Origin of the sequence: Streptomyces acidicola, from assembly GCF_009377235.1 — a bacterium.
GTDB classification, from domain to species: Bacteria; Actinomycetota; Actinomycetes; order Streptomycetales; family Streptomycetaceae; genus Streptomyces; species Streptomyces acidicola.
Genome location: NZ_VMNX01000010.1, coordinates 1 through 82,469, shown reverse-complemented (window position 1 = coordinate 82,469; position 82,469 = coordinate 1). Strand labels below are relative to the sequence as shown.

Below are 82,469 nucleotides of genomic sequence, written 5' to 3'. Positions count from 1 at the left end.
GGTGTGGTCAGGGGGCGGCTTCGATGGTGATGCGGTCGGCCCCGGACAGTTGGTCGGCGGCGGCGTCGATGTGGCCGAGGACCAGCAGGTCCGAGGAGGCGGAGGGGCCGTCCTTGTAGAAGACGGCGAGGTTGCCCCACGGGGCGTAGTAGGTGAGGTCCCCGGTCTTGGGGGCTTCCGGTTCGGGGGCGTTCTCGGTGGTCAGCTTCCGCGGCGGGTCGGCGATCCGCTCGGTTCCGTGGAAGTCCTCCAGGTCCAGGGTGAGCGGGAGCAGGGAGGCGAGGTCATGGGCGGCGGGGCTGTCGTTCAGGGTGCCCGCGATGGGCTGCCCGTCGAGGGTGACGCGGATGTCCATCGGGGTGCTCCTGTCTGAGCCGGAGGGACTGGCCGACGCCGAGGTCTGCGGCTGCTCCGACGCCGACGCCGAGGAGGTGGCGGATGCGGACAAGGGGGCCTGCTCGGGCGAGTCCTCGGAGCATGCGGTCACGGCCAGCAGCAGCGCGCTGACGATGGCGGCGGCGGTCAGGGCGTGGCGAGGGGGGAAGGTCACGGGGTGCCGTCCTGCGGGTCAGTCGGGCATGGGCTCGGCGTAGTGCCTGAAGCCGTCGCAGTCGGTGTGCAGGGTGTACAGGCGCGCGGCCAGCGCCTCGGGGCTGAAGTGCTCGGCGTCGGGGCGGATCGCACCGGGGACGATCAGCTGCGTGGCGTGGATGTTCTCCGGGGCGAGGGCCTTGTGCAGCATCGCCGCGTAGGCGCTCTCACCGGCGAACGCCATCGAGGTGCCGGCCCGGTCCGGGTGCGGGCGCACCGCGCAGCCGCCGTTGACGAACAGCAGCGTGCCCCAGCCGAGCGCGCGCAGCCAGGCAGTACCGCGTTCACGCAGGTGAGAGGGCCCTTCACGGAGACGGCCAGCGGGGCATCCAGGTCGGCGGCGACCTTTTTGCCGAAGCGGCGGGCGATGGCCAGGCCCAGACCGGGGCCTGCGCCGACCAGTGCGAACGTGGTCATGGTGAGTCCTTGACGAAGAGAGGTGCCGAAACCGACCTGTGCGTGACCGGGCCCGCGGGTGGGGCGGGGTCAGGGCGTGAGGAGAGTCTTGATGGCGCGGCGCTCGTCCATCGCCTTGTAGCCCTCGGCGACCTGGTCCAGCGGAAGGGTGAGGTCGAAGACCTTGCCCGGGTCGATGGCGCCGGTCAGGACACGGTCGATCAAGTCGGTCAGGTAGCGGCGGACGGGTGCGGGACCGCCGCGCAGGCCGACGTGCGAGAAGAACAGCTCCTGCCCGTCGACCGCGACCTCGTGCGGAACGCCGACAAAGCCGACGTTGCCGCCCGGTCGAGCCGAGTGGAGTGCCTGCTGCATCGCCTGCGCCGTGCCGACGCACTCCAGCACGCTGTCGGCGCCGATCCCTCCGGTCAGCTCCTTGATCCGAGCCACGCCCTCCTCACCGCGCTCGGTGACGATGTCGGTGGCGCCGAACTCGACTGCGAGCTTCTGCCTCGGCTCGTGCCGGGACATGGCAATGATCCGCTCCGCGCCCATCTCCTTCGCGGCGATCACCGCGCACAGGCCGACTGCGCCGTCCCCGACGACCACCGCGGTGGAGCCGGGCTTGACCTCGGCGGCGTCGGCGGCCCACCAGCCGGTGCCCATCACGTCCGATACGGCCAGCAAGCCGGGCCAGAACTCCTCGCCGGGTACGCCGGCGGTGGCGACCAGGGTGCCCTGCGCGTTCGGGATACGCACGTAGTCGGCCTGGCAGGTGCTCATGAACTCGCGGTTCAGACAACTCGACTGGAAGCCGTTCCGGCAATTCGCACAGATGTTGTCCGAGGTCGCGAACGAGCCGACGACGAACTGGCCCGGCTTCACCGAAGTGACCTCGGATCCGACCTCCTCCACGAAGCCGACGTACTCGTGGCCCATCGGATGCGCTGCGTCGGTCGGCTCCAGCCCGCGATAGGGCCACAGGTCCGAGCCGCACACGCAGGTCACGGCCGTGCGGATGATCGCGTCGGTCGGCTTGAGGATCTTCGGGTCGTCCAGGGTCTCGAAGCGGATGTCGCCGGGGGCATGGATTACTGCGCCGCGCATGAGGGATTCCTTCGCGTGCTGTGGCGCCAGCAGCGTGTGCTGGCGACCACCGGGTAAAGGGTGCGGACCCGGAGCGCAGGCGGCGGACCACCCGAGCCGGGTGCGGGCCCCTCCCTCACCGGCGTCGGCCGGAAGGAGAAGCACCACGACCCCCAGGTAACCCCCCGTTCGCGCGGGCATCGAGTCACTGACAAGGGGTGTACTGGCAGTACATCCCTCTGGCCGTCGGCGGGACGTACCGTCGAGGTGTGGACAACCGTGAAGAGGTCCGCGAGTTCCTCACCTCGCGGCGCGCAAAGATCACCCCAGAGCAGGCCGGACTGCCGTCCGGATCCCGGCGCCGCGTGCCGGGCCTGCGCCGCAGCGAGGTCGCGGCCCTGGCCGACATGAGCGTCGAGTACTACTCCAAACTCGAACGCGGCACCCTCGCGGGCGTCTCCCCGGCCGTCCTCGAGGCCCTCGCCCGCGCCCTCCAACTCGACGACGCCGAACGCGCCCACCTACTGCATCTGGCCCAGGCCGCCGACGGCTCCGACGCCCTCACCCGCCCCCGCCGTCGACGTACCAGGGACCAGTGGAAGCCGCACCGCAGCCTTCAGTGGACCCTGGACGCCATCACCGCCGGGCCCGCGTTCGTCCGCAACGGCCGCATGGACATCCTCGCCGCGAACCAGCTGTTCCGAGCCTTCTACACCGACGCCTACGCCACACCCGGTAACCAGATGAACCTGGCCCGCTTCAACTTCCTCGACCCCGCCTCCCGCCGCTTCTACCCGGACTGGGACTCCTTCGCCGACGTCGCCGTCGCCATCTTGCGCACCGAAGCCGGCCGCAATCCCCACGACAAGGATCTGCAAGACCTCGTCGGCGAGCTGTCCACCCGCAGCGACGAGTTCCGCACCCGCTGGGGCGCCCACAACGTCCGCCACCACGGCACCGGCACCAAACGCTTCCACCACCACGCCGTGGGCGGCCTCACCCTCGCCTTCGAGGGCTTGGAGATGGCCGCCGAACCCGGCCTCACCCTCACCATCTACACTGCCGAACCCGGCTCACCCTCCGAAGAGGGCCTGCGCCTCCTCGCCTCCTGGGCCGCCACTCAAGACGTCGATGCCACGGAACCCTCCACACTGAGCTGACCACCGCTGACGGAGCCAAGCCGAACGTGGTGCAGACGGTGCGTGAGGACCACTTCCCAGACCAAGGCCAAGCAGCAGCAGACGAAGAAGTAGCCCCGAGGCCAGCTGGCCGGTGGAATCTAATCTCTGCTGCCTGGGGCCTGGCGGTCCAGGAACTCAATCAGCCGTGTTTCCGAACGTGCAAGCCTCTCCCGTTGTTCGCGGGGAAGCGAAGCGAGGGCGTCGACCAGGACCCGTTTTCGCGGGACGTGCACCATGTTGCCGCAGTAGATCCGGCAACTGGAGCACCAGGCGAGTCCGATGCACCGCTCGAACATGGAGGACTCGGGCTGATGAAACCGGTACTGGTACGAGCGGACGGGCGTTCCGCAGGCGGCACAGATCCGGCGGTCCCCGTCGGAGACCGTTTCCCAGGTCCCGACCTTGCGCCAGTGCTGTCGCCAGGCCGCTGCTCTTCAAGTCGTCATGCCCAACATTCTCTCCCACAGCGAGTCGCCCGGCCCAGCCATCCCGGCGAAGCGGGCTACCGACGGAATTCCTTGACCTGCGAAAACGCGGCTCGCGTTGAGCGCAGTTCCCGCGCTGAAGTGTGACGGTTCCCGTCAGACCTTCCCCGTATGCTCCACAGTGCGGTGCCCGAGCTGCTGGCTGAACGTCTCGCAGAAGCTGGCGGAGAGCGGCGGCCAGTCCCAGAAGTCGAAGGCGAGGGCGCCCACCGCGAAATTGGACTCCCACTGCCACTCGGTGACCGGCACCGAGGCACCGCAGGCGGAGCAGGGGGAACTCCCCTCACCCGTTTCCTTCCAGGTGGCGATGCCGTCCTCGAACGGCTGCCAGACCTCCTCGTCCGCCTCGAACTCCTCGGGATAGTTGATGATCACGATCTTGGTTTCGCACCGCGGGCAGACGGCGTACTCCGCTTCGTCCGCTCCCTGACCACCGACGTGGTAGTCGCGCCCGACGATGACGGCCACCGGGCCCGGCAGCCAGGCGGGATCCGATGAGTCGGCAACGGCCCGCGCCCAGTTGGGACCAGGCACATGGCCCTCATCCACGGTCAGGCTGTACACCCCGTCGTTGGACAGCTCACGCGTGATCAGGCCCTCGGTGACCATCCAGTCGACCATTCGCTCCGCGAGCGGCCCGGCCTCCTCGCCGGTCACCTCGACGTCGACGATCCGCTCAAAGAAGTCACCCGTCGTCTCCACCTCCTACCGATCGGTTTCGGACACTGTGCCACCACCCTCCGACACCGGCCCCCGCATCGGTGCTGAGTGAATCAGGGGAGGGAAGTGCTCGCACAGGCCCTGACCCCGCGACCGGCATTCCATTACCTCGCGAGCCGCATTTCTTCGGTAGCCCGAAGCTGGGGCCGGAGCAAGACCGGGCCAATTCAGGGCTCTGGTCCCACTTGTGTGGTGCAGTCACACCCGGTGACGACTGAGATTGAGTCAAGGGTCTGGCAGGGGCTGGTTGATACCGTTTCTGGTCTTGGGCACCCTGGCCCAGAGCTTGGGCCACGGTGTTACAGAGCAATCAGACCGGCTGTAGTCTCCTTGAAGCCGCAGGCGTCGAAATAGAACGAACGCAGGTCCTCCTCGAAGTCGACGTGGAGCCATTCGCACTTCGCGGTACGGGCTTCGTGGGCCGCGGCTGCGACCAGCGCGGCGCCAACACCTCGCGCCCGGCGATGCTGTGCGACCACCGTGTCCAGGATGAAGGCGTGAACTCCACCGTCCCAGACAACGTTGACAAAGCCGATCAGAGAGCCGTCCTCCCATGCGCAGACCCAGCCGAGACTGTGGTGCTCAAGCCGTTCCCGCCAGTCAGTCTGAGCGACCGGGTGACCGAAGCCGTCAGCGTGTAGCGCGTTGAGGGCGGCGTTGTCGAAGTCGCCTCGCCACTCGTACTTGATCGTCACTTCTCGATCGTAATGTCCGTGCCAAGTCCAGCGATTGGATTATGCAGCGATGAGGACTCGCTTGCGGAGGAATTCGAATCCAGCGCGGCCGAACATCTGACGTTTGAGCATCTTGATCCTGTTGACGTGGCCCTCAACGACGCCGGAGTTCCACGGGTGTGAGAGGCCGGCGACAACGGCGGGCCTCGCCTACGGCATCGTGCAGACCGGGGTCGGTGGCAGCCGTCGGGTTCGGGTGGCAGTCGACGATGATGGCGGACGGTTCGTATGTGACGGCGATCATGATCCCCGCAGTCTTGATGATGGGCGGCTCACTTGGTCTCGCCGGTCATGTCGACGATCGCGGCGGCCCGTACGGCGGGCGGCACTTCACTGGAGGCGCTGACGGCGGGGTACGCGCTGGTGTTCCGCACGGGCGGAACCGTACTCGTCGTGGCGGCGGTTGCTGATGCTGCCGTGGCTGCCGTGCAGAGTCTCCGCGGACTGACACCCGGCGGAGACCGGGGCGGAGGAAAGTTCATCGGCGGGGCAACGCGATCCGGTCCCCATGGACTGTATGAGGCATCAAGGAGGTGCCCATGGGGGATCGGAAGCAGGCTCGGGACGCGGAGTTCCAGAGCTTCTTCATCGGCCGCTGGCCGCGGCTGCTGCGTACGGCCTTTCTCCTCACCGGGGAGCAGCACGCCGCGGAGGACCTGGTGCAGACGACATTCGAGCAGGTCTACGTGGCCTGGCGCAGGGTCGCGTCGGCCAAGGATCCGGACACATACGTACGGCGCGTGATGATCAACGCACACGCGCGCAGACATCGCCGCCGCCTCAAGGAGTTCCTGGCACCGAGGAGCGACTCGCCCCTGGTGCCCGAACAGCCGGACGGCGGCGACCGGATGGCCCAGGCCGACGACCGGGGAGCGCTGCTCACCGCATTGTCCCAACTGCCCCGGCGCCAGCGAGAGGCGGTGGTCCTGCGGTACTGGGAGGACCTGAGCGAGACACAGACGGCGGATGCGATGGGGTGCTCGGTGGGAGCGGTGAAGAGCAACGCGGCGAAGGGGATCGCGAAGCTCCGGGCCCTGCCGGGCCTGGCTGAGACGGTGACGCAGGGAGGGTGGAAGTGATGAGCTCGGACCAGGACCACGGGACGGCGGACCACGGGATGATGCACGGCGACGCGGAGTCCCGGCACATCGGTCTGCTGCTGGCGGACGCGACGGACGCGGTCCGGATTGGCATGGCCCCCTACCAGGCGGTCGTTCGGGGTGGCAGGCGCCGGAGGACACGCCGCTGTGCGGTCGCGGCCGTCGCGGCGGTGGTGATCGCGGGGTCGGCGGGCACGCTCGCGTTGACCGGGGCGACGGGCGGCGACGGGGGCCAGGTGTCGTCGGCGGCGACGCGGCCGCACACGGCGCAGGAGCGGCATGTGTACGCGCCGCAGCAGACCACGGTGGGGTCGGGACGTGACGGCGGCAAGGACTGGGAGGTGACTGTCGATGTCTGGGCGGCGCCATGGGACGAGGCGGAGGCTGCCAGGCAGTACGACGCGATGAGGCGCACTTACCCGGTCAGGGACCAGGGCGGGCTGCTGCTCGGGGGAGATCCGTCGATGTCGATCGGCAGGGGCCGCTTCTACGTGCGCGTGACCGTGGGCGACGAGAGTTCGATGGGCAGCCTGGGAATGTTCACCGAGGGCGAGGAGCGTCTCTCGGGCAAGAGCATCGAGGTCTCCACAAGTTCGCTGGATGGGCTCGGACCCGGCTCGACCGATGGGAAGCTGAGCGGGACGCTCGAGACCGGCTCGACCGATTCGAAGGAGAGGCGGTCCGGCGAGACCTCCGCCGAGATTGTGATCGGCACTGTCGCCCCGACCGCCCAGCAGGTCCGTATCACCTGGTCCGACGGGACGACCACCGACGTCGACCGCGACACCGAGGGCCTGGACACTCCCCGCATACTCGACGCCCAGGGCTGCCCGGACAGCTGGTTCGTGGTGTCGGTGCCCCGAGGTGTGTCCTACGAGTCGGCGAAGGTGTCGAAGTGAGGCCCGTGCGGCCGGAGTAGGTGCAGGCGTACGGGGTGGCAGGGCGCACGCGGGGGTGGGCGCCCTGCCGCACTTCACAAGTGCACTCGGCTCGGCTTACGGGGGCGCCGGACTGCTGGCGATTGACTGCGTACAAGCGTGTTGTGGCACATGCGAGTGAGGCTGGCGTCGGCGCGGCGGCCCTCATCGGCACGGCTGCCCCCTACGGAGGGGCTGAGCTCCGTGTGACGGATGGTTCCCGGCCCTTGTTCCAGGCCGGACCGGGTCACGAGCGGTGATGGCGGTATACGGCCGACTCGCTCGTCCGGTGGGCGACCCGAGCCCGCCGTAGGCCGAAGGTTGGTGACCGCTCGGTTCCCGTTACATGCGTACGGCGATCCCGGACAAAAGCGCCTCCGTGGTGGCACTCGATTCCTCACACTCGCGGTTCTCGTCGATGCCCAGCCAGGTGGCTGACATCGTCACGAAGCTGGGTTGATGCTCAAAGGGAGCTCGAATGAGATCGCGGCTGCGCGGCGGTCGTCCGGCCCCGACCGCCCGAGCCGACCGCTGGGGTCATGAGCACGAATGTCCGGCTCACGGCCATTCGGTAGCGGTCGGCCCCCCCCCGCGGTGGGCGACGAGAGGCGGCCGGCCCTGCTGTGGTGACCCGCCATTCCGCGGCCCGCGGCGTGCGGATGGCTGAGCACACGGGTCGGCGGGACGCTCTCACCCCAGCCGGAACGGCGGTCAGCCCTTCGCTGCCAGTTCGATCACCTCGGCGGCGAAGGCGATGGCTCCGTCGACGCTGTGGACGGCGTACATCGAGTCGATCATGAAGTGGTCGATCCCGGTGCGCTCATGGACCGCCTTGAGAGCATCCGCGACCTGCTGTGAGGGGGTGCCCGGGTCGATGTTGACCCGCAGGACCGCGTCGATCGCGGACGGATCCCGGTCGGCCTCCCGGGCCAACCGGTCGATGATCGCCCGCTGGGCCACCAGGCCGTCGATGTCCAGGTAGCTCGGCACCACGCTCAACGGCAGCCAACCGTCCCCGCGTTCGGCCACCCGCCGCAGCGCCCGCTCGGACAGTGCGCCCAGGTAGAACGGTGGGCGTGGGCGCCGTGCCGGCTTGAGCGGAGAGTGGTGCAGAGGCACCGAAATCAACTCACCCTGGTATGCGGCCGGGTCGGTGGTCCAGATAGCTTCCAGAGCGTCGAGCAGTTCGTTCATCCTGGCTCCACGGCGAGTGAAGTCCCCGCCTGCGGCCTCGTACTCCTCGGGCGACCAGCCGATGCCGAACCCGGGCAGCAGACGACCACCGCTTATCAGGTCGATGCTGGTCAGCGACCTGGCCAGCTGGACCGGCGGATACAAGGGGGCAATGAGTACGTGGGCCCCAAGGAGAACGCGCTCGGTGGCACTTGCGGCGATGCCCAGGAGTACGAACGGGTCGGCGGCCGGGTTCAGTTCGGCCGGGATGGTGTTGCCCTGCCCGCCGTAACCGACCTTTGGGTTGACAGCGGCGAGGTTACGGTCGCCAACCCACAGACTGGCGGCCCCCGCATTCTCGACCTCCCGGGCGAACTCGGCGGTCCGGGCTATGCCCAAGGCCTGCTGGTGGAACTGCGGGAGCGCGAAACCGATCTTCATGGCTATTCCTTCACAAGTGGGGGGTCGAGTTCGCCGTAGCACGGATGTGCGCCATTATCGCGAACGCCTTGTCACCGTCCGGCCGTTGGTGGCCCGCTGGCCAATGCCGGCCGGGACTTTCCCCGCTCGTGCGCGGAGCGTCGATCCGGGCACCGCGCCGTGATCACGGGCAGCGGACGATGCCCGCACCCGCGGGGGTGGTCCCAACGACTTCGTCGTCCGGCAGATCGCCCGTGAGGTGGGCCGCCAGTTGCGCAAGGGCACCGACGCCGAACGCCTTCACCACCGGTTCACCGCCCGGTTCGCCAAGGTGATGATCGCGGAGATCCGCGATCCGGGCTGGTGGCTGCGGGGTGTGGCGATACCGCGCTGGGGCTGCGGCTTCCACGACTGCGAGGCCGGTGTTCTGTGGTCGACCGGCCGGGATTGCGGAGTGTGTGCCGAGGTCGTCCAGGACAAGGCCGCCGCGGGGCAGCATGCCCGGCGTATCGAGCAGGGCCTGTGCCCTCAGCACGACACCCGCCCCGGCTCAGCCGGACGCTGCGCCGACTGCTTGCTGGACGATCCGATCCGCAACCCGGCCCCGGTCCTGGCGCAGCGCCAGTCGGAAGGCCTGCCGCGCGGCTCCTGCGGTGACTGCGGCGCCCGGATCGTCATCGTCGGAGCCGTGCCGCGCAGCCGCCACGTGCCGACCTTGCGATTCATGTGTGCCTCCCGGTCTGGGTCTGGAGGGCCGCGGCGATGGGGGCGTCCAGATGCCGCTGCGGGGTGCGGGTGCGGAAGTCCGAGGACATGGAGGTGTAGAGCGAGGTGGTGCCGGCATGCTCGTGGCCGACCTGCTCCTGGATTATCTTGAGTTCGCTGCTCGGCAGGCTGCTGACCTGTGTGTTTGCGTCGCGGTGGTTGTCCGTGACGTAGCGGGTGAGGTCACTGGGGGATCCGTTCAGCACGGGCCGATCGTTGTCGACATGGGATTGCCCATGCCTGCTGTCCCAGCACCGGTCCGAGCGCTCCACCGAGCACGGAGTCACGTGCACTGTTCGGGGCATACCGATGACCCGTTCTGCCTCACCTCTCCCTGCTCGTGCGTTGAGGCAAAACCAGAAAGGGGCCGTGGGCTGGTCGGGCGGTGTTGTCCGGGCGCAGGTCACTCGCGCCGGCCGGCGCGGTCGGCGATGAGGCGGGCATCGAAGCCGTCGAGGAGGGAGTGAAGGCCGAACGCGAAGGTGTTGTCGGGCGCTGCGGCGTACTCCGTGGCGGCTGTGGTGCCGAGGCGTTCGCGCAGGCGGGGGAATTGCATGGCGGTCTCGGTGGAGTGTGTCATGGTGTCGGCCATCAGTTGCTCGGCATCTGCGCCGTTCTTGCTCAGCCGGCGGTTGAGCGAGACCTGCGCGGCAGGGCCGAGCGCGCTGCCGAGCACGAAGGTGAACACGGCGGCGGCCGCCCGGTCCGCCTCGGCGGCGGCGAAGCCCGCCTTTTCATAGATGCCGAGGCTGAGGTCGTTGTGCCGGGCCTGGCCGGGTCCGTGCAGGAGGTGGCTGCCGAATGCCTGGACGAGCCACGGGTGCCGGGTGAGCATCGCGTGCATGCCGGAGGCATGAGCGGTGGCGGCCGCGCGCCAGTCGGTGGCGTCGAGATCAGGCAGCTCGACCTCGGACCAGATCGCGTCACTGGCGAGTCGGACCAGGTCGTCCTTGGTCTTGATGTGCCAGTAAACGGCCGTGGCGGCCGAGCCGAGCCGTTTCGCCAGGCTCCGCATATTGAGGCCGTCCAATCCCTCGTCGTCGAGCAGCTCGATGGCCGCACGGACGATCCGGTCTGCGGTCAGGGTGTCTCGCGGCATAGCCGCCACACTACTTGAACTTAGTTCACGCCAATCCTTGCACTAAGTTCGAGTGGCCTCCTACGCTCTGTCTCGTACTTAGTTCAAGTGCCCGAAGGGGGAGCCATGTCACAGGAGAAGCTGTCGGAGTTCGTCAAGGTGCAGGCCACGGAGCTCGGCGTTCCTGGTGTCGCCGTCGGGGTGCTCCTGGACGGACAGGAGATCTACGCCTCGCACGGCGTGACAAGCCTCAGCAACCCGCTGCCGGTCGATGAGAAGACGCTGTTCCCTCTGGCGTCGGTATCCAAGACCTTCACGGCGACCGCGCTGATGCGCCTGGTCGCCGAGGGGAAGGTGGACCTGGACGCGCCGGTGCGGCGCTACGTGCCCGAGCTGAAGCTCGCTGACGAGCAGGCCGCGGCGCAGATCACCGTCCTGAACCTGCTCAACCACACCGCGGGCCTGGACTGGAACCTGATCGACGACGGCGAGGGCGATCGCTCCCTGGCCGAGCTCGTGGCGAAGCTGCCCGGGCTGCCGCTGATCGCACCGCCCGGGGCCCGCGCCTCGTACAGCCAGGCCGGTTACAACCTGGTCGGGCGGATCATCGAGAAGGTCACAGGCCTGCCCTTCGAGCAGGCCATGGCCTCGCTCGTCCTTAAGCCGGTGGGCCTTGCGGACACCGTGTACGGCCTGGCGGAGGTGATGGTCCGCAAGTTCGCGGTGGGCTACAACCGCGGAGACGACGGCGAACTGCGCCCCGCCCGGCCCTGGGCAGCGTTCAAGGAGGGTGCGCGCGGTGACAACCCTGGCGGCGGCCTCGCCTCCTCGGTGAGCGATCTGCTGCGCTGGGCACGGTTCCAACTCGGCGACGGCGAGGGCGTGTTGCCCGCCGCGGAGCTGCACCGTATGCGGGAGCAGACGGTCGGGCTGCGCGCCAGCACGCTCGGCGACGGCTTTGGCATTTGCTGGTTCCTGCACGACCTGGACGGCCTGCACGGGATCGGCCACGGCGGCTCGGGCAACGGCCAGTTCGCCGAGCTGCTCATCGTGCCCGAGCGCAACTTCGCGGTGGTATCGCTGGCCAACGTCGGCCCGGACGGCTACCCCTTCAACCAGTCCGTCGTGCGGTGGGCGCTCGAGCACTACCTCGGCGTCGTCGAGAAGACGGCGGAGCCGGTCCCGTACGACGAGGGACAGGCCCAACAGGTCGTCGGCCGCTACGAAATCGACGCCATGAACCTCGACATCGCCACCGACGGCACCCGGCTCACCCTCGCGGTCGGCATCAAGCCGGAGATCCGCGAGGCATCGCACGAGGAAATGCCCCCGGACTACCCGGCCGCGGACATCGGCTTTCTTCCCGGCGACGGCGACGAGTACATCGTCACGGAAGGCGGCCTCAAGGGGCAGCGCGGCTACTTCTCCCGCGACGTCAACGGCGCGGTCACAGGCGTCGACCTCGCCGGCCGGCTCTTCAACCGGGTCGCCGAAACATCCTGATCCAACGTCGGCAGGGGCGGTCTCAAGCGGCCGCCGCTGCCGGCACCCCGAACCGACGACAGCTGGCTCACGGACACGACCTGGTCGATGCTCAGTCGCCAGCGCACGAATCGTTTGGCCGGCTCGCGTAGCCACGGCTGGAGGAGTTGGTAGGCGGCGCGGAGAAGAGCCAGATCTTGCTGACGGTCGGGAAGCAGGCGATGGCGTGCCTGAGTCGCTTGAGTGGGACCTCGACGGCGACCGCGACGGTCGCCAGGTGCAGCCCGGACGGCGAACCGGGCATAGCAGCGCAAGTGCGGCGCGGGCTTCGGGTCGTGAAGGCGGCCCGGGGCCAGGCGTCCGCGCGCTCTGCCGCCGGTTATCCGCCGTCCATGATCCGGATGATGGTCTTGCCACGGGCGTGGCGGCCGGGGGCGAACGCGGCGGGTGCCTCGGCCAGCGCCCTGACCTCGCCGACGATCGGCTTGAGCCGTCCGTCCCTGAGCCGCTGGACCAGGTCCGCGAGCCGGGCACGGTCGGGCTCGACGACGAAGAAGACGGCCCGGCCGTCCCGCGGACGGACCTCGGGCGGCGAGGCGATGGTGACCAGCGTGCCCCCGGCCCGCACCAGCGGGGCCGAGCGCTCCTGGACCTCGCCGCCGATCACGTCGAGGACCAGATCGACCTGCCCGACGCCCTCCAGCCGATCGGCCTGCAGATCCACGAAGGCATCCACCCCCAGCCCGACAGCGGTGTCCCGGTCGCCGGCCCGGCCCGTGCCGATCACCCGCGCCCCCGCCTCACGCGCGAGCTGCACCGCGATCGACCCCACACCGCCCGCGACCCCGTGGACCAGGACGGTCTGCCCCGCGGCAAGCCGGCCGTGGTCGAACAGGGCCTGCCAGGCGGTCAGCCCCGAGATCGGCAGTGCGGCGGCCGCCGTGTGGTCGACGTCCGCCGGAAGCGGAGCCAGATTGCGAGCCTCCACCGCGGTGTACTCGGCCAGCGAGCCGTCCCGGGTCCAGTCGGCCAGCCCGAACACCCGCTGGCCCACCGAGAGACCGGTGGTGCCGTACCCGAGTTCGGCAACGACGCCCGACAGCTCGTGTCCAGGCACGCTCGGCGTCCGGTCGCGCCCGGCGCGATCTGTCCACGTTCCCGGCCAGGCGAGTTCCCCCGGGGTGAACCCAGCGGCATGCACGCGCACGATGACGTCGTTCTCGGCGAGGTGGGGGTAGGGCACCTCCGTCAGCGACATTCCCTCGACACCGGCGGCGCGGTCTCCGAACGGCGACGGCCTGCATGCCAGGTCCTCTCTCCAGTGGTGATTCAGGCTTCGCCCCCTTCGAGCGATCGGAAACAGGCTGCCACGAACTCTCGCAGCCCGCCTGCTGTCGCTTCTGACGGACTGCTGTCTGTGACGCCCAATCAGGCCACATGTGGCGCTGGACGTCACGACTGCCCGAGCTGTTACGCGCCCGTCGGCAGTGCCTGCCGCACCCGGGGCGTCCTGCAGCGCTCAGAGGAGGCGTAGCAAGCACGATCTATGTCGGCGCCGATCCACGCTTCCGTTGATCCCCGAGGCGGCCCTCCTCCGCGCCGGTCAAGATCACGGCATTCGCTCAGTAGTCCCACCTGCCCAGAAGGTGCGCCTTGCACAGCGCAGGGACGGGGAGCCACCATGAGAACCATGGAAACTAAATCAGTTTCTCAAGTTTCCGACCGTGGCGAGCAGCGCGCTGACGTGATATTGGAGGCGGCCGGCCGACTGTTCCTCGCCCCGGGTTCCGGGCGGGTCAGCATGGACGATCTCGCCTGTGAGCTCCGGTGAGCAAGAAGACGCTCTACCGTCACTTCCCGGACAAGCGCAGCCTGCTGGCCGCGGTGCTGGATCGGCAGTTCGCGGCGGTAGACCGCACGCTGGTGGCAGCGGCCGAGGGCGCGGAAGAGCAGCCCTTCGATGTGCGGGTACAGCGCTTCCTGATCGCGGCAGGCAGCGAGCTGGGACGCATCGGCGCAGCTCAGCTCGCGACGGGGCGGGGTGATGCGATGCTGCGCCAGTACGTGGAGCAGCGTGCGGATGCGCTGGTCTACCGGAGGCTTGACGAGCTGTTCCGGGACGGGCACCGGCAGGGACTGCTGTCGGCACCGCCCGAGCTGCTGAGTGAGATCACCCGCTGCGCGCTGGAGCGGTTGCTCAACTCGCAGTTGCCGCACGAACTCGACTGGACCGCGGCCGATCTGCTGCGGGCGACCGTCGACACCGTGCTCCACGGGGCGATCCGCTCAGCAGACCCCGGCACCGACGGCGAAGGACTCCGGGCGCTCATTCCGACGGCTCGCGACGATGAACAGGAGGTGGGCCCATGACCGGGGCAACCCGCAGAGTGGCATTGGTGACAGGGGCCAGCAGCGGAATCGGCGCGGCCACCGCACGCCTTCTGGCCGCGCGAGGGATGCGCGTGGTGGTCAACTACCTCCGCAACATCAAGGCCGCCGAGGAGGTCGTGGCCGACATCGAGGCGGCAGGCGGCCAGGCCATGGCCGTGCAGGCCGATGTGCGCGAGCCGGCGGCGATCGAGAGCATGGTCGAGCAGGTCCAGGCGGCGTGGGGCGGCATCGACGTCATTGTGCACAACGCGCTGATCCCGTATGCGGTCAAGTCGTTCCAGGACATGACGTGGGAGGAGCTGGGCGGCAAGATCGACGCCGAGATGCTTGCGGCGTTCGCGGTCACCAAGGCCGTCCTGCCCGCCATGCGCGAACAGGGCTGGGGACGCATCATCTACATCAGCACCGGCCTCAGCCGTCGGCCCCGCCAGGGCATGATCGCACTGGGCGCGGCCAAGGCCGCCCTGGAGCAGTTCGCCCGCTACCTCGCCCAGGAACTGGGCCCGCAGGGCATCACGGTCAACATCGTCGCAGCCGGCCCGGTGGAGGACACACGCATGGGGTACGCGCTCGACGAGAAGATCAAGCAGCGGCAGGTGGCCCTCACCCCCATGGGCCGCCTGGCACGCCCGGCCGACGTCGCCCAAGCGGTCGCCTTCTACGCCGGCGAGGACAACGTCTTCATGACCGGCACCACGGCCGCGGTCAACGGCGGAATGTCGATGGACTGACAGCCCGACCGATATCCGCCGCACCGTCACCTCAGCACCATACGCCGCGCCGTCCCGCGCCCGCGCCCGCGCGGGACGGCGCGGCGATGACACGATCAAGGAAGAGCTTCATGTACACGATCGATCTCGCCTATGTCGGGCGGGGCGTGCACGAGGAACTGGCCGCCTACATCGCCGACCAGCAGGACTTCTACGCCGACGAGGGCGTCCACGTCGCACTGCGCGACGGCTCATCCTGGGACATTGAACGCCTGCGCCGCTGCGCCACCATCGGTCTCGGCAGGGCACTGCTGTCCCGGCTGACCGACGGCACCCCGTGGGTCGCACTCAATGTCAACACTCACCACCCGCTGTTCTGGTTCCTCGCCCGCCCCGGCCTGACATTCCTGACCGACCTGGCCGGCCAACGGCTCGCGGTCCACGCCCCCCACACCCCACCCGGGTGCTTCGCCCGGATCGTGCTGCGCAAGGCCGGCCTCGACCCCGACCGCGACGTCGACACCGTCGTCCGCTCGCCCGGCGACTACGGCATGGACCTGCGCCGACTGCGCGAGGGCAAGATCGACGCCGCCTACGTCGGCAGCACCATGGCGCCCGAGGCGGTCGCCGCCGAGCACGGCTGGCAGGTGCCGGCCTGGGTCGGCGACCACTTCCAGATCCCCACCGTGGGTGTGGCCGTCGACCCCACCTATATCGACCCGGACGACCCAGCGGTCCAGGCCGTCGTGCGAGCCCACCGGCGCGCCCTGCAGGTGATCCACGACGACCCCGATACCACCGTGCGGCACATGCGGACGTTCCTCGGCGGACAGACCGAGGACGAAGTCCGAGCCCACTACGAGACGTTCATCGCACCGTACTTCACCACCGACGGCCAAGCCGACCTCACCGTCGGCGACAGCGCGATCACCGCGGTCGCCGCCGAACTCGGCGTCCCCGCCACCGTCACCGCAGCCAAGTTCTATCGCACCGAAATCACCACACCCTAGAAACCCGGCGACGCCGGCGCTGCCAAAGCACGGGCAGTACCTCAAGACCACCCACGCAGAGACTCCCGCGGCCGCTTTTGGCCAGAAGCTGGAGGCGGCCGCGCGCCCCCGAGCCGACACTCAGGCCGCGCCACACCCACAAGACAAACACACCCCCCGCGGACGCCTTCGCTGTCCCGGCCCGGCCCGTCGAACAGTTTCCTTCGGGGTCCGTGCAGGCGGCGGTGCAACTGCGGGACCGGCTGGAGACGCTCACCGCGAACTCGCCTAAGAGGGCGTTTGATCTAGGTGGATTGCCCCGTATCTCCTAGTAAGTTCCTCGCCAGGTAGGGGTGGTCTCGTCCGTTATGCGCTTGGTGAGGTTATCGATCGAGGCGATGTGGATCATGGCTCGGAGCTGGCGGTGAGGGCTTCGTAGTCGCGGGCGAGGCGGCGGTGCATCATGATCCAGCCGATACTCCGCTCTACCACCCAGCGCCTTTTCACGACATGGAAGCCGCGCTTCTCAGGGTTACGGTTGACGACCTCGACGTCGATTTTCGCGATGGTCGGGTACGTTTCTTTCGCTTGGTCGAGGAGGCGTATCCCCATGGCGTTCTCGGAGAGGCCGGCACCGGCGACGGTCACGGCGAGGATGAGTCCGATCGTGTCGGTCAGGATGCCCCGTTTCCGGCCGACGATCTTTTTCGCGGCATCGGTCCCCTGGCTGGCCAGGGGCACGTTGGTGGAGGTCTTGACGCTCTGGGTGTCGATGACGCAGGCGGTCGGCTCGGGCTTGCGGCCTTCCTTCACGCGGGCGAGCGCGGTGAGGTCGTAGTTGAGCTGGGCAAAGATTCCCTCATCGCGCCACGCGGAGTAGTAGAAGTAGACGGTGCCATGGCCGGGGAAGTCGTGCGGGAGGTATTTCCAGGGGATTCCGGTGCGGTTGAGGTAGAGGATTGCGTTGAACACGTCACGTAAGTCGACTTGGGCCGGCTTTCCGTTGGTCGGCGTTCGAGCCGGGCGTTCCGCCAAGCCGTCAACGTCGGCTCGATCAAGGCCCATCGGGCGTCGGACAGGTCACTGGGATACGGCTTGCGCTCACTCACGGCTCAGCGTGATCACGACCGAGGCGGAAGGCTCTGACTCCGCAGAAGAGCGGGAGGTTCTGCCACGTCTCTACGTCAGATGGGTTTCCGGGCACAGAGGCGGATGAGACGGGCACCCCGGCTCGCGTCCATTCCTGGGATATTTGGCATCTGCAAGGCGAACTATGCCAAAGTGGGGCGCTCATGTAAGCCGCATAACAGCATTGACCTGTATAAACGCCCTCTTATGGCCCGTAACGCGGGATCAGTCCTCGTCGTCCTCCTCATCGTGTCGGCCGTTCGCGTTCTCCTCACCGCCGACCGGGAGTGCGGTCGGAGCTGAGGGCGTGACTGGGGGGCCGCTCGGCTGCGAGGACGGAAGCGGGCTCGTGGTCTGCGGCGGGTCCGTCGACGGCGCCTCCGCCGAGCTGCGTTGGGGAGAGAACAAGGCCATGCCGACAAGCAGTGCCACGACGAAGACGAACGCTGCTGCTGCGGCTTTCGCTGCTTGGGGCCGGTGTGCGACAAACGCGCGTACTCCCGGCCACCGTCGGCGCCGCGTCCGGCGCGCTGGAGCGGTTCCGCCGAGTCGGGACGGGAAGGCATACGTGGTCGCGGTGCCTTCTGCCGTGGCCTCTGCCTCCGGCCAGGGGCGTGTCATGGGTGCGGGTACAGAGGGTGCTGGAAGGGGCTCGGGGCGTCCCAACCAGGCGCCTGTGGCGAACCACTCGGCTGCCTGGCGTGCTGTCGGGCGGTCCTCGGGCCGCTTGGAGAGGAGGCTGAGTAGGTAGTTTTCGAAGGCGGGTGGCAGAACGACGCCGAGTTCCCGTGGCGGCGCGGGGGCTGTGTCGAGGTGCTGGTGGAGAATGGCGATGGCGGTGTCGGCGTGGAACGGTGGTCGCCCGGTGAGGAGTTGGTAGAGGACGCAGCCGAGCGCGTAGATGTCGGCGGCCGGGCCGGCGGGCTTACCCAGAGCGCGCTCGGGGGAGAGGTACAAGCTGGTGCCGACGATTTGTCCGGTCGCGGTGAGCGCGGCGCCCGGGTCGTTCACGAACCGGGCGATGCCGAAGTCGCCGATCTTCAGGGCTCCGCCTGCGTCGAGGAGCAGATTGCCGGGTTTGATGTCCCGGTGCACGATGCCCTGTTCGTGCGCGGCGGCGAGCCCGGCGGCGGCCTGGGCGGCGATGCGGGCCACCTCCACGGCCGGCAGCTTCCCGGCGGCGGTGAACACGCGGGCGAGACTGTCGCCCTCGACCAGCTCCATCACCAGGAACAGCCGGCCCTCGTGTTCGCCGAAGTCGAGGACGCCGACCACGTGGGGGTGGCTGAGTAGCCCCGCGGTCTGGGCCTCCAGCCGGAAGCGAGAGGCGGCGGTGGGGTCGGAGTCCTGGGCGAGGAGAAGCTTGACGGCCACCGGTCTGCCGAGCATCTCGTCGTACGCCCGCCAGACCTCTCCCATCGCGCCCCGCCCGATGACGTCGTGCAGCCGATACCGGCCCGCTGTCAGCACCTGCTGCTTCATCCTCACGTCCGAGACGACTCGATTGCTGTCGGCCATGTCCCCGCGAGGACGGGTGACTTGGAGGTGCCGCAGCGGTCTCAGCCTACTGGAATGATCGCCGACGGTTCGCCGCGAACACCGACCAGCGGCCGGCTGACCCGCGAGGCTCTCGTGGCGCGGGCCCGCGCTCAAGGTGCGCTGCGCGACGGGGTCACCGAGACCGACGTCGCGCCGATCGCCGCGATGATCGACGCCGTCATGGCCCTGCCAGGCGAACGCCCCTCTGATCTGTGGCGACGCCATCTGGCGATCATTCTCGACGGGCTCCGCGCCCAACCGCGCCAGACACCGTTGCCCAGTCCAGGCAGCGTCGGCTGACTTCGGCGTTCATGAGATCGCTGACAGAACCTTGGAAGCGACCGGTGTTGCTCCTCGCCTCACTTGATCCAGTTCTCAACGGCTGGGGAGGAGCGGCGGGTGTGACGCCGGCGACAAGTCGGCGTCGCCAGGCCGATCGGGTACGGCCTGTGCTTCCGGCCCTGCTCAAGGCTGTACGAGGCTCATCCGGGAAGCCTTACGCCTCGTCCGCGGGAATGGCCGGCCGTGTCGCGTAGCGGATGCGCATCGCGTCGCTGGCTGCGGGGCCTGCGGTGAAGACGTAGGTGGCGCTGTCGTCGAGTCGGCGGCCGGTCTTGGCATCGACGACGGGCTCGACTTCCTTGCCGCTGTGCGCGTCGACGAGGATCATGCTGCGCTCCGTCGGCGTGAGGCGGGAGTTGCCCCACGCGGCCAAGGTGACGATCACCGGGTGCAGGGAGCGCCCGAGTTCGGTGAACATGTACTCGTGCCGGACGGGGCTGGTCTGGTAGGGCCGGCGCTCCAGCAGCCCGTCCACGACCAGGCTCTTCAGCCGGGTGGTGAGCATGCTGGAGGAGATGCCCAGGCTCTCCTGGAACTGGTCGAAGCGGGTGTAGCCGTCGAAGGCGTCGTGGAGGATCAGCAGCGTCCACACCGCCGATAAACGCCCAGGTGGCCTAGAATGCGGCCGGCGAGACCCCGACCGCCGGGCAGGTAGCACTACAGGCGCGCCTCAGAGCACCTGACCATGCCACGCAGGTTGCACCCCCGGCGCAGCGCAAGAGGCCGGCCGAGCGGCCGGAAGCGTGGTCGCCGCCGCGATCGCCTACGTCATCAGTGCGGCAAGATAAGGCACGACCGACCCTCTTCGTCGCCTCCACAAGGCCGAGCCGGTGAAAATTTGCCGCCACCTCACACGGGTTCGCCGGAGCAAGTGCGCTTTTCCAAACGACTCGTTGGAGGCGATCACGCTGTTCTTCGCCTGCCTCCGTGCGCGGCGAAGGCCCCTCGCTGGACCGGCAGCAGTCCGGGCGGGGCCTTCGCGTTGATTCGGTGAACCCCTTCGTCGGGCACGGAGGCTGCGATGATCCCGAGTGGATCAACGACGAACTCGGGTACATGGAACTGGGCTGGCACGGCGCCGAGTTGCTGTTCCAGGTACTGGCCGAGGGCGGCGGGCGATGGTCTTGTTCAGCTGTTTTTCGCCGACTTCGGTGCTGGTGGCGCCGTGCGGCAGGGCGAGCATACCGAGCAGGGCCTCGTGCGGGTGGGCTTCGTCGCTGGTGGTCCAGCCAGGCCTGTGCCTTTTTCCGACGCCGGCGGCGCCAGGGCCGGACGGCGGAGTTCCACGACCGGCCGCGCGGAAGGGTCCGGATGCGCGAGGGCCGCTCACCCGGGCAGACCGCTGGGATCATCGGCTCCCAGTCGGTGCGGGCCGCGGCTACGGTGTCGGCCGCCTCGCGCGGCTATGACGGCGGGGAGGAGATGCCGGGCCGCAAGCGGCACGTGATCACGGACTCTCTCGGCCCGCCCCGGTAAAGACACCCTTCAGGGCCACCACGAGTCACCCTCGCCGCGAGGCACTGGTGAACGCGGCGATCAGAGCTACCGCGTCGTCGGTCGTCACCGCCTCCGCGATGGTGTCGGCCTCGTTCTCCGAGCTCTCCTCGCGGGACACCTCCCAGGCAGATCCGATCAGCCTCTTGGCCCCGGCCAGGGCGTAGCTCGGGGCCCGCGCCAGATGTGCGGCGAGCGCGGAGCCGCGTTCCCAGTGCTCTCCGTCATCGGTCACCTCGGCCACCAGGCCCCACTGCGATGCCTCGTCGGACGACAGCACCCGTCCCGTCAGAGCGAGGTCGAGTGCGCGCTGCTGTCCCACCGCGCGCGGGAGCAGGTACGACACGCCGCAGTCGGGCGTCAGACCCACTCCGGCGTAGGCCCAGAGGAACTGGGTGGAGCGAGCGGCTACCACGATGTCGGAACTGAGTACGAGGCCCAGTCCGGCACCGGCGACCGACCCATGCACGGCGCTGATCACCGGTTTGGGAAGCGCCGACAGGTCCCGCAACGCCCGGTCGAGTTCGGTCGCCAGTGCATGAACGTATGTTGCCGGGTCGTCCGCCTCCGCCATGGAATTGAGGTCCCCGCCCGAGCAGAACCGTTTGCCCTCACCGGATATCAGGACGGCGCGGATCTCGTCGGACGCGGCCCTGCGCACGGCTCCGGCGAACTCCATGGCGGTGGTGAAGTCGATCGCGTTCGAGACCGACGGACGAGCCAAAGTGATACGGGCGACCGCGCCGTCCTGCTCGTACCGGACCGCTTCGTATGTCACGGGTCCCCTTTCGTGGCCCCGAAATGGGGCTCCTGGCTGCAGGGCCGTGCATGACCGTTGCCCCTGTCGAACGTATGACCTGGCGGGTGGTGTCACCGGGCTGGAGGGCACCGGCTGACCGCTGTTGAGAGGCCTGCCCGCCACCGGGACCGCCTGCCACCGGGACCGCCTGCCACGGCGACCGGGTGCCTTGGCGGCTCGCGCGGCACTGGCTCACCGGGTAACCTCTCCCGGCCCTGTGCCGGGTGATGCCGCGGGTACGCCGAGGTGCTCGGGCGCGGCGGCGGCGATGTCGAGGGTTTCCAGCACGGCTCTTCTGCCCACTCCCAGCCGAAGGGCGTTCGTCAGGTGCAGGCGAACCCCGGGCAGGTAGCGGTGGGTCGGGGTCGCGTCTGCGGCCAGGGATATGAGTTCCTTGACCCGGCCGCGGACGTGCCCGGTCCGCCAGGGCACCGCGCAGTAGGCGAAGAACGCCTCGTACGCCTCGGGGGACATGCGCAGCAGGGCGTCCAGGTAGCCGGGGACCTCACGTTCGAAGTCGTCCCAGTACGGATCATCGCCCCGCAGACGCGCGCGCAGGGCCGCGCGGTGCTCGTCGAGCGGTCCGTCCAGGGCAGCCGCGCCCGGCTCTGTGCCTCGCGCCCGCAGCACCGCCGCCACCCGGCGGGAGCCCTCCATCAGTGAGTGCACCCCGAGTCCGGAGACCACCACGACGGTTTCGTGGATCTGTGCGGGAGTGGCGCCCGCGTCGAGCGCGTGCCGGGTGTACTCCTCGATGCCGTCCGGGTCGAGCGTCGACACCGCCGCGCGCACGGCCAGCCCGATGAGCGCCGCGTCGCACGGGCCGAGTCCGTCGCCGTGGGGTACGCCGTCGGGTACGCCGTCCAGGACGTCGAGCACCTCGCGGCGCACCGCGTCGACCGTGATACGGGAACGCGTTGTGCTCGCGGTCATGTCCGCCGGGCCGTTGTTCACGGGTGTGTCAGCTCCGATTCCGTCTCGTTGAGCATGCGGCGCAGAGCCCGCTTGTCGATCTTCGTGGTGGACATCGGCCAGCCGCCGGGTTCGATGAAGCGGACAGCGCGTGGAATCTTGAAACGGGCGATACGGCCCCGGCAGAACTCCATCAGTTCCTCCGGGGTGACCGTGTACCCGTCGCGGACCTCGACGAAGGCCACCGGCACTTCGTCGAGCCGGGGATCGGGGGCGCCGACCACTTCGACGCACCGCACCGCCGGGTGCCGGGCGAGGAAGGACTCGATTTCGAGGGCGGCGACGTTCTCGCCGCCGACTTTCAGCATGTCCTTGAGCCGGCCGTGGAATGCCACCTGGCCCTGGGGAGTCCAGCTGTAGAGGTCGCCGGTGTGCAGCCAGCGGCCTTCGTCGAAGGCGGCCGCAGTCGCCTCCGGATCGTGGTAATACCCGTCGGTGACGCAGAAGCCACGGACCAGTAGCTCGCCGATCACGCCGACTTCGGCGCCCTCTCCGGTCTCCAGGTCGATAATGCGGATCTCCATTCCGGAGTAGGGTCTGCCCTGTGCCGTGGCGCGCGTTTCGATCGAGTCGGTCCGGTCGCTGAGCGCATAGATGCCGGCCGTCTCGGTCATGCCGCACGCCGCGATGAGTTCGGCCTCGGGCAGGGCGGACTGCACGCGTTCCAGAAGGACGCTGGGGCCGATCAGGAACATCGATCGCAATGCCCGGAGCTCCGTCGGGTCGAATGCGGGATGGTCGAGCAGCGGCTGAATGATTGCCGGAAACCAGGGAAAGGCGACGGTGGCGCCCTCGCGAACCAGCAGATCCCGGGCCCTGCCGGGTTCGTAGTGGACATCGGTGAGAAATGTCCCGCCGTCGCCGATCGACCCGAGGAAAGGCGACAGGGCGGCGATATGGAAAAGCGGTCCGGCGGCCCAGGTGACATCGTGGTCACCGGTGCCGAGCCGGAAACGGGCCCGTTCCACCGGGCCGCGGGTCATGGCCTCGTGGGACAGCAGACAGCCCTTGGGGTTCGCGGTCGTGCCGGATGTGTAGAGAAGCGCCGCGATATCGCGGACGCGGACGCGGCGCCGCAGTTCGAGAATCCTTCGCGGATCGACGTCCGCGGCGAGTCGGTCGAACGCGGCGCGGTCGAGGAATCCAGCCCGGTCCGCACCGCAGAGCAGCACCGCCGCGCGCAGCCCGCGAGCCTCGGGCAGGCTCAGCCGGGTCGGGACCTTCGCGGTGGCCAGTGACGGCAGGGCTTCCTTGAGTACCGCCGCGAAGTCGACGTACTGGTCGGCGCCGGCGGTGGTCAGCACTGCGACGAGATCGCTGTTGTCGATGATGTAAGCGAGTTCGGTGGCCTTGTGGCGGGCGTTGAGCGGAACGACCACCCCACCGATCAGCGAGATGGCGAACAGCCCTTCGGCGAACTCGACGCCATTCGACGCGAGTAGCCCCACATGCTGTCCGGGGCGGATACCGAGCGCGACCAGTCCTCGTGCGGTCCGCTCGGCACGCTCGTACAACTCGGCGTAGGTGTACCGCACACCGGGAAGCACCAGCGCGTCGCGCCCGGGGTGCCGATGGGCAGCCCTCACCAGAAGGTCGCCGACGCACAACACCTCGGTCCACCGAACATTCTCCGTCATGCCGATCTCCGCCCGTCGATGTCGCCCAAACTCTGCCTTATGCTCGGGCTGTTCTGATTCATTCCGCCCGGACCCCCGATGAACGCACTCCTGGCGGTGGTAGGCTCCGCGTTATGAGTCCGCCCGCCAAACGCACCCCGAAAACGTCGCACAGCGGTCTGAGTAAGCGTCGGCAGAGCGCTCAAGTAGAAGGCGGCGCCGCATACTTGGCGAAACGTGGAGAATTGCTGCAAATCGCCGGTGACGTGTTCAAGGAAAAAGGTTACGAGGCTGCGACGCTCAGTGACATCGCCGCCCGTTTCGGCACCGACCGTGCGGCCATCTACTACTACTTCTCAGGCAAGGAAGAGCTGTTCCAGGAGGTCTTCCAGGCCACCGCGAAAAAGGTGCTGGACGAGAATCTTGCCGAGGCCGTCCGGATCGCGGACATGGATATGGATGCCCATCGGAAGCTGCGCCTCCTCATCGAGTTGCAGATTACTTCGTATGTGGCGAACTACCCCTATGTGTATGTCTACATCCAGGAAGACATGGGGAAGGTTGCATTCCAGTCGACGCCGTGGGCACGTGAAATGGCGCGGAAGACCCGCCGATTTGAATCGATTGTCACGGACATCATCACCTCGGGGGTGCGGGAGGGGACTTTCCGGGAGGACCTGGCCGTGCCCTTGGTGGTGAAAGCACTCTTCGGAATGGTGAACTGGACCCACCGCTGGTTCAAGCCGGGCGACCGGAAATATACGCTGGAGCAGACCGTCGAGACCTTCTCGGCCGTCTTCTTCGACGGTCTGCGGCGCGGCGAGCCGTGACCTTCCGGCCGGCTACCGGGGGAGATCGGCCGACACCGGCTTCTGCCCCGGCCAGCGGGAACGCAGTTCGGCGGTGAGCGACGTGGCGACGTCCTCCCACGGCCCGACATGGAGGACGGCCAGCTCGCGGCGCTTGATCTGCCACCCCGCGTCCGCACGCACATAGTCGTCCAGGTAGCGCACCGCGCCGTAGACCGTGGTCCCGCCGCGTGCCAGCTCCAGGTGGGCGCCGACGACACCGTCCGCGTGGTCGTCGTCGTGGAAGGTGAGGAGCGTGAAGTTCTGGGTGTGGACCGTGACCCCCATGGTGGCCCGGTCCTCCTTGATGAAGCGCACGATCGACTCGCGGTCCGAGCCGCCCGAGAAACCGCCGCCCATGAGGAATTCGGCATCCGGCGCGAACGTCGATCCGAGGGTCTCCAGGTCGTTGTCGTCGGCCGCGAGGAAGTAGCGGATCACCAGGTCCTCGATGGCGGCACGGTCCTCCAGCCTGCGGATGCGGGAATCCAGATCACTCATCTCCACACCTTTCCGTGAGCGGTTCCATGACGGTCAGCGGCCCTGCCACCGGGGAGCGCGCCGCTCGGCGAAGGCGGCACGGCCTTCCAGGCGGTCCTTGGTGGAGGCGTAGGCCTCGATGGGTTCGTAGCGGGTCGCCAGGGCGACTTCCAGCGGCCAGCCCACCCGGGAGAGGACCGCTTCCTTCGCTGCCTGCACTGCCAGCGGCGAGGCGGCCGTGATCTTCTGGGCCCAGCGATCGGCGGCTTCCGCGAGGTCCGGGTAGCCGACGACCTCGTTGACCAGACCGTAGCGTTCGGCCGCCGCGGCCGGGATGCGCTCGCCGGTGAGGATCATGGCCAGGGCGATGTGGTGGGGAAGCTGGCGGATGGCCCGGTGCATGATGCCGGCTTCGCCGATGATGCCTACCTTGGTCTCCGGCATGCCGAACTGGGCCGTGTCGGCCGCGACGATGACGTCCGCGCACATGGCCAGTTCGAACCCACCGCCGATGACGTAGCCCTGCACGGCCGCGACCAGCGGCTTGCGCAGCGTCAGCAGCGGACCGCCGACGCCGGTGAGGCCCCCGCCGAGGGCCATGCGCCGGCTCGGGCCCTCGGCGGCCCCGCTGACGTCCCCGCCGGCGCAGAACGCCTTCTCGCCGGTGGCGGACAGGACCGCGACCCAGATGTCAGGATCGTTGTTGATCTCCGTCCAGGCGTCCAACAGCGCGTCGTCCATCTGCGGGGTGATCGCGTTGAGCGCCTTGGGACGGTCCAGGACCACCCGCGCGACATGGCCGTCCTTCACGAACTCGACTCCGGAACTCACGGTGCGTCCTTTCCGATGGGTTCGGGTGTGGCCTGGGGGTCGCGCCGGAAGGAGGCGATGGCCTCCTTGAGTCCGACCTCGCCGATCCAGGCGCGCATCTGGGCCACCGACGGGGACAGGTGCAGCAGGGCGTCCATCTCGGGGACGCCGGCCGCGGCGGTGCGTACGCCCATGGCCTCCATGGCCCGGTTGACCGAGAGCTTCTTGACGCGCAGCACGTCCGAGGGGATGCGCGCGATACGGGCGGCCATCGTCTCCACGGTCGGGATCAACTCCTCCTCGGGCACCGAGTGGTTGGCCCATCCCCAGGTGACCGCCGTCTTTCCGTCGATCGTGTTGCCGGGGACGAAGGCAAGTTCCTTGGCGCGTTTGGGGCCGACGAGCGGTGCCCACAGCGGGGCGATGTAGCCGCCGCCCAGCGGGAGCGCGGGCTCGCCGATGCTGGCGTCGTCGGTGACGACGGTGATGTCGGTGAACACGCACAGCTGGCTCGCGCCGGCCAGGCAGTAGCCGTGCACCGCGGCGATCACCGGCTTCGGGTGGTCCCAGATCGCCAGGTAGCGGTTGACGTTGTGCGCCAGCCGTTCGCGGTCGGCGACCGGGTCCGGCGCGGCCACGGTCCTGCCGACCTGCTCGATGTCGTATCCGGAGCAGAACCCCCTGCCCGCGCCGCGGATGGCTAGGACCGGGCCACCGGTGCGGGCCAGTCTGTCCAGGGCGTCGGAGAACTCGTCCAGCATCTCGTTCGACAGAGCGTTGGCCTTCTCGGGCCGGTCGAGAATGATCCAGCTCACCGGGCCGCGGTGCTCCACCCGGATGTTGCGGTAGCCCGGCACACCGCCCGCACCGCCCGCGCCGCCCGCGCCGCCCGCGCCGCCCGCGCCGCCCGCGCCGCCCGCGCCGCCCGCGCCGCCCGCGCCGCCCGCGCCGTCCTCGCCGCCCGCGCCGGACGCGGGAGGCCCCGTGCCGCCCGGCTCCGACGAGGCCGTCACGAGACCGCCCGGCCGATCGGGATCTGCTTCTTTACGTGGAAGTCCACCACGCCGGACGCCCGCAGCTCGCGCCTGGCGAAGCGCCAGCCCTTCTCCGTACGGACCAACTCGTCGTGGTACTGGCCGAAGAAGTGCCCGTCCGGGCGGTCCCTGGTGTACCTGTGCCAGGCGTGGAGCACCGACCGCACGGTCGCGGTGGTCCGGTCCGGGCCGAAGTCGACCACGATGTTCGACACATGGTGGCTGGTCGCGGCGAAGAAGCTGCCGATCCCGCCCAGGGTTTCGCGGTACGCAGCACGCCCCTCGGCACCGAAGCCCGGTCCGTAGGAGACGTAGCAGTCCTCGGTGAACAGGCCCGCGATCTCGTCCGGATGGTTCATGTCGAGGTGGTAGGCGTAGTCGAACAGCAGCCGGTGGATCTTCTCCGTCTCCACCAGATCGGCCAGCGCGGCCGTCGCCTCGTCCTGTTGCGTCATCTGCGTCATCCTCCAGATCGCCCGGTTGCTCTCGCACGGGCGGGTCGGGTCGGAGTGTCGGAGTGAGGGAGTTGTGAGGGAGGACCAGGAGCCGCCTGACGGGTCCCGGCTCGTCCTCGGTCACTCTGCCGCCGCCTTGCCGGAACGGCGTGCCGTGGATGCTATCTACGTCCATGTAAACGGTCAACGCTTTCGGCGCACTGCTGGAGAAGCCTGTGAGCTGCGGTAGAGCAACTTCAAGATCAATTTACGATAGTGTTGACGGTTTACGTTGGTGTAGATAGCTTGGCGATACCGCACACAGTCGGCGTTGCCTGAAGCCACCGACTCCTTCACTCGAATCCCGCGGAACGCCAGGAACCCTCCACGTGGGCCGGCGGGTGGCGAAGGGCCTGCGGAGTACCCACCTCACAGAAGAGGGGCACAGGGTGGATCTGGAACCCAACACCGGAAACTCGGAGCTGCTGAAGCGCGCTTACGGGTGCTTCCCCAGCGGTGTCACGGCCATCTGCGCGATGGAGGGTGACAAGCCGGTCGGTATCGCGGCGAGTTCGTTCACCTCGGTCTCCCTGGAGCCCAGCCTGGCGGCGGTGTGCGTGCAGAACACCTCGACCACCTGGCCGCGACTGCGCGGACTGCGCCGACTCGGCGTCAGCATGCTCGCCCAGGACCAGAACGAGACCTGCCGCACCCTCGCCCAGAAGACCGGGGACCGGTTCGCGCGGGTCGAGTGGAGCAGCAACACCGACGGTGCGGTGTTCGTCCACGGCGCGGTGGCCTGGTTCGACTGCACCGTCCACCAGGAGTTTCCGGCCGGGGACCACGCGATCGTCCTGCTGGCCATCCACGCCCTGCGCGCCGAGCCCGAGCGTGCGCCGCTGGTCTTCCACGGCAGCCGCTTCCGGCAGCTCGTCGCCGTGTGAGCCCGGGTGGATGCCATCGCCCGCCACGAGAGACACAAGGAGACGGACCGGTGAAATTCCACCTCATGCAGACCGGCGTGATCGGTCGGCGCCACGAACTCGAGCAGGGCATGGCGGGGCAGCGCCCTGACCTGTACCAGCGGTACCTCGAAGAGGTGAAGGGCTATGTCCGGCTCGCCGACGAACTGGGCTACGCCAGCTACTGCTCGCCCGAGCATCACCTGCAGATCGAAGGCTTCGAGATCACCAACCACCCTGGTATGTGGGGGCTCTTCGTCGGGTCGCACGCCAAGCGCATGAGTGCCGGGATCCTGGGATACGTCCTGCCCACGCACAACCCGGTCCGGGTGGCCGAGGAGATCGCGACGCTCGACCACATCCTCCAGGGGCGGCTCATCGTCGGCTTCACCCGCGGCTACCACGCGCGCTGGGTGGACTCCTACGCCGCGATCCGCGGCATCGGCGCGACCAACGTCCAGCACGCCAAGGCCCGCGACGATCAGGATGCCACCAACCGGGAGATCTTCGAGGAGTCCGTCCAGGTACTGAAGAAGGCGTGGGAGAACGAACTCTTCAGCCACAAGGGCAAGTACTGGCAGTTCCCCCCGGAGGGCGGCTCGGCCGGCCACCCCGGGTACAAGGAATTCGGCAGAGGCATGGACGAGAACGGCATCGTCCAGGAAATCGGAATCGCCCCGCGCCCCTTCCAGAACCCGCACCCAAAGGTCTACGGTGCCTTCGCCTACAGCATGCGAACCGTTGACATGTGGGCCCGCGAGGGCGGAAAGCAAGTTGTTTTCGCCACAGATCTCGACTTCTGCGAGGCGCTGTGGAAGCGTTATTCCGAGACGGCGAAGAAGGCCGGGCGCGACGTGCCCCGCGAGGAAATCGGGGCCTGGGGCGGCTTTCTCATCCTGACCGATGACAAGGAGCAGGCCGCCCAACTGGAGGCCGAGCACCGGTGGTTCTGGGACAAGTGGTTCATCCCCCACGGTCAGCAGTTCCCCAATGTGCTCATCGGCACCGCGGATGACATCTCCCGGCAGATCGAGCAGGCCCACGACCGCCTGGGATTCAACGAGTGCTTCCTCATGTTCGGCCAGGGACACCTGGAACCGGGCCGCAACAACGACGAACTGATCCGGTTCGCCGAGGAAGTCGCCCCTCGATTCTCGAGCAAGGACAGTGAGGGAACGCTGGTCTAGCGGAAAGAGCGTCCGCCATGATCGGAAACCAGACTCTTCCGCGTGCAGGACAACTGTGGTCAAGCGCAGAACCATGCCTTGGACGAGGCCGGGTTCGCGGGTTCAAAGGAGAGCAGCAGACCATGAAGAGCGGCATCTTCAACGTTCCGTATATGCGCCCCGAGCGCACGCCCCGCGAGGTATTCGACTACTCGGTTCTCATGGCCCGGGAGGCCGACCAAGCCGGCTTCACCGACTTCATGATAGGTGAGCACGCCACTCAGGGCTGGGAGAGCGTGCCGAACCCGGAAATCGTCATCGGCGCCTGTGCCCGGGAGACCGAACGGATTCGCTTTGCCCCGATGGCGCATCTCCTGGGGCTGCACCAGCCCGGCTCCCTGGCCATCCAGGTCGGCTGGCTCTCACGGGTCCTGAAGGGCCGTTACTTCCTCGGGATAGGTCCCGGAGCCTATCCGCGCGACGCCATCATCCGGGGACAGGCGGCCGACCTGTCCGAGGCCCGTCCCCGCCGGGACGAGGCGTTGGAGATCATGCGCAAGGTCTGGAAGCGCGAGCCGTTCCACTATGAGGGCCGGTTCTTCACCGGCGGCTTCCCCGAGGAGGAGCCCTCGGCCGAGGACGGCCACCAGGAGCACGTCATGCCGGACTTCTCCCCGTGGGGCGGACCGGAGGCCCTGGAGATCGCGGTGACGGCGCTGTCGTACAACTCGTCGTCGATGCGCTATGCCGGGGAGAACGGCTTCTCGCCCATCTCGTTCTTCGGCGGCGTCGACGTGGCCCGCTCGCACTGGGACACGTACGCCGAGGGCGCGGCGGCAAACGGCCACCCGCTGGACCGCGAGCGGTTCCGCATCTGCCGGGACGTCCTTGTCGCGGACACCGACAAGGAGGCCAGGAAGCGTGCCATCAACGGCGGCCTCGGCCACTGCTGGGAGAAATACCTCGTGCCGATCTACCAGCGGTTCGGGATTCTCCAGGGGTACATCGACGACTCGGGCACCGGCATAGACGTGGCGGACGTCGACATGGACTTCATCGCCGAGCACGTGTGGCTGTGCGGGTCTCCCGAAACGGTCATCCGCAAGATCGAGGAGATGAACGAGCGGATCGGCGGCTTCGGCGAGATCGTCCTGAACACCCAGGACTACATCGACGATCCGACGCCGTGGATCGAGTCCATGCACCGGATCGCCAAGGAGGTCGTGCCCTGCGTCCGCCCCGTCGGTACGGCAGCCACGGCCTGACGTCATCACCGGCCGGCGCATCGGCGTCGACAGCGGCATCACCCATGTCGCCAACCGCCGCACGGGTGATGCCGCCCGCAAGGGGATCTCGGCGTCCGCACCGCGCTTGAGAGGGATCGCTTCAGAGGGAGCGCTTCTGAGCGATGACGAGCGATGGGGACACGGCGATGAGGACACGCAACCAGCGCGAGGAGACGGAAGAGCACATGCAACTCGCAGGCAAACGCATCATCGTCACCGGCGGTGCACAGGGCATCGGGGAAGCCGTGGTCCGCGCCTACGCGTCCGAGGGCGCCACCGTGACGTCCCTCGACATCAACGAGGAAACCGGCCTCAAGGTGGCCGAAGAAGCCGCCAAGGCCGGTCCCGGATCGGTCACCTTCTCACGCGCCGACGTCGGCGACCGCGAGGAGGTGAACTCCGTCTTCGCCCAGGCGTCCGCCCGCATGGGCGGGCTCGACGTCCTCGTCAATGTGGCGGGCATCCAGCGCCACGCCCCCGCCCATGACGTTCCGCAGGACCTACTGGAGACCATCTTCCACATCAACTTCTTCGGCACCGTTCACACCAACGCGGCGGCCTTCTCCCTGATGAAGGAGACCGGCTCGGGCGCGATCATCAACTTCGGCTCGGAATCGGGCCTGACCGCGGAGCGGAACAACGCGGTCTACGGCGCCACCAAGGCCGCGGTACACACCTGGACCCGCAGCGTCGCCCGCGACTGGGGCCCCGCTGGAATCCGGGTCAACGCCGTCCTTCCGTATGTGGTCACCCCCATGTACGAGAAGTTCCGCGAAGCGCTCTCGCCCGAGGCGCTTGCAGCGCACGACAAGGAGACGGCGGAGCAGATCCCGCTCGGAGGCAGGTTCGGCGACCCGGCGAAGGACCTGGCGCCGGTCCTGGTCTTCCTCGCCGGCGACGCGTCCCATTTCATCACCGGCCAGCTCATCCCGGTGGACGGCGGTCTGATCTCGGTCCGCTGAGTTCTGTGAGTGCGGCTGCGTGGCGGCTCACCGACGTGGCCCCTGCCGGTCCAGCCACCCCTGGAGCACGTCGCACAGCGGCGCGAGATCCGCCTCAAGTTCGAGCAGCAGTTCGGAGACAGGCTTCGAGGAGGTCTGCCAGCCGCGGAGGGTGGCGAGGTAAGCGGCCTGGACAGCGCCACCGATGCTCGCCGGCACCAGGCCGCGCTCGCTCACGCCCAGACGCCCGGCCACGTATTCGCTGACCGCATCGGCCCAACTGGTCCACTGGGTCGACCCCTCGGGCCTGAGCTCGGGGGAACCGTCGAGAATGATGAAGCGTTTCATCCAGATTCCACGCTCGTCGATGGAAGCGCGCAAGGCGTCCACGACGCATGTCCGGACCACTGTCATGGCCGGCTCGGACGAGTCCGCCTCCGCCAGCAGTCGGCGCAGGTGGCGCGTGTGTGTGTCGAAGGCGTACCAGATGATCTCCGACTTCGACGCGAAGTAGCGGAAGAACGTCGTCTTGCTGACGCCGCAGGCCTCGATGATCGTCGCGAGGCTGGTCCCGGAGTAGCCGTGTTCCAGGAACAGTTCGATCGCCACCGCCTCGACCTTCTCGCGCGAGGACAGCGGCGGTCGTCCCCGGGGTCGCCTGGCTTGGGTCATGTCAGCGCGTCCTCACCACTCGGATGAATTTCGGAACCAAGTACCATTATTGTCTGACCAGGGTGGACGGCTCGGGCGCGGCGGCCGGGTCCGGCAGTCTTCCGCCGTCCAAGGAGGTACGCGGGAATGGCACAGGAACTCACCGGCAAGGTCGCCGTCGTCACCGGAGGGGTGAGCGGCATCGGCCGTGGCATCGTGGACGTCTTCCTGGAGGAGGGCGCGCGGATCGTCGTCGGCGACATCGACGACGAGGCCGGTCACGCCCTGCACAAGGAACTCGGTGACGACGTCACCTTCCAGCACACCGACGTCACGGTGGCGGCCGACGTGGAGGCGCTCATCGCCCGCGCCGTGAGTCAGTACGGCGGGCTGAATGTCATGGTGAACAACGCCGGAGCCCTCGGTGAGCAGAGCGGGCTCCTCGACCTCGACCCCGACGGCTTCACCCGGACCACCGACCTTCTGCTCCGTTCCGTGGTCCTGGGCCACACGTACGCAGGCCGCCGGATGAAGGAGCAGGGCACCGGAGGCAGCATCGTCTCCATGTCGAGCATCGCCGGTATCCAGGCCGGCCTGTCCTCGGTGTCGTACGACGCGGCCAAGGCCGGAGTGCTTCAGGTCGCCCGGACCGCCACCCACGAACTGGCCCCCTACAAGATCCGCTCCAACGTCATCATGCCGGGCCTCATCCTCACACCGATCATGGCGAAGGGGACCGACCTCGATCCCTCGCAGTACCCGGCGTTCGTCGAAGCACTCAAGGAGCCGCTCGGGGAACTGCACCCGATCGGCCGCGGTGGTCTGCCCCGCGACCTGGCCAACGCCGCCCTGTTCTTCGCCGGCGACCGCTCCGCGTTCATCACCGGCCAGCACATCGCCGTCGACGGCGGCATCACCTCCGTCTCCCACCTCGACATGGGCGCCGTCGTCGGGAAGGCGTTCACCGCCATGGGTGTCACCGGCGTCGACCCCAACTTCTCCGCCGCCGCCAAGCACGACTCCGCGTAACCGGAACGAGCGGCCGGAGACCAGCACAAGGTTCACCGGTCCTCGGCGGTCGAACCGTCACAGAGGACCGGTGGACGAGAAGGGAACGCATATGAAGGCGTGGCAGTTCACGGCGGTCGGGAAGCCCCTCACCCGCAACGACATCCCGGAACCCGAAGCGGGCACGGGGGAGATCGTGATCGACGTGAAGGCGGTCGGTCTGTGCCACAGTGACGTCGGATTCCTCGACGGCACTCTGACCTCCCTGCTGCCCTTCCGCCCGATCACCCTCGGGCACGAGATCGCGGGCGTCGTCGCTTCCACCGGTCCCGGTGCCCGTCGCTTCGCCGTCGGCGACAGAGTCGCCGTGCCCGCCGCGATCGAAGGCCCGGGCACCTCGTCGAACGGCGGCTTCCAGCCCAAGGTCGCGGTACGCGAGAACCTGGCGATCCCGCTGCCTGACGGCATCGCGTGGGATCAGGCGGCCGCCGCGACCGACGCGGGGCTCACCTCCTACCACGCCATGATCGTGCAGGGAGCTGTGACGGCCGGCACCAAGGTGGGTGTCATCGGATTCGGCGGGCTGGGCTCGCTGGGTGCTCAGATAGCCCTCGCCGTCGGTGCCGAAGTCTTCGTGGTCGAGAAGAACGAGAAGGTGCACGCGTTCGCCCGTGAACTCGGAGTCACGGACGTCGCGGCGGACATGGCCGCATTCGCCGACAAGAAGCTCGATGTCATCGTGGACTTCGCCGGATTCGGCACCACGACCAACGCGGCGGTGGAAGCCGTACGGCGCGACGGACGCGTCGTGCTGGTGGGTCTGGGCGTCGGCGAAGGCACCATCAACCTTCAGGCACTCACTCTCAATCAGGTCATGCTCACCGGCTCCCAGGCGGGTACCCCCGAGGACTGCCAAGCGGTCCTCCAGCTCATCGCCGACGGCAAGGTCACGTCCCGCATCACTCACATCGGCTTCGACCAGATCGGCGACGGCATCGGCAAGCTCGAACGCGGAGAGGTCATCGGCCGACTCGTCGTCCTGTACGACTGAGCGCCACACGCTCCCTTCCCAACCTTCAGGTGACCGCTGACCGGAGCGCTTCCCTCCCGGATTCAGAACGGTTGAGGTTGCCGACGCGGCGCCGATAGCGGCTTTGGCCGGCCTGTTCGGAGTCCACGCCGAGGGCCTCGGCGATCCGGCGAGCATCAGGCCGCCCTCGGCTGCGTCGACGGCCGCACGGGCGGCGCGGACCAGGCTGAGGGCATCGGCGAGGTCCTCGGGCCGGTGTTCCGGTTCGGACTGGTAGATCGCCTCGTGAAGGACCTGGCGCATCGTGTAGCCGGCCACGGCATCCAAGAGCGGCTGGATGGACGCCTCGGGGCGGCGCTGGACTTCTTCCGCCAGCCGGTCGGTGTAGCGCGTACACCTCGCCCCGGAGGCCGGAATCGTCCGCCGCAGGTCGCGATGATCACGGTAGAGGCTCCGCCGCAGTAAATCCGGCATTTGCCGCGACAGATGAAGCCTGATCGAAGACAGTCCTTCACTGACGGCGGGACATTGACAGCATCACACTGTGCTTCGAGGCTCGCGGCCCCGCCAAAGCGGCGCGGACGGCAAGCCGCTGCTGACGTTCCGGCGGGCTGCCGGGCGGGGTCCTCCGCCACCGGGAGGCGATGGGCGCGGCGCTGACGGCGGCTAGGATGGTCCATTACGCCACCCAGTGGTGGCACCGCTCGTACGCCGCCGTCCACAGGCCCGTGAACAGAGAAGGTGCGGCATGACGGGCAGCCGTCCTGTGATCAGCTCGGACGACCGCCGGGCCGGCACCCCCGTTGTGGCCGAGGCCCTGCGGATCACCGGCCGCAATCGGCGCCCCGTGTTCGGCTCCGCCGTCCTGGCCGGCGCGGCGGCGCTGCTTGTCGGAGGGGGGATCGTGGCAGGTGCGTTCGCCGCGTCGTGGGGCCTCTTCCTGGAAGCCAGAAGAGCCGCCGAGCTCGCCATCGAATACGAGGACTCCTACGTCGCGTACGCCGACCAGTGGGACAGCCTCGTCAAGGTCGCGTTCTGCGTGTACCCGCTGCTGCTCCTCGTCGCCATGGTCTCGATCGCCTGGCTGCTCACCGCCCAGGCCGTCACCGTCGCGTACGAGCGGGAACGCGCGGCGGCGGGCACGGGCGCTGCCACGGCCCCCGGTGCTCTGTCCCTTCGCGCGCTGTGGCGCCGCTCCCGTCCGCACCTCGGGGCCGCCCTCCGCGTCCAGTTGCTGACCCTGGTGTGCGCCCTCGTCCCGGGACTGGCGGGCCTGCTCGTCCTGGTTGTCGTCGAGTTGGAGATGGTGCCCGGGGTCGTGTGGCCCACGTACCATGATCCCGCGACCGTGCAGTTCATCCTGGTGGGCCGGATCCTGCCCGTCGTGATCTGGGCGCTCGGGTTCGTCCTCCTGGCCCGCTTCTCACTGGCCACCACCGTACGGGTGGCGGACAACTCCTCGGCGACGGCAGCGATGCGCCGTTCCTGGACTCTGACCCGTACTGCACGTCTGCGCACCACCGGGATCTTCCTGCTGAGTACGGTCGCGGTCGCCGTCGCCTTCATGGTGCTGAAGTGGCTCGGGACGTACGTGGCGCACTGGGCGGGGCTGCTCATGCTGGCCACCACCGGAGACAACGTGTGGGTTACCGGCGTCCTCGTCATCATCACCCCGGTTGCGGTAGCGCTCGTGCTTCTGCCCTTGGCGCTGGCGCCGATGGGTGTCCTGCTCGCGTGCCAGCGCGAGCGGCTCGACGGCGGCACGGGAGAGGCCCGGGTGCCGTCCGGTGCCCCGATCGGGTAAAGCCTCGGCTCGGCCGGCTCGATGTCCTCGTGCCGCAGGCCCAGGGCCTCGCCGATCCGCAGCCCGGTGTCCAGCAGCAGCGCGCCCGTGGCGGGCTGACCGCACTGTACGTGAAGATCGACGACGAGATCGGAGGAGGGTGTTCAGGGCTGTCGTCACACACGGATCTTGGACACCCTCGCCCCTTTGACGGGCCGAAACTTCGGATTAACTCGTCCGGTGTCCAGGCAAGGCTACCGGGCCGCCATGGGCCGTTCCAGGAGAGCGCGGGCGGAGTGCGCGTGTCGGCTCGCCGTTCCAGTGTGGCGGCCTGACCGCGAAGCGGTGCGGTGAGGGAAACCCGACTGACCGGGCCGGTGCCCAGCGCGGTGAACTTGTTGATCAGCAGGTGAGGATTGGCGGTGTCGGGCCAGAGCGGGCGGCGAAAGTCCAACCACTCGCGGGCGACGTGCAGGGTGAGGTCGTCCAAGCGCCGGACACGGCCGTCGATCGTGAGCTTCCGGTTGCCGATGTCGAGGTCGTCGAGCTGGAGACGGCGGATCGCGCGGGACCGGGTGGCATGCACTGAGGCGAGAGCAAGGACCAGGTGGTCGGCAGGCGTGGTGACGATGGTGACCGAGTTCGCGATGTGCTCAGGCTCCAGGGGCAGGAGGATGCCGTACTCACGTTGGCCGACACGGATGCGGCTGGTCGGGTTCTTGAAGATGGTGCCGTTCTTCTTCGCCTTGCCGAATAATGACCGCAGCGCGATCAGCGTGTACTGCCGCTGCCAGCCGTGCAGGGCATCGAGTTGGGCGAGAACATTGTCACGGGGTCACCTGGGCCGTGTCGGTGGACTCCTCCATCGTGCGGGCTCACCAGCACGCGGCCGGAGCCCGCAAAAAGGGGCCCCGGCCGGCGAACCCGCCGACCACGCCATCGGCACGTCCGGCGGCGGGCTGACCACCAAGATCCACCTCGCGGCCTATGCCCGCTGCCGGCCCCTGGCGTTCGTCCTTACCGCCGGGAAAGCGGGTGACGCACCCGCCTTCACCGCCGTCATGACCCGCCAGCGCGTTCCCCGGCAACGGGGCCGTCCGCGCACCAGACCGGACGTGGTCCTGGCGGACAGGGCCTACTCGTCCCGCGCGATCCGCGACCATCGGCGCAAGCGCGGCATCCGGACAGTGATTCCGATCCCGGCGGACCAGCGCGGCCACCGCCTCCGACGGGGCAGTCGGGGCGGCAGGCCGCCGGCCTTCGATCGTGAGATCTACAAGCAGCGCAACACCGTCGAACGGTGCATCAACCGCCTGAAGCAGTGGCGAGGCATCGCGACCCGCTACCAGAAGACCGCGACCGTCTACCTGGCGGGACTCCACATCGCAGGCGTCTTCCTATGGTCCGCCCGGTGATCCAAACGAAAGCCCCTAGCCGACGAAATACGTCGGGTTCGGGAGCTTGTAGGTGCGGGCGGCGTGGCCGCCGTCCAGGTCTGAGTACTGGTCGCCGAAGTTGGCGATGATCTCGTAGCCGAGGTCCTTCTCGATGTGCTGGCGGGTGCCGGACTTGTACTGCACGGTCGTGCAGGTCCAGGAGCCGGGCGTGGCACAGGACTTGAGGTACGCCGGGGGCTTGGCCGCGTCCTTCAGGTACATGTGGCCCGCGCCGAGGTTCACGTCGACGCCGATCTTCTTCAGGTTCTCGACGGCGGCCGGGCGCTGCGCCTCGGTCAGACCCGAGTTGTAGAAGACCTCGACGCCCTTCTTCTGGGCGTAGCGGACGAGGTCGGCGCTGCCGAAGACGCTCGGCCGGTCGGCGCGGTTGATGTAGTCCGCCCAGGACGCCGAGTTGTACGTGTAGTTGTAGCGCTTCTCGTAGTCGAGGCTCAGCAGCAGCGTGTCGTCGATGTCGAAGACGACCGCGGGCTTCTGGTGCTTCTGCTTCGCCTTGGTGGCCGCCTGGTCGACGTACTTCTTGGCGTCGGCGTCGATCTTCGCGAGGTCCTTGGCGTACGGGCTGGTCGGCGACGCCTGGTACACGCCGGCGCTGTCCGTCGTGATGCCGTAGTAGGTGTCGATGTCCTTCACCAGCAGCCCGATGTTGTAGGGCTCCTTGGTGGAGTTGGCCGTCGACTGTCCGGCGGTGGCCGCACCGGCACCGAACAGGGCGCCACCGGCGACGGCGCAGGCGCCGATCAGCGCGGCGGCTCTGAGGGACGTACGCATCCGCATGGGTTCTCCGAGTCTGCTTTTCGCGGTATGTGCAATCGATGCACGTTCATACAGGTCACGCACTGTCTACGCGCATCACACCCGAAAGGCGACCCTCTTGACCGGATTTATAGGAACCCGCCGTGAGTCCGTGTTCGCCGCGCCGCACGAAGTTAATCTGGGCTACTTCAGGGTGACCGGCGGGTGACGTCTGCCCGAGGAGTCACCCGTTCCGGATCAGGCCCGGGTGATCTTCCGGCCCGGCATCGGCTCCGCGAGTGCCGTCCGCCACGCGGGCGCGCCGAACCCGTCCGCGAAGTACTGCGTCTCGTGCGCTACTTGCCCGTCGGTGAACTCCATAACGCTCACCGAGTAGGTGGGCACCCCGTCGTAGCTGATCACGCACTCGCTCACCCACAGATCCCCGCCGCCGACGATCCGCCGCACCGTGAAATGCCGGTCGGCGGGGTGCCCGCCACGCTGCGCCGCGATCGCCGCGCGGCCCCGGAAGCGTTCGCCCGACTGCGGGTAGTCGAGGATCGCGTCCGGGGCGTAGACGGCGTGCTCGGCCTCGGTGTCCCCGCGCTCGGACGCCCGCCAGTGCTCCTCGATCGCGGCCCTGGTCCGGATGTCGGCGTCCATCGCGTAGTTCCTCCGGGCGGGGCGAGGCGATCGGGAGGTCAGCGTAGACCGCCGCACCCGGTGCGCCCGGTGGCGGCGGACCGGCGATTCGCGACGTCACACCCTGTCGGCCGACACCGGACGCGAGCCGTCGGTCAGCGCGGGACGCCGCGTGCCCGCCGGGCGACCCGCCGGGGGGCGAAGCGGGCGGCCAGCGTCGAGTCCGCCGTCCCCGTCACGAGACCGGCGATCAGCCGCCCGGTGGCGGGGGCCAGCATGAGGCCGAGCATGTTGTGCCCCGTCGCGAGGAAGACACCCGGCCGCCCCGGGACCGGGCCGATCAGGGGCAGCCCGTCGGGTGTCATGGGGCGCGGGCCCATCCACTCCTGCTCCCGCCGCTCCCACTCCGCGCCGGGCAGATACGGACGGGCGGCACGGGCGATGGCGTCGACCCGGCGCTGCCGGAACCGGTCCGGGTCCCGGTCGAACTCCATGGTCCCGGCGACCCGCACCCGCTTGCCGAGCGGGGTGAGCACGGCCTTGGCCGAGCCCAGGTGGACCAGGCGCGCCGGCGGTTCGTCGGCCGGGACCGCGAAGCTGTACCCCTTGCCCGCCACCAGGTCGACGTCCACGCCGAGTCCGCGCAGATGCTCACGCGACCACACCCCGGCGGCGATGACGACGACATCGGCGCCGTACGTCCCCGCGCTGGTCCGCACTTCGGTCCGGCCCCCGGCCCGGTGCACGGCGGTGACGCGGGCGCCCTCGACCAGGGTGGCCCCGTCGGCCCGCAGCCGCCGCGCGAGGGAGTCGACGAAGCGCGTGGGGTCGAGCGACCACTGGTGCTCGACGACGAAACCGGCTCGGGCGGCGGGCCCGAGCGCGGGTTCGAGGTCGGCCAGGGCAAGCGCGGTGAGCGGTGGTCCGGCGGTGACGGGAGCCCCCAGCCTGCGGAGCGCGGCGAGCCCGTGCTCGGCCTCCTCGTACGACGGGTAGGCGAACAGGAAACCGTTCTTGGCGGCCTCGCCATGCACGCCGAGGGCTTCCAGCTCCTCGAAGAGGGCGAAGGTGCCCTCGGCGAGCGCGGCGAGGGACGCGGCGCCCGCGGTGTAGTGGCGGGTGGTGCTGTGCAGCCCGAGGCGGGCCAGGAAACCCCACAGCCGCGCGCTCGGCACCGGGTTGATCCACAGCGGGCTCGCGGGACGGAGCATTCCGGCGACGGCCTTGACCGTGAGTCCCGGCGAGCCGAGCGGTTCCACGATGTCGGGGCAGACCTCACCGGCGTTGCCCCGGGAGGCCCCGCTGCCGAGCCGGTCCCGCTCCAGGACGGTGACCTTGAGCCCGGCCCGGCCGAGCTCGTGGGCGCAGGCCAGGCCGATGACTCCACCGCCGACGACGAGCGCGGTCGAGGGGCGGGACGGCGACAGGGGGGACGTGGCGCTCACGAGGGCTCCCTCACCGGGGCGTCGGGGCTGGTCGTGCCGGAATCCGGGGTGGCGGCGGACGGGTCGGCCGGCGCCCGGTCCGAACTGGTCTCGGCGAGGCTCCTGCCGCTGGTCTCGGGCGCGAGCCGGAACGAGACGAACCAGCCGACGCCGCAGATGAGGGCGCCGAGGAACATGGCGAGCCGGGTGCTGTGGCCGAGGACGACGGGGGCGCCCCAGGTGCCGATCGCGGCGCCGATACGGCTCGCACCCGTGGCGAAGCCGTTGGCGGTGGCCCGGATCGAGGTCGGGAACAGCTCGGACGGATAGATCGCCTGGAGGCACTGGCTGGAGAAGGAGGCGAGGCCGAAGAGGGCGAAGAGGACGAGGACCGCGGAGGGGGAGGGCTCGGCGAGGAGCGAGAGCACCAGCAGGGGCACCGCCGCGAGCGCGAAGCTCCACAACAGCAGCGGCCTGCGGCCCCGGTTGATGAAGAGGATCCCGGACAGGGAGCCGAGTACGAAGAAGATCTGGAGCGCGACGGAGCCCAGATAGGCGCTGTCACCGTGGTCGAGGCCGAGGGAGGCGAGGATGGTCGGCTCGTAGGTGGTGATCGCGTAGATGGGTAGGAGCTGGCAAGCCCAGAAGACACCGATGAACAGGGTCCTGCGCCCGTACTCGCCGCGGAAGATGTCCGTGTACCTGCGGACGCCCCCGCTGTCGGCCTCGGCCTCCAGGTCGTGCAGGTCGGCGTCCGGGCCCAGCATGTGGCGGACCACCTGGCGGGCCTCGTCGGTGCGGCCCTTGCTCATCAGCCAGCGGGGGGACTCGGGGGTGCCGAAGCGCAGCAGCAGGATCAGGGCCGCGGGGACGGCGCTGCTGGCGAGCATCCAGCGCCAGTCGTCATGGCCGGAGGTCATCATCAGCCAGCCGACGACGTACGCCGCCGCCGCGCCCACCGACCACATGGTCACCATGACGACGAGCAGCGGACCGCGCGACCTGCGGGGCGCGAACTCGGAGGCGATGGTGCCCGCGATGGCGAAGTCGGCGCCGATCGCGATGCCCATCGCGAACCGCAGCACGGTCAGGGTCCACGGGTCCGACACGAAGAACTGGCCGACCGACAGGAGGATGAACGCGGCGATGTCGGCGAGATAGACCTTCTGCCGTCCGACCTTGTCCGTGACGTAGCCGAAGACGAGGCCGCCGACGAACATGCCGATGAGCGACGCGGACCCGATCAGCCCCGACATGGCTCCGCCGAGGGCGAAGTCGCTGGTGACCAGCGGCAGCGCGACGCCGATGATGCTGAGGATGTATCCGTCGCAGAACTCGCCGCCGCCCGCGTAGAGCGTGACGAGCCAGTGTGTTCGGTTGGGGCGTGAGTTCTCCAGTGATGCGGGCATGCCGTCTCCTGGGGCAGAAGCGGTGAGCGGGACCGGGGTGCAAGGTCACCCGTTGCTGGACGAAGGTAGAGAGCGGCTGTCGGCCCGTCACCGTACGAAGCGTACGAACCCTGTTCCCTCCCGCGTCTGTCGGTTGTACCTTCCGCACATGCGCCGTCAGGACCCGCCGCCGTCCGTCCTCACCCCCGAGCTGGCCCAGGAGATCGCCTGCGACATCGGGCGGATCACCGGCTTCAACGTGCTCATCACCGACCGCTCGGCAGTGGTCATCGGATGCGGTGACCGCGAGCGCCTGGGCACCGTCCACGAGGCGTCGTACGACGTGCTGCGCACCCGCAAGGCGGCCACGCACACGGCCCGCCAGGCACGGGAGTTCACCGGGGTGCGGCCCGGTATGAGCCTGCCGATCATCGTGGGCGCGCAGGCCGTCGGCACGGTGTGCCTGACCGGCGAGCCCGACGAGGTAAGGCGCTTCGGGCTCGTCGTGCGGCGCCAGACCGAGATCCTGCTCACCGAGGCGCAGTTGCTGCGCTCCCGGATGCTGCACGAGCGGGCCGTCGACGACCATCTGCGGGACATCGCGCTGTACGACCCGGAGGCCGTGGACGCCGACACGGTCGAGGGGCGGGCCCGGGAACTGGGCCTCGATCCCTCCGTACCGCGCACGGCTGTGCTCCTCGACGTGCCGCTGGGCTCCGGCGACGCCGTCACGGTCTCGCGGATGTCGCTGCTGCGTACGGTGCGGGAGGTCTTCCCGGGCGGGCAGGACGTGGCCGGGGAACTCACGGCGGGCCGTTACCTCGTGCTGCGCGCGGCGGACGGCCGGCGCGCTCCCCTCGCCGCCCGTTGCGAGGCGCTGGTCGACCTCGTCGGCGAACGCCACGGGCTGGCGGCCCGCGTGGCGCTGGCCGAGCCCGGGTCGGGTGTCGCGGGGATGCACGCCTCGTACCAGGACGCGGCGGCCACCCTGCGGATCGGGCCCGTGCTCGACCCGGGCTCCCGGGTCTTCGCCGCGCACGACCTGCGCGTCCCGCACCTGGTCGCGTCGGCGGTCCGCCACGACCGGACCCGCTACGCCGACGCGCTGCTGGGGGAGTTGCGGTCCCGCCCCGACTGGCCCGACCTGCGGGCGACGCTGGTGGCGTGGCCGGAGTGCGGCTTCCACCTCGTCCGCACGGCCGACCGCCTACAGATCCACCGCAACACCCTCGTCCACCGCCTGGCCCGTCTCACGGAACTGTCGGGCCAGGACATCCGCCATCCGAAGACGGCGATGGCGCTGTACCTGGCCTGTTTGGCGGATCTGCTGACGCCGGGGGGTGTGCCGGGGGTGCGGTGAAGGGAGGTTTCGGCCGATGCGCGTGCGCCGCTTCAACTGACCCTGGGTATTCAGCGGAATTGGGCGATCTGACGCCCCGATAGCAGAAAGGTGCCGCTGACCTGCAAGGATGCGAGTGTCTAGATCGTATCCGGCACAGAAGTCAGGGCACCTTTCTGGTGGTTGAGCGTACAGGGTGGGACCGTCGGCTGTCGGTGGTGGCTGACGGGAAGAGGCTGATCGGGCATGCCGGGGCGGTGCTGCTGCGCCGGTGCGCGGACCGCACAGGGCTCACCGGGGCGCTGGCGAAGGTGCTGCCGTCCAGCACGGCGGCCGGCTGGCGGGACCGCGCCGGGGTGCTGGTGCACCTCGCGATCACGATCGTGCTGGGTGCGTCGAACCTGTCGGATGCCGAGCAACTCCAGTTGCATCACCGGCCGTTGTTCGGGCCCGCGGCCTCGGACTCCACCGCTCGCCGCACGCTGGCCGAGCTCGACGAGGCCACCCTGGCGAAGATCGCAAAGGTGCGGGCGAGGGTGCGCCGGCAGGTGTGGAGCCTGCTGCATCTGCGGCCGGGCGGCTTCCCCTGGCTGGTCGTGGCTGGCAAGCGGCTGACCGGGTGGATCGTCATCGACATCGACGCCACCGTCATCACCGCCGCGTCCAAGAAGGCCGGGGCAGCGGTCACCTTCAAAAAGACGTTCGGGTTTCATCCGCTGGCCGCGTGGTGCGCGAACACCACCGAATCGCTGGCGATGCTCCTGCGGCCGGGGAATTCAGGAGCGAACACGGTGGCCGACCACATCCGCGTGCTCACGGACGCCCTCGCCCAGATTCCAGGCTCCTCGGCAGCGAAGATCCTCATCCGGGTGGACGGAGCCGGGGCCACTCACGGGCTGCTGGAACACCTCGAAGCGCTGAACACCACGCGGCGCACGGTGCGCTACACGGTCGGCTGGAAGATCACCGAAGACGACGAGAAGGCCATCGCAAAGCTGCCCGACAGTGCCTGGGAGACCTCCCTGCACCAGGACGGCAGCCTCCAAGAGGGCTACTTCGTTGCCGAGTTGACCGGGCTGAACACCCGCGCGGGCTGGCCGGAGGGCATGCGGCTGATCGTACGCCGCGTGAAGCCCACCCGTCGGCACCTGAAGAAACTGACCGCCTTCGAGAAGAAGACGGGCTGGCGGTAGTGCATCACTGCCACCAATATCCGTCACATGTGGGGCATCGCCGGCTCGGGCCACAGCCAGTTCCTGGACGTATTGCACCGCTCGCATGCCGGGGTGGAGGACCGGGTCCGCACCAACAAGGCGATGGGTCTGGGCAACCTGCCCTCCGCCTCGTGGGAGGTCAACCGCGGGTGGATGCTCGCCGCGAACCTCGCCGCCGATCTCGACGCATGGCTGCGGCTGCTGGCCCTGCACGACATCGACGACCTGGCCGACGCCGAACCGGACACCATGCGCTTCCGCCTCTACCACCTGCCCGCCCGCCTCGCCGACCACGCCCGACGCCGATGGCTGCGGATCGAAGTCACCTGGCCCTGGGCGGCAGCATTCACCACCTGCTGGCAGCGACTCACCGCCCTCCCAGCCGTCACCTGACGACCGGCCGCCAGCCCCGACGAAGACCAGGAAGGAGCAGGACCAGCACACTCCGGGAGCCGTGGACCCCGGCGCAGCCGCAGCGATACGCGAAGGCCCCGCCCGCGATCACGCGGAACAAACAGGGCGAACCGACAGCCCGGTCAGGCAATCACAGCCGCTGACGAAATGAGGCTGACGATCGGCTTGCCGTCGGCTTGGAATTCGATTGCCGACGACTCCCGTCTGCGCTGATATTGCGGGCGTGAGCAGAATTGCCCAGGTCATCGTATTGGCGCCGTACGCGGACGAGGTGATGGATCCCCTGACCCGGCCGGATCCCGCGCGCAGTTGGCAGGGTTGCTTCGAGTCGCTCGGCATGTTCGTGGGCGGGTGGCTCATCGAGTTCGATCGGATGCGCCCGCGGGAGGGGTTGATGCGGCACTTGGAGTCCCTGGCGTGGCCGGATCCGACGAGTGTGCAGGTGCTGATCCATGACGAGGATGACGACTGCTTCGGGCTGTGGATGATGCGGGCCGGCGCGTTGACCGAGGTGCAACTCCCCGGCCACAGGCGCCTGTACCCTCCGGCACCGGCGACGGATGAGTTCCCGCCCGACCCGGGTTGGCTGTGCCGGACCGAGACGGCCGCGCCTTCCGGCTATTCGACGGAACGCCGCGATCACCGCCCCGCCTGGTAGGGCTGCCGGTATGCGGCGGTCGGCAGGTCGCCCTGTCCTCCGAGCCGTGCGCGGCCGACCAAGTTGCGGGACTGCTCCGAGCCGCCCATTCTCGGTGTAACGCGCGTTCCTGCGGCGGGAGTTGGGAGTTCCATCCGGGTGATGCGCGCCGACCGCGGATTCCGGTGCCTGCCCGAGGCGGTCGACGGGACGCTGCAGTGGAGTGATGTCCTCCAGCGGGAGTTGATCGGATGTTCCGCTCACGAGGCGTCCGCCCTGGCAGATCCGACCTGACCGACGACCCGTTGGCGCCTCATCCAGACACATTGAAGGTCATCACCATCCGCCATACCAGTCGCGGACAAATCAACTGCGCTGTCCCCGACAAGCTCCAACTCCAGTGGCGCATACCCTTCTTCAGGAAGCCGGTGTCATTGACGATCAGGACAGTCTCGCGGTCTCCGAGGTGTTCCACCATGTAGTCACGTACGTCGTCCAGGACCTCCTCGGCGTCGCACCGGCTGAACGGGATGCGGTCGGCGATGGCCCGACGGGCCATCGCCTTGGTCATGGCCACCTTCGTGACGAACGTGACCAGGCATTGGGGGAGTCGTCGCAGGGTCATCAACGGGATTCTCTTCCGGCAGCGCACCGGACCACTCAAGTGCCTGCTCGGTGGATGGTCTTGTGACTTTCATTACATGATTCGGGCCTTTGGTTCGTGAGGATCATCGAGTGGCGACTCCTCCGCGACTTCAATGGCTTCTCTCTTTCAGTCACGTGACGGATACCCGTCGACGCTTGCCTTGCGCACTGTGGTGGTAGCCGGCTGCGACGATCCAGAAGCGGCCTATCACGAGCCTGGCCTCCTCCATCGCAGGCACTGCAGGACGTGATGAGTGATTCCATCGGAGTGCAGAAAATGGACAGCGAAAATCCTTCACGTTCCCTGACCCGGCGTGGCTTTGTCGGAGTCACGGCGGCCGTCGGCGCCGCCGGGCTGTTGGGCAGCCCGATGGTCCAGCCGGCCAACGCCTCCGCCGCGCCGTTCACGAAGCCCGAGGGCCGGACACGCGTCGAGACGATCCAGCTGGGCAGGGTCACCGTCACCCGTTTCGTGGAGTTCAGCGGTCCGGTGGGCCTCACGTCTCGCCAGTTCTTCCCGGAGAGCTCGCAGGAACTGTGGGAGCAGAACAAGGACTGGCTGAGCCCGGACTTCTGGCAGCCGAAAACCGACATGGTCCACTCCGCTCTTCAGACCTGGGTCCTGCGCAGTGAAGGCAGGACGATCCTGATCGACACCGGCGCAGGGAACGACAAGTTCCGTCCGTACGCCAAACAGTGGCAGTACATGGATACGGACTTCCTTCGCCGTCTGGCCCGCGCGGGAGTCCCGCCGCGAGACGTCGACGTCGTGGTCAACACCCACCTGCACAACGACCACGTCGGCTGGAACACCCGGCGTGAGGGCCGTGACTGGGTGCCCACCTTCCCCAACGCCACGTACCTGATTCCCAAGATCGAATTCGACTTCTGGAACACGCAGGGCCCGGTGCGGCCGAAGTACTGGCAGGGCAACCAGAACGTCTGGGAGGACAGCGTGCTCCCGGTCCACGAGGCGGGCCTGGTGAAGCTGTGGGACGGCTCGTACACCCTCGACTCCAGCCTGAAGCTGCACCTCGCCGCCGGGCACACTCCCGGCTCGTCCGTGATCCGGCTGGAGTCGGGACGTGACAGGGCGGTGTTCATCGGCGACCTGCTCCACACCCCGCTGCAGCTCGAACACCCCGAGTTCAACAGCTGCTTCGAGGAGGACGAGAGAATGGCGCTCGCGACCCGGCGCCGCGAACTGGAGTGGGCCGCAGACAACAAGGCCCTCGTCCTGCCCGCGCACCTTCCCGGCCACGGCGCCGCCGAGGTGGAGCGCAGCGGCAGCAACTTCAAGATCAAGGAGTGGGCGGGAATTCAGCCGCAGCTGACCCGGCCGGGAGGACGGCCCGGCCCCACGGGCATCCGCCCCACCGCCCCTCGGCGATGAGCGGATGAGGCCCGCTGTTGCTGGGCCCGAGCGGGATGCCGGCACCCGTCGCCGTCCCGGCGCCCCGCGACCAGCCGGGGCAGCCTGGGGCCGGCCCCGGCCGGGCGAAGGCGGCGCAACTGCGAGTGTCGGCGTCTGGAAGGCGTAACCGCGCGCGCCGTGGGTTGATGGATGCGGAGTCCGGAAGCCGAAGCGCGGAAAGGGTACGCACTCATGGCCAAGCAGAACGTGTCGGAGCAGTTCGTCGACATCCTCGCGCGGGCGGGGGTCAAACGTGTGTACGGCGTCGTCGGTGACAGCCTCAACCCGGTCGTCGACGCCATCCGCCGCAATGCGGCGATCGACTGGATCCAGGTCAGGCACGAGGAGACCGCCGCGTTCGCCGCCGGAGCAGAGGCCCAGGTCACCGGCTCGCTGGCGGCCTGCGCAGGATCCTGCGGGCCCGGCAACCTGCACCTCATCAACGGCCTCTACGACGCCCACCGCTCCATGGCACCCGTTCTCGCGCTCGCCTCGCACATTCCTTCGAGCGAGATCGGTCTCGGCTACTTCCAGGAGACCCATCCGGAGCTGCTCTTCCAGGAGTGCAGCCACTACAACGAGATGATCTCCAACCCGCGTCAGATGCCTCGGCTGCTCCAGACGGCCATTCAGCACGCGATCGGACAGGGCGGCGTCAGTGTCGTCTCGATGCCGGGTGACATCGCATCGCAGCCGGCCCCGGAGAAGTCGATCGAACACGCCCTGGTCACCTCGCGGCCGACGGTACGTCCGGGTGACGAGGAGATCGACAAGCTCTGCCGGATGGTCGACGAGGCGAAACGTGTGACTTTGTTCTGCGGCAGCGGCACGGCGGGGGCCCACGCCGAGGTGATGGAGTTCGCCGAGCGGGTGAAGTCCCCGGTCGGACACGCGCTGCGCGGCAAGGAATGGATCCAGTACGACAACCCGTACGACGTCGGCATGAGCGGACTGCTCGGCTACGGCGCCGCCTACGAGGCGACCCACGAGTGCGATCTCCTCATCCTGCTCGGCACCGACTTCCCGTACAACGCCTTCCTGCCCACCGATGTGAAGATCGTCCAGGTCGATGTGCGCCCCGAGCACCTCGGCCGCCGCTCCAAGCTCGATCTCGCGGTCTGGGGCGATGTGCGCGAGACGCTGCGCTGTCTGACCCCCCGGGTCAAGGCCAAGACCGACCGCAAGTTCCTCGACCGGATGCTGAAGAAGCATGCCGACGCGCTGGAAGGCGTGGTCAAGGCCTACACCCGCAATGTCGAGAAGCACATCCCGATCCACCCGGAGTACGTCGCCGCGGTGCTGGACGAGCTGGCGGACGACGACGCCGTCTTCACCGTCGACACCGGTATGTGCAATGTGTGGGCCGCCCGCTACCTCTCGCCCAACGGCAAACGCCGCGTCATCGGTTCGTTCAGCCATGGCTCGATGGCCAACGCGCTGCCGCAGGCCATCGGCGCCCAGTTCATCGACCGGAACCGGCAGGTCGTGTCGATGTCCGGCGACGGCGGATTCAGCATGCTGATGGGCGACTTCCTCACCCTGGTGCAGTACGACCTGCCGGTGAAGGTCGTACTGTTCAACAACTCCTCACTCGGCATGGTGGAGCTGGAGATGCTGGTCGCCGGCCTGCCGTCGTTCGGCACGACCAACAAGAACCCGGACTTCGCGGCGATCGCGCGGGCCGCCGGGGCTCACGGCGTACGGGTGGAGAAGCCCAAGCAGCTCGAAAGCGCCCTCAAGGACGCCTTCAAGCACAAGGGCCCGGCCCTCGTCGACGTCGTCACCGACCCCAACGCGCTCTCCATCCCGCCGAAGATCAGCGCGGAGATGGTGACCGGCTTCGCGCTCTCCGCCAGCAAGATCGTGCTGGACGGCGGAGTCGGCCGGATGGTCCAGATGGCCCGCTCCAACCTGCGGAACGTGCCCCGCCCCTGAACCGGTCCCGGGCAGGACGTCCGCTCATGCCGGGGTCAGTCGCACGGTCAGGATCTGGAACGGCCGCAGCGTCAGCACGAGACCGCGCCCGTCGGCCGCCACCTCGCGCAGCGGCAGCTCCAGCAGGTCGGTGAGCTGCGCCCGTACGACGGGGAAGCCGACCCGGAGCGTCGCCTCGGCCCGGCCGCCCGCCGACTGGAGCCCTCATATGCGCAGCCATGTGCCGGGCCTCACTCGGGCGGCTTGTCGAGCTGTGCAACCGTGATGCTCAGGGTGGGGTGAGCACCTGCACGCTTTCAGCTCTGGACGCCGGTACCTGACAGGGTGCCTTCGAGTACGTCGCGGAATTGTGAGAGGGCGGTGGCTTCGTTGATCTCTAGGAACAGCGTTTGGCGACCGGTTCCGGAGGCAGTTGGTAATCAGCCGGCTCACGGATCTCGATGAGAAACGACGGCACTGTCGTGTCCACGAACGTGGGACGGCCAGCCTCTCGTCAGAGTGGCTGGCCGTCGAAGGGGTCGCCGGAGCCGGGCTTGAACGTCGTGCCGAGGTCGTACTGCGCGATCCCGAAAGGTTGAAAATCGGCATCGGCAAGGACGCGGTAGAGGAACTCAGAGGCGGACATGTCGTACCGGTCCCATGCGCCGCCGTCATGGGACCGTGCGAGGAGGGGGTAATCGCCCGGCCGCTCGGCATCGATCAGCCAGCAGTACTCGTCGGCCCACTCGGTGGAGCCCCACTCAACCAGCCCCTTGCCGCCCGGCGCGTAGATCGCATAGGGATCGACGGCGGAGACGTCTCCGAGCTTGCTGTCCTGGTCGACCGACAGGGAGACCCGCCACTGTGTCAGGAAGTCGAATGAGACGCCCTCGTCGCGCCCCAGAAAGTAGACGGAATCGCTGAAGACGCCACCGCCGAACGCCTCGTAGAGCTCCTTGTAGTCCGCCGGCAGCGGAACCCCCAGCTCTCCCTCGATCGCTGCCCAGTCGACGGAGATCCTGAGTGGCTCCCACGTGGTCAGTTCGAGCACTCGCTGAACCCACATACAACAATCTTTTAGCACCGGTCCGGGGCGGGTTCCGTGGGGCCGGCCCCGGTGTCGGGTGGGTTTGTGTCAGACAGGGATGTGGACAGTAGCGTCCGTGCCGATGCGGTCTGCCACCATCCGGTGGAAATGGGCGCACTGGGTGAAGTCCTCGTGGTCGCAGCCGAGGGCGCATTCGATGAGTTCGAGGGATGTCTGCGCGGCCGCGATGCGGGAGCGAAGGGCCTGGGCCTCTTCGCGCAGGATGTCCCTGCGCGTGGCGGGATCGGTGGTCGCGGCCAGGGAACGAACGGTGTCGAGGGAGAGTCCTGCCTCCTTGGCGCGCAGGATGACGGCGACGCGTGTGAGGTCGGCGTTCCCATAGCGGCGGCGGCCTGCGGCGTCGCGGGCGGGCGTGAGCAGCCCCATCGCTTCCCAGTGACGCAGGACGTGCGTGGCCAGACCGAAACGTTCGGCGAGGGCGCCGATGGTCATCGACCGGCGCTCCTCGTCAACGGGCATCCTGTGCTCGCTTGACTTCATGCTGACATTAAGTCGCAGCCTGGTCCTCATGACCAAGAAAACGGATCAGACACCGCAGCCGACGGACGACCTCATCGCGCTGCTCGACGCCGCCGACCGGCTGCCGGGTGCCAATGAACTGCGCTCGCTGTCCTACGACCTGCTCGGCGCCGAATCCGGGAAGTCCGTAGTGGATGTGGGCTGCGGCGCTGGACGGGCCGTGGCGGAACTGGCCAACCGGGGCATGAAGGCTGTCGGTGTAGACCCGAGCGAGCGGATGATCGCGGTCGCCCGCACTCGATGGCCCGAGTCGGACTTCCGCAACGCGGGGGCGTACGAACTGCCGTTGACCGACTCCTCGATGGACGGCTACCGGGCCGACAAGGTGTTCCATGAACTGGGCGAGCCGGAGCGGGCACTGGCAGAAGCGCGCAGGGTTCTTGCGCCCGGTGGACGGGTCGTTCTGGTGGGCCAGGACTGGGACACGTTCGTCATCGACTCCGACGATGCGGCCCTCACTCGCAGGATCGTCCACGCTCGCGCGGACCTGACCGCTGGCCCGCGCGCCGCCCGCCGGTACCGAAACCTGCTCCTGGACGCGGGCTTTGGCGAGGTGACGGTCGATGTGCATACCGGTGTGTTCACCGGACCGGTGATGTTGCCATTGCTCACCGGGCTGGCCGAAGGAGCCTGCTCCACCGGCGCCATCACACCTGAGCAAACGGAAAGCTGGATTGCTGAGCAACATGCGCGGGCAGAGGCCGACCGGCTCTTCCTGGCACTGCCGATGTTCGTGGCCACAGCGATGGCGCTGCGGTAGTGCGGCGATCACCTGATCAAGCTAGAGCCCGAGTCCCCTGCACCCAGGTCGCGCATCAGCAGACGTCCAGGGGGTCGCCTGCGCCAGCTCAGCGAGACCTTGCGACCGACTGCCTTCTTCGCCAGCCGACAAGCCGGACGGTTGCCCCCACCCCATAGAAGTCCGGCAGGCGGGCCTCTGGGTTCTGGCAGAGGTGGGCCACCAGGCGATGGAGTGCCGCGACGACCTGCTGCGGACGACGGCCCGCCCCAGACGGAGCCGAGCAGGTCCTGCGCCGCTTCACCCGCGGCGGCCCCAAGCACCCGCCTACCAGGTCTCGCCGCGAGGCGGCCTCATGCAAGCCTGAACGGGCCCGAGCTCAGGTCGCGTTCGACCGTGCCACTCGCGTCGTCGCCGATATTGACGCTGCCCGCCACCCTGACGAGGAGCCGCGATCATGATGCACAACCCCCAAGCGGAACCCGCGGCCAGGATTCGGAACGTGACGCGGCAACTCCTCGCTGGTCCGGTTCTCGATGGGCTGAAATGCGGCGTCAAGAGCTTGTGCACCCTCGCAGGAGTACCGCGGGCGGCGCTCTACCGCACCTACCCACATCTCAAGGCCGAGTTCGACCGTCAGCGCCAAGCCGCCCAGGAAGCTGGACAGCAGCCCGCCCCATGTCCGTTCGGATACTCGGTCACAGGCGGCAGTCCTCGTCGGCGACGGACGCGAGACCGGCAAGGACGGCGCCGTTGAAGGCGAGCAATAAGGACGCCTTGCCGCCCGTGCGTTCGATCTCGCCGGCGACCGTGGCGCAGGCAGTGTCCAGGTTCTTGTCGATCACGGAGGGCGGCGCCGTGAAAGTCGTCATGGGCGAGTTCTCCTTCGGGAATCTCGTTGGTCAAGCGGCCAGGCGGTGTACGGCCGGGCACCGGGGCCATGACCGTGTCAGGGCTGGGCTCGAGCCCATTTCGCAGGCGTCGCATCGGCCCTGGGTGGGGGGTGCTACTGGCGCAGCACACTTGTTTCATGCATCCGGTATTCCTGCTGGACTCGGTGCATGCGCAGGCAAGCGAGGCGAGTGAGCGTTGGTTTGAGCGGCGTCCACAGGTTGCAGCCGACACGAGATGTGCACGAGCTGCGGCAGTACCGAACCTGCTTCACGGGTCCGTGTCAGCGGTGGCAGGCAGACTGTGCTGCATGGCTTCGGTAACCGCACATGACTACGCCTGGATACGTTCGTCATCGTGGTTCCGCTGCGCGCTCGATACCGGATACACCCTGACCCTCGTGCGGGGGGTCACGCCGGGGGACGTGCAGCGGGTGATGGCGGCAGAGCCGCAGGGCACGTGTACAGGGGTGGACGCGTTGATCGAGCGGCAGGACGAACTACTCGATGCGACGGACTACTGGGAAGAGTCCTTCATCTCCGGTGCGTTCACCGTGCTGGGCGCCGACGAAGACTGGACACTGGTCCTGCACTTCGACGGCGGCGTAGGGATGCAGCCACGCTTTCTGGAGGCCTTGTCGGCAGGCGGGCGCGCAGTGATGCACTGCAGCAACGGAGGCAAACCGATCCACCTCTTCTATTGGTACGAGGACGGAGAGCTCCGGACCACCTTCGAGGGGGCCACGGCAAGAAACGGCAGTACCCCCGACGCCCTGAACACGGTGATGCGTGAGGTCGGTTTCGCCCTCTCAGAGGAAGAGGCCGCATCTGAGACGCACGTCGACTCCAAGGCGGCGGTCTTCGCCCTTGCTGAGCGGCTGACCGGTGTGCGGGTGACGGAGGAACTCGTTCGGAATGCCGAGTACCAGCTCGGGCATGTGCCGGAAGCGCCCGCCGAGGAGTGGACCGGCATCGTCATCGACGTCACCGACGCTCACGGGGAACGCTTGCACAGGGAATTCACCCGTGAGGAAGTCGATGCTGCTGTGGAGCGCGCCCGCGCCAAAGCCAATGCTCCGATTGTCATCCTCGGGCCCTCGTCCCCCGCTCCCTGAATCTCCGGGGACCACCCGTTGCCAGGGATTGGGGAGTTTCGTTGTCGTTGCGCCGGTAGGCGATGTGGTCAGTTATGTTGCGCTTGACCACGTTCGTCCAGTCCGTCGCGTTGCCGATGCTGGTCCCGGTGAGGTCGGTGAGAATTGAGGCAGGATCGTCGGCCGCCACCGCAGGACGGGCAGTGTTGCGGCCGGCAAGGCCACCCAGAGGGCGGGTTCAACTGACCACTGGGGTGCGGTTGTTGCCGCACCCAGGCCCCGGCATGATGGGTGCCGCATGCCGTGAATCGCCGCTGACCATCGCCTCTCCGTGATGGGCCCAGCCGGGAGCTGTGTCGCGATATGGCGTTAGTCTGCTACTTGCGCGGCTGCCTGCGTCGCGCGAAGACGTTCGACAGGACCAGGACGGAAGCATGTCGGGAGAGATTTCGCCCACCGAGAAGCGCCCCGGCCCCGGCTCGTCGCCCGAGCTGCGAGCCTCTCATGCGGACCGCGACCGGGTGGTGGATGTGCTGCGTATCGCGGCGGGGGACGGTCTGCTGACCGCGGACGAGTTGGACGAGCGTCTGGAAACTGCCCTGTCGGCGCGGACTCTGAGCGAACTGGCCGTGCTCACCGCCGACCTGCCGGCCATCTCGACCGCCGCGGACGGTACTGCGGCAGCGGCCATAGAGCCCAAGGACGTCGTCCGGATCGAGCAGGTGTTCAGCGGCGCGGTCGAGCGGACGGGCCGCTGGGTGCTGCCGCAGCGGCTGGAGCTCGCGGTGACCTGGTGTGACGTGACGCTCGACTTCACCGAGGCGGTGATCACACAGAACACCCTGCGGATCGATGTGGCCATGGCGGGGAAGAGCCTGACGCTGGTCACGAGGCCGGGCGTCGAGGTCGATGTTGACGGCCTGACCCTGGTCCACTGCAAGCTCAGACACCGCCGTATGCGGACGCCCCCGGACACGCCGGTCACGCTGCGTGTGGAACTGGTCGGCCAAAAGGCCCACGGCAAGGTGGTGGTGCGACCCGCGCGTCGAACGTTCTGGCAGTGGCTGTTGCGCAGGCCCACGCGCTTTTCTGCAGGTGATTGACTCCATCGTTGTGAACTGTCGGCGCCGGGGCGGTCGCTGAGGTCTCACGGGCCGGACGATGCTCGGGTATCGCGGGTGCGGCCGCTGCCGAAGTGAGCCTGGTCAGCTCGACTGCTTGGTCCGGTTGGCTTTGCTGCGGGCGAGCCTGTAGGACTCGGTTCCAGTCTCGATGAGGGTGGCGTTGAAGGTGAGTCGATCCACGATCGCCGCGCACGGCCGAGGGTCAGTAAGTTGGTTATGTGCGTGACTGTGGCAGCCGTTTCGAAGTGACTGGGGGAGTCGCCATCTGGCCGAGTTTTCGATGTCAGTTTGTTGTGACGTCGCTTGAGGGCTCGCGGCGGGACTGTGAGGCGTGCTTCTCCCGCTGGGGCCTCATGGGTAAATCGCAGTGGACCATCATCTTGCTGACGGCCGGGGCGAGGTTGTCGTAGCGGACCTGCCCGGCCGGCACCCCGCCCAGCACAGACAGGGCGTGCACGTCATCGCAGGTAGTCGCGGTTCTTGCGGAACATACACCCTGTCTGTGCGCACTCGCCGCGACCGGGTGCGGGACCCGCCCGGCCGTTGGAGACGGATCGTCAAATGCTCTGCACGGGGCGTCAAAGACATTCGCAGGCCGGTCGCACACAGGCGCATGGACACGGCCAAGTCGGGCCGTAAGTCGACCGTGTCCGGGAGGCTTCTCCCGGTTGTACGACTTGGATGAAAGGTACGGGGACATGTCCAGGATCATGCGCAGATGCGCCACGGTCACAGACGGAGTCGTGCTGGCCTCTGGCACGCTGGCCGGCACCGCGACTGCCTCTCCGACGTCGACTTCGGTGCGCTCGTCAGCCTCCGAGTAAGACGTTGTGATACAAGCGCCCACGTCGCAGTCGGAAACCAAACCGGCCAGTTACCACATCGGCCCGATCGGATATCCCAGGGGAGACTGGTACTCCACCAACGCCAACTGCGGGTCCATCGCCATCAATCCCACAACGGGACGGAACGTCAAGCTCTGCTACAACCACCGCAACGGCAGCGGCGTCTGGTGCCCGGACAACTGGACGTCGGCGTATGCAGGGCAGTGGACCGCTCTGGCGACCGAAGCCCTGGTGGCCACGAGGTACAGGTTCTGATTCGAGACCTTGAACTCCGTCTCTTTCCAGTGCCGTTCCTGAGGTGGCCCCACGTCGGACCGGCGGCCGACGTCCCGGCCGGTGAGCCGGCCCCGATCGAGGCGGCCCGCCTTCAGCGCCGCCGACAAGCCGAGGCGACCCACGCCCAGGCTCTGCGGCATGCCCGGGCCGAACGCGCTCAGCGCCCATGCCGGGGCGAGTCACTCGATAGGACACTGGCGTCGGCCGAGTGGCCCCATTGCAGGGGGCGTTCGCCCTGTGCGCGCTCACCGCGACGCTGACTCGGCTGCCGCCCGACAGCACGGCCGACATCGCTGAGGAGCCGGCACCGCCCGCGGGCCGGAGTTGGGCCTGGCGGAGGCCGGGGAGGAACGAGGGGTGTCCCTCCGTATCGGCGGCTACGCGGCGCCGTATCTCGCCCCGCCACGAACACCCAGGCCGGGGCGCACCGCTTCTCGGGGACCGGCCCCGAAGCCATGTCTGGTGTCACAAGCCGTGCCCGGTGTCACACCGCCCCGGTCCGGCGGGAATCGGGGGAACGGCGGCGGGCCGCGGCATGGCCTGCGCCGCGGCCGGTCGCGTGGGCCGTGATCAGTCCGTCGTGCACCCGGACCGCGATCTCGGTGAGGTCGAGGCCGTCGGCCGAGGTGTGGCCGAGTGCTGCCGGGACCGTGCCGGTGTCGTCGAACACGACGCGTGTCCGCGGCAGCCGGTCGGCCGTGAACACCCGGCGCAGGCAGCCGATGAGATCGACGATCCGGAGCCGGGCCAGGCGGCCGATCTCTGCGGGGTCGCTCGTCACGACGACGATCGTCACCTCGTCGTCCGGCCGCGCCGAGCGCATCGCGTCCTCGGCCGCGGACAGGCGTCCCACACCCAGCACGGCGACCACCCCGTCGTCGCCGAAGTCGACCGGTCGGCCGGTGATCTCGTCGCGCAGACCGCCGGGCGGCACCCACGGGTCCTCGGTCGAGCGCGCCGGAGCGACGTAGGGCAGGTGCGGTGGTTCCGTGTCGTCTCCGAGGGCGATGTCGGCCAGATGCTCGGCGGCGCGGGTCAGGTCGAAGGGGTCGCCGACGCCGGGGGCGTTCTCCGCGAGGCCGGCCGCACCGTGGAGCAGGGTCAGGGCCAGCCCGGCCGGCCGCACGGTCCCGGCGCGCAGGGCGGAACGCGGCTCAAGTGCCAGCGCGAGCAACAGCGCTTCGAACCGGACGAGTTCGGCCAGCGCGGCCCGCGCCGGCTCGGTGTTGAGTACTCCGGACAGTGAGCGCAGCTGGAGATGACCGCTTCCCGGTGTGTCGCCGAGGAAGGGCAGTCGTTCGAGCCAGACCCGGGCGAAGGAGCCGAGCGCCTGTCCGACAGAGTCGGGGGATTCCGCCGGTGGTTCGGCGGCGTCCCGGGCCCGTTCGGCGGCGTCGACCAGCACCGCGAGGTAGAGCGCGCGCTTGCCGGTGAAGTTGGAGTAGACCGCGCCCCTGGTCAGTTCGGCCCGCTCGGCGATCCGGTCGATCTTCGCCTCGACGTAGCCGTACTCGGCGAACTCCTGCCGCGCCGCGACCAGCACCGCCGCACGGGTCCGCTCCTGCTGCTGTGCGCGGGTCAGTCTCGCCATCGTGCCCCTTCCGCTCCTGGTGTGTCATGATACAACCAGCATCCAGATGATGACGGCATCCAGATGTTGTGATCCTGTGCGCGACCTTCTGCCCACTGGCGGTCCGCGCGTACGGCCGCCAGGAATGACGATGCCGGTCCGTGTCGAGGCAGGCTGCGTACAAGGCCAGGGCAGGTCGCGCACAAGAGATTCGCGCCGCGAGCCATCGACGACCGACGGACTTCCCGCACATCGCACCCCACCCCCGGAGGACCACCCATGACCTGGCCTGAAGCTGGCGCGACGGACACCGGCCTGCTGGTACTGCACGCTCTGCGCTGTGCCGGCACTGTCAGCCTCGCCCGGCTCCACGCGATCACGGGTCTCGACGAATCCGATGTCGAGTCCGAGCTCATCGATCTCGGGGCCGACGGTCTGGTCACGCGCCTGTCCGGCGGCATACCGGGTTGGAGCCTCACGGAGGCCGGCCGTGCCGCGGACTCCGAGCGGATCACCCACGAGCTCGAGTCGGCCCATGCACGAGCGCGCGTGACGGCGGCGTTCGAGCGGTTCCTCGTCCTCAACCCCGAGCTGCTCGACCTCTGCACGGCATGGCAACTCCGGGCTGTCGACGGCGTCATGAGCGCCAACGACCACAGCGATCCCGCCTACGACTCCCGGGTCCTCGCCCGGTTCGCCGATCTCGACCGACGCGCCGCCGTGGTCTGTGCCGAGTTGTCCGCGGCGCTGCCTCGGTTCGGCCGTTACCGAGTCCGCCTCACCGGAGCTCTCGATCGCGCCGCCTCCGGCGAGTTGGAGTACGTGGCCGACAACACTGGGTCGTACCACGTCGTGTGGGCGGAGCTCCACGAAGACCTGCTCGCCACACTCGGGTTGCAGCGATGAGGAGGTGGATTCGCACGATCTCCGCCCAGGCCGAGGAGACGGCGGAGACACTGGGCGGCAAGGCACTCGGCCTTGTCCTACTGCACCGTCTCGGCCTGCCGGTGCCGACCGGGTTCATCATCACCACAGAGGCATGCCGTGCCTTCCTCCGGGACGGGCGCCTTCCCGAGGGGCTCGACGACGAGCTCGCGACGGCCATGGCCGACCTCGAACGCTCCACCCGGCGTGCCTTCGGGGGACCGCACAACCCGCTGGCGGTGTCTGTTCGCTCCGGGGCCAGTGTGTCCATGCCCGGCATGATGAACACGATCCTCAACCTCGGTCTCACGACCGAAGCCACCGTGGGCCTGGCCGCAGAGACGGGCGACCGGCCGTTCGCGCTGAACTCGCGGCTGCGTTTTCTGACGAGCTTCGCCTCCGCGATCACGAACGCGGACATGGACGGCACGGGAACCGTCCACGCAGGACATCCCGGGCGAGAAACCGAGGACGAGGAAACGCGCCTGACCGAGTCGATCGAGGCAGTCGAGAACCTCGTTCGAGAACGAAGCGGTCAGCCGATCCCGGACGACGTCACCCGCCAGCTCGAGCAGGCGATCGAGGCTGTCTTCTCGTCGTGGGACGCACCACGCGCGCGAACCTATCGCGAGTTGAACGACATCCCGCACGACCTGGGTACAGCCGTGATCGTCCAGAGGATGGTGTTCGGCAACCGCGACGGCCACAGCGGCACCGGAGTCGCGTTCAGCCGCGACCCCAACACCGGTGAGAACATCCCGTTCGGCGAAGTCCTGTTCGGGCGCCAAGGAGAGGAAGTCGTCTCCGGGAAATCGATGACCCGGCCACTGCGCGAACTCGCCGAGCGGGAGCCGGACGTGTGGACGGGGCTGCTCGACGCCTTGCGCCGGATCGAGGGGCACTACCGTGACGCCTGCTACGTCGAGTTCACGTTCCAGTCCGGCGAGCTGTGGATCCTGCAGGTCCGGCCCGGCCGGTTCGTGGGGGGTGCCGCGGTCCGTGTGGTCACCGAACTCGTCGACCAGCGGATCATCGGACGGGACGAAGCACTGCTCAGGGTCTCGCCGCTCCATCTCCGGCACGTCCGCACACCGCGCATCGCGTCCGCCGAGGAGGCCGACGTCCTCGCCCGGGGAATCGGTGCCTGCCCCGGTGTCGCCGTCGGCAGGATCGCGACCACGGCGGACGGCGCGGTACGCATGGCCCGGGCCGATCCGGTCATCCTGGTACGCCCGGAGACCTCCCCGAACGACGTGCACGGTCTTGCCGCCGCCGCCGGAATCGTCACAGCGCGCGGCGGGCCGGCCAGCCATGCCGCGGTCGTCGCGCGGGCGATGGGAAAGCCCGCGGTCGTGGGCGTCGCCGGCCTCACCATCGACCGCGACGACGGCTCCGTGACGGCCGGCGTCCGTACCATCCCGGAGGGCACGCTCATCACCATCGACGGAACCAGCGGCGAAGTCGCCCTCGGCCGTCCCCGCGTCGTCACCGACGCGGCCGACGAACACGTCCACCGACTGCTCGCATGGGCCGACGACGTCTCGGGCGACCACTCCGCCCGCGAGGAAGCCCAGCGCCTCGACGCGGCCCAAGCGGCACTGCGCAACCGCTGATCCCACACTCCCCGACCAATTCGCTGGCCCGACTGATTCAGCCGATTCGACCGTTCGACTGTTCGACGACGAGCCCATCCTGACAGGAGATCCACCATGGCAACTCGGCATGTGTACCTGGTACGACACGGAGCGGCCGACCCCTTCGGCGCGCTGACCGACGTCGGGGCGAGGCAGTCGGAGCTGGTCGGGAAGCGTCTGGCCGGCCTTCCGATCGCAGCGGTCTGGCACTCGCCCCTGCCCAGGGCGGTGCACTCCGCGCAGATCATGGGCGTCTGTCTGCCGGACGCTGTCGTGCGGGAAGCGCCGGAGCTGATCGATCACATCCCGCATGTACCGGGCGACGTGCCGCCGACATGGGCGGCGTTCTTTGACGGCTACGGAGCCGAGGAAGCCGAGGACGCGCGCCGCCGTGCCGACGCCCTGACCGGCAGGTTCGCGCGCCCCGCCGAAACCGAGACACATGAAATCCTGGTCACCCACGCCTACCAGGTGGCCTGGCTGGTCCGACACGCCCTCGAGGCGCCACCGGTGCGATGGCTCGGCCTGAACTGCGGGAACGCGGCGCTGACGGTGATCGAGTACCGCGACGGCATGGCGCCGACGATGCTGCTGTACAACGACATGGGCCACCTGCCGGTCGAACTGCGCTGGACGGGGTTCGGGGCCGGCACCCGCCCCTGAGCGAAGGGACCGGTCATGGCGGGTGCCTCTATGTCCTTCGTCAAGGCTGAGTGGTCATGTGGTGGCTGCTTCGGGGCTGCGTGGTTCGTAGAAGGTGCCGTCGCGGAGCATCGCGAAGAGCATGCTGATGCGGTGGCGGGCGAGGCGGAGGAGGGCCTGGGTGTGGGTCTTCCTCCGATCCCGGCATTTGTCGTAGTGGGTGCGGGAGGCGGGAGAGTGCAGGGTGGCGAACGCGGAGCCGCTGCATCGGGCCCTTCATCAGCCGCCACAAGCGGGTACTCGGCCCGCTGGACCGGTGCTTGATCCTGCTCGTCGTCTACACGGCGTTCAGTCGGGGGATGACGGAAGGAATCTGGCACCAGATCACCCCGCTGCGGCTGCACGCCTTGCTGAGCCCGGCCGCCGCGCTGCTGGGTCTGGCTCTCGCCGCGACCTCGTATACCGCGCGGCGCCTCAGCTCCCCGAGCAGCCGGATTCGGTTCCCGAACCGGCCGTGGGCTCGGAACACGGCGATACAGCCGGCTGGCGTACAGGAAGCTGGCAACTGCCGGGTCGTCACGGTGCTGACGGCTGTGGAGTGCCAGCGTCTTGACGCTGTGCCGGACGGCGTAAACGAGGTGCTTCCGAGATGACGCGCCGTTGCGGATCGATGTAGGTGACCGTCGTGTCTTTGACGGCGGCGTGCAGGCGGTGATCACCGGGGCGACGGTTGGCCATCGGTGGGCCGAGTGTCCCGTCGGCGTCGACGGAACGCCGCCGATGCTCGACTTCGAAGCCAAGTACGAAGCCCTTTCCCTCCTGCTGAACCTGGACGTCGAGGACCAAGCCCATTCCTCATGAGCTTGTGCTCTCCTGTGAACCAGCGCCGTGGATGGGGCCTGGGTGCTGTCGAGGTGCTGCCTTCTGTTCGTGTCCTGTTGTCGGTGCAGGCCGATAGCCTGGTCTGGTATCGCGGAGGGGACGTTATGGGGAAGTGTCAGCGGCGACGAAACCGTCAGCAGAACAACGGCCTCGGGGAACAACGGAACAGCCATTAGCGCTAAGCGATGATCTTGGTCCCGTGCCGACCGGGCGTCGGTGCAGGTGAGACCCGAGGAAACCTGATGCGGGAAGAGGCATGCCAGGCATGTGTGCGCTTCGATGCACAGCGCACTGTGGCTGAAGCCCAAGCAGGCAGTCCGTGGGTGTGTGTTCGTCGGGCCGAGAACCGGCTTGGCTGGATAGGCTGAACGCGGGAACCGTTGGCCAGCACCGCGTCATTGCTGCCCCGGTCGGCGTTCTCCGGGCATGGAGCTTGGAACGGAGCCTCCAGAGCCTCTACGGGGAGGAATGGTGATCGTCATGGCACGGGTCTGCCCGACGCTGCTGTACCGGGACGCGCAAACGGCCATCACGCAGCTCACAGAAGCCTTCGGCTTCGCCAAAGGTGCGGTGTACGAGGGTGAGGACGGAATGGTACTGCACGCCGAACTCACCTACGGGGACGGTGTGGTGATGCTCGGCTCGAAGGGCCGTGGCGGCGTGTTCGACGCAGCGATGGGGGACGGACCGGCCGGCGTGTACGTGACCGTTGAAGACCCCGACGCGCATGTCGAGCGGGCCCGACAGGCCGGGGTGGAAATCCTCCGGGAGCCGACCGACCAGGACTACGGCTCGCGGGACTACATGGCCCGTGACGCCGAGGGCAATGTGTGGACCTTCGGCACGTACGCCCCCGGCCGTTAACCAGCCTGGGGGATCGCCGGGATAAGCCCACAAGGGGCCATGTGGCTCACGTGTCCGTCCTCCCGTTGCGTGCCTGCCCAGTGAGGCGTGCCATCAGTTCGGGGGCGGTGCCGCTGCCGGGTCCGGTGATCCGGGCGTGGGCCGACCGCGCCACGCGGAGGCCAAGGCCCTGCGCCCGGTGTGCTCGAAGAGCGCGGCACGGTCCAACGTGAAGCCAACCACTGGCCGCCGCATTCGGCGCGGTGACGGTCATGGCCGCTGTGGTCGGTGTGGTCCTTGCCAGGTGAGCCGATGTGCCCCGGACCCGACCGCAGGACCGACCAGCGCAGGCCACAGCCGTGCACGGCGCGAAGCCGGATGTGCCGCGCACCAGACACCGACGCCACCGATGTTATCTACCGCCACTCAGGCGCGTTCTCGTGTTGCCAACTCCTATGCTGGCCAGAACAGTTGAGGCAGATGGACATGTGTGGTACCTCAAGGGGGAGGGGACGGGGATGCGAGTCACGCTGGTCGTTGACGCGGGGAACGGGGACGTGGCCGAAGCCGCGGACGATCTGTACCAGTGGCTGCGCCAGGACCTTGATCTGCGCGCGTTTGTCCGCCGGGAGGCTCCCGCCGCGCCGCCGGACGGAGCCATGGGCGCGCTGGGGGAGCTGATTGCGCTGCTGCTGGCTCCCGGCGGTCCGACGGCGGCACTGGGGGCAGCCGTCGTGGTGTGGCTGCAGAACCGCCGGGGCAACCAGACCGTCACCATCACCCTCCCGGACGGTACGCAGACCGTGGTCTCCTCGGAGAAGGTGCGCGGTCTGACCGCCGAGGGCACCAGTGAGCTGGCCGAGCGGGTCGCCGCTGTGCTTGGGCAGGAACGAAATTCACCGGGGACGCGGGATACGGCGGAGGATGACGGCCGAGTCGGTCCGTCGCGAGAGGCGGGCTGACCATGCCCTCGCCGGAGACGCCGGAGACGCCGGAGACGCCGGAGACGCCGGAGACGCCGGAGACGCCGGAGACGCCGGAGACGCCGGAGACGCCGGAGACGCCGGAGACGCCGGAGACGCCGGAGACGCCGGAGACGCCGGATCTGGCGGAAGCCGGTTGCCACGCGCTGGTGGTCGGGACGGCCACCCACCCGGGGACCCAGCTGCCTGGTCTGCCGTCTGCTCGTCGGTCGGCGCAGGACGTGGCCGAGACGCTGAGAACGGTGTGCGGCATGGGCGATCGGGTCACGCTGCTCACTGACCCGACATCACCGAGCGAGGTGCTGGAAGCGCTGGCGGCGGCGATCGTTCGGGCCGAGCCCACTCAGGAGCGGTACGAGCGCGGGACCGTACTCCTCTACTTCGTCGGGCACGGGCTGCGCGGACCCGGTCAGCAGCTGTACCTGGCGACCGCGGCGACCAAGTCCACGGCGGACACGGCGCACTCCATTCCCTACACAGAGATCGAGCGCTACCTGAGCGACGCCGCCGCCGACCCGGTCGTGATCCTCGACTGCTGTTTCGCGGGGAACGCCCAAGAGCCGGGCCGGTCGGCTGCCGCGGACCCGTTCGCCGGCGCGCGGCCCGCCGGCAGTTACCTGCTCGCGTCCGCGATGCGCAACGCCTTGGCGTATGCCCCACCGGACGCGGAGCACACCCTCTTCGGCGGCCAGTTGCTGAGCCTGCTGCGGGAGGGCGACGCGGGCGGCCCGAAGTGGCTGACGTTGGGCGGCGTCTACCGGTTGCTGGACCAGCGGCTCCAGGGCAGCGCGGCCCGCCCGTACGGCGGTGGCACCGCGCGCATGGGGGAGCTCACCCTCGCCCTCAACCGCCGGTACGAGCCGCGGCCGAGCCTGGACACCGGACGGCCGGTGTCCGACGTCCCGGATCCGGACGCCGTCTGCCCCTACCCCGGCATCCTCCCCTTCCTCCCCGAACAGCACCGTCTGTTCTTCGGCAGGGAGGAGCTGACCCGGGAGCTACTGCGGCGCGTCGAGCGGGCGGGGCCCGGTGAGCCGGTGGTCCTGGTGGGGCCGTCGGGGGTCGGCAAGTCCTCGCTGCTGCGGGCGGGGTTGAGCGTGGCCGCGGAGCAGGAGGGGCTCGGCCCTGTCCGGGTGGTGTCCGCGCTGGGTGAGCGGCCGTTCCGGGCGCTTGCCGAGGCGTGGGCTGCGGCGGTGGGCAGGGCGCCCTCCGACGTCGTACGAGATCTGGAGCGAGGGCGCTTCAGCCGACCCGTGGCCACGGGGGCGAGGGCCGGGCGGGCGCCGCGCGTCCTCGTCATCGACCAGCTCGAGGAGTACTTCACGCTCTGCTCGGACGCGGCCGAACGCGAACGGTTCGCCGCCGCCCTCATCGCGGGAGCGGACGAGGAGTGGGGCGAAAACCGGAACGAGGGCGGGGGCGGCCCGCGTCTCGTCCTGGCGCTGCGTGCCGACTACTACGGCGACGCCCTGAGTGACCCCCGTCTGGCGCGCGTCGTGCGGACGGGCCACTTCGCCGTGCCCGCGCTGGACGACGAGGAGGTCGAGGCGGCAATCGTGGGCCCGGCGCAGTACACGGGCCTGCAGTGGGAGGAGGGCGTACCGCAGCTCCTGCGGCGCGACGTGAACGAGGAGCGGCACACCGCGGGCGACGCCGCGGCGCTTCCCTTCCTGGCCTTCGCCCTGCCGGAGATCTGGCTGCGGCGGCAGGGAACCACGCTCACGTACGCCGGGTACGCCGCCGCCGGAGGCATACGGGGGGCCGTGGCCGGGGCCGCCGAAAGGATCTACGAGGCTCTCGACGAGACCGGCCGCGCGGCTCTGCGGAACCTCCTGCTGGCCATGGTGCATGTGGCCGACGGCGAGGGGCGGTTGGTGCGCCGCCGGGTGCCGCCGGAGGAACTGACCGGGAGCGAGGACCTGCTGCGCCGGCTCGCGGACGCCCGCCTGGTTGTCGTGGACGAGGAGGGCGGGGCCCAGCTCGGCCACGACTCGCTGCTGCACGCGTGGGGGAGGTTGAGTGGCTGGATCGACGAGGTGCGGGACGACCTGCTGAGGCTGCGGAGGCTGACCGCGGCGGCGGAGGGCTGGGCCGAGGCGGGACGGAAGCCGAGCGGCCTCTATCAGGGCGACGCCCTGAAGGAGGCGAAGCAGCTCACGACGGACGATACCCAGGCGGCCCGGGGAGCCCGGGCGATCGCCGCAGGCTCGGCCATGGCAGCCGCGCCGGCGGTCGTCCGAGTTCCCGTCCGCCGTGTGGTACGCGATTTCGTCACCGCGAGCGACCGCGCTCAATGGCGCCGACGCGTCGTCACGCGGGCGTGGATCGCCGGTCTTTCGGCCCTGTCTCTGGTGGCCGCCTCACTCTTCGGGTGGGCGTTCTACGAGAACCGGCAGGCGGCGAGCCGGGAGAAAAGCCTGATCGCCAGGGAACTGGCCGCCCAGGCCGACACGATGCGCGAACGCGACCCGCAGACCGCGCTCCGCCTCAGCCTGGCCGCGTACCGCACCGCGGTTACTCCGGAGACCCGCTCCGGCCTGTACACGGCGGCGACGACCGTCACGCCGACCGTCCTCGTTCCGAAGGAGCCGTACCGCAAGCCGGTTCTCAACGTCGCCTACAGCCCGGACGGCAAGACCCTGGCCGCGAGTTACAGGGGTGGCCGGGTCCAGTTGTGGGACGTGGCCGAGCCGACCAGGCCGGTGGAGGCGGACCGGTTCACGCTGAAGAGCGGTTCGGCCATCGCCTACCATCCGCGCTCACGGTTGCTGGCCGCACAGTCGGCTGACGAACTGACGCTGTGGGACACCGCCAACCCGCAGAAGCCGAGGCGGCTCTCCCTGATCCGGTTCGCCCACGGTGTGACGTACACGCTGGCGTTCAGCGCGGACGGCCGGACTCTCGCGGCGGGCCGTCAGAAGGGGCAACTGCAGCTGTGGAACGTGAGCGACCCCGCCCACCCCACGCTGCGTACGCAGCGGACGATCGCCTGGTCGGAAGTGATCTCCGTGGCGTTCACCCGTGACGGACACCATCTGATCACGGGCAACGGCAACGGGGAGTCGAGCGACCAGCCCGCGCAGGTCCGGTTGTGGGACGTGAGCGATCCGGACCGGCCCCTGTTGCGGGACACCGAGCGGGCCGACACGGTCACGGCGGTCGCGGCCCATCCGCGGCGCGACCTGGTGGTCGCGACCGGTGCATTAGGGAAGATTGCCTGGTGGGAGGCGGCGGACGGACGAGACCTGCGGCGCGTGAGGGCGAGGCAGTACCGGGACTACTGGGGCACCGACAAGGACGGCATCCCGTCGCTCGCGTTCAGCAGGGACGGCAGGTACCTGGCGGGAGCGGACCACGACAACGGCGTCGCGTGGGCCGATGTGACCAAGAAGATGCCGGATCTGGTGGAGAGCATGACCGGGATGACCCTGCCGACGGGCGAACCGGCCCAGTCGGTTGCCTTCAGCCCGGACAACCGGTATCTGGCGGCCGGTGACGTGGGCGGAGAGGTGCGGCTGTGGCCCGACCGGCCCTGGGCACCGGCATTCACGGGCGGCATCTACGTCATGCCCCAGGCGGGGACCAGCCCGTTCACCCCCGACGGCCGGCTCGTCATCGCCTCGCAGACGGACGCGGACGGCCCCCGCACGACGAAGGTGTGGGACATTGGCGACCTTGCCGCACCGAGGGTCCGGTACACCCTGCCGAGGGGATGGGAGGCGAAGTACTTCCTCACCTCCCACAAGACGCCCGTGCTCCTGGCGCATTACTGGAACGGGAAGGGGCTGGACCACACCATCCAGCTCTGGCAGTTCACCTCTGACGGAACCCTGAAGAAGAGCCGCAGCATCCCGCTCACTGCAGACATCCCGAACATCACCGTGAGTCCCGACGGCCGTCTCCTGGCGGTGGGCTCGCAAGAGGAACCCGACATCGCGCTGTGGGACATCCGGGATCCGGCGAAGCCCGTCCGCCGGGGCGCGGTCGGGGTGAGGGCGAGCGGCGGCCTCAGGGACTCGGGAAGCCTGTGGTTCGCCGGGGCGCGCTCCCTGGCGACGGTGGAGGATGGGAAACACATCAGGTTCTGGGACGTCTCCGACCCCGCCCGGCCCCGCAAGGGCGGGCGCATCGACGACGCGGCGACGATGCAGGGCTCGATGTACAGCAGCTCGTCCCAGCTGCTCATCACCGAGGAAGCGGGGGACAACGCTCAGTTGTGGGACCTCTCCCGGCCCACGCACCCCGTCGAGGGCGGAATGCTTCCGGCCGCGCCCGGAGGCTACTTCCCCACGGGCAAAGGGGAGTTGGCGGCGACACTCCAGGATGGCACCGTCGAGTTCTGGGACGTCGCCGATCCCGTTCATCCCCGAAAGAAGCCCGGCGCCCTCCTGCTCGACCGCGCGGTCACGTCGATCACCATGACCCCCGACGGCCGCTACGCCGTGACGAGCGCCCCCTATCGCGTCTGGTCCGTCGGGAAGGACGGGCGGTGGAGCACTCCCGGGCTCGTCACACTGGAGAACGCAGGCGCGGTACACGTGCCCCCGGCGAACTCGCCCCAGGGCCCTCGATGGCTGGCTGTCGGCCAGTCCGGCAGTTCAAGCAGCGGCATGACGGGCGAAAGAACCTACGTGCTCGGCTTCGACACCGACCGCTTCTACGAGGCCCTGTGCAGGTCCTATCCCCTGAGCGTCCCGGAAGACCAGTGGGAACAGCTGTTCCCCCACCTGGCCTACCGCACGTCCTGCGGCTGACGCCGGGCGGTGTTGTGGTGAAGCCCATCCCGCATTCCCCCAGACCCTGGTGATGCGGAGTTGAGGTGGGCCGCCGGGCGAGGTGGCAGCGCGCTCCTTTTCCCAGCGGCCTCTTCCGAACCCACGGTGCGGCGTTACTGACCTTTTCGGCGTGATGTCGTTGGGGGCTGACGGTGTGTGATCGTCGCGGTATGCCGGTTGTGTGAGATATCCGCAGGGTGGTGGGCTGACGCCTGAACGGCAGGCGTTTCGCGAGGGGATCCGGATGGAGGCCGCCGAGCGATTCGCTGCCGGTGCCTCGCCATCGAGCGCGACGAGGAGGCCGTGGCGGGCTGGGTGAAGGAGACCTGGCCGCAGGTGGAAGGTCCGTGGCGGCGCTCGACGCCCGGCTGTGCTTCGAGGACGAAGCCGGCTTTTCGATGACGCCGCCCACCGCACGGACCTGGGCCAGGCGCCGAGTGCACGACTCCTACCAGCGCAGACTGAAGGATCTGCCGCTCGCTGGGCAGAGCGTCGTGATCCATCTGACGGTCCGGCGCTTCATCTGCAGCACGGACAGTTGCCCCGCGCCGCACGTTCGCCGAGCCGTTCGCGCAGCTGACCACCCCGTACGCACGCTTCACCATGCGGCTCAACCACGCCCTGGAGCGCGTCGGGCTTGCGCTCGCCGGACGGGCCGGCGCCCGGCTGGCCGCCCAACTGGGCTTCCATGCCGGACGGATGACCTTGCTGCGCAGGGTCATGGCGCTGCCCGACCCGCAACCCAGCACTCCGCGCGTGCTGGGCGTGGACGATTTCGCGACCCGCCGAGGGCAGACCTACTCCACCGTCTTGACCTGCGGAGAAACCCATCGTGTCGTCGATGTTCTCCCGACGCGCGACTCCGGACCGCTGGCCGCGTGGCTGGCCACCCACCCAGGCGTGGAGATCATCTGCCGGGACAGGGCGGGCGCCTACGCCGAGGGCGCTCGACTCGGCGCGCCCGCCGCGATCCAGGTCGCTGACCGGTTCCACCTGTGGCAGGGCGTCGGCCGAGCCGTGGAGACCTGCGTCGCCGCCCACCGCGAGCGCCTGCGCATCCCAACGCCGTCCAGGAGCATGGACGTTTACTCATCCAAGGACAACCCGGTGCGCGTTGATCCAGCCCCTGACGGTCGGCGGGCACAGGGCAAGAAAGCCGCGCACGCCTTGGTCCGCGAATTGCTCGCGCAGGGCCACTCCCGCCGGGCGATCGCCCGCCACCTGGGCTGGGGCCTCAACACCGTGCTGCGATATGCGCGTGCCTCGCACTGGCAGGACACCCTGCGCGAGAACCGGCCCCGACCCACCAGGCTCGACCCCTACAAGCCCTATCTGGAGCGGCGGTTCGCCGCGGGATGCACGAGCGTCACCCGCCTCCACCGCGAACTGCTCGCCGACAACGCCTCCGTCACTCACCAGATGGTCCGCGCTTACATCGCCACCCTGCGCGCTGCCCCACCGCAAGCGCCGCCTCCTCCGCCAACAGTGCGGCAGGTCACCGGCTGGCTCACCCGACACCCCACGGCCCTGAGCGAGGACGAACGCGCAGCACTCAAGGATGTCCTGGCCCGCTGCCCCGAACTGGACACCGCCGCCGGGCACGTCCGCGACTTCGGCGAGATCCTCACCCACCGCCTCGGCTCCACGCTCCCCGCATGGATCAATGCCGTCGACGCCAGCCAACTGCCCGGCCTCACCAACTTCGCACTCCACCTACTCCGAGACCTCGACGCCGTGACCGCGGGCCTCACCCTGCACTGGAGCTCCGGCGGCACCGAAGGCGCCGTGAACCGCATCAAGAAGATCAAAAGGCAGCTCTACGGGCGGGCCGGATTCGAACTACTCCGCAAGATGATCCTCCTTCAGTAACCCTCCGCGACCGCTCCCCAAGATCTGTGCCAGAACCGAGAAATGACGTCACTTCGTGGGACGGCCCGCCGCCGGTGAGGGCAGAGGGCCGTCGAGGCGGGGCCTGCAGGTGTCAGAACCCGTCTTTGAACCTTTGATCAGGGCGAATCAGCTGAACGTCTGGTCCTCGGTGAGTGCCTGGCCGGCCTTTTCAGCCGCTCCCGAGTGGGCCCATGCGTCACCTGCGCCAGAACAGGTGGTGCGTCACGCCGCTCGGGCTGGGCACGACCTCCAGGTGAAACCGGTCGAGCAGCTCATCGGGGGACTCCCAGAGCCGTAGTCCAGACCCGAGCTTTACCGGCGAGACCACCACATGCATGGTGTCGACGAGGTCGGCGTCGAGGAACTGCCGGATGGTGGTGACCCCGCCGCCGAGCCGGACATCCTTACCCTGTGCCGCTTCCCGCGCCCGTTCGAGGACCGTGGCCGGGTCGCCGTCGACGAAGTGGAACGTGGTGTCGGAGAGCGTGAACGACGGACGCTTGTGGTGGGTCATGACGAACACCGGGGTGCGGAACGGGGGCTCCTCCCCCCACCAGCCAAGCCAGTCATGGTCCTGCCAGGGCCCGCGCTGGGGCCCGAACTTGTTGCGGCCCATGATCTCGGCACCGATGTTGCGTGCGAAGTCCCGCGTGAAGTAGTCGTCGAGGCCCCGGCTCCCCCCGGGGTCGGTGCGCATGGGCCAGCTCGCCGTGGCACCGGCCCAGGCGAACAGTCTCCCGGGATCGACGTGGCCGAACGGACTCTCAAGGCTCTGGTCCTCACCGGCGCCGATTCCGTCACTCGAGACAGTGAAGTTCATGACTCTCAGCAGTTGATCCACGTGTTTCCTCGTCTGGTCCTGTCGCGTCATCGTGTGGCGAGGCGCCGCACATCATGATGTCGAATGGGACGCGGCCGGATCGACAGCGGCCCGCAACTTTCTTCCAAGGCGCGTCAGGAAGTAGATCCGCGGGCCGTGTGGCCGTGGCGCACGCGGACGGCTCCGCGATTCAAAGGCGGGGTCTCAGCCGGCCTTGGCGGGTTCCTCGGCCCGGGCCCGGGTGGAGGCGAGCCGGTAGGAGTCGGTGCCGGTCTTAGTGGAGGCCGCCCCGCTCTCCCGGGCCGGTTCCGCGTGCTGTCCTCCCGGATCTGGCATGAGCCGCCCGTCGCGGGCGGCTGGTATGCCGCCTACCGGTGTGTGTGCGAGCTGGTCGTGGTGTCCGGCGGACCGGTAATCGCCGCGAGTTGCAGCTTGGTCTCGTCCGAGCTGCCGGGCACGGCAGTCATGATCACAATCTTGAGCTCGGAGTCACCATCGGTCAGCACATCGCAATCCACCGTGATCAGCCCCACCGAGGGGTGCTCGATCGTTTTATGGTCCTCACGGTGAGCGGCCACTGTGCCGCTCACCCACAATTCGGCGAACCGCTGGTTGCCCGCGCGCAATACCCGGATCAGCTCTGCGAGGCGCGCGTCGTGCGGGAAGCGGCCGGTGGCGCGGCGCAGATCGGACACGACAGCGGCGTCGGTGGCGTCCCGGTCCACTTCGGTCACCGGCCAGAGCCCGAGGCGAACAGGATCTGCGCTTACCGGGAACCGCTCGCGGGCGAAATTGCGCAGATGCGGTGGCACCGACGAGGGATCGCCGAACAGCGCAGCCCAACTGCGGTTCCGCCAGATCAGCTGCCAGTCCGCCGCGAACACGGCGACTGCGACGTCCCCGAGCCGGGTGAGGACACGGTGCACTCCGGGTGTGATGTGGCCGGAGATCGCGCCGTCTACCGGTGGGGCGAGCTGGGCCAGCCGGTACAGATGATCCCGCTCGGCGGTGGACAGCTGCAGGGCGCGTGACAAAGACGCGACCACCGGCGCTGAGGGCGTCGTGGCCCGGCCCTGCTCCAGGCGCACGACATAGTCGACCGAGACACCGGCGAGGTCGGCGAGCTCCTCGCGGCGCAGCCCGACCGCGCGCCGTGCCCGACCCACCGGCAGTCCCGCGGCCGACGGGGGCAGCCGTTCCCGCCAGGTGCGGATCATTGCCCCCAGCCCGGCCTCCGGTGTCATCGTCATGATGTCCATCGTCCTGCATCCTCGGTCATCAAGGTGATATCGAGGGTGGTACTGCTGCTCCTACTGTTGAAGCGTCCCTGGCGGGGTTGCCGCGGGTGTACGCACTATGAACGCATGACGATCATCTTCATCGCAGGAGCGAACAAGGGGCTTGGTCGCGAGACCACTCACCGCCTCATCGAACTCGGTCACACCGTGCTGGTCGGAGCCCGCAACCCCTAACAGGGCGCGGAGGCAGCCCCCACGCTCGGCGCACGGTTCGCCCCCATCGACGTCACCGACGACGCGTCCGTCACCGCTGCGGCTGCGGATGTCCCCGCACACAGTCAATAAAGGGCAAACCGCCCATCAAGTAACGCAATGGAAGGCACGCCATGACCGGCACCACCCCCGGCGGAACTCTCACCCTCGCCGACGACCTGACCATCAGCCGCATGGGATACGGAGCCATGCAGCTTGCGGGACCCAACGTGTTCGGGCCGCCCAAGGACCGGGACGAGGCCGTCGCGGTACTGCGAGAGGCCGTCGAGCGGGGCATCACTCACATCGACACCAGCGACTTCTACGGACCCGCCGTTGTCAACGAAATCATCAAGGAGGCCCTGCACCCCTACCCCGCGGACCTGCGCATCGTGACCAAGGTCGGCAACCGTCGCGGCGACGACGGCAGCTGGAACATCTCGCGGGACCCCCAGGACCTCAAGGCCCAGGTCCACGAGAACCTCCAGCACCTGGGCCTGGACACGCTCGACGTGGTGAACCTGCGCCTGGGCACCAACGAGGGGCAGACGGACGAGGAGCCGATCGGCGACATGTTCGGCGCACTGGCCGAGCTGCAGCAGGAAGGCCTGATCCGCCACCTCGGACTCAGCGCCGCCTCCGAGGCCCAGCTCACCGAGGCGCAGACCATCGCCCCGGTCGTCACGATGCAGAACCTCTACAACCTGGCCAACCGCCAGGACGACGCCCTCGTCGAGCGGTGCGCGGCACAGAACATCGCCTTCACCCCGTTCTTCCCCCTGGGCGGCTTCTCCCCGCTGCAGTCACAGACCTTGACCGATGTCGCCGCACGCCTTAACGCCTCACCCCAACAGGTCGCCCTGGCCTGGCTGCTGCAGCGCTCGGCCACCATCGCCCTCATTCCGGGCACCTCCTCGCGCACCCACCTGCGCCAGAACATCGCCTCCGCCGACCTGACGCTGCCGACGAACGCGGTCTCCGAACTCGACACGATCGGCAGCTGACACCAAGCAGGGAAGACCCCAGTCGGCATCGGACTCAAGGCGGTGGCGGCGACGAGCTCGGCGCGATGGTTGCGATACGCGCACGGAGATCAGACCGCAGCACCCAAGTCCTTTAGCGCCTGCTGTCGCCGGGCGCGAGCAGGCTGGTGACTTCGGCGATCGCCTCCGCCGAGGGATGGAAGCTCAGTGGTCTCCGCCGCGGGCAGGACCTCGGCCAGTACCACGTCCTCCGCCGGATGGCCGTCCCGGTTGGCGTTGCCCGGCGGTTCGGATCCCCTGGGGGACGCCTTCGCCGCAGGGGGTCAGGGGGTGAGCTCTTGGTGGCCTATGACGGAGAGCAGTTCCAGTTTGCTGTGGCTCTCCGTGCCGGGACGGGTGGTGAGCACGACCAGGGTCTGGGCACGGTTGTCGGTGAAGAGGACCTGGCCGTCGACGTCGATGCGGCCGAGCTGGGGGTGGAGGATGGTTTTGCTTTCGTCGTAGCGCAGGGCGACCTCCTGAAGTTCCCACAGCCGGACGAACTCCGTACTGCGTTCTTGGAGCTCGGCGAAAATACGAGCGGCTCGGGAGGTGTCGCTGCTGTTGGTCAGCGCGGCCCGCAGCCGTGCCGCCTGGGTGCGGCCGTGATGCTCGTGGTCCTCCTCCGGGTAGTACGCGCGCTCGGCCGGGTCGGTGAACCAGCGGTAGTAGGCGCTGCGGGCCAGCCCGGTGTGCTGGGTCTGGTCGCCCAGCAGCGCGGTGGCGAGGCGGTTCTGCGCGAGGGTGTCGGCCAGGTCGGACAGGACCAGCGCCGGGGAGTCCTCCAGCCGGTCCAGGACCCGCATCAGGGTCGGCGCGACGTGCTCGGAGCGGAGGAAGCGGGCCGGCGCGTTGTGGCCCATGAGCGAGAAGAGGTGGTCGCGCTCGTCCAGGGTCAGGCGCAGCGCCCTCGCCAGGGCGGCCGCGATCTGTACCGAGGGCTGCGGGCCGCGCTGCTGTTCCAGCCGGGTGTAGTAGTCCGTGGACATACCGGCCAGCGCGGCGACCTCCTCGCGGCGCAGCCCCTGGGTACGCCGACGCGGCCCCTCGGCCATTCCCACGTCCCGCGGGCGCAGGGTCTCGCGCCGCCGGCGCAGGAACTCCGCCAGCGCTTTCCTGTCCATGCGCTCCATGGCTCCCATGGTCGCCCCTTTCCTCCTGCCCAGCCAGGGACCAGTAATCCATGGCTGGGCACCCTGGCGGGGCACGATCCGCTACGACCGGAAGGGGCGGGCAGGGACAGCCGATCCCTGGACAACCGGTCCTCTCCCGCCCCGGCGGAGGCGCTCCTACGGTCGACCTGTGGGCCGCTCACGGGCCCACGACCAGCGAGAGAGAGAAATCCCCGCATGAACCTGACGGGCAACACGGTCCTGATCACCGGCGGCACCTCGGGCATCGGCCTCGGCCTCGCCGTACGCCTGCACGAGTCCGGCAACAAGGTGATCGTCGCCGGACGGCGCAAGGAGCTGCTCGACCGGATCGTGGTCGAGCATCCGGGCGTCGAGGCGCTCGCCCTCGACGTCACGGACCCCGCGTCGATCGCCCACGCCGCCGAAACGGTCAGGGCGAACCACCCGGAACTGAACGTCCTGGTTAACAACGCGGGCATCATGCTGCGGGAGGACGTCCTCAACCCCGCCGACCTGCAGATCGCCGAGGACCACGTCACCGTCAACCTGCTCGGCACGCTCCGGATGACGTACGCCTTCCTCCCGCTCCTGATCGGCAAGGCCGACGCGGCCGTCATGAACGTCTCCTCCGCGCTGGCGTTCGTACCGCTGCCGATCACCCCGACGTACAACGCGACCAAGGCCGCGCTGCACTCCTTCTCGGACAGCCTGCGCGTGCAGCTCGCCGACCGTGGGGTCCAGGTGATCGAGGTGGCCCCGCCGGGTGTGCGGACGGCCATGTTCGGCCAGGAGGACGCCGAGTCGTCCATGCCGCTGGACGACTTCCTCGACGAGACCCTCGGCCAGCTGCGCGACAACCCCGAGGCCAAGGAACTCGTCGTGGAGCGCGCCCGCTTCGTCCGCGACGCGGAGGCCAACGGCAAGTACGACGAGGTCCTGGCCCTCCTCAGCAACCAGCGCTGAGCTCGTACTCCTTCAGTACGGAAAGGCCCGGTGGATACAGAATGCAACCCACGAACGACGACACCGTCGAGATCACAAGAGTCCTGTCGCTGCTGAACCACCTCATGGACGATCACGAGATGGACCGCCTCGGCGAGTGCCTCACCGAGGACGCCTTCTGGGACGGGACCGTGTTCGGCTTCGAACCGGCCATCGGCCTGAAGGCGATCGTCTCCGTCCTCAGTGCCGAGGGGCACGCCCTGGCCCATCACACGACGAACTTCGTCATCTCGGACGGCCCGGGCGAAGAGGTCCATGTCCGGTCCAAGGGCCTGGGGCTCCGGGCCGACGGCTCGGTCGTGAGCGTCGTCTTCATGGACGACCTGCGGCACACCGCCGACGGCTGGCGCATCTCCAAGCACGTCATCCACGTCAAGTGAAGGCAGGAGCCGTCTGCCGCAGCCCCGACGCCGACTGCGTTGGGGCCGGACCCGGTGCGCCGAGCCCTGGTTCGGTCGCCCTTCGTGACGACCGCCCCTCTTCAAGTGAACTGGGCCGAGCTCCACCGGCTCCAAGACAGCTCCCAGGCGGATGGGGCGGCGGCAAATTGATCAACGGGAGGAGAAGACATCTCATCCCTATCCCGGCATCCCTGTGCCCATTCGTTGAACTCCTCCGGACAGGCCTCTGGGGACCACTCAGTCGACGAAGTCGGCGATGAGGGTGGCGAATTCGTCGGGGGTGGTCAGCCGGATGCCGAGGGTTTCGGCCTTGGTGCGTTTGGATCCGGCGCCTTCTCCGGCGACGACCAGGGTGGTCTTCTTGGAGACGCTGGAGGAGGAGCGGCCGCCGGCGCGTTCGATGAGTTCGTTCATCTGGTTCCGGCTGAGCTTCTCCAGTGGGCCGGTCATCGCGCCGGTCACGACGACCGTCATTCCGGCCAGCGGCATCGCCGCCACCGCCGCGCACCGCGAGCCCGCGCCGCCGCGCCGGGCACATCGCGCAGGCGGTAGAGCGACAGAACCGGGCGATGCGCAAGCTCAGCCCCCAAGCCCCGACGGCCCCCTCACCGGTGCGGCCGCCGCGCCCGCGGGGTACCCGGAAACCTTAAACCCACCACACATACGAGAAAGGACCATTTCAATGAAAGCCATTGTGGTAACCGACCAGGCAGCGGGAACGGCCGGGATGACGCTGACCAAGCGGCCTGAGCCGTCCGCAGCGATCAACGACGTCATCGTTCAGATCCATGCATCGGGCTTCGTCCCCACAGAGATGGATTGGCCATCGACCTGGACCGATCGCGCCGGCCGTGACAAGACACCGTCGATCCCCGGCCACGAGCTGGCCGGAGTGGTCACCGCCCTCGGCTACGGCACGACAGGGCTCTCGGTCGGACAGCGGGTGTTCGGCCTCGCCGACTGGCACCGTGACGGCACCCTCGCGGAGTACGTGGCGATCGAAGCACGTAACCTCGCACCGCTGCCAGGCGACGTCGACTTCACGGTAGGCGCGTCCCTGCCCATCTCAGGCCTGACCGCGTGGCAGGGGCTGTTCCAGCACGGCCGCCTCCAGGCCGGCCAGACCATCCTCGCCCACGGCGCAGCCGGAGCAGTCGGGACGATGGTCACCCAGCTCGCACGTGAAACCGGCGCCTACGTCATCGGCACCGGACGCGCCGCCGACCGTGAGAAGGCACTCGACTTCGGCGCACACGAGTTCGTCGACCTCGAGAACGATACGCTCAAAGACGTCGGCAGCGTCGACCTGGTCTTCGATGTCATCGGCGGCGATGTTCAAAAGCAGTCCGCCGCCCTGATCAAGGCCGGAGGAACCCTGGTGTCCGCCGTCGGCCCGGTCGAAGCACGGCCCGCTGACGGCCTGGCCGTCGACTTCGTCGTCGAAGCCGATCGCGCCGAACTCGGTGAGATCGTGCAGCGGGTGCGGGACGGACGCCTGCGGACCAACATCGGTGACATCGCGAGCCTCGACGACGCCATCGGCGCCCTCAACCCAACCACGCGACGCCGCGGCAAGACAGTCATCCGCGTCCTGCCGTAGATGGCCATGGCGGAGATCAGGACCATGACCTGCCGGTCGGTCGGTGGCCGTCCACTGCCGGCCATCGACCGGCGCAAAGGGACCCCAGGCATTCGAACCGACAGAGGAGTTGATCACCTTGGACGGACAGGAACTGCAGAAGATCGCGAGCGACCACACCGCGGAACTGCCCGGCACCGACCAGGAGCATCGTTTCGACCCCGACTGGGAGCTCCACAAGGGGGGCGGCAAGGTCTTCATGCTCATGACCGAGATGCCTGGACGTCCCGTCGTGATCCTGAAAGCCGACCCTGACGACGCCACAGCCCTGCGTGAGCAGTACGCAGACATCACCCCCGGCTACCACATGAACAAAAGACACTGGATCACAATGGAAGGCGGAGACACCATCGACGACAAGCTGGTGAAGGAACTCGTGACCGACTCCTACCGTCTCGTGGTCGGCGGGCTTCCCAAGTCCAAGCAACCCGTGGATCCGCGCACCCACAACCGCCACGCCTGACCCTCACCATGCCCATCCTGCGACGCAGCGTCGCAGCAGTCATCTGGAGCCTCCCATGCGCGTGTTCGTCACCGGCGCCAGCGGCAGCATCGGCTCAGCTGTCGTTCCCGAGCTCATCGCCGTTGGTCACGAGGTCCTCGGCCTCGTCCGCTCTGATACCGCGGCTAAGGCCGTCGCCGCCGCCGACGGGACGCCGCTCCGCGGCGACCTCACCGACCTGGACAGCCTCCGCGCCGGCGCCGCGCAGGCCGACGGTGTCATCAACCTCGCCTTCAGCAACGACTGGAACAACCTGGAACAGGGCATCGACGAGGAAGCGCGCGCCGTGCAGACTCTCGCGGCCGCACTCGCAGGCAGTGGCAAGCCGTTCGTACATGCCGGCCTCACGCCGATGATGCCAGGCCACACCTCCACCGAGGACGACCCCGATACCACCGACGGTCCGGTCGGTGGCCGCGGCCGCACCTCCGAGATGGTGCTGGCCCTGGCCGACCAGGGCGTCCGGTCCTCTGTCGTGCGGCTGCCGCGCTCCGTGCACCAGCGCGGGGCACAATACGGCTTCTGCTCAGTGCTCATCGCCGCCGCACAGAAAACCGGCGTGTCAGCGTACGTCGGCGACGGCACGCAGCGATGGCCAGCGGTCAACCGGCTTGACGCCGCCGGGCTGTTCCGCATCGCACTCGAGGACGCCGCGCCGGGCACAGTCCTGCACGCGGTAGCCGACGAGGGCGACACCATGAGGACACTGGCCGAGGCTATCGGCGGCGTTCTTGCGATGCCGGTCGAGTCGGTGCCGCCTGAGCGCTTCGGCGTCATCGGTCGCGTGTTCGCACTTGACATGCCGTCGTCCAGTGCACTGACCCGGGAACGGTCCGGCTGGCAGCCCACCCACCCGAGCCTGATCGACGACCTCGATGCCGGCGGCTATCCCGCCCTGGGCTGACATCCTCGGGATGTCGCCAGGACCGGACAAGGTGAGTGACTACTGACCGTCCGTGTACACCGGGCCTCCCTTGCCTTCGTCCGCGTGCTCGGCGAAGGCGTTGACACCTTCGGCGAGCGGGACGTCGAGGCCCTGAGTCTCGGCGACACCCGCGGCTTCCAGGTCGAGATCGTGCAGAACAACGGCCCGTCCCTGCGCCCGAACCCCGACGGTACGGCCAAGACCGCCAGGATCCTCGTGCCCGTCTTCCTCCGGGTCAGACCGCTACAGCGAGTACGCCTGATGACGACAGCCCCGGCCGCTCCCGCTGGCGACTGCTGCCCGCACACTCCTTTCGTGTACGTACGGTGTGTGTTCCGTCGCAACGAACCTTGAGCGTTCTCGCCGAAGTCTGGTGGGTGGGCGTCCTTCTCATCGATGTTTGACCAAACCGGCCGCGAAACAGGCGCGTTGACGAATCGGAGGGCAAATGGCGGCGATCGCTCTGTACTACCCGTGGATGCACTTCCAGGACAGCGACTGGCTCAAGCTCGCGCTGCTGTCATGGGAAAGGATCGTCAGGCTTCGTCCGCGTGCGGTCGATGATCGCGACAACGAGTTAGTCCGCGAGATCCGTGGGGAGAGTGATCTGCTGCACGAGATCACTCCGAGCGAGGACGACCTGGACACGGTGGCCACCGCCTTCTTCGAACTTCTCAGCGGCGAGGAGACGGCTGTGGCGTACACCACCAGAGCACTCATGGCGATGCGAGCGGAAGATCCAGCACTCGTCGTCTCCGCGGATGACGGTGGCCCGTCCTGTCCCCTCCGTACAGCCAGCGGGCACCTGATGATCCTTTTCACCATCGGGCACTGGTATGGATCTACTGCGGCGGCACCTACGCCAAGATGTCCAACGAACTGCGGCACCATTTGGTCGAGGCAGGCCTGGCCCGCCAGGTTCACGAGCAGGACCCGTGGATCGGGCTGCACCCGAAGCTGGGCACCGTCTACCTGACTGCCCTGGCCGACGCCGTCGCCCGTCACAACGCGCTGTCACCTGTGACCGACGACCTGCGGATGCACCACGCGGTGGGTGCCCTCGACCGCCTCGCTGATCTGCTCGACCAGCCAGTGACCCGGGCCTTCCAGGACACGCAGGCCGCCTACGTCCATCTCTCGCTCCGCGCGGTGATCCGGCCCGAGAGGATCGCCGCCGTGCCCGTTTCCCGGCTGGTGGCTTCCGGCAGCGGTACGCGCCCGAGCTCGCGGCCTTCCGGACGCACATCGACTCCCTGGCAACCGAACTGGAACAGATCACCGCTGTCGAGAACGCCGAGATCGCCCAGGCCCATCTGCAGGCGCTCTACGAGCGGGCCACCGAGCCGCAACTGGACGAACTGCGCCGGGCGTTGCGCGCGTTCGGCATCGAATCGACGGTGGGCATTCTGGGATTGAAGGTGGACCTTGGGGCCGTCTCCGGCACGGCGTTGGGCGCCCTGGCCGCTTCCGGAGGCCACCCGGCGGTCGGGGCCGCGGCGGTCGCGCTCACCGTCATTCCCTACATCGCGGGCCGCATGAAGGCCCGTCAGCAGCAGCGAACCGGCTCTCCCGTGGCCTATTTGCTGGCCGCGGATCGGATGTCGAACCGCCGGTCGCCGCTGTGATTGCGCACCTGAGCACCGCGCCCGACAAGGTCGCTGCAACTGGCGCCACGCTAACGCACCCAGAACGCCGAGAGTGCGCCACGAACCTGGCCGCCAAACCGGCTCTGATCAGCCCGCTCAACCTACGATGAGAAGAAGCCCACCCGCCAGCCTTCGGTGAGAACGCTCAATCTTCGCTGCGACGGAACAGTGTGGGCTGATGCCGGGTCACGCCGGTGCGTGGTGAGGTGTTGTCAACCGACGGAATGCTGTGACCTGCTGAAACCTGACTTGGCGGAGCGCCGGTCTATGGGGCAGCGTCCAGGGCTTTGCGCCGACCGTCACCGACGACCGCATCGACCAGGCGTGGGTGTCCAGGCCGCTGGCCGGCGCCGTGTCCGGCTACCGTCTGCTCGATCAGCCCGGCGGTGCAAGCGACCACGACGGCCTGGTGTTCCAGCTCGACACCGACGCGATCGACACAGCCCGTCCGTGGGCGTACCGCTGACCTGCGAGGCGCTCTCGTTCAACCACAATGACTGGGCCAACCCGATCGAGGCCCACTTCGGCCCGCTGCGGCAGTTCACCCTGGCCAACTCCCACCACCGCAGCCACCCCAGGCAAACCCAGGCACTGCACCGCTACCTGCGCTGGCGCAACGCCAACGCCCGCCACCCCGACGTACTTGCCGCCCAACGCAAGAAACGCGCCCGCATCCGCAGCGAGAAGGGCATCCGCTGGGGCGGACGCCCCCTCAACGCCGCAGCCTGACCGACCGCGAACCGCAGCCCCGGAGTGCCGAAAGGGACAAGTTCACGAGAAGGACAGCGGCAGAAGGACGACTCAGGAGGTGGACGGCTCGATCTCCCCCGCAAAGACGATGACCTGGTCGATGAGGCTCCGCCGCAGGTGGACGACGTCCGTTCCCGCCAGGCGGGGGCCTCCATCCGGCGTGGTGAAGACCCACTGGTACCGGGCCCACTCGTCAGGCATGTCCACCGCTGAGCAGCGCACCATCGTGCCGGTCCCCGCCGGGTGGCGCCGGATGTCCAGCACGAACCGCTCGACCGCCGCGATTCCTTCGCTGCGACCCAACGGCCCCCAGAAGACCACGTCTGAGGTCAGGGCCTGGGAGAGCAGGGCAGTCACATAGCTGTCGTCCGAGGCGTTAAACGCGGAGATGAACGTGTCGATCGCGGAGCGTGCCGTCTCTTCCTGCATGCCCCAGTAATACCAGCCGTTGCGCGTGCGCTCGTCCCGCGAGCCGCCTTCCGATCACGGTGGACCATCCCGGTCACAGCACTAGGGCCTGTACGGAGTCGTGATCACCTGCTGGTACAACTCTCGTGTGGCGAGGCGTGAACTCAGCGACGACGAGTGGGCGTTGGTCGAGCCGTTGCTGCCGATCGGCGCCTGTGGCCCCTATCCG

76 protein-coding genes and 15 pseudogenes are annotated in these 82,469 nt (G+C 68.6%); 49 read left to right on the top strand and 42 right to left on the bottom strand.

All coding sequences use genetic code 11. The features are described from left to right. Positions 1-7: 7 nt before the first annotated feature. From FPZ41_RS06120 to FPZ41_RS06110, 3 genes and pseudogenes are all read right to left on the bottom strand, one after another. Positions 8-550, bottom strand: a complete 543-nt coding sequence (locus tag FPZ41_RS06120; protein WP_322619874.1) for a cyclophilin-like fold protein — start codon at positions 548-550, stop codon at positions 8-10. 18 nt (positions 551-568) lie between these two features. Continuing rightward, positions 569-1,008, bottom strand: a pseudogene (locus tag FPZ41_RS06115) (hypothetical protein). A gap of 69 nt (positions 1,009-1,077) precedes the next feature. Beyond that, entirely contained in the window at positions 1,078-2,094 is a 1,017-nt protein-coding gene (locus tag FPZ41_RS06110) for a zinc-dependent alcohol dehydrogenase family protein (RefSeq protein WP_152859852.1), read from the bottom strand. A gap of 248 nt (positions 2,095-2,342) precedes the next feature. On the opposite strand from FPZ41_RS06110, the gene FPZ41_RS06105 reads away from it, so the two are divergent. Beyond that, complete coding sequence (locus FPZ41_RS06105; protein WP_322619873.1) at positions 2,343-3,233, top strand: helix-turn-helix transcriptional regulator; 891 nt, start codon at positions 2,343-2,345, stop codon at positions 3,231-3,233. A 602-nt stretch (positions 3,234-3,835) separates the two neighbouring features. On the opposite strand, the gene FPZ41_RS06100 is transcribed toward FPZ41_RS06105, so the two are convergent. Together FPZ41_RS06100 and FPZ41_RS06095 are read right to left on the bottom strand one after the other, a co-directional pair. Next, positions 3,836-4,441, bottom strand: a complete 606-nt coding sequence (locus tag FPZ41_RS06100; protein WP_194236004.1) for a hypothetical protein — start codon at positions 4,439-4,441, stop codon at positions 3,836-3,838. Between the two features lie 317 nt (positions 4,442-4,758). Beyond that, complete coding sequence (locus FPZ41_RS06095; protein ID WP_322619872.1) at positions 4,759-5,154, bottom strand: GNAT family N-acetyltransferase; 396 nt, start codon at positions 5,152-5,154, stop codon at positions 4,759-4,761. 215 nt (positions 5,155-5,369) lie between these two features. Here FPZ41_RS06095 and FPZ41_RS47965 point away from each other — a divergent pair. The 3 genes and pseudogenes from FPZ41_RS47965 to FPZ41_RS06080 form a co-directional block, all read left to right on the top strand. After that, positions 5,370-5,641: pseudogene (locus FPZ41_RS47965) on the top strand (MFS transporter); the annotation flags it as partial. Positions 5,642-5,732: 91 nt separating this feature from the next. Further along, on the top strand, positions 5,733-6,272 hold the full coding sequence (locus tag FPZ41_RS06085) for a SigE family RNA polymerase sigma factor (protein WP_152859850.1): 540 nt from the start codon (positions 5,733-5,735) through the stop codon (positions 6,270-6,272). After that, a complete protein-coding gene (locus FPZ41_RS06080; protein ID WP_152859848.1) occupies positions 6,272-7,192 on the top strand; it encodes a hypothetical protein in 921 nt (306 codons plus the stop codon). The genes FPZ41_RS06085 and FPZ41_RS06080 overlap by 1 nt, the downstream gene beginning before the upstream one ends. A gap of 729 nt (positions 7,193-7,921) precedes the next feature. On the opposite strand, the gene FPZ41_RS06075 is transcribed toward FPZ41_RS06080, so the two are convergent. The 5 genes from FPZ41_RS06075 to FPZ41_RS06060 all read right to left on the bottom strand — a co-directional run bounded on the left by FPZ41_RS06075 (position 7,922) and on the right by FPZ41_RS06060 (position 10,667). Continuing rightward, the gene (locus tag FPZ41_RS06075) at positions 7,922-8,824 is read right to left on the bottom strand and encodes a TIGR03619 family F420-dependent LLM class oxidoreductase (protein ID WP_152859846.1); all 903 of its coding nucleotides are present in this window, start codon (positions 8,822-8,824) and stop codon (positions 7,922-7,924) included. 163 nt (positions 8,825-8,987) lie between these two features. Then, positions 8,988-9,338 carry a hypothetical protein gene (locus FPZ41_RS46895; protein WP_194236003.1) on the bottom strand — a complete coding sequence of 117 codons (351 nt, stop codon included), beginning with the start codon at positions 9,336-9,338 and terminating at the stop codon, positions 8,988-8,990. Next, positions 9,332-9,529, bottom strand: coding sequence for a hypothetical protein (locus tag FPZ41_RS46890; RefSeq protein ID WP_194236002.1), 198 nt, complete (start codon positions 9,527-9,529; stop codon positions 9,332-9,334). The genes FPZ41_RS46895 and FPZ41_RS46890 overlap by 7 nt, the downstream gene beginning before the upstream one ends. Then, the gene (locus tag FPZ41_RS46885) at positions 9,526-9,774 is read right to left on the bottom strand and encodes a hypothetical protein (protein ID WP_194236001.1); all 249 of its coding nucleotides are present in this window, start codon (positions 9,772-9,774) and stop codon (positions 9,526-9,528) included. The genes FPZ41_RS46890 and FPZ41_RS46885 overlap by 4 nt, the downstream gene beginning before the upstream one ends. A 197-nt stretch (positions 9,775-9,971) precedes the next feature. Beyond that, entirely contained in the window at positions 9,972-10,667 is a 696-nt protein-coding gene (locus FPZ41_RS06060) for a TetR/AcrR family transcriptional regulator (RefSeq protein WP_152859844.1), read from the bottom strand. Positions 10,668-10,772: 105 nt separating this feature from the next. On the opposite strand from FPZ41_RS06060, the gene FPZ41_RS06055 reads away from it, so the two are divergent. Continuing rightward, a complete protein-coding gene (locus FPZ41_RS06055; RefSeq protein WP_152859842.1) occupies positions 10,773-12,149 on the top strand; it encodes a serine hydrolase domain-containing protein in 1,377 nt (458 codons plus the stop codon). Positions 12,150-12,507: 358 nt separating this feature from the next. On the opposite strand, the pseudogene FPZ41_RS06045 reads toward FPZ41_RS06055, so the two are convergent. Then, positions 12,508-13,432: pseudogene (locus tag FPZ41_RS06045) on the bottom strand (NADP-dependent oxidoreductase). Between the two features lie 523 nt (positions 13,433-13,955). On the opposite strand from FPZ41_RS06045, the gene FPZ41_RS06040 reads away from it, so the two are divergent. From FPZ41_RS06040 to FPZ41_RS06030, 3 genes are all read left to right on the top strand, one after another. After that, on the top strand, positions 13,956-14,498 hold the full coding sequence (locus FPZ41_RS06040) for a TetR/AcrR family transcriptional regulator (protein WP_322619871.1): 543 nt from the start codon (positions 13,956-13,958) through the stop codon (positions 14,496-14,498). Next, the gene (locus tag FPZ41_RS06035) at positions 14,495-15,250 is read left to right on the top strand and encodes an SDR family NAD(P)-dependent oxidoreductase (RefSeq protein ID WP_152859836.1); all 756 of its coding nucleotides are present in this window, start codon (positions 14,495-14,497) and stop codon (positions 15,248-15,250) included. Before FPZ41_RS06040 ends, FPZ41_RS06035 begins: the two co-directional genes overlap by 4 nt. 110 nt (positions 15,251-15,360) lie before the next feature. Next, positions 15,361-16,239, top strand: a complete 879-nt coding sequence (locus FPZ41_RS06030; RefSeq protein WP_152859834.1) for an ABC transporter substrate-binding protein — start codon at positions 15,361-15,363, stop codon at positions 16,237-16,239. A 307-nt stretch (positions 16,240-16,546) separates the two neighbouring features. Here the strand turns inward: FPZ41_RS06030 and FPZ41_RS06025 are convergent. Both FPZ41_RS06025 and FPZ41_RS06020 read right to left on the bottom strand, forming a co-directional pair. Continuing rightward, a pseudogene (locus FPZ41_RS06025) lies at positions 16,547-17,327 on the bottom strand (IS5 family transposase). 244 nt (positions 17,328-17,571) lie between these two features. After that, on the bottom strand, positions 17,572-18,816 hold the full coding sequence (locus FPZ41_RS06020; RefSeq protein ID WP_407698754.1) for a serine/threonine-protein kinase: 1,245 nt from the start codon (positions 18,814-18,816) through the stop codon (positions 17,572-17,574). Between the two features lie 102 nt (positions 18,817-18,918). Here FPZ41_RS06020 and FPZ41_RS06015 point away from each other — a divergent pair, with 102 nt between their 5' ends. After that, positions 18,919-19,185, top strand: coding sequence for a hypothetical protein (locus FPZ41_RS06015; protein WP_152859832.1), 267 nt, complete (start codon positions 18,919-18,921; stop codon positions 19,183-19,185). A gap of 196 nt (positions 19,186-19,381) precedes the next feature. Here FPZ41_RS06015 and FPZ41_RS06010 read toward each other — a convergent pair whose 3' ends face one another. Beyond that, positions 19,382-19,819 carry a winged helix-turn-helix transcriptional regulator gene (locus tag FPZ41_RS06010; RefSeq protein WP_322619870.1) on the bottom strand — a complete coding sequence of 146 codons (438 nt, stop codon included), beginning with the start codon at positions 19,817-19,819 and terminating at the stop codon, positions 19,382-19,384. Between the two features lie 719 nt (positions 19,820-20,538). On the opposite strand from FPZ41_RS06010, the gene FPZ41_RS47960 reads away from it, so the two are divergent. Then, positions 20,539-20,703 (top strand): hypothetical protein, encoded by a 165-nt coding sequence (locus FPZ41_RS47960; RefSeq protein ID WP_407698753.1) that lies wholly within the window; start codon positions 20,539-20,541, stop codon positions 20,701-20,703. 25 nt (positions 20,704-20,728) lie between these two features. Here the strand turns inward: FPZ41_RS47960 and FPZ41_RS06000 are convergent, their stop codons facing one another. From FPZ41_RS06000 to FPZ41_RS05990, 3 genes are all read right to left on the bottom strand, one after another. Then, positions 20,729-21,499, bottom strand: coding sequence for an enoyl-CoA hydratase/isomerase family protein (locus FPZ41_RS06000; RefSeq protein ID WP_322619869.1), 771 nt, complete (start codon positions 21,497-21,499; stop codon positions 20,729-20,731). Between the two features lie 213 nt (positions 21,500-21,712). After that, complete coding sequence (locus FPZ41_RS05995; protein WP_152859830.1) at positions 21,713-22,453, bottom strand: carboxymuconolactone decarboxylase family protein; 741 nt, start codon at positions 22,451-22,453, stop codon at positions 21,713-21,715. Between the two features lie 17 nt (positions 22,454-22,470). Further along, complete coding sequence (locus FPZ41_RS05990) at positions 22,471-24,129, bottom strand: class I adenylate-forming enzyme family protein (RefSeq protein ID WP_152859828.1); 1,659 nt, start codon at positions 24,127-24,129, stop codon at positions 22,471-22,473. Positions 24,130-24,242: 113 nt separating this feature from the next. Between FPZ41_RS05990 and FPZ41_RS05985 the strand changes: the two genes are divergently transcribed. Next, on the top strand, positions 24,243-24,938 hold the full coding sequence (locus FPZ41_RS05985) for a TetR/AcrR family transcriptional regulator (protein WP_152859826.1): 696 nt from the start codon (positions 24,243-24,245) through the stop codon (positions 24,936-24,938). Positions 24,939-24,950: 12 nt separating this feature from the next. On the opposite strand, the gene FPZ41_RS05980 is transcribed toward FPZ41_RS05985, so the two are convergent. The 4 genes from FPZ41_RS05980 to FPZ41_RS46880 are packed head-to-tail and all read right to left on the bottom strand — an operon-like array spanning position 24,951 to position 27,735. After that, the gene (locus tag FPZ41_RS05980; RefSeq protein WP_152859824.1) at positions 24,951-25,457 is read right to left on the bottom strand and encodes a nuclear transport factor 2 family protein; all 507 of its coding nucleotides are present in this window, start codon (positions 25,455-25,457) and stop codon (positions 24,951-24,953) included. Positions 25,458-25,490: 33 nt separating this feature from the next. After that, positions 25,491-26,267, bottom strand: coding sequence for an enoyl-CoA hydratase-related protein (locus FPZ41_RS05975; protein ID WP_322619868.1), 777 nt, complete (start codon positions 26,265-26,267; stop codon positions 25,491-25,493). Then, positions 26,264-27,259 (bottom strand): enoyl-CoA hydratase-related protein, encoded by a 996-nt coding sequence (locus FPZ41_RS05970; RefSeq protein ID WP_322619867.1) that lies wholly within the window; start codon positions 27,257-27,259, stop codon positions 26,264-26,266. Before FPZ41_RS05970 ends, FPZ41_RS05975 begins: the two co-directional genes overlap by 4 nt. After that, positions 27,256-27,735 (bottom strand): nuclear transport factor 2 family protein, encoded by a 480-nt coding sequence (locus tag FPZ41_RS46880; protein ID WP_194236000.1) that lies wholly within the window; start codon positions 27,733-27,735, stop codon positions 27,256-27,258. Before FPZ41_RS46880 ends, FPZ41_RS05970 begins: the two co-directional genes overlap by 4 nt. A 428-nt stretch (positions 27,736-28,163) precedes the next feature. Here FPZ41_RS46880 and FPZ41_RS05965 point away from each other — a divergent pair, with 428 nt between their 5' ends. The 4 genes from FPZ41_RS05965 (at position 28,164) to FPZ41_RS05950 (ending at position 32,090) form a co-directional block, all read left to right on the top strand. Then, positions 28,164-28,658: a flavin reductase family protein gene (locus FPZ41_RS05965; protein WP_322619866.1), complete on the top strand. Its 495-nt coding sequence runs from the start codon at positions 28,164-28,166 to the stop codon at positions 28,656-28,658. Between the two features lie 50 nt (positions 28,659-28,708). After that, positions 28,709-29,863: an LLM class flavin-dependent oxidoreductase gene (locus FPZ41_RS05960; protein ID WP_322619865.1), complete on the top strand. Its 1,155-nt coding sequence runs from the start codon at positions 28,709-28,711 to the stop codon at positions 29,861-29,863. A 122-nt stretch (positions 29,864-29,985) separates the two neighbouring features. Beyond that, entirely contained in the window at positions 29,986-31,107 is a 1,122-nt protein-coding gene (locus FPZ41_RS05955; RefSeq protein ID WP_152859820.1) for an LLM class flavin-dependent oxidoreductase, read from the top strand. Positions 31,108-31,274: 167 nt separating this feature from the next. Beyond that, complete coding sequence (locus tag FPZ41_RS05950; RefSeq protein WP_228022500.1) at positions 31,275-32,090, top strand: SDR family NAD(P)-dependent oxidoreductase; 816 nt, start codon at positions 31,275-31,277, stop codon at positions 32,088-32,090. A 27-nt stretch (positions 32,091-32,117) separates the two neighbouring features. On the opposite strand, the gene FPZ41_RS05945 is transcribed toward FPZ41_RS05950, so the two are convergent. Continuing rightward, entirely contained in the window at positions 32,118-32,741 is a 624-nt protein-coding gene (locus tag FPZ41_RS05945) for an acyl-CoA-like ligand-binding transcription factor (RefSeq protein WP_152859818.1), read from the bottom strand. 126 nt (positions 32,742-32,867) lie between these two features. Between FPZ41_RS05945 and FPZ41_RS05940 the strand changes: the two genes are divergently transcribed. The 4 genes and pseudogenes from FPZ41_RS05940 to FPZ41_RS05925 form a co-directional block, all read left to right on the top strand. Beyond that, complete coding sequence (locus tag FPZ41_RS05940; RefSeq protein WP_152859816.1) at positions 32,868-33,749, top strand: SDR family NAD(P)-dependent oxidoreductase; 882 nt, start codon at positions 32,868-32,870, stop codon at positions 33,747-33,749. Positions 33,750-33,819: 70 nt separating this feature from the next. Next, positions 33,820-34,779 carry a zinc-binding dehydrogenase gene (locus FPZ41_RS05935; protein ID WP_322619864.1) on the top strand — a complete coding sequence of 320 codons (960 nt, stop codon included), beginning with the start codon at positions 33,820-33,822 and terminating at the stop codon, positions 34,777-34,779. Between the two features lie 727 nt (positions 34,780-35,506). Then, positions 35,507-36,562, top strand: a complete 1,056-nt coding sequence (locus FPZ41_RS05930) for a hypothetical protein (protein WP_152859814.1) — start codon at positions 35,507-35,509, stop codon at positions 36,560-36,562. Between the two features lie 813 nt (positions 36,563-37,375). After that, positions 37,376-37,956 (top strand): annotated as a pseudogene (locus tag FPZ41_RS05925) (IS5 family transposase); the annotation flags it as partial. A 15-nt stretch (positions 37,957-37,971) separates the two neighbouring features. Here FPZ41_RS05925 and FPZ41_RS05920 read toward each other — a convergent pair. The 4 genes from FPZ41_RS05920 to FPZ41_RS05905 all read right to left on the bottom strand — a co-directional run bounded on the left by FPZ41_RS05920 (position 37,972) and on the right by FPZ41_RS05905 (position 42,208). Further along, positions 37,972-38,769, bottom strand: a complete 798-nt coding sequence (locus FPZ41_RS05920) for an HAD family acid phosphatase (protein WP_152859860.1) — start codon at positions 38,767-38,769, stop codon at positions 37,972-37,974. A gap of 222 nt (positions 38,770-38,991) precedes the next feature. Then, entirely contained in the window at positions 38,992-39,396 is a 405-nt protein-coding gene (locus tag FPZ41_RS05915) for a nuclear transport factor 2 family protein (RefSeq protein ID WP_152859812.1), read from the bottom strand. Positions 39,397-39,530: 134 nt separating this feature from the next. Further along, positions 39,531-40,820: an NAD(P)/FAD-dependent oxidoreductase gene (locus FPZ41_RS05910; RefSeq protein ID WP_152859810.1), complete on the bottom strand. Its 1,290-nt coding sequence runs from the start codon at positions 40,818-40,820 to the stop codon at positions 39,531-39,533. Beyond that, positions 40,817-42,208, bottom strand: coding sequence for an MFS transporter (locus FPZ41_RS05905; RefSeq protein WP_152859808.1), 1,392 nt, complete (start codon positions 42,206-42,208; stop codon positions 40,817-40,819). The genes FPZ41_RS05910 and FPZ41_RS05905 overlap by 4 nt, the downstream gene beginning before the upstream one ends. Before the next feature lie 148 nt (positions 42,209-42,356). On the opposite strand from FPZ41_RS05905, the gene FPZ41_RS05900 reads away from it, so the two are divergent. From FPZ41_RS05900 to FPZ41_RS05890, 3 genes and pseudogenes are all read left to right on the top strand, one after another. Further along, positions 42,357-43,547 (top strand): CdaR family transcriptional regulator, encoded by a 1,191-nt coding sequence (locus tag FPZ41_RS05900; RefSeq protein WP_152859806.1) that lies wholly within the window; start codon positions 42,357-42,359, stop codon positions 43,545-43,547. A 158-nt stretch (positions 43,548-43,705) separates the two neighbouring features. Continuing rightward, positions 43,706-45,133: pseudogene (locus FPZ41_RS05895) on the top strand (IS1380 family transposase). Between the two features lie 208 nt (positions 45,134-45,341). After that, positions 45,342-45,812: a hypothetical protein gene (locus tag FPZ41_RS05890; RefSeq protein WP_228022498.1), complete on the top strand. Its 471-nt coding sequence runs from the start codon at positions 45,342-45,344 to the stop codon at positions 45,810-45,812. A gap of 292 nt (positions 45,813-46,104) precedes the next feature. Here the strand turns inward: FPZ41_RS05890 and FPZ41_RS05885 are convergent, their stop codons facing one another. Continuing rightward, on the bottom strand, positions 46,105-46,416 hold the full coding sequence (locus FPZ41_RS05885; protein WP_152859804.1) for a hypothetical protein: 312 nt from the start codon (positions 46,414-46,416) through the stop codon (positions 46,105-46,107). Between the two features lie 270 nt (positions 46,417-46,686). Here FPZ41_RS05885 and FPZ41_RS05880 point away from each other — a divergent pair, with 270 nt between their 5' ends. Both FPZ41_RS05880 and FPZ41_RS05875 read left to right on the top strand, forming a co-directional pair. Further along, positions 46,687-47,829, top strand: a complete 1,143-nt coding sequence (locus FPZ41_RS05880; protein WP_228022496.1) for an MBL fold metallo-hydrolase — start codon at positions 46,687-46,689, stop codon at positions 47,827-47,829. A gap of 213 nt (positions 47,830-48,042) precedes the next feature. Further along, positions 48,043-49,785 carry a pyruvate dehydrogenase gene (locus FPZ41_RS05875; protein ID WP_152859802.1) on the top strand — a complete coding sequence of 581 codons (1,743 nt, stop codon included), beginning with the start codon at positions 48,043-48,045 and terminating at the stop codon, positions 49,783-49,785. Between the two features lie 24 nt (positions 49,786-49,809). Here the strand turns inward: FPZ41_RS05875 and FPZ41_RS47955 are convergent. The 3 genes and pseudogenes from FPZ41_RS47955 to FPZ41_RS05865 all read right to left on the bottom strand — a co-directional run. After that, positions 49,810-49,965 (bottom strand): annotated as a pseudogene (locus FPZ41_RS47955) (glycosyl hydrolase-related protein); the annotation flags it as partial. A gap of 313 nt (positions 49,966-50,278) precedes the next feature. Continuing rightward, the gene (locus FPZ41_RS47950) at positions 50,279-50,815 is read right to left on the bottom strand and encodes an SMI1/KNR4 family protein (RefSeq protein ID WP_322619863.1); all 537 of its coding nucleotides are present in this window, start codon (positions 50,813-50,815) and stop codon (positions 50,279-50,281) included. An 84-nt stretch (positions 50,816-50,899) separates the two neighbouring features. Beyond that, positions 50,900-51,304 (bottom strand): MerR family transcriptional regulator, encoded by a 405-nt coding sequence (locus FPZ41_RS05865; RefSeq protein WP_152859797.1) that lies wholly within the window; start codon positions 51,302-51,304, stop codon positions 50,900-50,902. A gap of 76 nt (positions 51,305-51,380) precedes the next feature. Here FPZ41_RS05865 and FPZ41_RS05860 point away from each other — a divergent pair, with 76 nt between their 5' ends. Beyond that, positions 51,381-52,151 (top strand): methyltransferase domain-containing protein, encoded by a 771-nt coding sequence (locus FPZ41_RS05860; protein WP_152859796.1) that lies wholly within the window; start codon positions 51,381-51,383, stop codon positions 52,149-52,151. 677 nt (positions 52,152-52,828) lie between these two features. On the opposite strand, the gene FPZ41_RS05850 is transcribed toward FPZ41_RS05860, so the two are convergent. Further along, positions 52,829-53,002, bottom strand: a complete 174-nt coding sequence (locus tag FPZ41_RS05850) for a hypothetical protein (protein WP_228022494.1) — start codon at positions 53,000-53,002, stop codon at positions 52,829-52,831. A 329-nt stretch (positions 53,003-53,331) separates the two neighbouring features. Here FPZ41_RS05850 and FPZ41_RS05845 point away from each other — a divergent pair, with 329 nt between their 5' ends. Together FPZ41_RS05845 and FPZ41_RS05840 are read left to right on the top strand one after the other, a co-directional pair. Beyond that, the gene (locus tag FPZ41_RS05845) at positions 53,332-54,135 is read left to right on the top strand and encodes a DUF6461 domain-containing protein (protein WP_152859795.1); all 804 of its coding nucleotides are present in this window, start codon (positions 53,332-53,334) and stop codon (positions 54,133-54,135) included. 413 nt (positions 54,136-54,548) lie between these two features. Next, positions 54,549-55,217, top strand: coding sequence for a DUF1707 SHOCT-like domain-containing protein (locus FPZ41_RS05840; RefSeq protein WP_152859794.1), 669 nt, complete (start codon positions 54,549-54,551; stop codon positions 55,215-55,217). Positions 55,218-55,319: 102 nt separating this feature from the next. On the opposite strand, the pseudogene FPZ41_RS47945 reads toward FPZ41_RS05840, so the two are convergent. From FPZ41_RS47945 to FPZ41_RS05825, 3 genes and pseudogenes are all read right to left on the bottom strand, one after another. After that, positions 55,320-55,445 (bottom strand): annotated as a pseudogene (locus FPZ41_RS47945) (IS21-like element helper ATPase IstB); the annotation flags it as partial. Between the two features lie 775 nt (positions 55,446-56,220). After that, positions 56,221-56,499, bottom strand: coding sequence for a hypothetical protein (locus FPZ41_RS46870; protein WP_194235999.1), 279 nt, complete (start codon positions 56,497-56,499; stop codon positions 56,221-56,223). 344 nt (positions 56,500-56,843) lie between these two features. Continuing rightward, positions 56,844-57,950, bottom strand: a complete 1,107-nt coding sequence (locus FPZ41_RS05825) for a TetR/AcrR family transcriptional regulator (RefSeq protein WP_152859793.1) — start codon at positions 57,948-57,950, stop codon at positions 56,844-56,846. A 258-nt stretch (positions 57,951-58,208) separates the two neighbouring features. Here FPZ41_RS05825 and FPZ41_RS05820 point away from each other — a divergent pair, with 258 nt between their 5' ends. From FPZ41_RS05820 to FPZ41_RS05810, 3 genes are all read left to right on the top strand, one after another. Further along, positions 58,209-58,835 carry a transcriptional regulator gene (locus FPZ41_RS05820; RefSeq protein ID WP_152859792.1) on the top strand — a complete coding sequence of 209 codons (627 nt, stop codon included), beginning with the start codon at positions 58,209-58,211 and terminating at the stop codon, positions 58,833-58,835. Further along, complete coding sequence (locus FPZ41_RS05815) at positions 58,832-60,466, top strand: pyruvate, phosphate dikinase (protein WP_152859791.1); 1,635 nt, start codon at positions 58,832-58,834, stop codon at positions 60,464-60,466. The genes FPZ41_RS05820 and FPZ41_RS05815 overlap by 4 nt, the downstream gene beginning before the upstream one ends. Before the next feature lie 96 nt (positions 60,467-60,562). Further along, on the top strand, positions 60,563-61,150 hold the full coding sequence (locus FPZ41_RS05810; protein WP_152859790.1) for a histidine phosphatase family protein: 588 nt from the start codon (positions 60,563-60,565) through the stop codon (positions 61,148-61,150). A 54-nt stretch (positions 61,151-61,204) separates the two neighbouring features. On the opposite strand, the pseudogene FPZ41_RS05805 reads toward FPZ41_RS05810, so the two are convergent. After that, positions 61,205-61,387: pseudogene (locus FPZ41_RS05805) on the bottom strand (IS110 family transposase); the annotation flags it as partial. Between the two features lie 2 nt (positions 61,388-61,389). Here FPZ41_RS05805 and FPZ41_RS47940 point away from each other — a divergent pair. From FPZ41_RS47940 to FPZ41_RS05775, 7 genes and pseudogenes are all read left to right on the top strand, one after another. Beyond that, a pseudogene (locus tag FPZ41_RS47940) lies at positions 61,390-61,605 on the top strand (bile acid:sodium symporter); the annotation flags it as partial. Between the two features lie 226 nt (positions 61,606-61,831). Then, positions 61,832-61,990, top strand: a complete 159-nt coding sequence (locus FPZ41_RS46865) for a hypothetical protein (RefSeq protein WP_194235998.1) — start codon at positions 61,832-61,834, stop codon at positions 61,988-61,990. 501 nt (positions 61,991-62,491) lie between these two features. Then, a complete protein-coding gene (locus FPZ41_RS05795; RefSeq protein WP_228022490.1) occupies positions 62,492-62,875 on the top strand; it encodes a VOC family protein in 384 nt (127 codons plus the stop codon). 497 nt (positions 62,876-63,372) lie between these two features. After that, on the top strand, positions 63,373-63,816 hold the full coding sequence (locus tag FPZ41_RS47935; RefSeq protein ID WP_228022489.1) for an effector-associated constant component EACC1: 444 nt from the start codon (positions 63,373-63,375) through the stop codon (positions 63,814-63,816). 2 nt (positions 63,817-63,818) lie between these two features. Then, positions 63,819-68,591 carry a caspase, EACC1-associated type gene (locus FPZ41_RS05785; protein ID WP_228022488.1) on the top strand — a complete coding sequence of 1,591 codons (4,773 nt, stop codon included), beginning with the start codon at positions 63,819-63,821 and terminating at the stop codon, positions 68,589-68,591. A 300-nt stretch (positions 68,592-68,891) separates the two neighbouring features. Further along, positions 68,892-69,097: pseudogene (locus FPZ41_RS50555) on the top strand (IS630 family transposase); the annotation flags it as partial. Between the two features lie 118 nt (positions 69,098-69,215). After that, on the top strand, positions 69,216-70,481 hold the full coding sequence (locus FPZ41_RS05775; protein ID WP_265584197.1) for an ISL3 family transposase: 1,266 nt from the start codon (positions 69,216-69,218) through the stop codon (positions 70,479-70,481). Positions 70,482-70,698: 217 nt separating this feature from the next. On the opposite strand, the gene FPZ41_RS05770 is transcribed toward FPZ41_RS05775, so the two are convergent. From FPZ41_RS05770 to FPZ41_RS05765, 3 genes are all read right to left on the bottom strand, one after another. Beyond that, on the bottom strand, positions 70,699-71,343 hold the full coding sequence (locus FPZ41_RS05770; protein WP_322619862.1) for a dihydrofolate reductase family protein: 645 nt from the start codon (positions 71,341-71,343) through the stop codon (positions 70,699-70,701). Positions 71,344-71,526: 183 nt separating this feature from the next. Next, entirely contained in the window at positions 71,527-71,658 is a 132-nt protein-coding gene (locus tag FPZ41_RS49360; RefSeq protein ID WP_265584196.1) for a hypothetical protein, read from the bottom strand. 32 nt (positions 71,659-71,690) lie between these two features. Next, positions 71,691-72,581 (bottom strand): helix-turn-helix transcriptional regulator, encoded by an 891-nt coding sequence (locus tag FPZ41_RS05765; RefSeq protein WP_152859783.1) that lies wholly within the window; start codon positions 72,579-72,581, stop codon positions 71,691-71,693. A 105-nt stretch (positions 72,582-72,686) separates the two neighbouring features. Between FPZ41_RS05765 and FPZ41_RS05760 the strand changes: the two are divergent. Both FPZ41_RS05760 and FPZ41_RS05755 read left to right on the top strand, forming a co-directional pair. After that, positions 72,687-72,896, top strand: a pseudogene (locus tag FPZ41_RS05760) (SDR family NAD(P)-dependent oxidoreductase); the annotation flags it as partial. 50 nt (positions 72,897-72,946) lie between these two features. Further along, positions 72,947-73,816 carry an oxidoreductase gene (locus FPZ41_RS05755; protein ID WP_152859780.1) on the top strand — a complete coding sequence of 290 codons (870 nt, stop codon included), beginning with the start codon at positions 72,947-72,949 and terminating at the stop codon, positions 73,814-73,816. Between the two features lie 302 nt (positions 73,817-74,118). On the opposite strand, the gene FPZ41_RS05750 is transcribed toward FPZ41_RS05755, so the two are convergent. Continuing rightward, positions 74,119-74,958 carry a helix-turn-helix transcriptional regulator gene (locus FPZ41_RS05750; RefSeq protein WP_152859854.1) on the bottom strand — a complete coding sequence of 280 codons (840 nt, stop codon included), beginning with the start codon at positions 74,956-74,958 and terminating at the stop codon, positions 74,119-74,121. A 225-nt stretch (positions 74,959-75,183) separates the two neighbouring features. Here FPZ41_RS05750 and FPZ41_RS05745 point away from each other — a divergent pair, with 225 nt between their 5' ends. Beyond that, a complete protein-coding gene (locus tag FPZ41_RS05745; RefSeq protein ID WP_152859778.1) occupies positions 75,184-75,930 on the top strand; it encodes an SDR family oxidoreductase in 747 nt (248 codons plus the stop codon). Positions 75,931-75,971: 41 nt separating this feature from the next. After that, positions 75,972-76,349: a nuclear transport factor 2 family protein gene (locus tag FPZ41_RS05740; RefSeq protein ID WP_152859776.1), complete on the top strand. Its 378-nt coding sequence runs from the start codon at positions 75,972-75,974 to the stop codon at positions 76,347-76,349. Positions 76,350-76,607: 258 nt separating this feature from the next. On the opposite strand, the pseudogene FPZ41_RS05735 reads toward FPZ41_RS05740, so the two are convergent. Then, positions 76,608-76,895: pseudogene (locus FPZ41_RS05735) on the bottom strand (BRCT domain-containing protein); the annotation flags it as partial. Positions 76,896-77,052: 157 nt separating this feature from the next. On the opposite strand from FPZ41_RS05735, the gene FPZ41_RS05730 reads away from it, so the two are divergent. From FPZ41_RS05730 to FPZ41_RS05710, 5 genes and pseudogenes are all read left to right on the top strand, one after another. After that, positions 77,053-77,970: an NADP-dependent oxidoreductase gene (locus FPZ41_RS05730; RefSeq protein WP_152859774.1), complete on the top strand. Its 918-nt coding sequence runs from the start codon at positions 77,053-77,055 to the stop codon at positions 77,968-77,970. Between the two features lie 118 nt (positions 77,971-78,088). Then, the gene (locus FPZ41_RS05725; RefSeq protein WP_152859772.1) at positions 78,089-78,472 is read left to right on the top strand and encodes an MmcQ/YjbR family DNA-binding protein; all 384 of its coding nucleotides are present in this window, start codon (positions 78,089-78,091) and stop codon (positions 78,470-78,472) included. A 55-nt stretch (positions 78,473-78,527) separates the two neighbouring features. Continuing rightward, complete coding sequence (locus FPZ41_RS05720; RefSeq protein ID WP_152859770.1) at positions 78,528-79,415, top strand: SDR family oxidoreductase; 888 nt, start codon at positions 78,528-78,530, stop codon at positions 79,413-79,415. Positions 79,416-79,466: 51 nt separating this feature from the next. Continuing rightward, positions 79,467-79,667, top strand: a pseudogene (locus FPZ41_RS05715) (hypothetical protein); the annotation flags it as partial. Between the two features lie 217 nt (positions 79,668-79,884). Next, on the top strand, positions 79,885-80,412 hold the full coding sequence (locus FPZ41_RS05710; RefSeq protein ID WP_152859768.1) for a hypothetical protein: 528 nt from the start codon (positions 79,885-79,887) through the stop codon (positions 80,410-80,412). 148 nt (positions 80,413-80,560) lie between these two features. Here the strand turns inward: FPZ41_RS05710 and FPZ41_RS05705 are convergent, their stop codons facing one another. Then, complete coding sequence (locus FPZ41_RS05705; RefSeq protein ID WP_152859766.1) at positions 80,561-80,749, bottom strand: hypothetical protein; 189 nt, start codon at positions 80,747-80,749, stop codon at positions 80,561-80,563. Here FPZ41_RS05705 and FPZ41_RS05700 point away from each other — a divergent pair. From FPZ41_RS05700 to FPZ41_RS05695, 3 genes and pseudogenes are all read left to right on the top strand, one after another. Further along, positions 80,681-81,061 (top strand): DUF6236 family protein, encoded by a 381-nt coding sequence (locus FPZ41_RS05700; protein WP_322619875.1) that lies wholly within the window; start codon positions 80,681-80,683, stop codon positions 81,059-81,061. The two genes, FPZ41_RS05705 and FPZ41_RS05700, sit on opposite strands and share 69 nt — an antisense overlap. A 349-nt stretch (positions 81,062-81,410) precedes the next feature. Continuing rightward, complete coding sequence (locus FPZ41_RS46855) at positions 81,411-81,548, top strand: hypothetical protein (RefSeq protein WP_194235996.1); 138 nt, start codon at positions 81,411-81,413, stop codon at positions 81,546-81,548. 32 nt (positions 81,549-81,580) lie between these two features. Then, positions 81,581-81,811: pseudogene (locus FPZ41_RS05695) on the top strand (IS630 family transposase); the annotation flags it as partial. Positions 81,812-81,883: 72 nt separating this feature from the next. On the opposite strand, the gene FPZ41_RS05690 reads toward FPZ41_RS05695, so the two are convergent. Further along, complete coding sequence (locus tag FPZ41_RS05690) at positions 81,884-82,261, bottom strand: nuclear transport factor 2 family protein (RefSeq protein WP_100602404.1); 378 nt, start codon at positions 82,259-82,261, stop codon at positions 81,884-81,886. Positions 82,262-82,469: the final 208 nt, after the last annotated feature.

Excerpts from the sequence above, each read along its gene's own strand:
- FPZ41_RS06110 (WP_152859852.1), bottom strand. The coding sequence starts at position 2,094 with ATGCGCGGCGCAGTAATCCATGCCCCCGGCGACATCCGCTTCGAGACC.
- FPZ41_RS06085 (WP_152859850.1), top strand. The coding sequence starts at position 5,733 with ATGGGGGATCGGAAGCAGGCTCGGGACGCGGAGTTCCAGAGCTTCTTC.
- FPZ41_RS06080 (WP_152859848.1), top strand. The coding sequence starts at position 6,272 with ATGAGCTCGGACCAGGACCACGGGACGGCGGACCACGGGATGATGCAC.
- FPZ41_RS06075 (WP_152859846.1), bottom strand. The coding sequence starts at position 8,824 with ATGAAGATCGGTTTCGCGCTCCCGCAGTTCCACCAGCAGGCCTTGGGC.
- FPZ41_RS46890 (WP_194236002.1), bottom strand. The coding sequence starts at position 9,529 with ATGAATCGCAAGGTCGGCACGTGGCGGCTGCGCGGCACGGCTCCGACG.
- FPZ41_RS06060 (WP_152859844.1), bottom strand. The coding sequence starts at position 10,667 with ATGCCGCGAGACACCCTGACCGCAGACCGGATCGTCCGTGCGGCCATC.
- FPZ41_RS06055 (WP_152859842.1), top strand. The coding sequence starts at position 10,773 with ATGTCACAGGAGAAGCTGTCGGAGTTCGTCAAGGTGCAGGCCACGGAG.
- FPZ41_RS06035 (WP_152859836.1), top strand. The coding sequence starts at position 14,495 with ATGACCGGGGCAACCCGCAGAGTGGCATTGGTGACAGGGGCCAGCAGC.
- FPZ41_RS06030 (WP_152859834.1), top strand. The coding sequence starts at position 15,361 with ATGTACACGATCGATCTCGCCTATGTCGGGCGGGGCGTGCACGAGGAA.
- FPZ41_RS06015 (WP_152859832.1), top strand. The coding sequence starts at position 18,919 with ATGATCGCCGACGGTTCGCCGCGAACACCGACCAGCGGCCGGCTGACC.
- FPZ41_RS47960 (WP_407698753.1), top strand. The coding sequence starts at position 20,539 with ATGCGCGAGGGCCGCTCACCCGGGCAGACCGCTGGGATCATCGGCTCC.
- FPZ41_RS05995 (WP_152859830.1), bottom strand. The coding sequence starts at position 22,453 with ATGACCGCGAGCACAACGCGTTCCCGTATCACGGTCGACGCGGTGCGC.
- FPZ41_RS05990 (WP_152859828.1), bottom strand. The coding sequence starts at position 24,129 with ATGACGGAGAATGTTCGGTGGACCGAGGTGTTGTGCGTCGGCGACCTT.
- FPZ41_RS05985 (WP_152859826.1), top strand. The coding sequence starts at position 24,243 with ATGAGTCCGCCCGCCAAACGCACCCCGAAAACGTCGCACAGCGGTCTG.
- FPZ41_RS05980 (WP_152859824.1), bottom strand. The coding sequence starts at position 25,457 with ATGAGTGATCTGGATTCCCGCATCCGCAGGCTGGAGGACCGTGCCGCC.
- FPZ41_RS46880 (WP_194236000.1), bottom strand. The coding sequence starts at position 27,735 with ATGACGCAACAGGACGAGGCGACGGCCGCGCTGGCCGATCTGGTGGAG.
- FPZ41_RS05955 (WP_152859820.1), top strand. The coding sequence starts at position 29,986 with ATGAAGAGCGGCATCTTCAACGTTCCGTATATGCGCCCCGAGCGCACG.
- FPZ41_RS05950 (WP_228022500.1), top strand. The coding sequence starts at position 31,275 with ATGAGGACACGCAACCAGCGCGAGGAGACGGAAGAGCACATGCAACTC.
- FPZ41_RS05945 (WP_152859818.1), bottom strand. The coding sequence starts at position 32,741 with ATGACCCAAGCCAGGCGACCCCGGGGACGACCGCCGCTGTCCTCGCGC.
- FPZ41_RS05940 (WP_152859816.1), top strand. The coding sequence starts at position 32,868 with ATGGCACAGGAACTCACCGGCAAGGTCGCCGTCGTCACCGGAGGGGTG.
- FPZ41_RS05930 (WP_152859814.1), top strand. The coding sequence starts at position 35,507 with ATGACGGGCAGCCGTCCTGTGATCAGCTCGGACGACCGCCGGGCCGGC.
- FPZ41_RS05920 (WP_152859860.1), bottom strand. The coding sequence starts at position 38,769 with ATGCGTACGTCCCTCAGAGCCGCCGCGCTGATCGGCGCCTGCGCCGTC.
- FPZ41_RS05915 (WP_152859812.1), bottom strand. The coding sequence starts at position 39,396 with ATGGACGCCGACATCCGGACCAGGGCCGCGATCGAGGAGCACTGGCGG.
- FPZ41_RS05905 (WP_152859808.1), bottom strand. The coding sequence starts at position 42,208 with ATGCCCGCATCACTGGAGAACTCACGCCCCAACCGAACACACTGGCTC.
- FPZ41_RS05900 (WP_152859806.1), top strand. The coding sequence starts at position 42,357 with ATGCGCCGTCAGGACCCGCCGCCGTCCGTCCTCACCCCCGAGCTGGCC.
- FPZ41_RS05885 (WP_152859804.1), bottom strand. The coding sequence starts at position 46,416 with ATGACCCTGCGACGACTCCCCCAATGCCTGGTCACGTTCGTCACGAAG.
- FPZ41_RS05880 (WP_228022496.1), top strand. The coding sequence starts at position 46,687 with ATGAGTGATTCCATCGGAGTGCAGAAAATGGACAGCGAAAATCCTTCA.
- FPZ41_RS05875 (WP_152859802.1), top strand. The coding sequence starts at position 48,043 with ATGGCCAAGCAGAACGTGTCGGAGCAGTTCGTCGACATCCTCGCGCGG.
- FPZ41_RS05865 (WP_152859797.1), bottom strand. The coding sequence starts at position 51,304 with ATGACCATCGGCGCCCTCGCCGAACGTTTCGGTCTGGCCACGCACGTC.
- FPZ41_RS05860 (WP_152859796.1), top strand. The coding sequence starts at position 51,381 with ATGACCAAGAAAACGGATCAGACACCGCAGCCGACGGACGACCTCATC.
- FPZ41_RS05850 (WP_228022494.1), bottom strand. The coding sequence starts at position 53,002 with ATGACGACTTTCACGGCGCCGCCCTCCGTGATCGACAAGAACCTGGAC.
- FPZ41_RS05845 (WP_152859795.1), top strand. The coding sequence starts at position 53,332 with ATGGCTTCGGTAACCGCACATGACTACGCCTGGATACGTTCGTCATCG.
- FPZ41_RS05840 (WP_152859794.1), top strand. The coding sequence starts at position 54,549 with ATGTCGGGAGAGATTTCGCCCACCGAGAAGCGCCCCGGCCCCGGCTCG.
- FPZ41_RS46870 (WP_194235999.1), bottom strand. The coding sequence starts at position 56,499 with ATGCCGCAGAGCCTGGGCGTGGGTCGCCTCGGCTTGTCGGCGGCGCTG.
- FPZ41_RS05825 (WP_152859793.1), bottom strand. The coding sequence starts at position 57,950 with ATGGCGAGACTGACCCGCGCACAGCAGCAGGAGCGGACCCGTGCGGCG.
- FPZ41_RS05820 (WP_152859792.1), top strand. The coding sequence starts at position 58,209 with ATGACCTGGCCTGAAGCTGGCGCGACGGACACCGGCCTGCTGGTACTG.
- FPZ41_RS05815 (WP_152859791.1), top strand. The coding sequence starts at position 58,832 with ATGAGGAGGTGGATTCGCACGATCTCCGCCCAGGCCGAGGAGACGGCG.
- FPZ41_RS05810 (WP_152859790.1), top strand. The coding sequence starts at position 60,563 with ATGGCAACTCGGCATGTGTACCTGGTACGACACGGAGCGGCCGACCCC.
- FPZ41_RS05795 (WP_228022490.1), top strand. The coding sequence starts at position 62,492 with ATGGCACGGGTCTGCCCGACGCTGCTGTACCGGGACGCGCAAACGGCC.
- FPZ41_RS47935 (WP_228022489.1), top strand. The coding sequence starts at position 63,373 with ATGCGAGTCACGCTGGTCGTTGACGCGGGGAACGGGGACGTGGCCGAA.
- FPZ41_RS05785 (WP_228022488.1), top strand. The coding sequence starts at position 63,819 with ATGCCCTCGCCGGAGACGCCGGAGACGCCGGAGACGCCGGAGACGCCG.
- FPZ41_RS05775 (WP_265584197.1), top strand. The coding sequence starts at position 69,216 with ATGCGGCTCAACCACGCCCTGGAGCGCGTCGGGCTTGCGCTCGCCGGA.
- FPZ41_RS49360 (WP_265584196.1), bottom strand. The coding sequence starts at position 71,658 with ATGCCAGATCCGGGAGGACAGCACGCGGAACCGGCCCGGGAGAGCGGG.
- FPZ41_RS05765 (WP_152859783.1), bottom strand. The coding sequence starts at position 72,581 with ATGGACATCATGACGATGACACCGGAGGCCGGGCTGGGGGCAATGATC.
- FPZ41_RS05755 (WP_152859780.1), top strand. The coding sequence starts at position 72,947 with ATGACCGGCACCACCCCCGGCGGAACTCTCACCCTCGCCGACGACCTG.
- FPZ41_RS05750 (WP_152859854.1), bottom strand. The coding sequence starts at position 74,958 with ATGGACAGGAAAGCGCTGGCGGAGTTCCTGCGCCGGCGGCGCGAGACC.
- FPZ41_RS05745 (WP_152859778.1), top strand. The coding sequence starts at position 75,184 with ATGAACCTGACGGGCAACACGGTCCTGATCACCGGCGGCACCTCGGGC.
- FPZ41_RS05740 (WP_152859776.1), top strand. The coding sequence starts at position 75,972 with ATGCAACCCACGAACGACGACACCGTCGAGATCACAAGAGTCCTGTCG.
- FPZ41_RS05730 (WP_152859774.1), top strand. The coding sequence starts at position 77,053 with ATGAAAGCCATTGTGGTAACCGACCAGGCAGCGGGAACGGCCGGGATG.
- FPZ41_RS05720 (WP_152859770.1), top strand. The coding sequence starts at position 78,528 with ATGCGCGTGTTCGTCACCGGCGCCAGCGGCAGCATCGGCTCAGCTGTC.
- FPZ41_RS05710 (WP_152859768.1), top strand. The coding sequence starts at position 79,885 with ATGGCGGCGATCGCTCTGTACTACCCGTGGATGCACTTCCAGGACAGC.
- FPZ41_RS05705 (WP_152859766.1), bottom strand. The coding sequence starts at position 80,749 with ATGGGCCTGGGCGATCTCGGCGTTCTCGACAGCGGTGATCTGTTCCAG.
- FPZ41_RS05690 (WP_100602404.1), bottom strand. The coding sequence starts at position 82,261 with ATGCAGGAAGAGACGGCACGCTCCGCGATCGACACGTTCATCTCCGCG.